This window comes from Aquabacter albus (genome assembly GCF_040049275.1).
Classification (GTDB): domain Bacteria; phylum Pseudomonadota; class Alphaproteobacteria; order Rhizobiales; family Xanthobacteraceae; genus Aquabacter.
The window spans coordinates 110,583-211,025 of the sequence record NZ_JBDZDT010000010.1 but is presented as its reverse complement, the minus strand read 5'-3'; the positions used below and the strand labels follow the sequence as shown (position 1 = coordinate 211,025).

Here is a 100,443-nt window from a genome sequence, read left to right as displayed (position 1 = left end):
GCCCCGGTCCTTCACCAATCTTACAGCCTCAAGCTTGAACTCGCGGCTGAACCTCCGTCGTTGCATTCCAGCTCTCCAGTCCCGTTGAACACCTTATCTCGGTGTCCACGAAACCGGCAGCAGGCCAAGGCCCCGAACGCTAATGACGACGATTCTAGTGTTCTAGAATCCCCGAACACAGATGTTCGCGAAACTCCGAACGCTACAGACCATAGTGTTCAGGATTCCCCGAACGAAGACCCGGTTACCGGACCCGGTCGACAGACCGGGGTACGAGTAAGAGGGACTGACTCGGATGCGCCGCGTTCGGACGAGCTTGCGCCCGCCGACCCGCGGGCTTCCGAGGGGGATGCTTTTGACGAACTCTTCGTCGCATATGGCGTTCGCCGCAAGAAAGGCGATGCTCGCATGGCCTATGAGAAGCTGTCTCCCGATGCCGGCCTTCACGCGCACATGGTGGACGCAGCCCAGCGTTGGAGGCAGGCGGCTGGCGATGTGGTGACCCGCATGAACCTCCGCCGATGGATTGAAGAGGAGCAGTACGACTGCGACCCTCCCACAGCATTCGAGCCGAAGGTGCGGAAGACGAAGCCGAAAGCGGACACCACGCCGGCACTGACGGCGGAGGAGCGCCTGCAGGCATGGGCCGGAGAAGTCAGCTTCTTCACCCCGCGAGGAACATTCGACGCGGAAATTGATGCGGCTGTCGTGGAGAATCCGAACCCCGCCGAGACCGTCGTTGTCGTCAACTTCAAGATTCAACGCGAAGGTGAGAGAGGGGCATATCGGTCAGATGTGGAGCAAAAGATCTACGTTGAGCATGCCGAAGCCGAAGTGCAGTGGAGAGGCCGGCAGTTGTGGCGCGAGTTGCTCGATGCGATTGGAAAAGACGCAGACGTCGAGGACGCAGAGGAGGTCATGTTCTGGCCATTGAGATTGAAGGTGGCTGAGAATGGCATGGTCTCCTACCTGCCGCCGGCCTCAAGCATAAGGGCGGCAGCATAACCGCGCCGCCCCCTGCAATACTTTGGGCGGCGTCTCAGCGCCCCCAGCCCGGACCGGGAGCAGGGCCGCCAGCGCCACCGTGGTATCCAGAAGGCCCCCCACGGTATCCAGGACCACCGCCAACACGCACGCTGCTGCAGCGCTGCACAATGACGCGATGGCCATTCCGCCAGGTGGTGGTGGGACGGCACACTCGGCGCCAGGCCACCTGCTCGACTTCGGAATCACCCGCGGCGATCGAATGCCGCAAAGCGCCGGCACCGGTGGACAGTGGAGAGGCCGAAGCAGCCGGGGCGATTGCGGCAAGACCGAAAAACATCGCTCCGCAGAATGCGATTCTAGAATAATTCATCGGCCACATCTCCTGGACTAAAATATTTCGACGCCACACAGGAGCCGAACTGAATATTAGAACTCCGGCGTCTCGTAATACGTTCCTGAACATCGGAGATGCGCGGCAAAAATAACATGACAAATATTTAACTTTCGATATGGCCGTGCCAGCCATTTACGCGCCCGCCTTCTCGGCGAGGTTGCCAAGTGCGAAGGACCCGGCGGAGGTTGCTAAGGAGGCCAGTCTGAAGCCCGAACGCGTGCCGCACCTTCTTCGACGCATGGTGACAGCGGGCACTATCGAGAAGATAGGCGTGGGGCATTACAAGTTGCCGGGTAGGTAGTTGGGCAGCTTGACCCCCTCTATAGCCCCCATCATACCCGTCACCATTCACACCATCCCCCTTGAAGTGTGACAGGTGTGAACGGTGTGAATGGGGGGTAGCGAGAACGGAATATTGAACTCCACGACCAAAAAGGCCGACGCCCGCATTCTTAATTATTCCCACGGCGCATTGTGGCCGCTCTCGATGGCTTCCATATCCGGCGTAGTTTCCGCAGCCGCATCCTCAATCATGCCTTCCATCTTCCTGAGTTCATTCGACAACCACTGACGGCGACCTCTTAGGCGCCGGTAATGCTCACTTTCATTCGGGTAGATCGACATCTGGTGATTCACCATTCCGATCAGCGAAGTCGTGAGCTTGAGTCTAGCCGTCGGATCCGTCTCGGAATCAAGAGCCCGGAGCTTTGCCTCCATATTGAGGTGGCTTTTATTTGCGGGCGCGGGTCCATCCGGTCCAATGTGTGTGCCTGTAATTACGATCCCACGGCGCGCAGTCGATCTCTCGGCCTTATGAGCTTTGAGACCCTTTGCAGCGATCATCCGCGTGATATCTCTTACGAGGCCCTTTGAGATGTTTGCCCCTGACACCGTAAGGTCATCCACCCACAGTGTCAGAGTATCTCCAGCGAGCGCACAGCGGTCGGCAACACGAGCAAACAAGTCGTCATGGACTAAAGCGCAAAGCACAGGGCTTAGCGGGGATCCGAAGGGAACCTTGCCATTAATTGTGCACAACTTGGTCAAGCGACCGGCGACGTCATCAACCATCCCTAATCGATGGTGGAAGAACTGGAAGACGTGCTCTGCCGTCGTGCTGGGGTAGAACTGTTTCACGTCAAGCTTGACCACCACCGGCGCACCCAGATGAACCAGAGCATTATCTACGGCGGCTCGCCCTCGTCTTGGACTATAAAGATAATCGGGAAGTACAATCCTCCCTAGGAGGTCCTTAATCCGCTCATGTAAACGACGCATTTCATTAATAGGAACGGCTAAGGAGCGCTGCTTTCCACTGATTATCTCATTCTTATAAAGATAGAGCGCTGAACGGCGCACGATAAGCGATGTAAGCTGCTTCTGGCTGAGGCCGAGAACAGCCGCGAGATCCTTAGCGCGTCCCATTCTGTGGAACGGTGATCGCTCAAGAGGGTATCGCTCAACCTGCTTTCTCGATGTCATCGGGAATAAGCCGCCTTAAAAAGTCGAGGGCTTTGCCTGCAACTAGAAGTTTGCCGCGGGTCAGAGGGGGGGCGCCCTCCACTTTTTCAGCGAACAACATGAGGGATGACATTGGCACCTTCATCTCTCGGCTATACCGCGCGAGTAGATCCATGGTCACTTCGCGCTTCCCCTTTTCTACTTCCGATATGTAGCTCTGGGAAACGCCGAGTGTGTCAGCGAGCTCAGCCTGAGTTTTCCCCCAGTAAAGCCTCACGATCTTCAGGGCTTCGTTCATAAGGGGTTGGGTCATTGCGACCTCCAAAGCTAATGGCAGAGTGCGCATCATCCGAAAAGGTCGATGACCTTTGCGACGATCCGAAGTACCAACACAACAACCCGGAAGGTAATTGGGTTCAAATACCACGGCCGCTTCGTCTGACGCGCCCGACGCTTGTCGACTGGCTCTTTCGACATTTGGTTCTCCTCCAGTGACACCCACGGACGCGTGGGCTCCCGTCTGCACGGAGGAGTAGGAAAAGCGTCGGTTTGAACTCTGCACACCGTACCGGGCCCGCGGCCCGTCCGCGGGTCCGGCACCGGCCGGCCTACGCACGAGAGCGAGGGTGGCGTCGGAGGGGCTTACCCCTCCACAGGACGATGCGTCCCTGCGAAACACGGGAAATCCTTGTCTAGCCAATCGATGCAACAAATTCGCATGATTCGAAATCGCGGACAACGGTTAAATATCGCGCAAAGTGATTTTTTATCACCCCTCCTCCCGGAGAGAGTCAAAATCCGCATCACCCTTCATACCTGCTCGCCAGCCGACCCTGCGACCAAGCGCGCCCGCTCGTTGCTGCCGGCCGAGACCCCCGAAAAGTAGGCGGAGCCGGCGCCCAAGCGCCAATTGCAGCGTGACTTCCGCCGCACCGGCGCGCATCGTTTTCCTGCAAACGCACCTCAAAGAAATCGACACCATCCCCGCGACCGCTGATCAACGGCGGCGCACCTTCGTGCTCTGAGGTGACCTGATGCTTCATTCCCATTTGCCCGATCCGGATATGGTCGGTGCAACCGTCCGATCTCCCGCCGAGCACCGCGCCATCGTCGCCAAGGCGGGCACTTCCGACCGTGCCGTCCTCGCGTGGCCCACGGCAGAAAGGCTATCCCGCCTCGACGTGACGGGCTTAGCGGCATTGGTGAAATGGCGGGACCTGATGGAGCCGCCACGCCCCATGCTCGTGCTAGATCCCGCGGATGACAGCATGGCCCCGCGCGCTTACCGTAAGGAGCGGCCGACCGTCGAGGAGATGCTGAAAGCCGCGGGAAGTTTGTGGAGAGTGACGGTGCGCCGGCACGGCCCCGGCCTGTGGGGCCGCCCGGTTCGCCATCCTGTGCAGCATGGTGTGGCGGGAAGTACCGTTTGGCTCGGTGAGCTCGTGTTTCGGGCCGGCGAACTCGTCGCGTGGGGGCTCGACGACCGTGGCGAGCCTCTCACGCCGCACGAGCCCATTAGCCGCCCTCGGCGAGGTGCGGGCCCTTCGGTGCGGCAGCGGGTGGCCGTCGAGAGCGATGACGCGGAGCCGCCTCGCTCCAATGAAGGCGAGTTGCTTGAGCATGAGCATCCAGCTGAGGCCGACGCTTGGCGCCTCATCGAGGCACGCTCCATCAGGGAAGCAATTGGGCCAACACATGCGAAGGTTCTCGATCTAGCAATATCGAGCATTACAGCGAGAGGCATCGGAGAAGAATTTGGATGCCGGGGCAAGCACGCCGAACGGAAAGGCGGGCAATTAATCCATGACGCCATCAGTGCGCTTCGGGGAATTTGGGAACTGCCTGAGGCCGCGAATGACAACGTCCTAGAAGACGATTTGAAAATTGCTGCGTGAACGTGTGCCCTAAACTGTCACGCGGGCGACTATTAGTGAGGGGCCTTCGCCCGGCCCCTCGGCGTGAAACGCTGCGCGCCTAGGAAGCTCCGCCGCCTTGGTATCTCGTCCCTCTGCGGCGGAGCTTCCTTCTTCAATTCTCGGCGTGCGCCAGCGCGCACCTAACCCAGCCTTCAGGACATCATGATCAAAATTCCCGTCCTTGCGGATGTCTCGGACATTCTGCCAGACCTCAATGCTCGTCGCTCAAAGCTTGGCGCCGAAGCCCAACGCCTGCGTACCGAAATTCTCGCGCTCGCCCGAGCGCCAGATGAAATAGAAGCGCCGTCATCTCTATCTCCCGACGTCGCTCATCTGCTCGGGCGGCCAGCACCGCCGTCGCAACCCAAGCGGCGTGAGCGCCTCGCCGAGATGAGCCGACAAATTAAGGTCCATGAAGCCGCCGCAGAGATGCTCGCGCGCGAGATCGAGGCCGAGATCAATAAGGCCTCCGCCATCATTCGCGAACGAATGCAGCCTGAAGTGGATCGACGCTTGCGCGCCGTTTGCCTGGCACTAGCCAAGGCCCAAGAGGCGAATCTGGAACTCGAGGATCTCTGGGGGAGGCTTGAGGACGACGGCGTTCGGTTTGTCTCTTCCATGCCCGCCGTGTCGACATACTTTCTGGGTCGCCCACGTGACCCCGAGGGGAGTGCGAACTCTTTCCTGCGTGAGGCCCTTAAGGTCGGCCTGCTTACCGACAAAGAAATGCCCTCGGGGATGCCGCGATGAGACCGGGGCCTATTGTCATCCCCGGCCTGGAGAGGGCGCGGGCCAAAGCTCTGCGTTACTTCGAGTCGATGTCCCGACCTGGGCCGCCCAGACGTGAATCTGAGCAAGAACCCGAACCCCGGCTTGAGCCGGTGGCGTTCCGTGACACCTCCAACCGCAGGATAAACCGGCCGGCCTTGCAGGGCTATGCATGTCTCTTTGGCGAGCCGTTCTTCCATGAAGGTGACTTCAAGATTTTCGAGCCTGGCTGCTTCGGTTCAATGCTATTCGACGCCGGCACCGTTGGCTTGTGGGTTGACCACGATCCGTCGCAGGTATTGGCGACCTCGGGTCTGGAGTTCGAGACCACACTCGACGGCCTCGCCTTCCGTTTCCCGATCGATGAGAGCCGTAAGTCGGCCGCGACTATTCGTGATTGTCTCGACGACGATGAACGCGTCTGTGTATCGGTCGGCTGCACCATCAAGGCGAGCGATGTGCGTAAGGTCGGAAAGTATGATGTCACGTACATCACCAACGCCACCTTGAAAGAGGTGTCTCTCGTCAAGCTCGGCGCGGTACCGGAGACCTTCATCTCACTGATTAGCCTCGACGATGTCGACCCGAATTTGGCGATCGAGGCGCGGTCGCCGCGGTTCCGACGCGAGAAGGTTTCTGCGAACATTACCGCGCGCCTGCGTCGAATCCGCGATGCGCTGAAATAGCTTTGACGCAGTACCCCCGGGGGCATCTCGATGCCTCCGACCCCTCGCCCTGCGCATCCGCGTCCCCTCAGCGCGCACGCATCCGCAATTGAGAACATGACCCCCCCTCACGATGTGGGGCAGGTCTGCAACTGGATTCCACGATGCAATTAACAGAACCCGCCGCCTACGCTGCGGCGGCTTCCGCTTGCCCGGTCGAGGCCGCGCCCAAAAATCTAGAAAACATCCGTAGCATCACTGCATTCATCGGCGAATTACTTGGGCGGAGAGCCGATAGGCAGGATGACGAATTCGAAATCATGCGCAACTACTGCGCTCAACGCCGTGACCAAGCGGCTTTGGAGAAGATAATTGCCCATTCCACATTTTAATACTTCGACCGACACCGGCGCTACGCTTGTATCCATCATCAACCAGACGGTGGACAAGGCCAACCTGGTGGATGGGAAGGCGGCGCAAACTGCTCTGGAAGCGGAGGCCAATGCGCGACAAGTTGCTGTGGCCACCGAGGCAGCGGCAAGGCAGGCTGCGGTCTCCGCTGACGCCACGGCGCGCGCCAATGGCGACAACGCGAACGCGGCTGACACGAACGTTGCTGCCGTTTCCGACCTTTCCCGCCCCGGTGAGCGGCCGGCGTTGTGGGCTGCCAATATCGCGGGATCTCCCGCCTCGCTGGCTCCACTCACGGGCAGCGTAACGCGGCAGGATGGTGCAGCGATCGCCGTGACGGGCGCAGGACTGCGGGCGCCGCGCGCGATCACTCGGGTTGAGCCGGGCCATCTGTACCGGGTCCGATATGTCGTGCGGAGAACCACCAACGCACCGGATCCTGCCGGCGACGGCGTGACGCTCGGCGTGCTATGGATGGGTGCCGCTAAGGCGATCATATCGACCACAAACCTTGACGTTATCACCAATCTCACGGTTGGCAGCGGACGCGTTGAGCGCACGTTCAATTTCTCGGCGGCAGCAGGGGCGGAGGTCGACGCCGTGGCGCCCGGGGGTACGGTCTACGCGCGGCCCTACGTGCAGACTTTCGGCACCACCGGCGTCACTGATATCGAGGTGCTCGAGGTTGTCGATGTCACGGAATGGGGCGTGTTCAACGGCGGCGACCTGACGGCCGTTGAGGGAAGACTGACCGCTCTGGAATCCGTTGGAACCGGTGTGCGCCTCGATGCGATCGAGACAGCCCTGGACGGCACTAAGATCCAACGCTTTGCGACGTATTCCGACGCGCTGGGGGCGGAGCTTCTACCGACCACGGAAGCGGTGGAAACGCTGGGCTATGCAGCCGCTGGGAATCGCGGTGGCGGCCTCTACGTGAAGGTGGACAGCGAGCCCTCGCACGACGGCAAGCTTTTGATCGATACCACATGGTTCGAGCTGCGAACCGAGCGGCCCACCTTGGAGATGTTCGGCGGTGGGGTGGGCGAGGCCGACAATGCGGCTGCGGTAATTTCTGCAGCCGGCTACTGCGCTGCGATGGGGTTGCGCACCGTCTATGTCGATGGCGCCATTGCAGTCACGAGCAATGTCCCTCAGGGCGACGTCGCCGACATCACCTTCGTCGGCACCGGCAGCATCTCGGGCATCTACCGCAAGCAGGTCATCCCCCCGAACTCGCCGCCTGCCGTGCTCCAGAGCATCGGCATGGTGCCGGATCGTCATCTTCAGAAGCTCAACCTGCGCCAGAACCCGCGGGTGGTCTTCGTGGGCGATTCCATCTCGACATATTATGCAAACACGATTGGCCGTTCCGATAATATTGCGGAGATTGTTGAGCGCGAGATTGTGCGCCAGATCGGGCCGATTTCCTTTGTAAACCGCTCTGTAAACGGCGGTACATATGCCGCGGTGGGGACCCTGGCGCCAGACATCTTTTCAATCCCGTGGGCAACCGTCCCTGGCCAGATGTGGATCGACTATATCGAGGCTCTCGCGCCAGACCTTATCGTGTTGTCTCTTGGCCAGAATGATCGGGATGAAATCTCATATAATTGGATGAAGTACATCATCGATCAGACGGCGACTTGGGCGAAGGTGCCGGGGTTCGTTTTTTGCACCAATGTGCCGTCCTCCTATGGGTCGAAGGGGAATCCGACCTTTGCCACTCGGACGGCGCAAGAGCAGCGGGACATCGCCGCTGGCTTTACCAGGACCTTTGCCCAGTTCTATGGTTACGGTCTCCTCGATATGCATCGCCTGTGCTGCATGGTGCGCGATGGGTTCGATCCATGCTCGTCGGTTCTTTCCGAGGGCGATACCGTCGATGCGACGATCGTAGAAGGAAACTTGACGGCGGTTGGCACTCGCGAAGTATACGACTTCAGGGTTGGGATTAACTTCGACGCATCAGAGTGGACTGACGAGGGGGGGACCCTGACGATTAAGACTGGGACGGGTCCCTGCGCAGACTTTGTTACCATTACGAGATCTAGTAGTTCCGCATTCCGCGTATTCGGATATGGTGGAACGCTTGAAGATAACGTTCAATATATGAACGAGATCATAACATTCGCTCCGCCATCAAGCGCTATGTCTCGACTGGTTTTAGAAAAGCACGGCAACAGGTTTACGATCTACGATGACAGCACCGACAACGGCACGTATGCGAGGCCGGTTTTTGCTGGCCAGTTGATATCCCGCGGCGGGATGTTCTTTCCCACCGTGGTGAGCACCGGGAATTGCCCGCTGATCTCGGCGGACTTTTCTTATGGCGAGCCGCGGACCAATATGCCGAGCGCAACGGATTCCCAACTGTGGGGCGATGGTACAACGCCTCCCGGCTATCACGGTGGCACGGGCTACAATCACCCCTCTGACTACATGGCGGCGCTGGTCTATAGACCCGTCGTGGAGGGTGCCTGTTGGTCAACGCCCGCGCGGCCGACATTCCGCGCGCATCGGAACGACGTGGACCAGTCGGTTGCCACCAGTTCCGCTGTGACGGTGCAGTTCACCGCGGCCGCTCTGGACAACGCCTCTGCGTTTTCGGGCGGTAGCAACGGCTTCGCCGTGCCGGCGGATGGGACCTATTATGTCCGCGCGTCGATAACTCTCACGGCTTGCCCGGCTGACGCTCGGGTCTTTGCGGTCATTGCAAAGACCGGCGTCAACCAATTCGCCGAGGCGGGCTATGCCAAGGGCAGTACCGGCGCGACGGATCTCCAGACATTCACGGTGTCGGGCGAACTCGCATTGGCGAAGGGCGACGTGATCACCGCGCTTGTTCAGATCTCCGGTTCGGGCACCAAAACCATATTTGGGAGCCCGTTCTGGACTCATCTCGACGTGCATCGCTTATCGTAATGACACCGCTCGGTTGACTTAAGCGACTGGAGCGTATTGAGTCATATCCCCCTATGGGGAGGGACGTAATGACGGCTGTGTCGTTGATCGACTATGCGCAAGGCGCAGGCGAGACGCAAAGTAAGCCTGAGTCGTATCTAAATATATACGAGAGATATTTCTCGCATATGCGCGACGATGCGGTCACTATTCTTGAGCTTGGCGTCGCGACCGGCAAGTCGATGCTAATGTGGTCTGATTATTTTAGTAAGGGAACGATTGTTGGTATCGACTTATTCCCTCCAGGTAGCGAAATGCCAACGATGCCGAGGAACGAAAATCGCATACACATGTACAGGGGCGCACAGAATGACACTGAGTTTTTATCCAGGGTGTCGAACGAAATCGCTCCGAATGGCTTCGACATCATCATCGATGATGCCGCGCACATCGGCGAATTGGCAAAGGTCAGCTTCTCCCACCTGTTCCTCAAGCACTTGAAGCCGGGCGGCATCTATGGCCTTGAGGACTGGGGGACCGGTTATTGGCAGGGCCATGCCTATTATCCGGACGGTCGGCGGTTTAAGGAGCCGGGTGATGGCAGGACGTTTCTGCACCAGATTGCCAATAAGGCGCTGAAGAATGCTCCGGTCGAGTGGCCCTCTCTGACTTGGATGCAGAAGCTCTTGAAACCCTATCAGTATGTTAGCCGGTTCAGATCCCATGAATATGGGATGCCCGGTGTGATCAAGCAGTTGATCGATGAAGTCGCACGATCCGACTGGTCCTCGCTTCCATACGGTACGGAACCAAAAGAAAAGCGGCCATCATATATTGAAAGTATACTTATATCTCCTGGCGTAACTCTGGTCACAAAGAGTAGATCAGCCCCGATGGGGTAGGTTCTCACGTCAAACTTAATTTCCGAACATGCCAAAGACCGCCTCTCCGGGCGGCCTTTTTGTATGTCTTAATGAGGCCATAAATGACCAGTCTCGCCATCAATATCGGCACGGATGATCCGTCCGCAATATTGTCATTCCCACGGCTCGACCTGACTGGATATAGCCTGTCTCTAAAGTTGAGCGGCGGGCAAAACCTATTGTCGCATTACAGGCGTCACGGTGAACGTGCTGGCATCCGATTGGTTTCCAATAATCGGGTCCGCGCCGGCGAAGACGGCGATGCAAGGTCGGCTGGGGGAAACCAGGGCTCTACAGCCTCACGACGGGGGAGCTTGGCCTCGTTTCACGATCACGGCGATCGACCACTCCTGAGGGGCGGTGGGATGGTTTGCCATCACATTCCTCTTTTGTCGGCGAGATAGCGCCACAGAAAGGAACAAGACTCCCCTAGTGGGCATTAGTACCAAGCTTGGCCTTAATGGTGGGAGATGCCGCTATGAGCCTTCTATTAATCCTGATCATCCTTATCCTGATTTTCGGTGGTGGTGGACTGTTTTACGGAGGCGGCCGCTACCGGAATCATGGGTTCGGTGTCGGTGGAATTCTGCTCATCGTCCTGATTGTGCTGCTGCTCACGGGCAGGCTCGGGCCGATCTTGTAAGATAGGCCACCCGCTTGATGTCATCGCCGAGCTCGCGAGCGCGGGCGATTTTGCGGTTCACATCCTGCTTTGAGGCCCCCATTACGGATGCCACCTCGGAAGAGAATTGAGCAGCGTGTTGAGGCCCCGCGCGTCGGCCATCTGCAAGACTGGTGGAACAAATTGTTCCACCAGTCGCTTTGTGCCTCCGCCCCCAGATCACTTGGCGCCGCCGGATATGATCCGCCTCTTGCGCTGGTGATAGATCGGCGCGTGGAGCAATAAAAAACCGCCGAGCTGGGCCCGGCGGTTGGTCGTCCCGGCTATCTCTCTACCGGATATCAGCTCTTGTGTTTCGCGTCGTACTTGTATTCGGGCGCTGCCTTAACCTGATCCTTGGAAACGTCCATCTTCGCGTTCCACTTTTTATTGCTTTCATCATAAGTGATCATCACGGAGGCGGGATCAATCACCACATACTTGGTGCCCATTCCCAGGAAGCCGCCGACCGAAACGACATAGCCAGCGACTTCTTTGCCGTTGATCACGACATCTTCAATCTCACCGACTTTCTCGCCGGCGTTGTTATAGATGTCGAGGTCGGTGATTTGCTCGCTCATCGCGGCCCTGTTCGGGACGTTCACGAATTTCGCGGCCCCGGTGGTCGCCGTGGTGGTTGCTGCGGGGGCCGTGGCGCTGGGGGTCGTCGTGGTCTGGGCGTACGCGGGAGCTACAAGCGCAGAAGCGGCGACCGCGGCAAGGATCAGGTTACGCATGGGGTATCTCCCGTTGAATGCGCGGGAGAAACGCCGGAGCGGCATAGGCGTTCCGTTTAGGCTCGCCCCAACAGTGGATGTGGGGGGCATGTCGCGCCGGGGGGTCGGCGAGGATAGGGGTCTCACCCGGACGGGGGTCAATGGAGTGCCGAGGACCTACCGTGTCATACGGGAGGCTGTGTCGAGCCCCACATGAAGGCGAGGATCTCATCCCGAACCTTTATGAAGTCTTCCCGCTGATCCGCCGTGAACACCACAGCATTTTCGTCTGCCATGGCGTCGAAGACTCCGCCGCGGGGCGGGTTTTTTCCCGGAAAATCAAAAGCGATAAAGCCGCCGCCCCCTTTGGCCGAATCCCTGAATTCAACAGCCGTAATAGCTAGGGCGAGAATGTATCTGTCACCCTGTATGCCCTGATTGAGAAACGTTCCCAGTCCGCCGCCGCCCTTCGTGATGGTGATCAGCTTGCCATCGAATGATATTGCCCCGTTCTTGCCCTGCGCGCTTCCCACGACCGTTCCCCCAATGCTTACGCTCGCGATAGTTGCGCGGCGGCTTGGGCTTGTCCATGCTCCAAAGGGGAGGAGCGGAGAGAGCCCGCTGGCACGTTCTCGCCTTATAGGGCGACGGGTTTGATCATTGCGTAGTTCGGGGAACCCCTGCCTAACTTCTACAATGCAATACTGAATTGATATAAGGATATCCCGGTGCTCAACAAGTGGCAGATAGTCGAAACGTTCAGAGCCGTGGACGATGATGGGCAATTATATCTCATAACCTACCTTCAGCTCAGAATAAAATCCAATGAGAACAGAAGGGATGGAATGTCGAGCCAAGATCAAGTACGTAAACGCTTTGAACTTCAGGATGGGTCTGTTCTCGAGAAGACGGGCTTAAATTCATTCAAGCTCAAAGGAGGAGATAAAGTTTTTCAAAGGGCCTAGGCGCTTTGCCCCGCCGCACCGCCGCTCTAGAGGGCGGCAGCGCATCACCTCGACTCTATCCAGCGCCAAAGATCTCCGGCCCTAATGCCGACTCGCCGGGGTGACATGCGGAGCACTTTCGGCCCGTCCCCCTCGTCGATCCTGCGACGGAGCGTCGACAGGCTAATTCCCGAGATTCGCGCACACTCGCGCAGATCGATCACAGTGGCCTCCGCTAGGCTATAAGCCGTCCCGGAACCACCGTTACTGGTCACGGCTTCCCTCTTTCACCCGAGCCCGCTTCAATCTAGCTGCCTCTGCAATGGCCTTGGCTCGATTCAGGGGGCTATTGGCATCGCGCCGGCGACTAGGTGAGGCTTGCTTTAAGCGCAGCACTCCAAAACATAAAAGCATCGTCGTAACTGACGGCGATCTGTTCTTCTGGCCAGTCATTTAGTCCGCTTGTCATGAAAGTGAACTCCCCTGCCAGCGCACATGATATGCGAACTAGATGCTCTAATTCGCCATACGTTACGAACTTGTCCACTTCTCGCCAAGTTATATGAGAGATCGCGACATTTCTAAAGCTCTGAAGTCGACCGAATACAGTCCAGTCGATTTCGCCGTACTTTAGGAGAAATCGCTGGACTGCCAACGAACTGTCACGCTTCGCGCCTTCCAAACTCGACGGGGGCTCACTTAGGGCAAACGATTCTGCGACGAGCCTGATAGCCTCCTCTCGTTTCAAGAAACGATGCACCGACTGCATAGAAAGGCCGGCATCTCGATCCAGCAACGCGAAAGTCCGGATTACAGACATCAGCGCCAACTGTTGACGAATTTCATGAGCGTGATGAATCGAAGGGAGGGACTTGTCGGACGCGGCAGCGATTGAAGCGTTTATCCCGGAATAAGCTCCATATGCTCTCGCGGCCATGTCTGCCCACAAGTTGAGCTTCTTCGCAGCACCCGATACATCGGCTCCTAGGTCGGTCGACATCGGCGACTGAGTCCTTTTCCAGATCGCGCCCATTCAGTCGGTGAAGGTCATTACCATCTACCAGTCGCGCGGCCGGCAGATGAAGCACGGTAGATCATCACCTCAGAATAGTGGGCGCCGTCATTGCCTTGCCCCCGTCGCCAAAAGCCTGATCAAATCTTAAATTACCAAACACAAACTGCCCACGCGTGCCGTCGTTCAGGGTGACGATTGCGGTGCCGGAAATTAGATCCATTTGGCGGGTGATCACGGTCTGTCCAAACCGCCCGTCAGTGCATCTTACCTGCACCACCAGCGTCGGATTTGTATCGGTCGAATTGTAATTCCCATCGCACCTTGGGCCTGCAGGGATCTGTACCCAAAATGAGCCGTCCCCATCCGATCGGGCTGTAGCTTGTCCTGCAGCAGGGGTGCCGGCGGGCATTTGGCCTGTGATAGGTACGCTGGCCGAAGACACGCAACCGCACAGCGCAATGGCAAGGGGTGGCATCATGCCACTCAGCCTCAGCCAAACTTATCCCATCTTCCCGCCTCCCAGGTATTATGGGAGCATTAGTTGCAAGCGGCACCTGGGCTGTCCAGACGGTAGTGTCATAAGCCTTATACGCACGCGACGGTGGCTTCTCAGCCGTCATTGCCGGCATTCAACTGCTCCGGCCGTAGCCCCTCATCCGCGCCAACCTTCAGCGCCACGCCGGGCCCGCCTGCAACATCGCCGTTATCCAGGAATTGGACGCCGGCGGATTCGAGAGCTGTGCGGATGGCGGTGAGGGTCCGTGGTAACAGATCCTCTCCGCGCTCCAGCCTCGATATCGTATCCACAGATACGGATGCGGCTTTGGCGAGATCACGCACGCCCCACCCCAGGGCGGTGCGCGCCATCCTGCACTGAACGACGTTCATCGTAATTGTGTCCTGAATTCGTGTTGACGTAATGTTGGCGCCGCGCTATCGGTATGATGTACCGAAATCAGGACGCCTGAGCAAGGACGCCAACCCAATGCCCACCGACATCCTTAACCAATCCTTTCCAACCCACCTCACCCCGCCCACCAACGACAACAGCCTGTTGCCCGCCGGCAAGCCTCGCGCCCCGACGCCAGGTTCCAAGAACTGGTTCATGGCCCTGGCCTACGCCGAATGGCTTTTTAACGAGCGGCGGATCCTCTGCGCCATCATGGGGTGGGATGTGAAGGAGACCACGCACACGCCCGCTGGTGTCTTCCACTTCCCTCCCGGGGGCGACTGGCGATGGGGGATGCCTCCCATGTGGCGCGGCGCGGCAGTCATGGACACCGCCGGCGTGGACCTCAACACGCTTGCCACATGGGCTCGGGAGGCCGCTGCGAGGGCTAAGGAGAGTGGCTTGGCGCCCGAGCAGTGCGTGGAGCCGGACGCGGTGTCTGAGGCCCGCCTAAGCCCATGCTATAGTCAGGATCTGGGGGGCCACCGAACGGTCTAACTCCATTGCCCGCGTGCCCGCTGGACGCCCCGTCATCCGCAAGGTGACGGGGCACATTTCTGAGGCTCTCTGCGTCAACCCGTCACAGGGCTTGCCGCGGGCTCTCTTCCCGAAACCGCGATTTTAAGAGCCCCCACCCTCACGAAGGGTTCGAATCCCGAGGTTCGAATCTCTAATGGGTATGGCCGGCCCAGGTTATGGGGACGGTTATGACACGCCCCAAAAAACGCCAAAAAACTCAATGATTTCAAGGGCTAGTGGCGGAGACGGAGGGATTCGAACCCTCGAGACCCTTTTGGGGGTCTGCTCATTTAGCAAACGAGTGCCTTCAGCCTCTCGGCCACGTCTCCACTGTGTCTCCTATGCCGAACCGGAGACGGCTTTGCAAGGTCAGGACGGACATTGTCCCCGTCGGTTCAACTGCCCGCGTAGGACTTCTCTTCGACGATGGAGGAGCCCACCATGAGGTTGATCTCCTTCTTGATGGCTGCGCGCCGGTCGTTGGTCGCGTAGACGGCACGGGCAAGCTCGATGAATCGCGCATCGAACCGGCCTTCGGCCTCCAGCTCGCGAATCTCGTCCTCCACCTGCCACAGCGTCTCGTTCACCACCTTCAGATCCTCGGTGAGGGTCTCGATGCCCTCCAGGCCATGAGAATCACGCAGGGCAACAAGCGCCGCGAGTTCGCGCGCGACATTCACCAGCTTCGCCGGGTCGGTCATGCGCTCGGTCTTGATCTGGAGGATGGTGATCTTGTCGATCAGCTCGCCCGCGGAAATGGGAGCGAGGATATCGACGGTCTCGCCGGCGCGCGCGGGCTCGGTCATGCGGATGCTCCGCTCTCTACCTCGGGCCGAGCGGCCATGCGCCCGCGCACCATCTCCGTGATGGTCTCAAACACGCCGGCCCAGTCGCCGGCCTTCGTCTGCCGCACGAGGGTGAGCGAAGGATAGAACACACTCGCCTCCCCTGCCCTTCCCCAGCGCCAGTCCGGCACCGCCTTCAGCGCCACGATGGCGGGGCGGCCGAGCGCCCCGGCAAGGTGGGCCATGGAGGTGTCCGTAGTGACCACGAGGTCGAGGTGCTGGAGTAGCGCCGCGCTGTCGAGGAAGGCGCCGTCGGCGTCAAAGTCTGCATCGAGTCGCAGGAGCCGGCCCTTGAACGGCACCTCGTCCACCTGCTCCTCGCCGGCATTGCGCTGGATCGCGACAAGCTTGACGCCCGGCACGGCCGCGAGCGGCGCAAATGCGCTGAGCGGCGCCGAGCGGCCGACATCGATGTCGCGCCGCGTGCTGCCCTGCCAGGTGATGCCGATCACGAAGTCGCCGGTCTCGCGCACATGGCGCCATTGCCGCGCGCGTTCCGGCTCGGCAGCAAGATAAGGCACGGACGGCCACGCCGCCGGGTCCTGCGCGATGAGGAGCGGTAGGCTTCCCAGCGGCACCCAACGCAGCCCCGGAGCTGACAGGTCGAGGTCCGACTCGTCCGATATCAGCGCAACGCCGGGATGAAGCGTGGTCATCAGCGGCGCAAGAGGCGCGCGAACCAAGAATTTCACCGGAATGCCGCGTTCCGCCAGCAAAGGCACAAGACGGGCGAACTGGATGGCGTCGCCGAGCCCCTGCTCACCCAGCACCACCAGCTCGGAGGGTATCTCCTTGCCATCCCAGCGCGCGAAGGGAAGCGGCTTATAGGTGGGCGGCACGATGCGCGCGCGCTCCTCATAGCCCGCCCAGCCTTTCGCCCAGCGCCCCAGCGCGAGATCGTCCATGGCGAGATGGAAGACGGCATCGGAGTGCTTCGGCCCGTTCCGCAGCGCCCGCTCAATGGCGGGGCGCACCTCGCCCATCCGGCCGAGATCGGCGAGCACGTAGGAGCGCGCGACGGCCGCCTCCACGTGACGGGGAGCAATCGCGAGCGCGGAATCGAGGTCCGCAAGCGCACCGGCCGCGTCGCCCGCGGCACGCTTTGCCTCCCCGCGCTCATAGAACGCGCCGGCGTGGCGCGGGTCCCGCTCCAGGGCGGCATCGCACTGATGAATGGCTTCGGTGGGAGCCTCCTGCCGGCGCAGGACCTGGGCAAGAAGCACGCGGATATCGACGCGCCCTGGCGCGACGTCCACCGCCTGCTGGAATGCGGAGCGGGCTCCCTCAAGGTCGACGCTCGCAAACCGAGCCTGCCCCAGCAAGAAAAGGACGTCCGCATCGCGCGGCGCCGTCTCCAGCGCCTTTTCCGCTACGGCGGCAGCGCCGGCTATGTCACCGGTCTCCAGCAGAAGATTGCCCTTGTTGGCCAGATGCATGGGCATCCAGGGCTGGAGCGCGATGAGGTGATCGAAATCCGCCAGAGCTTCGGTGTGGAGCTTCAGCCGCCCCAAGGCGACCGCCCGGTTGGCGAGAGCCTCCACGGCACGGGGATCCAGCTCCAGCGCCCGGGAATAGCGCGCCACCGCCTCCTTGAAGCGGCCGAGCGCGGCCAGCGCGTTGCCCGCCTGGAACTGCGCCTCGCCGAAGCCGGGCGCAAGCTTCACCGCCTTGTCGAACTGGGCCAGCGCCTTCTCCGCCTGCCCCGCCGCCTGGAGGCCGACACCCAGCAGCAGCAGAGCATGGGGATCATTGGGCGCAAGGTTTGAGGCGGCGCGCGCGCTCTGCACGGCTTCCTTGGGCCGGCCGGTCTGGAGCAGGGCCATGGCCAGCATGCGGTGCGCGTCCGTGAAGGACGGCTGCAGGGCCGCGGCGCGGCGGAAACCGTCGATGGCCGCCTCCATCTGCCCCGCGCGATGCAGGGCGGCGGCCTCGGCGAGGACGGCGCGCGGATCGGGGGACATGGTCAACTCTCTTGGCTAAGGGCGGGGCCGCTTCTCTAGCTCCTGGCGCGCTGGCCGAAAAGCATCTTCTGCGCCTCTTTGTCCTTGGAGAGGTCGAGCTTCTGGCGTTCCTCCGCATTCACATGCAGGCCGCGCTGCACGGCGGGGCGCATCATCACCGTTTCGAGCCAGCGCTTGAAATGCGGGAATTCCTCGACTTTCTGCCCCTGCCGCTCCCAGAGCTTCGCCCAGCCCAGGCAGGCCATGTCGGCGATGGAATAGTCACCGGCGAGGAATTCGCTGTCCTTCAGGCGCTTGTTCATGACGCCATAGAGCCGGTGCACCTCGTTGGTGTAGCGCTCGATGGCGTAGGGGATCTTCTCGGGCGCATAGATGCGGAAATGGTGCGCCTGGCCGGCCATGGGGCCGAGGCCGCCCATCTGCCAGAACAGCCACTCGTCCACCTCCACCCGCTTGCGCTCGTCGGCCGGGTAGAATTTGCCCGTCTTGCGACCGAGATATTGCAGGATGGCGCCGGACTCGAACACCGAGATGGGCGTGCCGCCCGGCCCGTCGGGATCGACGATGGCGGGGATCTTGTTGTTCGGGGATACGGCAAGGAATTCGGGCTTGAACTGTTCGCCCTTGCCGATATTCACCAGCTTGACCTCGTAGGGAAGGCCGCACTCCTCCAGCATGATGCTGATCTTCCAGCCGTTTGGCGTCGGCCAGTAATGAAGCTCGATCGGCTGCTGGATATCGGCCATGTGCTCACTCCGTCCCGGCCGGTCTGAGCCGGCGAAGGGCGATAGACGTATTCCCGCCGCTCGCGGACGGCAAGCATTGTTGAAAGTGGACTTGGGGAGGACCGCCCGAGCGGGACTATTGTTCCACCAACTCCACGCGCCGGTTCTTGGCTTGGCCGTCTTCCGTCCGGTTGCTGGCCACGGGCGCGAGCGGACCGAGGCCGCGGGCGACCATGCGCTTTGGATCGATGCCGAGCTTGGCGAGCGCCTTGGCGAGGGAATCGGCGCGCTTGTTGGAGAGGGTGACGTTGTAGTCCAGCGTGCCCTTATTGTCCGTGTGGCCGACCACATAGACCTTCAGGCCCGGATTTTCCTTCAGGAACTTCACCATCTGCGCAAGCTGCGGCTCGGACTCCGGCTTGATGTCGGCTTTGTCGAAATCGAACTGGATGCCGTAGAACACCGCCTTGCCGTCGGACGCCATCTTGCCGGTGATCTGCTCGGCGCTGACCACCTCCATGCGGCGGTCCATGGCCTTGGGCTCGACAGTCTCCACCAGCACGCCCACCCGGTCCGAAAGCACGCGGGAGATATCGCCGAAGCCGCCGCCCCGGTTCACGGCCACATAGATGCCGGCATAGGTGTCGCCCTCGGGCGCGGTCTTCTTCATCAAGGCGTAGCGCACATCGACCACCTGATCGAAGATCGCATCGATCATCTGCCGGCGGGCCTGCTCGTAGTTCGGGCCGACCACCTTCGTCTCCGCCTTATCCCAGCGGTACTTGAGATAATAGAAGCTCTCGCCGCATTCCTCACCGGCGCAGCGGAACACCGGCTCGAACCCCTTGGCGGCCAGCGTCTCGGTGAAATTCGTCATCACCTCCAAAGAGGAGCGTCCCGCAGGCGCGACGTAGAGCGAGCGCGTCACCTTCCCCTGGGCGCGCACCACGGAGGTGAACTTCTTGGCGTCGGAATAAGTGGCGCCCGTGGCCGGTCCCGATGGGAGCGTCAGCTCGTCGAACGCCTTGGTGGTCTGCGCAAGCAGAATGGAATCCTTGTAGCGGCCAGTCAGCGGGTTGTCGGCGGCGCCTTGGACATCCTTAGCGAGAAATACTTCGAAAGCGCCCTGAGCAAAGACGTGGGTGGAGATAAGCAAAAGGAAGGTGAGCGCAAAAGACCGAGCGAGAGCCATTGGATGCACTCCGGTAGGGGAAGGCGTACTGAGTTCCATACTGCTTTTTGCGCATAGTCCAACCCCAATCTTCAAGCCGGCAAGATAAGCGGCGGCGCGTGTTTGCGGGGATGGCACCGGCCAAGACGCAGACATGAAAATTTTTCCCATTTTTACGACTAAAGTCTATTGCCCTTGGGGCATAACGTAGCGTCTTCTTCTTAGGTCAAGCGGGCGGTGCGCCAACACCGTCGTGCCTCCTCACCCTGGAGGCCGGGCCCGCGAGGGAGGAAGAATATGTCCAACGAGCACGAGGGTGCGCGCCCGAATCGGCGCGCCTTCATGACGACGGCGGTTGCCGCCGCCGGCGCCACGGCCATCGCCGCGCCCGCGGTGCATGCGCAGGCGCCCATCAAGCTGAAATTCCAGTCCACCTGGCCGAACAAGGATATCTTCCACGAGTTCGCCGGGGACTTCGTCCGCTATGTGAACACCATGGCCGGCGGCCGCATCGAGCTGGAGCTGCTCGCGGCCGGCGCCGTGGTGCCGGCCTTCCAGGTGCTCGATGCGGTCTCCTCGGGCATCATCGACGGCGGCCACGGCGTGTCCGCCTACTGGTACGGCAAGAACAAGGCCTTCTCCCTGTTCGGCACCGCCCCGGCCTTCGGCTGGGATGCGGACGAACTGCTCGGCTGGGTCCGCTACGGCGGTGGCCAGCAGCTCTATGACGAGCTGACCCAGCAGATCCTCAAGCTCAACGTCGTGGGCCTGCTCACCGGGCCCATGCCCACGCAGCCCCTCGGCTGGTTCAAGTCCGAGATCACCAGCGTCGACCAGCTGAAGGGCATGAAGTACCGCACAGTCGGCCTCGGCGCGGACCTCTTCAAGGAACTGGGCGTCGCGGTCACCATCGTGCCGGGCGGCGAAATCGTCCCCGCCATGGATCGCGGCCTTCTGGAGGGCGCGGAGTTCAACAACCCCTCCTCCGACCTCGTGCTCGGCTTCGCCGACGTCTCGAAGGTCTACATGGTGCAGTCCTATCACCAGGCGCTCGAATGCTTCGAGGTCCTGTTCAACAAGACCAAGTTCGAGAGCCTGCCCAAGGACGTCCAGGCCATCATCAAGGGCGCGGCGGATGCCGCCTCCTCCGACATGATGTGGAAGGCGCAGGATCGCTATTCGAAGGATCTCGAAGTCCTGAGAGCACGTGGCGTGAAGATCATCCCGACACCGAAGTCGGTGCTGGAAGCCCAGCTCAACGCCTGGGACAAGGTGATCGCCAACCTGTCCGCCGACCCGTTCTTCAAGAAGGTGGTGGACAGCCAGATGGCGTGGGCCAAGCGCGTGGTCGGCTTCCGCCTCCAGTACGAGGCCGACAGCGCCACCGCCTACAAGCACTTCTTCCAGAAGGCTTGAGCGGGCGCGCCTCCAAAGCGTCCTTCGCCGCTTTTGCATGGCCGGGCCTTGTCCCGGCCATGCGCTTAATAGGCTATATTACGTAGAGGAAACGAGGCGGCGGCGCGCTGTGCGCGACCACCGCCCGGGGAACGAGGATGCAGCCGGCGCCGCGCGTGGCGGCTGCGAGGTTGTTCCGTTCCCTCTCGCGCCCAAGACCATCCGAGGGAACCAGAATGCAAAGTTTCCTGCTCGCCATCGACCGATTCAACACCTTCATCGGCAAGCTGTTCGCCTGGGTGATCGTCATCCTGACGGTGGCCATCTGCTACGAGGTCTTCTGCCGCTACGCGCTGCGCGCGCCCACCTCCTGGGCCTATGACGTGTCCTACATGCTGTACGGCACGCTGTTCATGATGGCCGGCGCCTACACCCTGTCGCGCAACGGCCATGTGCGGGGCGACTTCCTCTATCGCAACTGGTCGCCGAAGCGGCAGGCGGGCGTGGACCTCGTTCTCTACTTCCTGTTCTTCTTTCCCGGCATCCTGGCCCTCATCTATGCCGGCTGGGGCTATTTCCGCCTCTCCATGATGCTCAACGAGCACTCATCCTTCTCCCCCGACGGGCCGATGATCTGGCCGTTCAAGGGGCTGATCCCGCTCACCGGCGTACTCATGTTCCTCCAGGGGGTGGTGGAGGTGATCCGCTGCATCATCTGCCTGCGCACCGGCACATGGCCGGACCGCCTGCACGACGTGGAGGAGATGGAAAAACTCATTCTCGAACAGGCCGCCAACAAGGCGGATGCTGAGGCCATCGGCAAGGGGGCCCTGTAATGTTCATGTTGTCGGACCCCGCTCTCGGCATCCTCATGCTGGTGCTGTTCCTCGTCTTCTTGATGCTGGGCTTCCCCATCGCCTTCACGCTCATGGCCCTCGGCGTGGGCTTTGGCTATTTCACCCGCGGCGACACGGTGTTCCAGCTCTTCGTCCAGCGCACCTACAGCGTGATGGCGAACGACGTGCTCATCTCCATCCCGCTGTTCCTGTTCATGGGATATGTGGTGGAGCGCGCGAACATCCTCGACCGGCTGTTCCGTGCCATCCAGCTCGCCGCCGGCTGGGTGCCGGGCTCGCTCGCGGTCGCAACCCTCGTCACCTGCGCCATGTTCGCCACCGCCACCGGCATCGTCGGCGCGGTGGTGACGCTGATGGGGCTCCTCGCCTTCCCCGCCATGCTGCGCGCCGGCTACGACACCAAGCTCGCGGCGGGCGTGGTCTGCGCGGGCGGGTGCCTCGGCATCCTCATCCCGCCCAGCGTCATGCTGATCCTCTACGGCGCCACCGCCGGCGTCTCGGTGGTGAAGCTCTACGCCGCCGCCTTCATGCCGGGCCTGATGCTCACCGGGCTCTACATGCTCTATGTGATCATCCGGGCCATGCTGAACCCCGCGCTCGCGCCCAAGCTTCCGCCGGAAGCCAAAGCGTCCTCCGTGTGGGAGATCCTCGGCGCCCTCGCCTCCTCCTTCTTCCCGCTGGCGGTGCTGATCACCGGCGTGCTGGGCGCCATCGTGTTCGGGCTTGCCACCCCCTCGGAGGCGGCGGCGGTGGGCGCGGGCGGCGCCATCCTGCTGGCGGTGGCTTACCGCTCCTTCTCCATCAACAAGCTGAAGGAGAGCGTGTTCCTCACGGCCCGCGCCTCCGCCATGGTGTGCTGGCTGTTCGTGGGCTCGGCGGTGTTCTCCGCCATGTTCGCGCTTCTGGGCGGGCAGCAGCTGGTGGAGAACTTCGTCCTCTCGCTGAACCTCGGTTCGGTGGGCTTCCTGCTACTGACCCAGGCCATCATCTTTGTCCTGGGCTGGCCTCTGGAATGGACGGAGATCATCGTGATCTTCCTGCCCATCTTCCTGCCACTGCTGGATAATTTCGGCGTGGACCCGATCTTTTTCGGCATCCTTGTCGCGCTGAACCTGCAGACCTCCTTCCTGTCGCCGCCGGTGGCGATGGCACCCTTCTATCTGAAGGGCGTGGCGCCGAAGCATGTCTCCATCGACGAGATCTTCTCAGGCGTCATGCCCTTCCTCGCCATCGTCATCGTCGCCATGATCCTGCTGTATGTGTTCCCCGGCATCGCTTTGTGGCTGCCGAGCGCACTTTATGGGTAAGGATCCATGGCAAAGGGCAAAGCAACGGAGCTGTTCACCGTAGGCTATGAGCACACCACCCCCGGCGCGTTCCAGGACACCCTGACCCGCGCCGGGGTCGACCTTCTGGTGGACGTGAGGGCGGTCGCCTCCTCGCGCCGGCCGGGCTTCTCCAAGGGCGCGCTCTCCGCCGGCGTTTCCGAACTCGGCATCGCCTACGTGCATCTGCGCCCGCTGGGCACGCCCAAGGAGGGGCGCCTTGCTGCCCGCTCCGGCGACCATGCGGGCCTCATGCGCATCTACAACGCCCATCTTGAGACGCCGGCCGCGCGCGAGGCGCTGGACGAACTGGCCAGCCTCACCAAGGGCCGGCGCATCTGCCTCATGTGCTACGAGCAGCACGTGGAAGGCTGCCACCGACTGCGGCTCGCGGAAATCTTGTGCGAGCGATTGGATGTGCCGGTGGAGCATTTGATGCCGGCGGCGTTTTAAAGGGCCCTTGTCCTGGACAAGCGACGGCGGAGCCGGAGCGCAGATCCGGGACCCAGCGCAAGACTCCGGCGAAGCCGGCAATGGCGCGACCAGCGCCGTTACGCTCTCGCCGCGCGGCGGCAAGAGCTCATTGAAGCGCCTTCGGCGGTCTCTTGCGCTGGGTCCCGGGTCGCATTCCGCTGCGCTGCATGCGCCCAGGACAAGAACCGGCGCCCGGTAGATATCCCAGCTCAGCCCGCCGCCAGAACCACCTCCCGCGCCTCCGCCAGGGCCTCCGGCGTGTCCACGTCCAGCAGCGGGCCCGGCCCGCTCACTTCCACCTCGAACACCGCCTCGGAATGGGCGGCGATGAGATGGCGGGCACCCATGTCGCCTTCCAGAGCGGCGAGAGCCGGGAAGAAACGGCGCGACCACAGCACGGGATTGCCCCGCCGACCGCCCACCACCGGCACCACCACCAGCCGCCCCTCCTCCGGCGCGAAGCCCGCAACGAGACGCTCGATGGTTGAAGTCTCCACCAGCGGCATGTCGCCGAGCAGCACCAGCGCGCCCGGCGCTGTCTCCGGCACCGCCGCGATGCCCGCCGCGAGCGAGCCGGCAAGGCCGTCCGCATAGTTGGGATTCGGCGCGACAATCACATCCAGGCCAGCCAATGCGTGCTGAACACGCTCGCGCTCATGACCGGTGACGACGATGACGGGCCGCGCGCGCGAGGCGAGCGCGGCCTCCACCACGCGGCGCACCACCGGGCGCCCGCCCACCTCTTCCAGAAGCTTGTTCGGCCCGCCCATGCGCGTGCCGCGCCCCGCCGCCAGCACCAATGCGGCGACCGGCGCGGGCGCGGGAGACACCGGCTCTTCGCGCGGCTGCGGGCGGGTGACGATCTCACCGATAAGGCCGCCCGCGCCCATGCGGGCGACGTCAGCCGAGGTGACGGGCAAGTCCGCCAGGAGCCGCGCCAGGATGAAATCGAAGCCGTTTTCCTTGGGGCTGCGGGCACAGCCCGGCGCGCCGAGCACGGGAATGTCGCCGAGCCGGCCCAGCAGCAGGAGATTGCCGGGGTCCACCGGCATGCCGAGCCGCTCCACCGCGCCGCCGGCCGCCTCCAAAGCAGCGGGGATGACATCCCGCCGGTCGGCGATGGCGGAAGCGCCGAACACCAGGATCAGCTCCGCACCGGCCTGCTTTGCCGCGTCTATGGCCCCGCGCAGGGCCATGGTCTCGTGCGGCACGCGCGCCTCGTGGGCGATGCGGGCGCCGAAGCGCGACAGCCGCTCGGCGGTGACGCGCAGGGTCTTCTCCACCACCTTGTCCGCGAGCCCCGGCAGCAGGGTCGAGATGACCGCCACCGCCACGCGGCGGAACGGTGCGATGCCGATGCGCGGGATCGCGCGCTTGAGCGCCACGTCCACCAGCGCGCCCGACACCGCATAAGGAATGATCTTCACGGTGGCGATAAGGTCCCCCTCCCCCACCGGCCGGAAGGGGGCGAGGGTGGCGAAGGTGAGCGCCTCGTCCACGAGGTTGAAGGCATCCACCGACGCCGCGTCCACCTCCAGCACGCCGGGCACGGTGGCGAAGAGATTGGCGCGGCCGGTGAAGGGCGGGGCCGCGCGCGTGCCGGCGCCGGCGAAGCAGGCGGCGAGGCGTGCGGCGGCGGCGTCCTCGTCGAGATCCCCCTCTTCCAGGCGCGCCACCATGACCTCGGAAATGCCGGCCGCCACCAGCGCGGCGATCTCCGCCGGGCCGAGCCGGGTGCCCTTCTTCAGGATCAGGCCGTTGGATTTCACCGCATGGGCAGCGACGGCGCCCAGCGCCTCCGCCACCGGGACGAGGCCGAATTTCACTCCGCCGCCTCCGGCCGTGCCGCCGCGACTTTTTCCTTGCGCAGCGCGGCGATGACCTCGCCGAGGACCGCCACGGCGATCTCGCCGGGGCTCACCGCGCCGATATCGAGACCGATGGGCGCGTGGATGCGGGCGGTGTCGTCCGCGCTCAGCCCGCGCGCGGCGAGCCGCTCCAGGCGCTTGGCGTGGGTGCGCCGCGAGCCCAGCGCCCCCACATAGAAGCAGCCGGCCCTCAGACCCGCTTCCAGGGCCGGCTCGTCGATCTTGGGATCGTGGGTGAGCGCGATGAGGGCGGTGAAGGGGTCCACCCCCACTTCGGGCAGCGCCTGGTCCGGCCACTGGGCGATCAGCGGCACGTCGGGAAAGCGCTCGGGGGTGGCGAAGGCGGTGCGCGGGTCGATGATGACCATGTCGTAGCCGGCCACGCGCGCCAAAGGCGCCAGGGCCTGAGAGATATGGACGGCGCCGATCACCACGAGGCGCGGCGGCGGCACTTCCACGGTGAGGAAGGCGCGGGATGGCCCCTCCCCCACGGCGCCGCTCTTGCCCGTCCGGAACGCCTTGCGCAGGTCGGCGGCAAGCGGATCGGCGGTGGCGTCCTCGGGCGTCACGAGGCGCTGGGCGCCGGTTTCAAGCTCGGTGACGAGGATGGCGGCGCGGCGCGCGGCGCGCTCCGCCATCAGCTTTGAGAGGAGATCGAGGCGCATGGGGCTTCAGTCCACCCGCTCCACATAGACCCGGATGGCCCCGCCGCAGGAGAGGCCGACGCGCCAGGCGGTCTCGTCCGCCACGCCGAATTCCAGGATGCGGGGCTTTCCGTTCTCGATGACGTCGGCGGCCTCGCTCACCACCTCGCCTTCCACGCAGCCGCCGGAGACGGAGCCGAGGAAATTGCCGTCCGCATCGATCACCAGATGGCTGCCCACGGGGCGCGGGGCCGAGCCCCAGGTCTCAAGCACTGTGGCGAGCGCCACGGAACGTCCCTCGCGGCGCCAGCGCAGTGCCGCCTCCAATACGTCGTCTTCGGTCGAGAGCATGGGCCTTCTCCCTGAGGGCGGCTGTCCGCGGCTTGGCGCGCGCGTCTCATCCCCTATATAGGGGCGCGCGCCCGGCCTGAAAGCCGCCGGGCCTGCACCATTGTTCTCCCTGGAACGCCATATGTCCACGCTGCGCACCGCCGACGACCTGATCGCCGCCGGCCTCGTCCCCGAGGTGGGGCGGGACGAGGTCGCGCGTGTCGCGGCCCGCTATGCGGTGGCGGTGACGCCGGTTCTGGCGGCGCGCATGGCGCCGGGAGACGCTCTGGCGCGCCAGTTCGTGCCCGATGCGGCCGAGCTTGAGGTGCGCCCGGAGGAGTTGGCCGACCCCATTGGAGACGAGGCCCATTCGCCCGTTCCCGGCATCGTCCACCGCTATCCCGACCGAGCGCTGCTGAAGCTGGTGAATGTGTGCGCGGTCTATTGCCGCTTCTGCTTCCGCCGCGAGATGGTCGGCCCCGGCGCGGAGAACGCCCTCTCGCCCGAGGCGCTGGATGCGGCCTTCGACTATGTTTGCGCCCATCCGGAAATCTGGGAGGTGATCCTCACCGGCGGCGATCCCTTCATGGTCTCTCCCCGCCGCATGCGCGAAGTGGTGGGCCGGCTCGCCGGGATCGATCATGTGAAGATCGCCCGCTTCCACACCCGCATCCCCATCGCCGCGCCCGAGCGGGTGAGCGCCGACATGGTGTCCGCGCTGAAGGCGGATAACATCACTTCCTATGTGGTGATCCACGCCAACCATGCCCGCGAGCTGGGGCCGGAGGCGCGCGCCGCCATCGCCCGGCTGGTGGATGCGGGCATTCCCGTGCTGTCCCAGTCGGTGCTGCTGCGCGGCGTGAACGACGATGCAACGACGCTGGCGGAACTGTTCCGGGCGTTAGTGGAATGCCGGGTGAAGCCCTATTACCTCCACCATCCCGACCTTGCCCCCGGCACCGCCCATTTCCGCCTCACCATCGCGGAGGGGCAGGCGCTGATGCGCGCGCTCCGGGGCCGGGTCTCGGGTCTCTGCCTGCCCACTTACGTACTCGACATCCCCGGCGGGCACGGCAAGGTGCCGCTGACGCCCTCCTATGTCGCGGGCGAGCACGTCACCGATTATTGCGGCGGGGTGCACGCCTATCCGCTGGAGCGGTCCTCATAGGCCGCCGCGCCGCGGCAACCAGCAGATTCCTCAGAATTTGAGGGTGAAGCTGCCCTTGACCATGTTGTTGGTCTCTGTGCTGGCGAGCTGGCCGGCATAGAAAAGGGACAGGCTCGTATTGGCGGTGAACGCCATGTCGAGGCCGGCCTCGATGAGCGCCGCGTCGGCGGCGATGGGGGCGCCGGAGATGGCGAAGGGCTGGGCGCCGGGGCCGAAGGCGAACAGCGCCTCCGGCGCCGTGTCGCCGAAGGCGTGCTGCCACGCCAGCGTGCCCTTGAAGCTGGTGGCGATGGTGCCGAGTGCCAGAGGGACGCTCACCCGGGCGCCGAGGGTGGAATAGGTCACGCCCTCGCTCGCGCCAGAGGAGGTCAGCGCGGAGGGACCGCCCGTCTCGGAGAAATCGTCGAGATCCACATTGACATAAGCCAAGCCCGCGAACGGCTCCAGTCCCACGGAGGCGAAAGAGAGGCCATAGCTCACCTCGCCGAACACCTGGCCGGTGCGGGCGGTGGTGTCGGCGCTGAGCTGGTTGAAGAGGCCGGGGAAGACGACGCTGCGGCTGACGCTCATGTCCGCCCAGCTATAGGCCCCGCCGAAGCGCAGCCCGAGCGCCCCGACCGTGCCCCCGCCATAGAGCGCCACATGGGCGTTGTCGCTGGAGAAGGAGGAACTGCGCGCATCCACCTGGTAGCTGGAAGAGGAGTATCCCGCCGCAAAGCCCAGCCGCCAGTCGCCCATGCCGGGGGAGAAGGTGCGGTCATAGCCCACGAACACGCCGGAGGTGTTGCCGGAGATGGTGGCGGCATTGCCGTTGCCGTCGATCTGACCCCAGGCGCCGAAGCCCTGAGCCCAGAAGGCGTTGGGGCTGCCGGGATCGGCCGCCACATCGAGGCCCGGGGCATAAGCGAGCGGCGCGGCGCCCGGTCCCGCCACCGGTACGCGGGCTCGGTCCAGTACCGCCCGGCGCAGGATCAGACTCTCATTTTGGAACACCGACAGAGCCGAGGGATAGACCTCGCCGGACACCGCGTTGAAGGCCTGCTGGGCGCTGGCCACCGTCGACTGCGAGACCACGGCATCACCGAGCGCATTGCCCAAGGCGAGCGCGTCGAGCGCGGCCGCGGCGGAGGCCTGATTGCGCGTCACCGCCGCGCTCTGCAGCGGCACCCCGTTGCGCACGATTTCCAGGGAAACGCTGGTGGGGTCATAGATCAACAGAAGGTCCAGGAAGGGCATGCTCTCGACCGCCTGCCCGAACAGGCCGGACACACCACCCGCGGCGGTGAGGATGAGGTAGCGCGTGCCCGGCGAAAAGGCGCCTGGCTCCAGGGTGCCAGAAACCGTGGCCCCGCCAAGCGTGGCGATGCCCGTGACAGCGATGACGTCCGCGCCGCCACCGGAATTTATGTCCGCTTGATAGGTGGAGCCGGGGGCGAAGGTCAGCGCCCCGTTGACCGTGAGCGTGCCGATCTGTGTTCCCGGCGCCACGGAGCCGCCCGCCGCAATGGTGGTCGATCCCACCGTGCCCGTGCCTTCCAGCGTGCCACCCTGCTGCACGTTCACAGTGCCGCCCAGCGTCCCGTTCACCGAGACTGTGCCGTCCACCGTCGATGCGCCCGTGAAGGCGGAGCTGTCGCCGGTGAGGCTGACGACGCCGTCGCCGGTGAAGGCGATGGCGCCCGCGCCGCTGAGCGCGCCGGACGCGATCGCCATGCCCGAGGCAAGGTCGAAACTGACATTGCCCGACACGGCGAGGGCATTGGCGACGTTGATGCCGTTGACGAAGCCCAAAGTGGTGCCGTCACCGAGCGCGATTGCGCCGGTGCCGGCCGCCGTGGAGCTGCCCAGCACCAGCTTGCCTTCTGCGACAGCGGTGCCGCCGCTATAGGTGTTGGCGCCGGTGAGGATGAGGGTCCCCGCGCCCGCCTTGATGAACCCGCCGGGCCCGGAAATGTCATTGGAGAACGTGGAAACGTAGCCCTGGGTATCGAGCATCACCATGCCGGTGAACATGCCGTAGCCGCGGACCGCCTTCCCCGCATTGACGAGGCCCCAGCCATACACCTCGTCCACGCCGGGCGCACCGAGATCGGTGGCGGTGGTGAGCAGCGCCTGCTGGAGGTCGTACGCCGTGAACCAGGGAAAGGCCTGCTTCACCAGCGCCGCGACGCCGCTGACGGCGGGCGCGGCCATGGATGTCCCACCTTCAACTTTGTAGCCGGTGGGATGGGCGGCATCGACCCGCCAGGTCGAATAGATATCGTCGCCAGGCGCAACGAGACACCAGTCCTTCGCGATACCGCAGCGATTGCTGAACGATGCGATGGTGTTGTTGGAATCCACCGCTGCGACGGCGAGCCAGTTGTCTTTCACCTCGGGCACGATGGCAGGCAGGGCCGCGAGGATATCGGGGTGCGCCTTGCTATCATTGCCAGTGGCAACGACCATCAGGACATCCGCCGAAGCCAGATCTATGCTGCGCTGGACGGTGAGGGGATAATAATGCTCAAGACTCTCGCGGGTGATCGTTTCGGCATTGCAGCGCACCCCCGGACCCGAGCCGACGCAGCCGATCCTGTAGCTGGCGTTGATGATGGAGACGCCCTGCGCGATGAGGAAGGGCCAAGCTTCGCTCACCCCCGAATCGGTCTCAAGGAGATTGACATGGGCGGGCACGATCGAGGCATCGAACGCTACGCCGTGCATCTCCTGTCCATCGCGCGCAGCGCCGATTATGCCTGCGACGTGTGTTCCGTGGCCACTTCCATCCCTGTTCATGCCAGGCAGCAGAGGGCCGCCTTCCGGCGGCGGCCCCACGGGAATTTCACCCAGGTCGAAATTATCGTCGTCATCAGTCGGAATAAAGACAGGCAGAGGACTGGCCCGATAGGAAAAATCAAATCCCGGCAGGACGCGTCCGGCGAATTCCGAATGCGTGGTCCACAGCCCGCTATCGGCCACCCCCACCTTCACGCCGGCACCCGTATAGCCCTGCGCATAGGCCGCGGCCGCATTGATCTGCGCCAGCGAACCGGAGCGGAAATATTCCGGGGTTTCCCATTGCGGAAGCGACTGGGCGGAGACGTTTGATGCGCATCCAAGAACCAAAGCCGCTGCGGATACGGCCGACACAGCCTCTCGCAACTGAAATGCCAATCCCCGCATGCTTTCCCACCGAGCAATGTTTCAAAGAAACGCGTCAGAGCATTGAATTCAATGAAATACTTGAAGAATAAGGTCGCGACAACCGCGCCGTCTCCGGCGTCCTCGGAATAGTCGTGAGATTTTTATTTCGCATTCTTTCACGACACAGCAAATCGGCTCCGCCTCGGCCCAGCATTGCCCGACAGCGCCTCCACCAGCGCCTCCAGGCTCGCAAGATTGTGCACCGGGCGGAACTCGTCCACATGGGGCAACAGCGCTCTCACGCCGCGCGCCTTGGGCTCGAAGCCTTCATAGCGCAGCAGCGGGTTAAGCCAGACGAGGCGGCGGCAGGAGCGGTGGAGGCGGTCGATCTCCGCCTCCAGGCGCGCGTCCGGATCCCGCTCCAGCCCGTCGGTGATGAGCAGCACCACCGGGTTCTGCGCCAGAACCCGGCGCGACCACTCCTTGTTGAAGGCGTGGAGGGAGGCGGCAATGCGGGTGCCCCCGGCCCAGTCTTTGGCCGCGCCAGCCACCGCATCCAAGGCCGCGTCCGGGTCGCGCCGGCGCAGAGCGCGGGTGACGTTGGTGAGCCGCGTGCCGAACAGGAAGGAATGCACCCGCCGCGTCTCGGAAAGCGCATGGAGGAAATGGAGGATGGCCCGCGAATAGTCCCCCATGGAGCCCGATATATCCACCAGTGCCACCACTGGCGGGGGGCGGTGCTTCGGGGCTTTGAGGCGCGGGGCGAGGAAGAGGCCGCCGGTCGCCAGCGAGGACCGCAGCGTCGCGCGCATATCGAAGCGGGCGCCACGCGGGTCGGGGCGGAAGCGGCGGGTGGGCGCCTCGTCGTCGGGCATGCGCAGCGCCGCGATGCGGCGGCGGGCCTCCGCCATCTCCTGCGCGCTCATCTGCGCGAAATCGCGGGTGCGCAGCACGTCGTCGGCCGAGGCGGTGAGGCGGGCATCCAGCTCGAGCTTGGGCTTTTCCGCCGGCCGCTCCTCGCCGATGCCGGCGAACAGCGCCTCCTGAACCCGGCGCAGCGTGGTCTTGGCCTTCTCTCCCTCCCGTGCGGGCGCGGCGGGCGAGAGCATGGCGATCAGCTTCTCCATGGGCGCGCGGCGCCGCCAGAACAGGCGGAAGGCCTGGTCGAACACCTCATGGTCCTCATGCCGGCGCACGAACACCGCATGCAGGGTCCAATAAACGTCCTCGCGCCCGCCGACCCCCGCGACTTCCAGCGCCGAGACCGCATCCAGCATGTCGCCGGGGCCCACGGGGAGGCCCGCAGCCCGCAGGGCGCGGCCGAAATAGGCGACATTGTCGGCAAGGCGGCCGTCGGGCATGGGATCCTTCGCGACGCGGGTGGCGGGCCCGGTAAGGCCGGGACTGCGCGGAAAGATGGCCATCAAGACGGCCTTAATCAATCACGCCCGAAGATGCGGGACCATTAAACCGCCGGCGGAGACCGGGGCGGCTCCTATGCAGGCATGATGCGCATGTGCTCCTGTGGTGCCCTCCGGCGGATAAGGTTCCAAAATCGGAGCCTCAGGGGGAGAGAGCGCGCGTGAAGCAAGCCAAGGATACGTCCGTTGAGGACGCGGCCCCGCAGCAACTCTATGCGGACGGCCATCCCTTCGACGATGTGCATTATCTCCAGGCCAAGCTCATTCTCCATGGCCTTCGGTTCACCTCGGTGAAGAGCTTCTTCGATTTCGCCAAGATCGTAGGGCGGGTCGCCAAGCGCACGGGCGTGGACTTCGAGCCCCATTCTGCGCAGACCGTGCGGCCGCAGATCCGCGAGGTGCTGTTCATCGACACCCAGGATTTCAGGCTCTACAACAATTTCTTCATCCTGCGGCGGCGGATCGCCTATGAGGACGGCTTCCCGGTGGGGGAGCCGGAAATTGTCTTCAAGTTCCGCCATCCCGATCGCGACACGGCCGCGGCGCTGGATGTGCGCCCGCAGATCCCCGGCGGCTATAAAATCAAGTTCAAGGAAGAGATCCTTCCCCTGAAGGATCGGCTCGGCGGCGTGCGCTCGCTGTTCTCCCACAATGTGGAGTTTCCCTATCGCCCCCGCGGGGTCGCCGATCCCACCGCCGCATCGACCCTCATCCGCGTCTTTCCCGCGCTCTCCCCCATCCTCGGGGGCACGCGCCAGCATGTGAAGCTGGTCAACCGCACGGCTGTCGAGGAAGTGCTCCAGCAATTGGGGACCCTCGACTTCGGCAAGGGGCTCATCGCGCCGTGCAACGTCTCGGTCTGGCGCACCCGCGGCGACCAGAACCAGCTTGTGGGTGAGTTCGCCTATCAGGCCCGCTTCCTGCGCCAGGGCGAGTTGAGCGCCAAAGCCCTCGAGCGCAGCGAAGCCTTCTTCCGGGATCTGCAGGAGGAAGCGCAGGACTGGATCGCACTCGGCACCACCAAGACGGGAGCGGTCTATCGCCTGAAGGGCGTCCCGCCCCAAAGCCATGAATGACGCTTCCCCGCCCCTCCCCCGTCCCGCGCAGCAGCCGGCCACCCTCCCTGAGGTGAGCCTTCTGGATATCCTCATCGGCTTCTTCGTCATCGGCGCCACCAGTTTCGGCGGCGGCGTCGTGGCCTATCTGCGGTCCGGCCTTGTGGGGCGGCGCAAATGGATCGACGACGAGACCTTCGTCGAGCTTCTGTCCATCTGCCAGACCCTGCCCGGCCTCAATGCCTCCAACATGGCGATCCTCGTGGGCGACCGCCTGCGGGGCTCAGCCGGGGCGGCGGTCGCGCTGTTCGGCATCTGCCTGCCGGGTGGCCTCCTGATGATGGCGGCGGCCAGCGCCTATGCGGCCACGCAGGCACAAGGCAACAGCAGCGACGCCGTGACCGCGATCCTCCATGGCGTCTCGGCGGCGGCCGTGGGCATGGTGCTGGCGGTCACCTTCCAGCTTGGGCGCAAGACGCTCACCCATTTTGCCGATTTCGGCTTCGTCATCCTCACCGTCATCGGCGTGAACGTGCTGCACCAGTCGGTGCTGCTGGTGCTGGCCGTGGTGGGGGCCCTCGCCATCTTCTGGTATCGCCCGCGCCGGAAGCCCGAGGGAAGCCCGCAGCCATGAACCAGCTTCCGGCCCTGATCGCCGTGTTCGCCTATCTCTCCCTCCTGACGGTCGGGGGAGGCATGGCAGCCTTTCCGGAGATGAAGGCGCTGGTGGTGGACACGCACCACTGGATGAGCTTCCCCCAGCTCATCCACCTCTACAGCGTCGGCCAGATGGCGCCCGGCCCCAACATGATGATGATCGCCGGCATCGGCCAATGGGTGGCGGGCCCGTTGGGCGCGCTCGTGGTGGTCATCGCCTTCTTCGTCCCCACTGGCCTGCTGACCCTCTATGTGGGCCGCCTGTGGAAGCGCCTCGATCACTGGCCCTGGCGCGCATCTATCCAGCGGGGGCTTGCGCCGGTCTCCATCGGCCTGCTTCTGGCGGGCGCCATCAGCATCTCGCAGGGCGCCCTTCTCGGATGGACCAGCGCCGGCATCGCGGCAGCGGTCCTTCTCGCGCTGCTGGCGACGCGCATGAACCCCATTCCCCTCATCGGGATCGCAGCCGTGGTGGGGTATTTCGCGTTCTGACTATTCCGCCGCCACTGAGCGGCGCGCTTCCTCGATGAGCTTCTCGATGCGCGGGGCGTCGGTGCGGGCGATGTCGTCCTGGTATTTGAGCAGCACGCCCAGCGTGTCCGCCACGAGGCCGGGGTCCAAAGCGGCAGCATCCAGCTCCACCAGGGCCGACGCCCAGTCCAGGGTCTCGGCGACGCCGGGCACCTTGAACAGATCCTCCTTGCGGATCGCCTGCACGAAGGCCACCACCTGCGCCGACAGGCGCTCCGGCACGCCAGGAAGCCGCTTGCGCAGGATGGAAAGCTCCCGCTCGGCGCTGGGATAGTCCACCCAGTGATAGAGGCAGCGCCGCTTCAGCGCGTCGTGGATCTCGCGGGTGCGGTTCGAGGTCAGGACGATGATGGGCGGGGCCGCCGCCTTCACCGTGCCGAGCTCGGGAATGGTGATCTGGAAGTCGGAGAGCACTTCCAGCAGGAACGCCTCGAACGCCTCGTCCGTGCGGTCCAGTTCGTCCACCAGCAGCACCGGCGGGCCTGAAGGGTCCGGCTCCAGCGCCTCCAGCAGCGGCCGGCGCAGGAGATAGCGCTCGGAGAAGACGTCGGAGGCGATGGACCCCTTGTCGCTCTCCCCCGCCGCTTCGGCGAGGCGGATGGCGATCATCTGGGCAGCATAGTTCCACTCATAGGCGGCCGCCGAAAGGTCGAGCCCCTCATAGCATTGCAGGCGGATGAGCCGCCGGCCGAGGGCATTCGCCAGCGTGCGCGCCACCTCGGTCTTGCCGACGCCGGCCTCCCCTTCCAGCAGCAGCGGCCGGCCCATGCGCAAGGCGAGATGGACCACGGTGGCGAGCGCCCGGTCGGGGACGTAGCCGGCGCCTTCCAGCAGAGCTGATGTGGCGGCGATGGAAGCGGGGAAGGAAGAGGGCATGGGCTCAGTCTAGCCGATTTTCCTGCCCCACCAATGGCGAGCGCTCCTCGCGGGGCTTCGGCCATCCCGGCAGGTGAGGTAGGAAATTCAGGAGGTAGGCAAACATGGCGTAGCGGGGCTCGAACACGCTGACGACCATGGACGCCAGAGCGGCAATGATGAAGAGCGGCAGGTGGGAGCCGGCGGCCCGGGCCAGCGAGCGCTTGCCCTCCGGCACTTCCAGGTGGCGCAGCGCGATGACGAGCACGCCGAGGGCGATCATGTTCGCGGAATAGACGTAAACCGCCGGGGGAAAGGCGCCGTACTTGCCCACCACGCTGGAAGAGAACGGCACCGTGGTGACGAAGAACAGATACATCAGCCACAAGGAGACGACGCCGCCGGTGAGGCGCTCCCCCGCCGGCCGCAGCTCGATGCTGGCCCGCCACTGCGCGCCCAGCACGAAGAAGCTGATGAGATAGGTAAAGATCTGCGGCCCCAGCGAGAGCAGATGGGCCGTAAGCTCGCCCGCGCTGGCGATGGGCAGGTCCGCCGGCAGGCGCACGTCCAGCACCAGCAGCGTCATGGCGAACGCGAAGATGCCGTCGGTCAGCGCATCGACGCGGGCTTTGGGAAAACGGCTCATGGGCGGAAAGTAGGCCGCGTTTCAGACCCCGGTGCAACGAGAGCGACGGCGCCGCGCGAACGGCGCCATCGAAACTACACCCACCGCACCTGCACGATTTCGAACGAGCGGGCGCCCCTGGGGGTCACGACCTCCACCGAGGCGCCCTTCTGCTTGCCGATGAGCGCGCGCGCCATGGGCGAGGAGATGGAGATGCGCCCGGCCTTCGCGTCGGCTTCGTTGTCGCCGACGATCTGCCAGATGCGCTCCTCTTCCGTGTCCTCGTCCACGAGGGTCACGGTGGCGCCGAATTTCACCACGTCGCCGGACAGTTTCGCCACGTCGATCACCTCGGCGCGGGAAATCTTGTCCTCCAGATCGGCGATGCGCCCCTCGTTCAGCGACTGCTGTTCCTTCGCGGCGTGATACTCCGCGTTTTCGGAAAGGTCGCCATGAGCGCGCGCTTCGGCGATGGCTGCAATGATCCGGGGGCGCTCCACCTGCTGGCGTTGGCGCAACTCGATTTCGAGGGCGGTATACCCGCTCCCCGTCATGGGAATCTTGTCCATGGGTCCGTCTTAAGACCTCCTGAGACCCCGACTCGCCTGCCGTTCATCGGCGGCGATGGCAAGCCGAAGCGAAAAAACCGAAACCGTAAACGCGGGACGAGAACCGTCTCGGATTACGGCGCGTACCAGTGGAAAAGGCATATGAGCTGCACGGCCCGCGCGCATCAGCGCACGCACCATCCCGCCTCACGTGCCTCAGGCGACGAACGCTTTGCCCGTCGCCGAAGATCCGCCAGCGCCGAAATAGCTCTGCAGCGCGCGCACCTGGAGATCGCCGCCCACATAGGCCTTGATCCCCTGCGCCGCTGCGACGGCTCCAGATAGCGTGGTGTAATACGGCACTTTGTGCAAGAGGGCCGCACGGCGGAGCGAACGGCTATCCGAAAGAGCCTGCGCGCCTTCGGTTGTATTGAACACCAGCTGCACCTCGCCATTCTTGATGGCATCGACGATGTGCGGGCGGCCTTCGAGCACCTTGTTGATCTTGCCCGCCGCTATCCCGTTCTCTTCCAGGAAGCGCTGGGTGCCGGAGGTGGCGATCACCTTGAAGCCCAGCTCCTGCAGGAGCTTGACGGTGGGCAGGATGCGCGCCTTGTCCTTGTCCCGCACCGAGACGAAAACCGTGCCGGTCTTCGGCACCTTGGTGCCGCCGCCCAGCTGGCTTTTCGCGAACGCGACGCCGTAGTCGGTGTCGAGCCCCATCACCTCGCCGGTGGAGCGCATTTCCGGGCCGAGCACCGTGTCGACACCGGGGAAGCGGGCGAAGGGGAACACCGCCTCCTTCACCGCGATATGGTCGATCTTCACGCTCTTGAGGCCGAACGTCGCCAGCTTCTCCCCGGCCATGACGCGCGCGGCGATCTTGGCGATGGGCAGGCCCACCACCTTCGCCACGAACGGCACGGTGCGCGAGGCGCGCGGGTTCACCTCGAGGATGTAGATGTGGTCGTCCTTCAGGGCGAACTGGACGTTCATGAGGCCGACCACGCCCAGCGCTTTTGCGAGCGCGGCCGTCTCCACTTCGAGGCGGCGGATCATCTCGTCGGAGAGCGAGTGGGGCGGCAGCGAGCAGGCGCTGTCACCCGAATGGATGCCCGCCTCCTCGATATGCTCCATGATGCCGGCCACGTGCACGTCCGTGCCGTCGCACAGCGCGTCCACGTCCACCTCGATGGCGTCGGACAAATAGCGGTCGAACAGCAGCGGGTTCCGGCCGAGGACGGTGTTGATCTGGCCCGTCTTGTCGTTGGGATAGCGCGCCTTGACCTCCTGCGGCACGAGGCCCGGCAGGGTCTCCAGGAGATAGTCGCCGAGCTGGCGCTCCTCATGGATGATCTGCATGGCCCGCCCGCCCAGCACGTAAGAGGGGCGCACCACCAGCGGGAAGCCGAGCTGCCCCGCCACGATGCGCGCCTGCTCCACCGAATAGGCGATGCCGTTGTCCGGCTGGCGCAGCTTGAGTTGGTTCAGGAGGCGCTTGAAGCGGTCGCGGTCTTCCGCAAGGTCGATGGCGTCGGGCGAGGTGCCGAGGATGGGCACGTCCGCTGCCTCAAGGGCATGGGCGAGCTTGAGCGGCGTCTGGCCGCCGAACTGCACGATCACGCCGAGCAGCGTGCCCGCCGTGCGCTCGCGGTCGATCAGCTCCAGAACGTCCTCAGTGGTGAGCGGCTCGAAATAGAGCCGGTCGGAGGTGTCGTAATCGGTCGAGACGGTCTCGGGGTTGCAGTTGACCATGATGGCCTCGGTGCCCGCCTCTTTCAGGGCGAAGGCCGCGTGGCAGCAGCAATAGTCGAACTCGATCCCCTGCCCGATGCGGTTCGGGCCGCCGCCGAGGATGATGGCCTTCTTCCGGCTGGAAGGCTGCGCCTCATCGGCGAGGACGCCGGCAAACGGCGTCTCGTAGGTGGAATACATATAGGCAGTGGGCGAGGCGAACTCGGCCGCGCAGGTGTCGATGCGCTTATAGGCCGGGCGTACATCGAGCGCTTGGCGCTGCTTGCGCACGTCCGCCTCTTCCTGCCCCGCGAGGGTGGCGAGGCGGGCGTCGGAGAAGCCCATGGCTTTGAGGCCCCGGAGCGCGCCGGCCGTCTTGGGCAGGCCGAGGCGCTTCACCTTGGCCTCGGTCTCCACGATGCCGCGGATCTGGCCGAGGAACCACGGGTCGATCTTGCACGCGGCGTGGATCTGCTCGTCCGTCATGCCGAAGCGCATGGCCTGCGCCACGTAAAGCAGGCGCTCGGGCGTCGGGGTGCCGAGCGCGGCGCGGATGGCGTTCTTGTCGTCGCCCGAGCCGAGGCCGCCGATCTCGATCTCGTCGAGGCCGGTGAGGCCGGTCTCCAGCGAGCGCAGAGCCTTCTGGAGGCTCTCCTGGAAGGTGCGGCCGATGGCCATGGCCTCGCCCACCGACTTCATGGAGGTGGTCAGCGTCGGGTCCGCGCCGGGGAATTTCTCGAAGGCGAAGCGCGGGATCTTCGTGACCACATAATCGATGGTGGGCTCGAAGGAGGCGGGCGTCGCCCCGCCGGTAATGTCGTTCTCGATCTCGTCCAGCGTGTAGCCCACCGCAAGGCGTGCCGCGACCTTGGCGATAGGGAAGCCGGTGGCCTTGGAGGCCAGAGCTGACGAGCGCGATACGCGCGGGTTCATCTCGATCACGATCATGCGCCCGTCTTCCGGGTTGATCGCGAACTGAACGTTGGAGCCGCCGGTCTCAACCCCGATCTCGCGCAGCACCGCAAGCGATGCATCGCGCATGATCTGGTATTCCTTGTCGGTGAGCGTCAAAGCCGGCGCCACCGTGATGGAATCGCCGGTGTGGACGCCCATGGGGTCCAGATTCTCGATGGAGCAGATGATGATGCAGTTGTCCGCCTTGTCGCGGACCACCTCCATCTCATACTCCTTCCAGCCGAGCACGCTCTCCTCGATCAGCACTTCGCTCGTGGGCGAGGCATCGATGCCGCGCTCGACGATCTCGATGAACTCCGCCTTGTTGAAGGCGATGCCGCCGCCGGTGCCGCCCATGGTGAAGGACGGGCGGATGATGGCCGGCAGGCCGACGATCTCAAGCGCGTCCAGCGCCTGCGCCAGATTCTTGATCTGCCGCGAGGTGGGCGTGGAGAGGCCGATCTTGGTCATGGCCTCGCGGAACAGCTCGCGGTCCTCGGCCTTGTCGATGGCCTCGGCGGTGGCGCCGATCATCTCCACGTCGAAGGCGTCCAGCGTCCCCTGGTGCTTCAGCGACAGCGCGCAGTTCAGCGCGGTCTGGCCGCCCATGGTGGGCAGCAGCGCGAAGCCCTTGGAGCGGTCGCCGCGCTCCTTCTCGATGATCTTGGCGACGATCTCCGGCGTGATCGGCTCGATATAGGTCGCGTCCGCCATGTCCGGATCGGTCATGATGGTCGCGGGATTCGAGTTCACCAGGACGACCCGATATCCTTCCTCCTTCAGCGCCTTGCACGCCTGGGTTCCGGAATAGTCGAATTCGCAGGCCTGACCGATAACGATGGGGCCGGCGCCGATGATCAGGATGGTTTCGAGGTCAGTGCGTTTCGGCATGTCTCGCAGGCGCTCAGCAGGCGCAAAAAAAGGGCCGCGGGTCACGCGCCCCTGGGGGTGAGGATTCCGTCACGCGGACGGCAGGTGCGGCGCCGCGACGTTGAATGATCTCCGTTCGGCAAGCTATTTGGCTTCCTTAGACCATATTTGCACGCGACGGAAGACCGCCGCACCGCCCTGTTGAGCCGGATTGTCCTTTACCCATGTCTTCCCTCTCCGCCCTGCTGACCCGCCACCGCCCGCTGATCGTGCAATTGGCGACCTTCGTCGCCGTCGGCACGACCGCCGCCGTCGCGCATTTCATCGTGCTGGGCGTCCTGGTGGAGCTCGATATCCTCGGCCCGGTGGCTGCCTCCATGGTGGGCTTCGTGGTGGGCACGCTCGTCACCTACACGCTGAACAGCCGCTTCACCTTCGAATCGACCCGCTCCCATGCAGGGGCCATGCCGCGCTATTTCATCGTCGCGGGGGTGGCCTTCGTGCTGAACGGCATCCTCATGGACGTCTTCACCCACCGGCTCGGGATCTTCTATCTGCTGGCACAGGCGCTCACGAGCGGGCTGGTGCTGTGCTGGACCTTCAACAGCTACCGCCTCTGGGCATTCGCGGAGAAGAGGTCGCATGGGTGAGTACAACCACAAACGCCTGTAAGTCGCCATGCCCGGGCTCACCTCGATCCTAGCAAGCAACTTTGTTCGAGGCGGTGGGCTCCGTTCACACCTCTCCCCGAGGGGGAGAGGTCGGCTGCGCAGCAGCCGGGTGAGGGGGCTCCGGCATTTCAGGACTTGAGAGAACGGTTCCCCCTCACCCCAGCCCTCTCCCCCTTGGGGAGAGGGGGCGCGGCGCACTTACGGAGTACCCTGGAACAAGCCCGGCCGTGATGGCTGAGGAAGATGCTTATAATGCGCCGCTCGGCGCGGAAGCACATTAGCCTCTCGGCATCGCCAGGAACGCCATGCGGCTCTGATTGTGGCCCACATTGGGGCGGGTGCGCTCGGCCTGGAAGCCGGCGGACCGGAGGAGCCCGGCGAACTCATCCTCCCGATACATGGAAAGCCCCAGCTCGCCCCGCAGCTTGCGATACGGAGATACCGCCGTTCGGACGAGGCCCACCACTGCCGCCCCGAGGAAACCGTCGCGGGCGGCGAAGGACAGCAAAGCGGCGGCATCCTTTACGGCGCTCACATCAGGGGGGATGACATCCGCAAGCAGAAGCCGGCCCCCGGGCGCAAGGAGGCGGCGCCACATGGCGAGCAGCCCGTCCAGCTGCGGGCGCTTCAGGTATTGCAATAAGGAATTTGCGACGATCAGGTCGAAGCTGCCGTCGGGCAGCGCCTCCACCTCCTCGGGCGAGGCCACGCTGATCCTGCCGTTCCCCTCGAAGCGCTGGCGAATCTTCTCGCGCACACCGGGGGCCGCATCGCACAAGGTGAGAGAGCCGCAGGCGCGGGCGAGCGCGTCGGCAGCCAAAGCTTCACCGCAACCATAGTCCAGCACACGCGCCCCGGGCCCCGGCACGAAGCGGCCAAGGTCCGCGGCGATGCGCGCATAGTGGAGCTGCTTGTGGCGGTCGCTCACATAGATGGCGTGAGCGCCGTCCCAGAAGGAAATCCAATCCATGCGCGCTGTCCTGCGCCGGGAATCGGGCGGAGGAAAGTCAGGTTCGCCTGCGATCAGCCGCCGGCGTAGGCGATGCCGGCCCGCACCTGCTCGATGGCCTGGTCGATGAGGCCGAGCGCCTGCTCGCGGTGGCCGCCCTTGTTGGGCGTGGCCGCCTGGATGCTGGCGCGGGCGGCGCGAAGCTGCTCGAGGCCGGCGACCATGTTGGGCTGGTTAGCCTGCGCGTTCGACACCAGCATCTGGCCGCCGAGGGCGACGCCGAGGCCGAGGACGAAGGCAGCCGTAATCTTCGTGAAAGAGGACAGACGGGCCATTGAAAACTCCATCGGTTGGAGACGAAACGACATACCTCAAGCGGGGCCGCGTGTCAGGCTCTCACCACTTATAATTAACCCAGAACAACCCCACCGTAGGGGAAAGCGCGCGGATGGCCGGATCGGACGAGGAGAACACTTTCGGCCCCGAGGCCCGGGCCTGCGCCGCGTTCGAGGCGAGCGCGGAGATGGAGAACTGGACGCCCAGGCGGCATGGGCCGGCAAGGTTCGCGAGCTGGCCGCCGCGCCAGTCCATCACCACGCCGCCATTGTTGCCGCCGAAGCCCACCATGCGGAAGGGCCGGCCGTTGGCCTTCTCCACGTCGGCGATGGAGGTGCCGATGGTGACGCCGGCGACGCTCCAGCGGGTCTCCTCGGTGAAGGCGACGCGGGTCGGCACGGAATAGCCGATGGCGTCGGCCCACGCGATGTCCACGCGCAGCTTCGGCTCGTTGGCGAGCAGGACCGAGCCCGGCGCCATGGAGCCGTCCGGCTGCATGACCTCCGTGTGGCTGATGGCCTGCTGGCCGAAATCGGCCATGATGTTGATATCGGTGGTGTTCGGCGCCCAGGGGCCCTTGCATTCGAACACGCGCGGCGGCGCGTCGGGTGCCGGGATGGACACCACCGCCTGATAGCCGCCCCAGGGGTCGGTCTCGGTCACGGTGCCCGTGCCCCAGGTCGGTCCGGGCGCCTGGCAGCCCGCGAGCGAAGCACCGAGGATCAGCGTCCCCGCCACGAAAAGGGGCCGTCCCCGGCCCTGAAAAGCTGAGCGCATCACCGCCTCCATGCGTCCGTTTCCAACGTCATAGCGTGGTTCAGGCCGGGAAGAAATCGCCGCCGCCTCCCAGAACCTGCGCAAAATCAACAAATTGGACACATGATGAACGTCACGCACAGGTCTTGCGCTGTGTCACACGTGGTTCATGCGGAAGGGGCATTGCACATAATAGGGGATCTTCGGGGGAAATCCATGAACGATATGCAGATGCCCGCCCACCAGGACGAGGGGCGGTCGGTCCAGGACTATATCGACGAAACGCCCATATGGAGCGACGGCACGCCGGTCTCCACTGTGCCCATGACGGCGATGCAGTGGCGGATCTGGAGCCTCGCGGCCGCCGGCAAGTTCTTCGAAGGCCTGGTCGTGTTCATGACCGGCGTCGCCCTCCCCCTCATGGCCGAAGAGTTCGGCATGGGCTCCTTCGAGCACGGCCTCGTCGGCGCGGCGAGCCTGTTCGGCATCCTGGTGGGCGCGCTGACCCTGGGCGGGCTTTCCGACCATTTCGGCCGCAAGCTGATGTTCATCGTGGAGATGGTGATCTTCATCCTGTTCTTGGCATTGCTGGCCGTGGCGCCGAGCTTCTACTGGATGCTGCTCTTCCTGTTCGGCGTCGGCCTGGCCCTGGGCTGTGACTATCCCACCGCGCATCTCGTCATCTCGGAGAGCATCCCCAGCACGGCGCGCGGGCGCCTCGTGCTCGGCGCCTTCGCCTTCCAGGCGGTGGGCGCCCTGGTGGGCACCGCAATCGGCTACCTCATCCTCACCTTCGCGCCTGATATCAGCTCCTGGCGGCTCATGTACGCCACCGCCATCATCCCCGGCGTGATCGTTCTCGTGGGGCGCTTCTTCGTGACGGAAAGCAGCCACTGGCTCGCCGCCGTAGGCCGCGTGCCGGAAGCCGAGGAGCAGATGCGCAAGCTCCTGAAGCGCAAGCCGGACTATCCCAAAGCGGTGAAGCTGAAGGTCAAGCACGGCCACCATCACCATAAGGACCGGCACATCGGCACGCTCTTCAAGGAGAAGAACCGCCGCGCCACCGTCCTCGCCTCGGTGCCCTGGTTCCTGCAGGACCTTTCCACCTATGGCATCGGCATCTTCACCCCCACCATCCTCGCCGCCTCCATCGGCGAGCACCGCGCGGGGGTGCCCCACAACATCACCGACATCATCGCCAACGACATGCTGGCGGCCAAGGGCGCGGCCTTCATCGACGTGCTGCTGCTGGTGGGGATGATCGCGGCGGTGCTGCTGGCGGACCGGGTGGGGCGCATCCCGCTCCAGGTGCTGGGCTTCTTCGGCTGCGCGGCCGGCCTGCTCATCGCCTCCTTCTCGGCGGACTATAGCGGCGGCAGCCAGATCTTCCTGATCTATACGGGCTTCATGCTGTTCAACTTCATGACCAATCTCGGCCCGAACGCGCAGACCTACCTCCTGGCGGGCGAGGTGTTCCCCACCCATGTGCGCGGCATCGGCGCTGGCTTCGCGGCGGCCTTCGCGAAGGTGGGCGCGGTGATGACCGCCTTCCTGTTCCCGATCCTCCTCGCCGACATCGGCACCCAGGCGCTCCTCTACATCCTGGTGGGCGCCTCCCTGCTCGGCGCATGGGTCACCTGGCACTTCCAGATCGAGACCAAGGGCATGAAGCTGGAAGACGTGGGGATGTGAAAAAGAACCCCCTCTCCCGCTTGCGGGAGAGGGGGTTTGGTGCGGTGACCCAGTGACAGAGGGCTCACCCGAACCGGTCGCTGACCACCTGCCAGTTGACCAAATTCTTCAGCACCGCATCGAGATGCGCGGTGCGGCGGTTCTCGTAGTCGAGATAGTAAGCGTGCTCCCAGACATCGACGCCGAGCAGCGTCGTCTTGCCGTCCGCAAGCGGGTTCATGGCGTCCTTCATGCCCACGACGGCGAGGCCGTCCCCGTCCTTCACCAGCCAGACCCAGCCGGTGCCGAACACCTTGCCGCCGACTTCCACCATCTTGCGGTTGAGGCCGTCCAGGCTCTCGAACTGCGTCTCCACGGCCTTGGCGAAGGCCGTGTCCGGCTTCTGGGAACCGCCCTTGAAGCTCGCCCAATAGAGGTCGTGGTTCCAGGCCTGGGCGGCCTGGTTGAACATCTCCGTATCGCCGCCCTTCTTGGACGCGACGACGATCTCGGAGATGGTCATATCCGCATAGGGCTTGCCGGTGGCGAGCTGGTTGACCGTGTCGTAATAGCCCTTGGAATGCTTGCCGTAATGCAGGCCCACCGTGCGCGCCGAGATGGTGGGCACCAGCGCATCTTCCGAATACGGCAGCGGGGAAATGGTAAACGGCGCGGCCGCGCGGGCGACGTGCGGCGTGAACAAGGCGGCGCTCGCCACCGCGGCACCCGCAAGGGCGAGGGCGTCGCGGCGGGTCATCGCTGAGGCGGCATCCGGGACAAGGCTTGGGGTCTGGGCCATCACGGCCTCCGGGTTGGTTTCGGCCTTCGGTGCTTCTGCTCCTGGCTCGGCGGAGCAACCCCGCCTTTCCACCCCCGGTTCCCCCCGGCCCCGTTCACGTTTCCGAACACCTCCTATTCCGGCGCATTGACAAATCCCTCCCGCACGGGAGATTGCCGCATCCCCACCTCCCGCCGCGGCCCATGGCCCGGCCCGACACGCCAGAGGCCCACCCATGAAGTCTCGCGCCGCCATCGCCTGGGAAGCCAACAAGCCGCTGACCATCGAGACCATCGAGGTGGGCGGCCCGAAGCCTGGCGAGGTGCTGGTGGAAGTGATGGCGACCGGCGTCTGCCACACCGACGCCTATACGCTCTCCGGCCTCGATTCCGAGGGTAAGTTCCCCGCCATCCTGGGTCATGAGGGCGCGGGCATCGTGCGCGAGGTGGGCGCGGGCGTCACCACCCTGAAGGTGGGCGACCATGTGATCCCGCTCTACACGCCCGAATGCCGCCAGTGCAAAACCTGCCTGTCGCAGCGCTCGAACCTGTGCACCGCCATCCGCGCGACGCAGGGCCAGGGCCTGATGCCCGACAAGACCACCCGCTTCCAGTGCGACGGTGGCGAGGTGTTCCACTACATGGGCTGCTCGACCTTCTCGAACTTCACGGTCCTGCCCGAGATTGCCCTCGCCAAGGTCCGTTCGGACGCGCCCTTCGACAAGATCTGCTATATCGGCTGCGGGGTCACCACCGGCATCGGCGCGGTGGTCTATACGGGCAAGGTCTGGCCCGGCGCGAATGTCGCGGTGTTCGGCTTAGGGGGCATCGGGCTCAACGTGATCCAGGGCGCGCGGATGGTGGGCGCCGACAAGATCATCGGCATCGACATCAATCCCGCCAAGGTTGAGATCGCCCGCAAGTTCGGCATGACCGACTTCATCAATCCCACCGAAGTGGGCGCGGACAAGGTGGTCTCCGCCATCCAGGACCTGACCGACGGCGGCGCCGACTTCACCTTCGACTGCACCGGCAATGTCACCGTGATGCGTCAGGCGCTGGAAGCCTGCCATCGCGGCTGGGGCACCTCCATCGTCATCGGCGTCGCGCCTTCCGGCGCGGAGATTTCCACCCGGCCGTTCCAGCTCGTCACCGGGCGCAACTGGCGCGGCACGGCATTTGGCGGCGCCCGCGGGCGCACGGACGTGCCGAAGATCGTGGACTGGTACATGGAGGGGAAGATCAATATCGATGATCTCATCACCCACACCATGCCGCTCAACGAGATCAACACCGCCTTCGACCTGATGCACGAGGGCAAGTCCATCCGCTCGGTGGTGGTCTATTGAGGTGATGGCGCTGCGGCGCGCATTGAGGTAAAAGGGCCGCGACCCATTCATCGCGCGCCGCATGTGGGCCGCCCCAGGGCGGCCCCTTTGCGTTTGCAGCGCCGTCCATAGGCGGACCCTCGTGGCCTTCTCTCCCCCCTCCCCGTCCATCGCCCGGGCACTCGCCGCGCGCGACTATAACGAGCCGACACCCGTCCAGGCCATGGTGCTCGCACCCGAGACCGCCGGACGCGACCTCCTTGTCTCGGCCCAGACCGGCTCTGGCAAGACCGTGGCCTACGGCCTCGCCATCGCCGAAACCCTTCTGGGCGAAGCGGAATTCCTCGGCACGCCCGGCGCGCCCCAGGCGCTCATCGTCGCCCCCACCCGCGAACTGGCGCTCCAGGTGCAGCGGGAGCTGACCTGGCTGTTCGAGAATACCCGCGCACGCATCGTCGCCTGCGTCGGCGGCATGGACCCGCGCCGCGAGCGGCGGGCGCTCTCCGAGGGCGTGCATATCGTGGTGGGCACCCCGGGCCGGCTGCGCGACCATATCGAGCGCGGCGGGCTCGACCTCTCCTCCCTCGCCGTCGCCGTGCTGGACGAGGCGGACGAGATGCTGGACCTCGGCTTCCGCGAGGACCTGGAATTCATCCTCTCCGCCGCGCCGGGGGAAAAGCGCAGCCTGCTGTTCTCCGCCACCTTGCCCAAGCCAATTATAGGCCTTGCCAAGCGCTACCAGCACAATGCCATGCGCATCGAGGTGGAGGGCACGCAAGGCGGCCATGCGGACATCGAATACCGCGCCGTGCGCATCGTGCCGAAAGAGGCCGAGCACGCGGTGGTGAACCTGCTGCGGTATTTCGAGAGCCCCACCGCCATCGTCTTCTGCAACACGCGCGAGAGCGTGCGGCACCTCCTCTCCACCCTCCAGGAGCGCGGCTTCGCCGCCGTGGGCCTCTCCGGCGAGATGGGCCAGAACGAGCGCAACCAGGCGCTCCAGGCCCTGCGGGACGGCCGGGCGCGGGTGTGCGTCGCCACCGACGTGGCCGCGCGCGGCATCGATTTGCCCAATCTCGGCCTCGTCATCCATGCGGACCTGCCGCACGATGCGGAAAGCCTCCAGCACCGTTCCGGCCGCACGGGCCGCGCGGGGCGCAAGGGCGTGAGTATCCTCCTCGTGCCGCCCTTCCGCCGCCGCAAGGCGGAACTGCTCCTATCCGTCGCCAATGTGGACGTGATCTGGAGCGGCCCGCCGAGCCCGGACGAGATCCGCAAGCTCGACCAGGAGCGCATGCTGGCCGATCCCCTCATCAGCGAAGCGCCGGGGCCCGAAGACCTGGACCTCGCCCAGGCGCTCCTGGCGCAGCGCTCGGCCGAAGAGTTGGCCGCAGCTCTGGCCCGCCTCTACCGCGACCGCCTGCCGGCGCCGGAAGACGTGTTCGACCCCGGCGAGGGCCGCGCCGCCCGCACCCGCGAGCGGGAGCGCGGCGAGGAGCGGCGCCCCGAGCGTAGCCGCGATGCCCGGGGCGGGGCGACGGGCGGGCCGAGTGGAAACACAGTGTGGTTCCGCATGCCCGTGGGCCGGCGCAAGAATGCCGATCCCAAATGGCTCCTGCCGCTGATCTGCCGGCGCGGCGACGTGACCAAGCAGGATGTGGGCTCCATCCGCATCTTCGACAACGAGACCGTGTTCGAGATCGCCAATGATCTGGCGGAAGGCTTCATCGCCAATGCCCGCGCCTCGGAAGGCGGCGACATTCTCATCGAGCCCGTGACCGGCGATGGCGGCGGCGCCCGCCGCCCCGCACGGCCGCGCAAGCCCGCCTATGACCCGGTCAAGGCCGACCGCCCTGTCGATCCGGACCGCCCAAAGGTGAAGGGCGCGTTCGGGAAGGAGCGGCGGCCGGACGGCACACCCTATCCCAAGGGTCCGAAAGGCGCGGAGAAGCCGAAGAAGCGCAAGGACAATGCCGCCGTCCCCGGCAAGAGCAAGCGCCCCCCCAAGAACTGGGACTGATAGGCTTTCCGCTCCGTTATACCCGTCATGCCCGGGCTCGACCCGGGCATCCACGCCTATCCCCTCAAGCGGCACCTGGCGGAGTTCCGTGGATGGTCGGGTCAAGCCCGGCCATGACAGCTATTTTTGGGCGACATTGACCTCAATGCCCGTGCCCATGCCCGCGGCCACGCTCGGCCTTTTCGAGCGCGGCATCGTTGTTTCCTGAGAGGTCCGCCGCGAGGAAGGCCGCCGTCTCCGGCATGGAGAGGCGGAAATCGTCGATGGTTTCCAGCGCGAGCGTGATCTCGCTTCCCGCGCAGTCGAGAACATGCCCGCCGCGCTGGCGGTCATCGCTGATGAAATGCAGGTGCCAGCCGGGAATACCGATGCCCCTGACATAAGCGGGCGTCCAGAAGCCCACCATGGTGCCGGACACATCCTCTGCATGGAACTCGGCCTGATGGGCGGTGGCCTCCACCAGCGTCTCGCGCTCCGCCGCCATGCTGGCCACCCGGTCGTGCACGCGGGCGAAACGGCCATCGAGGCGCACGGCGAAGAACAGATTGTCCGTGCCGCGCCGCCCGTCGAGCTGGGCGAGGAGATCGTCCATGGAGGAGAACGGGGCCAGCGCCACGGTCTCGCGCGGCGCGAAATGGGTGACCTCCGCGAACGGCACCTGCTGGTCGTCCCGCGCCAGCCGGACGGAGCCGTCGCTCCTTATCTGGTAGAAGGCGCCGTCGAGCGCGATCATCTCCCCATCCAGCCCGGCGAAGGCGCCGAGGCCGAAATCGCCGTGCTCCCGCAGCGTCTCCACCGAGACCACGCCGGAGAACAGCCCCTCCACCAAAGCGCCGGACGTGGAGACCTGGAACAGCGTCCCGTGGTCCACCTGGAGTGCATCCGCCAGCGCGTGGGAGACGACGTGCTCGACCCCGTGGCCGCTGTCATCGGCGGCTTTGCGGAGCGCGTCCCAGAGGGACTGGGAAATCTCGCACGTCAGCGTCGGCATGAAACAGCGCTCCGATCAGGGCATGGCGCCAGGGTCCATCGCCTCATCGGCTGGACCTGCGCCTTGCCGGCCATAGCAGCATTTTGCGGGGATGGCGCCAAGCGATGCCGCTTAGCCGAGGGATGACGAGGTCGGCATCACGAAGAGGTCGCGGATGCAGATGCGCTGCGGCAGGCGGTAGGCGTAGAGGATGATGTCCGCCAGCTCCGCCGCCTCGATGAATTCCGGACGGCCGAGCATCTCGTAATATTCCTCGAACGGCATGCCCATATTGGCGTGGATGTTGGTCTTCACCAGCCCGGGCGCGATGTTCATGACGCGGATGTTGTTCGCCGCCTCGCCCTTCTGGAGCGAGCCCGCCAGCGAGCGGACCGCGGCCTTCGCGGCATGATAGACTTCCCCCTGCGGTCCCGGGATCCGGTCGCCGGCGGAGGAGATGTTGATGATGGTGCCGCGTTTGCGGGCCTGCATGCCGCCCAGCACCGCGTGCACGCCGTTCAGGACGCCCTTGAACAGCACATCCGCCTCATAGGCCATGTCGGCCGGATCGCGGGCGGCGAGCGGCCCGATATGGATGAAGCCGGCATTGTTGACGAGGCAGTCCACCGGGCCGAAGCGCGCCTCCGCCGCCCGGATCGCCGCTTCCAGCGCGGCATAGTCGATCACATCAAGCGCCGCGCGCATGACGGTCCCCTCCGTGCCCGCCTCCATGTGGCGCGATGTCAGCAGCAGCGGATGCCCTTCGCGCCCGAAGGCTTCCGCCAGGGCAGCGCCGATGCCGTGGCTTGCGCCGGTGATGACGACGAGGGGCTTGGTCGGCTCGGCCATGGGATTCTCCTGTGGAGGCGGTCGCAGTTTGCCTTCCGGATGCCGTCAGGCAAGCCCCGATCCGGCCATAGCCTCGCCACATGCATGGGCTTAAGAGACTCACGACCGGGCGGCGAATCGCTTCCGCATTCCTTGCTGGGCCGTGGCCTCAGGCCCAATGGCGCAGATGCCGCGCGCCGCTCGAAGGAGCGAACGACAGACGTGAAGACCGCCATTTTCCTGCTTTTCGCCGCCGCTTTCCTCCCCACCTGCGCCGCCGCAGCGCCGCCCGACGGGAAGGAAATCCTCCTCCTCGCCCCCAATGTGCGCATCGAGCAGCGATGCAATGCCAAGGCCATGGGCGTCATCGGCCGCGAGCATCACGAACTGCACCCGGACGAACTGGTGGCCTATGCCTTCGCCGACACTGTGATCAAGGGCGACACCATCCGCGCGCCCGGCGCGGCGGTGCGCTCGGGCGGCAAGTGGTTCCGCCTGTCCTATACCTGCGAGACGAAGGACGAGGGCGTGGACGTGGTCACCTTCCAATACTCGCTCGGCGCCGTGGTGCCGCGCGAGGACTGGGATGCGCATTATCTGGTGCCCTGAGCGTCATTTCCCGAAGAACGACACCAGCTTCGGCACCACCTTGTCCCGCGCCTCGTCCATGAGCCAGTGGCCGGAGCCCTCCACCACCACCCCTTCGACGGTCTCCGCGACAAGGCGGCCCTGATCGATCAGGAAGGTGCCCGAGGCCTTCTCGCCCGCGAGCACCAGCATGGGCATCTTCAGCTTGGTCTTGGCGAAGCCGGCGAAATCCTCAGCGTCTTGAGCAAAGGCGCGGAACACCTCGAAGCCCGCGCGCATGCCGCCCGGCCGCGCATATTCGGCCGCATAGAATTGCCGATCAGCCTCGGAGACGGATTTTTCCGGGTCGGCGGCGAAGTCGTTCCAGAAGTGCTCGAAATAGATGCGCTCCCGGCCCTCCACGAGGGCGAGGGGCGTCTTGCCGTAGAAGTGGAAGTGCCAGAGGTCGCGCATGAGCCACACCGTGGTCCAATCGCCGACGCCGGGCAGGAAGGCGTCCATCAGCGCGATGCGGCTCACCTCTTCGGGATATTGCGCGGCATAGGCATAAGCCACCATCAGCCCGATATCGTGGCCCGCAAGGCCGAAGCGCGCATGGCCGAGAGAGGCCATGAGGGCGTGAACGTCCTGCGCCAGGGTCTTCTTGTCGTATCCGCCTTCGGGCTTGGCGCTCTCGCCGAAGCCGCGCAGATCAGGCGCGATCACCGTGTGGGTCTTCGCCAGCTCGGCTATCAGCGGGCGCCACATGTGGCTGGTCTGCGCATAGCCGTGCAGCAACAGCACCGGATCGCCCTGCCCGGCAACGAGGTAATGCAGCCGCACGCCGTTCACTTCGGCAAAACGGCTCTCGATGCCGCCGCCGGAACCTTCGGAGGCGGGGGAGAAGACTGGACCTTGATGATGCACGCTGATCTCCCGTCGCCGGCTAGAGCTGGCCTGTGCGCGTGAGGATAGGCGCGCGTGCGCCAGCCTACCAGTCGCCAGATGTCGGGAGAACGAAAGCCCCCCAATGAGCGTGCCTGTCGCTCAGGGCTCGGCGGGGGCGGGAGCCGCGGCGACGACGCCTGCGCCGCTCCCCTTGTCCGTCCATTCGGGCGGCAGCCCCATGGCGCCGCTCACCAGCCCGGTGACGCCCTGCTCCCGCCCGAACGCCTCGCAAGCGGCATATTTGGGCGCCCCGCCGGCCCAGGACTGAAGGCGCTCCATGGATGGCGGGCCGGACAGGCTCTTGAACGGGCTCTCTCCCTTCACCAGAAGCTTGCTGAAGTCGTCGCCAAAGGCGCTCGCCAGTTCATACGCATCGCCGGAGGTCGAGACCCGCGCCGAACCCGAGAGGAAAGTGGCGCCCCGGCCCCAGACCATGGCGGCCTCCTGCCGACCGTCCCGGCCCTTCGCTTCCCCCTCCATGGAGAGGCTGCCCAGGCCGATGGGGATGCGCGGCGTGGGAACCGGGATCCCCGGCAGAAGGACCGACTTGGCGACGGACGCGAGCTTTGTCGCCGCCACGGCTTTTTCGTCTGTCGGGGTCATGTTGGTGACCACCGCGTGCACGGTGAGATCGGCGCTCTCCGATGGGGCCACCACCTGGAACCGCTCGCTGAGGCCGGCGCACAGCGAACGGTCCACCGCATTGGTGACGAGCCTGCGCTGATCCTCGGTGATCGTGTCCCGGCGTGCCGTATCGGAAAAGACGGTCGGCACGAGACGCACCGTCCGCGCGGCAAGGACGGCCTCCTTGTCGATGCGCAGCTTCGACTTGGCCAGGAGGCCGTCAGCCTGTGCAAGGTCCGTATAGGAGGCGAGAGACCCGGCCTCATCCAGGGGCGCCGTCGCACACCCGGCCATCAGAAAGGGTGTGAAGGCGGCACAAAAAATGCCGCAGAAACGTATCCGCGTCGCCGTCACGCCGGCCCCCCGCAATTCAGGCTCGCCAGCGCCGCGAAAAGCGGCTCCCGAAGCGATGCCGTGCGGGATAGAGGAGCCTGATTCAGGCTTATCTATGTACCGAAACGGAAGGTGCGCGAATTCGCCGGCTGGATGATCGCGCCTGTGACCTCACCCCTTCCGCCGCCCGCCTTTCCTGTACCCCTTCGTCCCGGGGTCGGGCCGCGGGCGCGGCTGATAGTCCAGCACGGACATGGGCTCCGCCCGGTCCGTGCCCGGCCCCATGTCGTCCAGCGAGGGCTTGGCGACCTTGGCAGACGGGCGCGGGGCGGCAAGCGGGGTCTCGTCCGGCCCGCGCTGGCGGGAGGGAATGAAGCCGTCATCTTCCTTGGCCTCGCCCTCGGATGAAGGCGCGCGGCGGCCCTTCCCCTTGGCGGATGGGGGCAGGTTGGCGGCGCGGCCGTATTTCTTCGGGCCGCGGAAGCCGCCGGTCTTGTCGTCCACCGCTTCCTGGCGGGCCATGGGATCGTCGATCAGCGCCAGCTCGGTGGCCTGGAGGCGCTTGATCTCGTCGCGCAGGCGCGCGGCCTGCTCGAAATCGAGGTCGGCGGCGGCGGCGCGCATGCGCTTCTCCAGGTCCGCCATCACCGCCTTGAGGTTGTGGCCGAAGGCGGCGCCTTCCTCGGCGAGGCCCGCATCCACCTGCACATGATCGCGCTCATAGACCGAGCCGAGAATGTCGCCGATGGCCTTCTTCACGCTCTCCGGCGTGATGCCGTGCTCGGCATTGTAGGCGAGCTGCTTCTCGCGCCGGCGGGTGGTCTCCGCCATGGCGCGCTGCATGGAGCCGGTCTCGTTATCGGCATAGAGGATCACCCGTCCGTCCACGTTTCGAGCCGCGCGGCCGATGGTCTGGATCAGCGAGGTCTCCGAGCGCAGGAAGCCTTCCTTGTCGGCGTCCAGAATGGCGACGAGCCCGCACTCCGGGATGTCGAGGCCCTCGCGCAGCAGGTTGATGCCCACCAGCACGTCGAACGCCCCGAGGCGCAGGTCCCGCAGGATCTCGATGCGCTCGATGGTGTCGATGTCCGAATGCATGTAGCGCACGCGCACGCCGTTCTCGTGCAGGTATTCGGTCAGGTCCTCGGCCATGCGCTTGGTGAGCACGGTGACGAGCGTGCGATAGCCCTGCGCCGTCACGGCCCGCACCTCGCCCAAGAGGTCGTCCACCTGGGTGCGGGCGGGGCGCACCTCCACGGGCGGGTCAATGAGGCCAGTCGGGCGGATCACCTGCTCCACGAAGACGCCGCCTGTGCGGTCCATCTCCCACGTGCCGGGGGTGGCGGAGACATGGACGGTCTGGGGCCGCATGGCGTCCCATTCCTCGAAGCGCAGGGGCCGGTTGTCCATGCAGGAGGGCAGGCGGAAGCCGTATTCCGCCAGCGTCGCCTTGCGGCGAAAGTCGCCGCGATACATGGCGCCGATCTGCGGAATGGTGACGTGGCTCTCATCGGTGAAGACGAGGGCGTTGTCCGGCACATATTCGAACAAAGTCGGCGGCGGCTCGCCGGGCTTCCGGCCCGTGAGCCAGCGGGAATAGTTCTCGATGCCGGCGCAGCTGCCCGTCGCCTCCATCATCTCCAGATCGTAGCGGGTGCGCTGCTCCAGGCGCTGGGCCTCCAGCAGGCGGCCCATCTTGTTCAGTTCGTCGAGCCTGAGGCGCAGCTCGTTCTTGATGCCTGAAATGGCCTGGATCAGGGTCGGCCGGGGCGTCACATAATGCGAGGAGGCGTAGACCTTCACGCTCTTCATGTCGCCGGTCTTGTGGCCGGTGAGCGGGTCGAACTCGGCGATGCTCTCCACCTCGTCGCCGAACAAAGAGACGCGCCACGCCCGGTCCTCATAATGGGCCGGGAAGATCTCCACGCTGTCGCCCCGTACCCGGAAGGTGCCGCGGCCGAAATCGGACTGGATGCGCTTGTACTGGAGCGCCACGAGGTCGGCGATGAGCTGGCGCTGGTCGATGCGCTCGCCCACCTCCAGCTTGAAGGTCATGGAGGAATAGGTCTCCACCGAGCCGATGCCGTAAATGCACGAGACCGAGGCGACGATGATCACGTCGTCCCGCTCCAGCAAAGACCGCGTCGCCGAATGGCGCATGCGGTCGATCTGCTCGTTGATGGAGGATTCCTTCTCGATATAGGTGTCGGTGCGCGGGACGTAGGCTTCCGGCTGGTAGTAATCGTAATAGGAAACGAAATACTCCACCGCATTGTCGGGGAAGAAGCTCTTGAACTCCCCATAGAGCTGCGCCGCAAGCGTCTTGTTGGGCGCGAGCACGATGGCGGGGCGCTGCAATTCCTCGATCACCTTGGCCATGGTGAAGGTCTTGCCCGAGCCGGTAACGCCGAGGAGCACCTGGTCCTTTTCTTGCGCCCGCGCCTGGGCGGACAGCTCGGCAATGGCCTGGGGCTGGTCGCCGGAGGGCTTGAAATCGCTCTTCATCTCGAAGCGGATGCCGCCCTCGCTCTTTTCCGGGCGCGGCGGGCGGTGGGGCATCCAGGTCTGGCCGTTGACCTCCGGGCGGCCCGTCTCGATCAGCCGCGACAGCGCCGCCACGGTGGCGGAGGCGCCGGCGGATTCGAATTCGCCGAGGTCGCCCGGCGTCAGGCCGAGCGAGGCGGCAAGGGCGGGATCGAGGGTCTGGAGCGGCGCAGGCTCGAAGTGGCGCTGCGAGCGCTCACCGAGCTTGCCGGGACGGGATGCTTTGGCCATGGCGCCAATATGGGGGCGGAGGCGGCGGGAGGGAAGACTGCGGGCGCGGCATCCCCGCCTTGATGCGCTTCGCCCAGCGTCAGGGGGCCGGGGCGCGCGCGTAATGCAGGAAGCCGGTGCGCTCGGCCACTTGGTCGTAGAGCTTCCGCGCCGTCGCATTGGTCTCGTGGGTCAGCCAATAGACCTCCGCATAGCCCTTGCGGTCGGCCGCCTCATAGACGTGGGCGATCAGCCCGCGACCGATGCCGCCGCCGCGCGCATCGGGCGACACGAACAGGTCCTGGAGATAGCAGACATTGGCCGCGCTCCAGGTGGAGCGGTGCTCCAGATAATGGACGAGGCCCACGGCGGCGGGGCCTTGCCATGCCAGCGCGCCGGAGATGGGCTCGGCGGCGTCCAGCATGCGGGACCATGTCAGCTCGGAGACGTCGGGCGGCATGGCGATATCGTAGAACGCCTGATAGGCGCGCCACAAAGGCAGCCATGCCGCATGATCGCTCCGCTCCACGGCACGGACTTCGATCCTGGCGTCGGCGCTCATGCGAATCCCCCTCCCCGCATCCGAGGCGCGCTTTATGCCCGAGGACGGGCGGCCGCGACACCGGGGGGATTGGGCTGTCTCGACATTCAATCCGGACAGAGCGAACGAACCAGTGTCATGCCCGGGCTTGTCCCGGCCATCCACGTGGCTCCGCAGGGAAGCAGCAAACGAGTAGACGTGGATGCCCGGGACAAGCCCGGGCATGACGGACGTACTGAGGGCGCCTGATAGCGGTCAGCCTAGGGCCTTGCCTCGGTCTCCAGCTCGATGGTCCGCTGGGCCGTCAGCACCCTTTTGCATTCGGCATATTTAATGTTCGCGATGGTGCCCTGGACGTTCAGGTAGAAGTCGCAATTGGCGTTGCGGAACTGCAGCCAGTCCCGCTCGGCGATGCGCAACCGCTCCTTCTGATCCGGCGTCTGGCTCGTCATCAGGGCCTGATAGGCGGTGTTGAGCCGCTGGTCCCATTTTGCGGCAAGGTCATTGATGCAGCCGGCGATCTCCGGCGTGGAGGTCTTTGCGCCGCACGCTTGGTATTCGCCGCCGTACCAGCCCATCGCCTGGGCCGGGCGGTCGGCTGGCTCTTCCGCACGGGAGGGCGCGGCGGCGAAGAGGAGGAAGATGGCGGCACAGACAGCGCGTTTCATTTCGGTGTCCCGATGTGGCCGCGCCCCCACGGCCGTGCAATCAGCCAACCTCCCCCCGCAAGCGGGCAAGAACGCGGCGGCGGCCCATGAGCGGCAGCAAGGCGGCCAGTTCCGGCCCCTTCTCCTGGCCCGTGAGCGCGAGGCGCAATGGCCGGAACAGGGCCTTTCCGCTGCGGCCGCTGGCGGATTTCAGGGCGGCGATCCAGGCGCCGTAGGTGTCCGCGCCCCAGGGCTCGGGCGGCAGCGCATCGCCGGCGGCGGCGAGGAATTCGGCATCTTCCGACGCGACAAGCCCGAGCCGCGGCGTCTCCACGATCTCCCACCAGTCCAGCGCCTCGGCGAAACGCGAGAGATTGCCGCGCACCGCCAGCCAGAATGCCGCGCCGCCGCCGATACCGGCATTCTCCAGCCGGTGCGCCACTGCCTCATAGGGCAGATAGTGCAGGGTGCGGGCGGTGAGGGCGGAAAGCTCCTCCGGATCGAACCGCGCGGGGGCGCGGGAGATGTGGGAGAGGTCCACCTTGGCGGCCAGCGCCTGAAGGCTCTCCACCGGCGCCAGCGCCTCGGAGGTGCCCACCAGAACGGCGGCGGCGGCCACCGCCAGCGCCTCCTGCCCCGCCTCGCGCAGGGCGCGGACGGAGAGATGGCCGAGGCGCTTGGAGAGCCCCTCCCCGCTCGGCAGCGTCAATAGGTTGTGGTGCGCGAAGCGGGGCGCGTGTCCGCCCAGGGCCTCGAAAATCTCCACCTGCACCGCGGTGTTGGAGACATGGTCCTCGCCGCGCACCACGTCGGTGATGCCGAAATCGAGATCGTCCACCACCGAGCACAGCGTATAGAGGAACGTGCCGTCCTCCCGCACCAGAACGGGGTCCGACAGGCTCGCCGTATCCAGATTCTGCGGCCCGCGTACGCCGTCGTCCCAGGAGATGACGCGGTGGTCGAGCTTGAAGCGCCAATGGGGCTTGCGGCCCTCCGCTTCCAGACGCGCGCGGTCGGCGTCGGTGAGCGCCAGAGCGGCGCGGTCATAGACCGGCGGCAGGCCCCGCGCGCGCTGGAGGCCGCGCTTCAGGTCCAGCTCCGCCTCGGTCTCATAGGCGGGATAGAGCCGGCCCGCCGCCTTCAGCCGCTCCGCCGCCGCCCCATAGATGGGCAGGCGCGCGGACTGGCGCTCCACCCTGTCGGGGGGAATGCCGAGCCAGTCGAGGTCTTCGGCGATGGCGTGGGCGAACTCTTCCCGCGAGCGGGCGACGTCGGTGTCGTCATAGCGCAGGATGAAGGTGCCGCCCGCGCGCCGCGCCAGGAGCGCGTTGAGAAGCGCGGTGCGGACATTGCCCACATGGATGAGGCCGGTGGGCGAGGGCGCGAAGCGGAAGATGGGGGCTGCGGATGAGGCGAACATGGCGCAAGCCATTAGAGCGCCGCGCCCCTCGTGGGAAGGGCGCGGCACGTTATCATCGCGGCGGACACGGATTCTGCGGCGTCGGTCTGCACGCATGAGACCTCGCATTGGGTGCGGGCTGGCCCGCCCGTGGCGCCGCCTGCTGAAAGCCAGCAGGCATGCGATGTGGCTGCGGCGGCCTACCGGCATTGGGCGGAGATCCGCCAGGAGCGGCCGGGGAACGCCCCCCTTGCCAGCCTGGACGCGGACTAGGGGGCTGATTGGGATGGGCCTGGGTCGGAGGACGGCCCTGCCAGCCGGGGCGCGGACCGCCGGGATTGGCCCGCGGAGGCGGGTTGCCCTGCCACCCGGGACGTTGACCGCCCTGCCAGCCGGGCCGGCCGGGATTCGCGTTCGGCGGCGGACCGCCATTCCAGCCCGGACGCGGGCCACCCTGCCAACCCGGGCGCGGACCCACGAAGCCGGGCGCGCCGGGCGGCGGGCCGCCGTGCCAGCCGGGCGGACGGTAGCCGGGACCCGGGCCCGGCGGGGGCCGATAGCCCGGCCGCCACCAGCCCGGCGGGCGCGGGCCGGGGCCGGAAGGCGGCCGGCCCCAGCCGGGGCGCGGGCGCGGATTGAAATATTGCCAGCGGGCCCGCTGCCCCCACCAGGGCGCGCCGCGATAATAGCTGCCCCAGTAATTGCCGAAGTTGAAGCCGATGATGGGGATGCCGATCAGCGGCGCATATTCCGGCACCAGCACCCGCCGGCCCTGATAGGAGAAGGCGAGATACTCGCCATAGACCCAGCCCCGGTTCGGCCCGTAGATCACGTCGCACCAGGACTGGTTGTCGAGGCACCCCGCAATCTCCACCGGCACGCCGGCCGGCAGCACGGTGACGCGGGGAAATTCCGTATCCGGCCCCGCCCGCATGTTCACATTGCCGGTGGTGTAGCCCGGCACGGCGAGGGCGGCGGTGGCCGCGCAGGTGAATCCCAGGCTGAAAACCAAACCCAAAATACGCGAAGCGAACATTTTATCTCTCAACCGCCAGCCGATGCGTCCTACCACCATTGACGTAGGGATCCGCGGCTTTTCCACACCGCAGGCGTGGCGGGATTTGGTCGCCGCAACGGCATCTTCATGTAATTCAAGGTGAGCCGCCCCAAAGCGGGGGCACACACGGTTCTATCCCGCATTTGCGAAAAGAATTCTTCGCTCCCGCCATATTTTGCCCCTGCCACGACCAAGCTGGGCCTTTCCCTCCGGCGTAAGGCACCATTAGACTGATTCGAGTTGGACGCGGCGCAGGCTGCACCAGGGGATGGCGCATGAAGGAAATTCTCGAAGAGCTTGAGAGCCGGCGCAGCATCGCGGCGCTCGGCGGCGGCCAGAAGCGCATCGACGCGCAGCACGCCCGCGGCAAGCTCACCGCCCGCGAGCGCATCGAACTGCTGCTGGACCGGGGCTCGTTCGAGGAGTTCGACACCTTCGTGCAGCACCGCTGCATCGATTTCGGCATGGAGACCCAGAAGATCCCCGGCGACGGCGTGGTCACCGGCTGGGGCACGGTGAACGGCCGGCAGGTCTTCGTGTTCGCCAAGGACTTCACGGTGTTCGGCGGCTCCCTCTCCGAGGAGCACGCCCGCAAGATCACCAAGATCCAGGACATGGCGCTGAAGACCCGCGCGCCCATCATCGGCCTGTTCGATGCCGGCGGCGCGCGCATCCAGGAGGGCGTCGCCGCGCTCGGCGGCTATGGCGAGGTGTTCAAGCGCAACGTCACCGCCTCCGGCGTGATCCCGCAGATCTCCCTCATCATGGGGCCGTGCGCGGGCGGCGACGTCTATTCCCCCGCCATGACCGACTTCATCTTCATGGTGCGGGACACGAGCTACATGTTCGTCACCGGCCCTGATGTGGTGAAGACGGTGACGAATGAGACCGTCACGTCCGAGGAGCTGGGCGGCGCCAAGGTCCACACCACCAAGTCCTCGGTGGCGGACGGGGCTTACGAGAACGACGTGGAGATGCTGCTCCAGACCCGGCGGCTCATCGACTTCCTGCCGCTGAACAACCAGGACGGCGTGCCGGAATGGCCGTCCTTCGACGATCCGCTGCGCATCGACGACAGCCTCGACACCCTGGTGCCGGAAAACCCCAACAAGCCCTACGACATCAAGGAGCTGATCCTGAAGGTGGCGGACGAGGGGGATTTCTTCGAGATCCAGGCGGCGTTCGCCAAGAACATGGTCACCGGCTTTGGCCGCATTGAGGGGCGCACGGTGGGCTTCGTCGCCAACCAGCCCATGGTGCTGGCGGGCGTGCTGGATTCCGACGCCTCCCGCAAGGCCGCGCGCTTCGTGCGCTTCTGCGACGCGTTCGAGATCCCCATCGTCACCTTCGTGGACGTGCCCGGCTTCCTCCCCGGCACGGCGCAGGAATATGGCGGCCTCATCAAGCATGGCGCCAAGCTGCTGTTCGCCTATTCGCAGGCGACCGTGCCGCTCGTCACCGTCATCACCCGCAAGGCGTTCGGCGGGGCCTATGACGTGATGGCCTCCAAGCACGTGGGCGCCGACGTGAACTATGCCTGGCCCACGGCGCAGATCGCGGTGATGGGCGCGAAAGGCGCGGTGGAGATCATCTTCCGCGCCGACATGGGCGACCCGGACAAGATCGCCGCCCAGACCAAGAATTACGAGCAGCGCTTCCTCTCGCCCTTCGTGGCGGCGGAGCGGGGCTATATCGACGAGGTGATCATGCCCAGGACCACCCGCAAGCGCCTCGCCCGCGCCCTCGCCATGCTGCGCTCCAAGAAGGTGGAGCAGCCGCCGCGCAAGCACGACAACCTGCCGCTTTAGCGAAAATGCGTGGGCTCCCTCTCCCCGAGGGGGAGAGGGCTGGGGTGAGGGGGTTCGACCCTCACCCCAGAGGCCGGAGCCCCCTCACCCGTCGCCTGCGGCGCCGACCTCTCCCCCTCGGGGAGAGGTGAACCGAACCAGAATAGGCGCCAGGCGCCGGGGGACCGACACGCATGTTCTCGAAGATTCTGATCGCGAACCGGGGTGAGATCGCCTGCCGCGTCATCAAGACGGCGCGCAAAATGGGCATCAAGACGGTGGCAGTCTATTCGGACGCGGACAAGGACGCGCTCCATGTGGAGATGGCGGACGAGGCGGTGCATATCGGCCCGCCCCAGGCCGCCCAGTCCTATCTGCTCATCGACAAGATCATCGCGGCCTGCAAGCAGACCGGCGCGGAGGCGGTGCATCCCGGCTACGGCTTCCTCTCCGAGCGCGCGGCCTTCCCGACCGCCTTGAAGGAAGCGGGCATCGTCTTCATCGGCCCGAACCCCCATGCCATCGAGGCCATGGGCGACAAGATCGAATCCAAGAAGGCAGCGGCGGCGGCGAACGTCTCCACCGTGCCCGGCTATCTCGGCGTGATCGAGGATGGGGTCCAGGCGGCGAAGATCGCCGACGAGATCGGCTATCCCGTCATGATCAAGGCGTCTGCCGGCGGCGGCGGCAAGGGCATGCGCATCGCCCATTCCCGCGAAGAGGTGCAGGACGGCTTCGACCGCGCGAAGTCGGAGGCGAAATCCTCCTTCGGCGACGACCGGGTGTTCGTGGAGAAATTCATCGTCGACCCGCGCCACATCGAGATCCAGGTGCTGGGCGACAAGCACGGCAACGTAGCCTACCTCGGCGAGCGCGAATGCTCCATCCAGCGCCGCAACCAGAAGGTGGTGGAGGAGGCCCCCTCCCCGCTGCTCGACGAAGCCACGCGGAAGAAGATGGGCGAGCAGGCCGTCGCCCTCGCGAAAGCCGTGGGATACGACAGCGCCGGCACGGTGGAGTTCGTCGCCGGCCAGGACAAGAGCTTCTACTTCCTGGAGATGAACACCCGCCTCCAGGTGGAGCACCCCGTCACCGAGCTGGTCACCGGCATCGACCTCGTGGAGCAGATGATCCGGGTGGCCTATGGCGAGAAACTCGCCTTCACCCAGGACGATATCAAGCTGAAGGGCTGGGCGGTGGAAAGCCGCATCTATGCGGAAGACCCCTACCGCAGCTTCCTGCCCTCCATCGGCCGCCTCGTGCGCTACCGCCCGCCGGTGGAAGGCACGTTCGGTGACATCACCGTGCGCAACGATACGGGCGTATACGAGGGCGGGGAAATCTCGCTCTATTACGATCCCATGATCGCCAAGCTGGTGACCCACGCACCCACCCGCGCGGCGGCCATCGAGGCGCAGGCGGACGCGCTCGACGCCTTCGGCATCGACGGCATCGGCCACAACATCCCCTTCCTCTCCGCGCTGATGGCCCATCCGCGCTGGAAGGCGGGCAAGCTCTCCACTGGCTTCATCGCCGAGGAATATCCCGACGGCTTCCACGCCCGCGCGCCCGAGGGCGAGCTGACCCATGCGCTCGCGGCGGTCGCTGCCGTGATCGACCACGTGCAGAACGCCCGCAAGCGGCGCATCTCCGGCCAGATGATGGGCACGCCCGTCACCTTCGACAAGCGCCGGGTGGTGCATCTCGGCGGCCCCCACGAATTGATGGTGGTGCATTGCGAGATCAAGGAGGCGGACGGCGCCTTCAAGGTGCAGGTGTTCGACGCGGCCGGCGCGAAGGGCCATGTTCACGCGCTGACCTCCACCTGGACGCCGGGCGCGCCGGTGTGGCTCGGCGCCATCGACGGCACCCCGGCCGCGCTCCAGGTGCGCCCGCTGCCCAACGGCGTCGCGCTCGCCTATCGCGGCATCGCCACCGAGGCGCGGGTGTTCACCCTGCGCGAGGCGGAGCTTGCCGCCTGGATGCCGGAGAAGAAGCTCTCCGGCGGCGGCAAGGAGCTTCTGTGCCCCATGCCGGGGCTGGTGGTCTCCATCGCCGCCGTGCCCGGCCAGGAGGTCAAGGCGGGCGAGGCTTTGGCCGTGGTGGAAGCCATGAAGATGGAGAACGTGCTGCGCGCCGAGCGCGACGGAGTGGTCAAGGCCGTCCATGCGAAGCCCGGCGACAGCCTGGCGGTGGACGCGGTGATTTTGGAATTCGCGTGATGGGAGCGGGCGACATTCCCTCTCCCGCTTGCGGGGGAGGGTTAGGGAGGGGGCCAGCCGGCCACTCCAAGTCGCCTGCCTCGGCTTTTTTGGGCACCGCCCCCTCCCCAGCCCTCCCCCGCAAGCGGGAGAGGGAGTCTGCCGCGCCAAGCCTCCAGGAACCCGCCTGATGCGCCTCCTTTCTCATCTCCTCTCCCGCTTCGTGGAGAAAGGCGCCCTCACCGTCATCACCGCCAAGGGCGAGCGCACCGTCTTCGGCTCGGGCGTGGACGGACCGAAGGTCACCGTCCGCCTGATGGATGAGAAGCTGGAGCGGGACCTGTTCTTCAATCCCGAACTCATCGCCGCCGAAGCCTATATGGACGGGCGCCTCACCTTCGAGGACGGCTCGGGCGTGTTCGATCTGCTGCTGCTGTTCTCGATGAACCGCAAAGGGCTCGGCAGCCATCCCGTCCAGCAGGCGCTGCGCAAGGCGTGGCGCTCGCTGAAGCGCTTCCAGCAGGCGAACCCCATTGGCAAGGCCAAGGAGAACGTCTCTAGCCATTACGACCACCCGGCCGATTTCTACCGGCTGTGGCTGGACGAGACCATGGCCTATTCCTGTGCCTATTTCGATTATCCCGACCAGCCCCTGGCGGATGCCCAGCGCGCCAAGTTCCGCCATGTGGCGGCGAAGCTGAAGATCACGCCGGGCATGAGCGTGGCCGAGATCGGCTCCGGCTGGGGCGGGCTCTCCATCTATCTCGCCAAGGAATGCGGCGCCCACGTCACCGCCATTAATGTCTCGCCCGAGCAGCTGGCCGAATCCCGGCGCCTCGCGGAGGCGGCCGGTGTCGCCGACCTGATCGACTTCCGCGAGGTGGATTACCGCAACCTCGATGGGAAATATGACCGCCTCGTCTCCATCGGCATGATGGAGCATGTGGGCGTCAATCATTTCGACGAATATTTCACGACGATCCGCGAGTTGCTGGCGCCCGGCGGCTTCGCGCTGATCCACGCCATCGGCCGCATGTCGCCGCCCGGCACCACCGCGCCCTTCATCCGCAAATACATCTTCCCCGGCGGCTATGTGCCGGCGCTGTCAGAGGTGTTCGCCTCCACCGAGCGCACCCATCTGTGGGTGGCGGACATGGAGGTGCTGCGGCTCCATTATTACTGGACCATCCGCGCCTGGCGGCACCGCTTCATGGCCCGCTATGCCGAGGTGGAGGCCATGATGGGCGCCCGCTTCGCCCGCATGTGGGACTTTTACCTCTCCGCCGTGGAGCTGGGCTTCCTGCACGGCTCCAATATGGTGTTCCAGCTCCTCTTGGCCGAACGTCGGGACGACGTGCCGGTGCGGCGGGACTATATGTTCGAGGACGAGCAGAAGCTCATCGCTCGTGACGCACAGGAGACACCGGCGTGACCGACCTCCCCTTCGCCGCAGACATCAAGCCCGCTACCCGCGAGGACTGGCTAAAGCTGGTGGACGGCGTGCTCAAGGGCGCGCCCTATGACAAGAAGCTGGTCGCCCGCACCTATGAGGGCCTGACTCTCGATCCCTTGCCCCCTCGCAAGCCGGGCGCCGCGCCCATTGCCGGGCGTGCCGCAGGAGCGCCCTGGATCGTCTCCGCGCGGGTCGATCAGGCGGATAAGGACGATGCCAACGCCCAGGCGCTGGAGGACCTCAACGGCGGTGCCTCCGGCCTCACCCTCGTCTTCGCCTCCTCGCCCCACGCCCACGGCTTCGGCATTCCCGACGGCGATGTCCTCACCCGCATCCTCGACAGCGTGATGCTGGACCTCATCGAGACGCGGCTGGAGAGCGGGCATTTCAAGGGCCGCGAGGATGCCCTCGCCTTCGCCAAGCTCCTGGACGAGCGCGGCCATGATCCCAAGGGCCTCGCCGTCTCCTTCGGCCTCGATCCCATCGGCGACATGGCGCAAGTGGGCTCGGCGCCCATGCCTTGGGCGAACCTCTCCCAGCGCTTCACCGAGACCTGCGGCATCCTCGCCGCGCGCGGTTTCACCGCCGCGCAGTTCGCCCGGGCGGACGGCGCCGTGCATCACGCCGCCGGCGCCTCGGATGCACAGGAGCTGGCGGCCGTGCTCGCCACGGCGGTGGCCTATCTGCGCGCGCTCGAAGCCGCAGGCGTTTCGCTGGAGGACGCGGCGACGCGCATCGAGCTGGCGCTGACCGCCGACGTGAACCAGATCGCCACCATCGCCAAGTTCCGCGCCATGCGCCTGCTCTGGGGCGCCGTGGCGCGCGAGGTAGGGCTGAAGGCGGCGCCGGTCAAGGTGCACGCCACCACGGCGTGGCGCTCCATGACCCGGCGCGATCCCTATGTGAACCTGCTGCGCACCACCATCGCCGCCTTCTCGGCCGGCGTGGGCGGGGCGGACAGCGTCACCGTGCTGCCGTTCACGCAGGCGCTGGGCCTGCCCGACAGCTTCGCAAGGCGGCTCGCCCGTAACACCCAGCTCGTGCTGCTGGAGGAGGCGAACCTCCACCGCGTCGCCGATCCCTCAGCCGGTGCCGGCGCCATGGAGACGCAGACGGACGGGCTCGCCGCGGCCGCCTGGGACATCTTCCGTGCTATCGAGGCGAAGGGCGGCATGGCGGATGCCCTATCGCAGGCCTGGTGGCAAGGCGAGGTGTCCGAAGTTCGCAAGCACCGCGCCAAGGACGTGGCGACCCGCAAGGAGCCGGTAACTGGCACCTCGGAATTTCCCCTTCTCGGCCAGCCAGTGCCCGACGTGCTCGCCCCTGCCCCCACCTTGCCGCCGCCCGCCACGGACACGGCCCTCACCCCGCACCGCCTCGCCGAGCCGTTCGAGGCCTTGCGCGATGCAGCGGAGGCGGCGCCCACCTCGCCCTCCGTTTTCCTGGCGGTGCTCGGCCCCGTCTCGGCCTTCACGGCCCGGGCCACCTACGCGAAGAATTTCTTCGAGGCCGGCGGCATCGCAGCGCCGGTGCCGGAGCCGTTCGCGCGGCTGGATGACCTGATCGGCGCGTTCGCCGCCTCCGGCACGACCTTTGCCTGCATCTGCTCGTCGGACGAGGTCTATGCCGCCGAGGGCGTGTCGGCGGCGGACGCGCTGAAGAAGGCGGGGGCGCACACGGTCTGGCTGGCCGGGCGCCCGGGAGAGCTGGAAGAGAAACTGAAGGCGGCGGGGGTGGACGGGTTCATTTATGCCGGCTGCGACGCGCTGGAGGCGTTGGGGAAGGCGCATCGGGCGCTGGGGATTGGGTAGCGAAGGCCCCCTCCCAACCCTCCCCCGCAAGCGGGAGAGGGCTTTTGCGTTGCGCGAACCGTGAACTCCCTCTCCCGCTTGCGGGGGAGGGTTGGGGAGGGGGAAGCCGCTGTCGGAGCTGTTCAGAACTTGCGCGCCCGTGAGCGCCTTTTGAGCTAGGATGGGGACCATGAGCCGCTTGCCCGCATTCGCCGAGATCGACTGGCGCGCGCCGGACGTGAGCCCGCCCGCCGCCTCCACCGCGCCCTGGATCACGCCGGAAGGCATTCCGGTGAAGCCGCTCTACGGCGCGGGCGATGTGGCGGGCCTGCCGTTCCTCGATACCTATCCCGGCATCGCGCCCTATCTGCGCGGCCCCTACCCCACCATGTATGTGAACCAGCCCTGGACCATCCGGCAATATGCCGGCTTCTCCACGGCGGAGGATTCCAACGCCTTCTACCGGCGCAACCTCGCCGCCGGCCAGAAGGGGCTTTCGGTCGCCTTCGATCTCGCCACCCATCGCGGCTATGACAGTGACCATCCCCGCGTCTCAGGCGACGTGGGCATGGCGGGCGTCGCCATCGACAGCATCTACGACATGCGCACCCTCTTCTCCGGCATCCCGCTGGACCAGATGAGCGTGTCCATGACCATGAACGGGGCGGTGCTGCCCATCCTGGCGCTGTTCATCGTGGCGGGCGAGGAGCAAGGCGTGCCCCATGCCAAGCTCTCGGGCACCATCCAGAACGACATCCTCAAAGAATTCATGGTGCGGAACACCTATATCTATCCGCCCGCACCCAGCATGCGCATCATCTCGGACATCTTCGCCTATACCTCCAAGGAGATGCCGCGCTTCAACTCCATCTCCATCTCCGGCTATCACATGCAGGAGGCGGGAGCGACGCAGGACCTGGAGCTGGCCTATACGCTGGCGGACGGCGTCGAATATGTGCGGGCCGGCGCCAAGGCGGGGCTCGACATCGACGTGTTCGCGCCGCGCCTCTCCTTCTTCTGGGCCATTGGCATGAACTTCTACATGGAGGTGGCGAAGCTGCGCGCCGCCCGCCTCCTGTGGACCAAGCTGATGACCGACTTAGGGGCCAAGAGCCCGAAGTCCCTGCCCTTGCGCACCCATTGCCAGACCTCCGGCTGGAGCCTGACCGCGCAGGACGTGTTCAACAATGTGATGCGCACGGCGGTGGAGGCCATGGCGGCCACCCAGGGCCACACCCAGTCGCTTCACACCAATGCGCTGGACGAGGCGCTGGCGCTGCCCACGGACTTCTCCGCCCGCATCGCCCGCAACACCCAGATCCTGCTCCAGCAGGAGAGCGGCACCACGCGCCAGATCGACCCGTGGAGCGGCTCCTTCTTCATCGAGCGCCTCACCGCCGACCTTGCGGCAAAAGCCTGGGCGCATATCGAGGAGGTGGAGGCGCTGGGCGGCATGGCGAAGGCCATCGAGGCCGGCATCCCGAAGCTGCGCATCGAGGAGGCGGCCGCCACCACCCAGGCCCGCATCGATGGCGGGGCGCAGACCGTGGTGGGCGTCAACAAATACAAGCCCGAGCGCGAACAGCAGATCGACGTGCTGAAGGTGGACAATTCCGCCGTGCGCGCCGCGCAGATCGAGAAGCTCAAGCGCCTCAAGGCCGAGCGCAGCGCGGGAGAGGTGGAGGCGGCGCTCACCGCCCTCACCACTGGCGCGACGGAGGGCGGCAACCTCTTGGAGCTGGCGGTGAACGCCGCGCGCGCCAAGGCGACCGTTGGCGAGATTTCCGATGCGCTGGAGACCGTCTTCGGCCGCCACCGCGCCGAGATCCGCGCCATTTCCGGCGTCTATAAGCGGGAGGCCGGCGCCATGACCGACAAGGTGGCCAAGGTTCAACAGCAGGTGGAGGAATTCGAGCATGCCGAAGGGCGCCGCCCGCGCATCCTCGTCGCCAAGGTGGGCCAGGACGGGCACGACCGCGGCCAGAAGGTGATCGCCTCCGCCTTCGCCGATCTCGGCTTCGACGTGGATATCGGCCCCCTCTTTGCCACCCCGGACGAAGCCGCCCGGCAGGCGGTGGAGAATGACGTGCACGTGGTGGGCATCTCGTCGCTGGCCGCCGGCCATCTCACTTTGGTGCCCGCCCTGAAGGCGGCGCTGGAGGCCGAAGGGCGCGGCGACATCATGGTGGTGGTGGGCGGCGTGGTACCCCCGCAAGATTATGAGGCCCTGAAGGCCGCCGGTGCCGAGGCCATCTTCCCGCCCGGCACGGTGATCGCGGACGCCGCGCGCGACCTCGTCGCCACCCTCGCCGAACGCCTTGGCCATTCCCGCGCGGCGGCGGAATAAAGCTTCGCGCCATGATGGGGACCATGGGCGCCACCATACGGGTGCTGGCGCCCGCGCCCAACGTGCTCGCCTTCTATGACGGGCGCATTCCCGGCGTGCGGCTCCATTCCGCAGAGCCCAACTGGCTGGATGACGGCGCCTATGAGGCAGGCATCGCCTCCTATGCGGTAATCGATGGGGACGCGGCCCTCGTCTACGACACCCACATCTCGCTGGCCCACGCCGCCATCATCCGCCGCACGCTGGAAGAGCGGGGCGTGCGGACATTCACGGTCGTGCTGAGCCACTGGCATGACGACCACGTGGCGGGGAACGAGATCTTCGCGGACTGCGAGATCATCGCCAATTCCCTCACCGCGCAGATGCTGGCCGAGAAACGGGAGGTGCTGGAGACGGGCGATCCGCCCATCAAGCCGCTCGTCCTGCCGAACCGCATCTTCGAGGGCGAGTTGGCGCTGAAGGTGGGCACCCTGCCGGTGCTGCTCCGGCAGGTGGACATCCATTCCCGTGACGGCACCGTGGTGCTGCTTCCAGGCGGGCTGATGCTGGCCGGGGACACGCTGGAAGACCCCATCACCTATGTGGACGAGCCCGGTCGGCTGTCGGCTCATCTTAACGATCTGAGCCGCATGGCAGGGTGGGAGATCAGCCGGATCCTGCCGAACCATGGGGCCGAAGAGGTCATCGCCAATGGCGGTTATGGTAAAGAATTGATTTACGCAACAATGGCTTATGTCGAGAAGCTCATCCAGCTAACAAATGATCTTAAAGTGATTTCTGAGGATTTGCAGACCTTCGCGCACGAGGCTTTCGCCACCGGCGTGCTGACCTACTACGCGCCGTATGAAGAAGTTCACCGGCTAAATGTTGCGGCCGTGCTGCGGGTGAAGGATGCGCGGGCGGGGGAGCTATAGCGGGTATTTGGTTAACGGCGTGCGACTCTCGCGCCACTCCATACAGCCGTCATGCCCGAGCTTGACCCGGGCATCCACGGGGGCTCCGCGGGGCACAATCGAACAAGGTCTGTAAAGCGGCGAGGCGTGGATCCCCGGGTCAAGCCCGGGGATGACGAGCCCTGAGAACGGCCCTACTCCGCCGCATCCCCGAACAGTAGCAATTGCTGCTCCCTCACCGGCGCGAAGGACTGACGGTGGTGCTTGCAGGGGCCGTGCGCCCGCAAGGCCAGCCCATGCTCGGGCGTCGAATAGCCCATATGCCGCTCAAAGCCATAGGCGGGATAGACGCTGCCGAGCCCCACCATCAGCCGGTCCCGGGTCACCTTGGCGATGATGGAGGCGGCGGCGATGGAGGCAATGAGGGCATCCCCGCCGATCACCATCTCCAGCGCGCAAGGCATGGGCGGGGGATCATTGCCGTCCACGAACACCAGAGCCGGCACACGCGGCAGGCCGCGCACCGCGTTGGAGAGCGCCCAGAGGGACGCCTGGCGGATATTGTCCCGGTCGATGCGCGCGGGCGGGGCGAGGCTCACCGACACCTCGGCGGTGGCGCAGATCTCCTCGAACAGCGCCTCGCGCATCTGGCGGGTGAGCTTCTTGGAATCGTCCAGGCCCTTGGGCACGCGCTTGGGGTCGAGGATCACGGCGGCGGCCACCACGGGGCCCGCCAGAGGCCCCCTGCCCGCTTCGTCGGCGCCGGCCACGGGGGTCGCGCCGCTCTTATAGGCGGCGCGCTCGCGCATAAAGCCGAGGCCCGAAGCACTCTTCGCCGCCGGCTTCATGTTCGCTTTCACGCGCTGTCCCGCCACAATCCCCTCCGCGACTCATGCCCTCCCGCAAACGGGAGGGTGTCGAGCCTAGCTCAGAATTTCAGCGAGAAGCCACCCTTCACCATGTTCTCCTGGGCATTCTCGGCCAGTTGCCCGGAATAGAACACCGAGAGGCTCATGGTGGGGGTGAAGGCGACGTCGATGCCCGCCTCCACCAGTGCCGCATCCTCGGCGAGGGGCGCGCCCGTCACCGTGAAAGCCTGGGAGCCGGTGAAGAAGAAGGTGCCCTCCGGCGTCACGTCCCCGAAAGCGTGCTGCCAGGCGAGGCTCCCCTTCAGCGTGGCCACGGTGGTGCCGAGCTGGAAGGGCAGCGCGCCCCGCGCGCCAAGGCTGGTATAGGTAACGGCGTCGGTCCCGCCATTGGTGCCGAGAGCGGCAATGCCGCCGGTCTCGGTGAAATTGTCGGTGTTGACGTTCACGTAAGCGAGGCCGGCGAACGGCTCCACCGTCGCCGCGCTGAGCGCGACGGGATAGGCCATCTCGCCGAAGAGCTGGCCGGTCCGCGCGCCATAGTCCGCTGAAAGCTGGTTCACGAGGCCGGGGAACGCCACCGTGCGGGAGGAGGACATATCGCTCCAGGCATAGGCTGCGCCGAAGCGCAGGGCGAGCGCGCCCGCCATGCCGCCGCCATAGACCGCCACATGGACGGTGTCGGCTGACGTGGAGGAGGACAGGTCCGTCACCGAGATGGTGGAAGAGCTGTAACCGGCGGCAAATCCCACGCGCCAGGCATTGGCGACAACCCCGTCGACGCCCACCAAGAAGCCGCCGACGCTGGTGGAGGCGGAGGACGCGTTGCCGTTGTCGTCCACATGGCCCCATGCGCCGAATGCCTCGGTCCAGAACGCGTTGCTCGGGACCACTGGGGCGTCCTCGGGGGCCGCCTTCACCGCGAACGGGCCGGACGCAACCGGCGCGGCATAGCTGAGCGGGACCGCCGGCGGAGGTGCCGCGATCACGGGCTGGCGCGCCCGGTCCATCACCGCGTTGCGCACCAGAATGCTCTGGGAGGCCAGGACACCGCTGGTCGTGGCATAGGCTTCGCCGGACAGGGCATCGAAGGCGGCAGCCGCGCCCAGGCCGGAGAGCTGGACGATCGCCTGGGACACCGCATGTCCGGTATCCAGCGTGTCGGCCCCGCTGGCCACGGCGCTCTGATTTCCGGTGGAGGCGTGCGACGCAAAGGGGACGCTGCTGCGCTGAAGGCTGAGCACGACGCCGTTCGCGCCATAGGTCACGGCGGCGGTCAGCAGCGGATTGCCGGTCGACACGGCCTCAAAAGCGCCGGTCACGCTTCCCGCTGAGATGAGGGTGTAGCTGCTGCCGACGCCCGCGCCAGCACCGAGAGTGAGGAGCAGCACGCCGCCACCAAGGGTCGCGGCGGTGCCGACCGCGACCTTGTCGCTGGTTCCGCCGCGCCCGAGATCCATGGACAGCATGGAGCCATGCTGGGTCGAGAAGCTGTCGAGCACGGTGAAGGTGCCGATCACCCCTGCCCCGCCGGGCGCGAGGGAGCCGCCGGGGGCATTGACAAGATTGGCCGCGCCGCCCGAGCCCGTGAGCGTTCCGCGATTGGTGAGGCTGCCGATGACGATGCCGTCATTCCGGAACACGCCCGTATTGATCACGTCGCCGACGATCCCGCCGCCATTCTCAAGCGTGCCGGAATTGGCCACGGGGCCGACAATGCTGCCGCTGTTCCGGAATGTGCCGACATTGGCCACCTCGCCGACAATCTGGCCGCTGTTGCGAAGCGTGCCCATATTGCCGAGCGGGGAAGTGATGACGCCGGAATTGACGAGGGTGCCGGCATTCATCATGGGGATGTCCACCGTCGTGGTGGTGAAAGTGCCCGCATTGGTCAAGGTCGCGCCCTGCGCCACGGCATAGCCGCCGGCGCTGGTGAAGGCAGCGCCGGCGCTGATGTCGAGCGAGCCCGTGAGCGTGCCTGTGAGGGAAAGTGTGCCCTGCTGCACGAAGGTGCCGCCGGTGAATGTGCCATTTCCCGCCAGCGTCACCGTGCCCGGGCCGGTGATGGCAAGGCTGCCCGGCCCCGTCATGTCGCCGGAGAACGTGGCATTGGCATTGACTGTCGAAACCGTGGCTGCACCCGTCAGCAATACGGGCAAGTCGACCGAGAGGTCACTCACCGGCTGCAGCAGCCCGTTGGCAACCAGCACCGGCGTCACATATGCATCCGTTCCCGGCAAATAACCGGTTCCAGGGGACGCCCCGTTGAGCTGGACACCGACGAAGCCGCCGTCGGCGTCGTACAGGATGTTGATGCCGGTATAAGTGAAGAGCGAAGTATTGAAGAAGGTCCCAGAGCCTTTTGAGCTCCAGTGAACACCAGCGGGAATTTGCGGATTGCCGGTACCAACCTTGAAATTGTAGCCGACAAGCCCCTGGGCGCCGAGCAGATCGAGGGTCACCGTCACGCCGTCGGCCAGGATGCCCGTGTCGGTCGTGAAGCCATCGGAATTCAGGTTCGGCAGGGTCAGGAGGCCGTCCTGCACGCCAGTGTCCATCAAGGCAACGCCGCCCTGGGGACCCGTGGTGGCGCCAGCGGGGTTGGTCACTGTCACCACCAGGGGCTGGGCCTGCCAGTTGTGAGGCTGGCCAGGGCCCAGGGGAGCGAGCTGCCCATAGGCGAAAGGGTTGCCGCCGGACGACGCCGTGTTGGCCGTGGTGAGACCGAGCTTCACCCCGGTGGGCGTGACGATGTAGCCGCGGCGCATGATATCGCCCATGCCCACCACGTTCAGGAACGGGTTGAGCGAAGCCGGTGTCGGCGCGGCTTTTTCCAGCCAGCCCGGCAGGCTCGTCCCGTGGGGTGCATTGGGAGCCCCTACCCCCATGGTGTTGCGGTCGAAGCCGACCCCCATCATCGCAGTGGTGGGACTGTCTGTGTTCACGCAGCTTTGGGCATTCGGCGCCTTCGGGTCGATGCAGGTGCCCTTGGTCGCGATCAGGACCTGCACCTGGGAGACCGCAGGCGTTGAGCCATCCGTGTTCAGAAAGGTGACATTCGACTGATTGGTGAAGTAGCCCGTTAACAGCAACCCCGAGCTATTATAATAAACCCAGCCGGGCTTATCTGTATTATATGCAATATTTCTGGCGTGACCGTTTCCAACTCCCAAGACGATACCAGTGGAGCCGGTGTCCATTCCAAGGGAGAAAGTACCGGCACCATCTATGGACGTCTTGAACATCAGCATCGAACTGGGGGCGGCGCCCGCAAGCACCTGCAGGAGAGAGTATTCATAACTCACGGAATAGGAATTGTTTCCGTAACTCTCATACATGTTCCAGCCATTGCCGGCCGCCATGGCCTGCTGCGGGAGCACGCCTGAAAGACCTGATCCGACAACCAACGCCGCCGCGGAACACATGAGCGCACGGGCCACCTCGCGCCGACGCGCGCAATACGTACGATCCCCTGCCATAGCTTCCCCCAAAGCCGACAAAAAAAGTCAAATTCGCAAAGCTGAAAGACCCTATCCGACAATCTTCCCCAAAGGCACGCAATAGGCCGAGGACTGTCTTCTCCCGTTCAGGTGGGACGGTCGAGGATGATGGTGGCACCCATGGCCGCCTTGGGCGAGATCACCACGAGCCCTTCGATCTTCTCTTCCAGCATGCCGCGCGCGGCAAGGCCGCGCCGCATCTCAGCAGCGCCCGGAGAGGAGAAGCGGACGCCCGCGATCCGCAAGCCCTCGCCCGCCGGCGCGGGCACGCCGAAGCGCTCGGTGAAGGTGGCGCGGGTCATGATGTCGATCTCCCCACGCGGGGTCGCGGCGATGTACCAGGCATCGGTCACCCGGCGCGGCGTGACCCCGGCAAGCGTGTCGATGAAGCTGCTATGGTCCACGGGGTGGTCCGCCACCAGCACCACGCCGGCGATGCCCGTGGTGCCGTTGGCGTGCCGCTGCATGTCGGGCGCCCAGAAATTCTCAGGCTTGCGCTGGGTGCAGGTGAAGAAGCCCGCATCCGGGGCGGCGGGATCCTGCGCGAAGGCGAGCGAGAAGCCCACCTCCACATCCTGCCCGTCCGGCCGCCGCGCCATGCGGGAGAAGTCGAGCAGGTCGAAGCCACCGAAACCGGCCGCATCGAAAGCGGCCTTCTCGGCAGCCGGGTCCCCGCCTTCCAGGGCCAGCATGGAAAAACCTTCGCCGTTCCGGGCGAGGAAATCGCGATTGAAGGCGCCGAATGAAAAGTGGCTGCCGGACGCCTCTGGAATTTTATCCGGCTCGGCGACTTCCAGAAGCTCCAGGAAGAAGCCCGGTGTCTGAACGATGCGGTTGTGCGTGCCCCAGGGATGGTGGTTCCGCGGCCCGACCGTGAACCCGATCAGGTCATAGACCTCTCCCGCCGCATCCAAATCCCGCACCACGTGGACAAGGTGATCGAGGCCGCGCGGCATGGGACACTCCTTCGTGGTTCGGGTCGTAGCCTTGTGGCACGTGCCCGCCGACGAGGGCAACCGCCCCCCGCATCACACCAGCCGGCTCTGCTCCATGGCCGCCCCGATGAAGGAGGCGAACAAAGGATGGGGCTCGAAGGGCCGCGACTTCAGCTCGGGATGGAACTGCACGCCGATGAACCAGGGATGGTCCGCATATTCGACGATCTCCGGCAGCAGGCCGTCCGGCGACATGCCGGAGAAGCGCAGGCCGTGCTGTTCGAGCCGCTCCTTATAGGCGGTGTTCACCTCGTAGCGGTGGCGATGGCGCTCGCGGATGTCGAGCGCGCCATAGACGCCCGCGACCCGGCTGCCATTCTCAAGATGAGCGGGATAGGCGCCGAGCCGCATGGTGCCGCCGAGATCGCCGTTCGCCCGGCGCTTCTCCAGCTCGTTGCCCTTCAGCCATTCGGTGAGGAGGCCCACCACGGGCTCGGGCGTGTCGCCGAACTCGGTAGAATTGGCATCCTCGATGCCGGCCAGATTCCGCGCCGCCTCGATCACCGCCATCTGCATGCCGAAGCAGATGCCGAAATAGGGCACCGCCCGCTCGCGGGCGAACTGGGCCGCGCGGATCTTGCCCTCGGCGCCGCGCTGGCCGAAGCCGCCGGGCACGAGGATGCCGTGCACGTGGTCGAGGAAGGGCGCCGGGTCCTCGCGCTCGAAGGTCTCGCTCTCGATCCAGTCGAGATTGACCCGCACCTTGTGGGCGATGCCGCCATGGGCGAGCGCCTCGATGAGCGACTTATAGGCGTCCTTCAGGCCGGTATATTTGCCCACGATGGCGATGGTGACCTCGCCCTCGGGATTGCGCACCCGGTCCTCGATATTGGTCCAGCGGGCGAGCTTGGGCAGCGGCGCCGGCTCGATGCCGAAGGCGGCCAGCACCTCGGTGTCCAGGCCTTCCGCATGGTAAGCGGAGGGCACGGCGTAGATATTGTCCACGTCCCGCGCCTCGATCACCGCGCTCTCCCGCACATTGCAGAAGAGGGCCAGCTTGCGGCGCTCCTCGCGGGGGATCTCCCGGTCGGTGCGGCAGAGCAGAATGTCCGGCTGGATGCCGATGGAGCGCAGCTCCTTCACCGAATGCTGGGTCGGCTTGGTCTTCAGCTCGCCGGCAGAGGGGATGTAGGGCAAGAGGGTCAGGTGGATGAAGATGGCGTGGCCGCGCGGCAGGTCGTTCTTGAGCTGTCGGGTCGCCTCGAAGAAGGGCAAGCCCTCGATGTCGCCCACCGTGCCGCCCACTTCCACCAGCACGAAGTCGAAGCCTTCATTGCCCTCGAGCACGAAGTCCTTGATGCCATTGGTGACATGCGGGATCACCTGGACCGTGGCACCGAGATAGTCGCCGCGCCGCTCCTTGTTGAGGATGTCCTGGTAGATCTGGCCGGTGGTCACATTGTCCCGCCGGGTGGCCGGGCGGCCGGTGAACCGCTCGTAATGGCCAAGGTCGAGATCGGTCTCCGCCCCGTCATCGGTGACGAAGACTTCGCCGTGCTGATACGGGCTCATGGTGCCCGGATCGACGTTGAGATACGGGTCCAGCTTGCGAAGCCGAACGGTGTAGCCGCGCGCCTGGAGAAGCGCACCCAAAGCGGCTGAAGCGAGGCCCTTGCCCAAGGAGGACACGACGCCGCCGGTGATGAAGATATAGCGCGCCATGGGCCTTCACTCTAATTCGCACAAACGCGATTCGGCGAGAACGAAGCGACATATCGCTTCGCCTCACCTGTTGAGAACCTCACGCGGCGGGAAGACCGCCGCGAACGATCACTGAGAAGACGGAACCTGCGGGCCGCTGGGCGACGGCGCGGCGGGAGCCGGCGCCGCGGGGGCACCCTGCCCTGCCGGGGCTTGCGGACGAATCTGATCGAGAATGGTGCCACCGCTCTGCGGCACGGACGGGCCGGTGGGCGCGCTCGGCTGATTGAGCAATGCGGGGGGCGTGCGGCCCCAGCCGGCGAGGATGGTCAGCGTCAGGCTCGTGACAAAGAAGATCGCCGCAAGGACCGCGGTCGCGCGGGTCAGCACGTTGGCGGTGCCGCGCGCGGTGAAGAAGCCGCCGCTGCCACCACCGCCGCCCCCGCCAATGCCCAGGCCGCCGCCTTCGGAGCGCTGGATGAGCACAACACCGATAAGCGCGAGCACCACCATGAGGTGAATGACGATCAGGACTGTCTGCATGGATTCCATCGTCCGCGCCACACGAGGGGCGCGCATCTATCAATTCGGGCGCGTTCGTACACGATCATGTCACGTAATGAAAGGGCGGCGACCTGCAAGAGGCGCCGCCCTGGTTTGCGTTACGGGGACGGTTGGCCACCCGACGCCCTTGTGCAGCAAGCTCAAGCGCGGTTTGGGAGGCTCGCATGAAAGCCTAAGAGGTCGCAGGCGCGTATTGCATCACCCCGCCGCCAAAGGACCAGTCCTCCCGGCTCGAATCGACAAGGCTGATGAAGACGTCCTCCGCCCTGATGCGGCCGTGCCGGGAAATGTCCTCGGCCACCTTCTTATAGAAAGCCTTCTTCACCTCCGTGGTCCGGCCGGCCACCCATGTCACCTGGATGAAGACGATCTCCCGCGTATAGCTAAGACCCAGATAGCCCTCGGCGGGATAGATCAGCTCGTCGGCCGCATGGCGCGTGACGATCTGGAACCTGTCATGGGCGGGCACATTGGCGATCTCGACCATCGCATCATAGATCGCGTCGCTCACAGCCCGAATGAGTTCGGGAGAGGCATCCTTGCTGATATCGATCCTGACGAGGGGCATCGGCTCTGTCCTTGTTCGAGCCGGAAGCTAAGAGCGGAACCTCATATTTATCAAACGCATAATTCTCATTAAAAACATGAGCTAAGCATATAAATTCGACCTACATCCAAAACAAAATGCCCGGGGCAAGCCCCCGGGCATTTCGAACCATTGCGATGCTTGAGGCTCAATGCCCCAGCACTGCCAGCAGCAGCAGCGCCACGATGTTGGTGATCTTGATCATGGGGTTCACGGCGGGCCCCGCCGTGTCCTTATAGGGATCGCCCACCGTATCGCCGGTGACGGACGCCTTGTGGGCCTCCGAGCCCTTGTAGTGGCGCACGCCGTCCTTATCCACGAAGCCGTCCTCGAACGACTTCTTGGCATTGTCCCAGGCGCCACCGCCCGAGGTCATGGAAATGGCGACGAACAGGCCGGTGACGATCACGCCCAGCAGCATTGCGCCCACCGCCGAGAAGGCGGCCGACTTGCCCGCGACCCCGCCGCCCGCCACCAGATAGATGACGAAATAGCAGAAGATGGGCGAGAGCACCGGCAGCAGCGAGGGGATGATCATCTCCTTGATGGCCGCCTTGGTGAGCAGGTCCACCGCGCGGGAATAATCCGGCTTCTCGGTGCCGGCCATGATGCCCGGCTTCTCGCGGAACTGTCGGCGCACCTCCTCCACGATGGCGCCGGCGGCGCGTCCCACCGCCGTCATGCCCATGGCGGCGAACAGGAAGGGCAGCAGGCCACCGAACAGCAGGCCCACCACCACATAGGGGTTCTCCAGCGAAAAATTGGGCGTCACGCCGGCGAAGTAGCTGCCAGGAGCCGCCTGGGCGATGAAGTATTTCAGATCCTGGTTGTAGGCCGCGAACAACACCAGGGCACCGAGGCCAGCAGAGCCGATAGCATAGCCCTTGGTCACTGCCTTGGTGGTGTTGCCCACCGCATCCAGCGCATCGGTGGACTGGCGCACCTCCTTCGGAAGGCCCGCCATCTCCGCGATACCGCCGGCATTGTCCGTCACCGGACCGAAGGCATCGAGGGCGACCACCATGCCCGCCAGCGCCAGCATGGTGGTGGCCGCGATGGCGATGCCGAACAGGCCGGCAAGGCCGTAGGAGCAGAGGATGCCGGCGATGATGACGAGGGTCGGCAGCGCGGTGGATTCCAGCGACACCGCAAGACCCTGGATGATATTGGTGCCATGCCCCGTGACCGAGGCCTGGGCGATGGACACCACGGGGCGATAGCCCGTCCCCGTATAGTATTCGGTGATCACGACGATGGCGCCGGTCACCGCGAGGCCCACCACGCCCGACAGGAAAAGCTGCGTGCCGGTGATGGTGCTTCCCTGCAGCGGGCCGAAGCCCGGCAGAAGCCAGGTGACGAGCGCGAGCGCGAACACCGAGAGCCCGGCCGATGCGCCGAAGCCTTTATAGAGAGCACCCATGATGGAGGAGGTCGGCCCCAGCTTCACGAAGAAGGTGCCGGCGATGGAGGTGAGGATGCACGCCCCGCCGATGGCGAGCGGATAGAGCAGCATGGTGGAGAGTGTCGCCGGAGCGGCGGCGAAGAAGATCACCGCGAGCACCATGGTGGCAACCAGCGTCACCGCATAGGTCTCGAACAGGTCGGCCGCCATGCCGGCGCAATCACCGACATTGTCGCCCACATTGTCCGCGATGGTGGCGGGGTTGCGCGGGTCGTCCTCGGGAATGCCCGCTTCCACCTTGCCGACGAGGTCGCCGCCCACGTCCGCACCCTTGGTGAAGATGCCGCCGCCCAGACGGGCAAAGATGGAGATGAGCGAGGCGCCGAAGCCCAGGGCCACCAGCGCGTCCACCACGGTGCGGCTGCCCGGCGGGAGGCCGAGGCCGCGAGTCAAGATGGCAAAATAAACAGTGACCCCCAAAAGTGCGAGGCCGGCCACCAAAAGGCCCGTCACCGCGCCAGCCTTGAAGGCGAGGTCGAGGCCGCCCGCGAGCGACTTGGTGGCCGCCTGCGCGGTGCGCACATTGGCCCGGACCGACACGTTCATGCCGATGAAGCCCGCAAGGCCGGAGAGCACAGCGCCCACCAGGAAGCCGACCGCCACCAGCCAGCCCAGGAACAGGCCGACAAGGACGAAGATCACGACGCCGACGATGGAAATGGTTGTGTATTGCCGGCGCAGATAGGCTTGCGCCCCCTCGGCGATGGCTGCCGCGATCTCCTGCATGCGCGGCGTGCCGGGGTCCGCTGCCATAACGGCGCGGCCGGCCCAAACTCCGTACGCTACGGCAAAAAGGCCGCAGATGATGATCAGCACAAGAGCCAACATGAAACCCATCCCTTTTCGTTTCCCAACCCGTTTCAGGTTCTTCTTATGGGGAGGGAGTGTGAGGGGTGCGCTGCAGAGTCGCAATGGGCCGTTGAGTGCATTTTCAACACTTCGCGCAGCGCTGGACGGTGGCTGCGGCTTGTGCCAGTGCTATTCTCCTTGATTAAGGATCTGGGAGGCTTGGGCGCATGCAGGCAGCGGGAAAGATCGTTCCGGTTGTCCTGGCCGGGGGCACGGGAACCCGCCTCTGGCCGCTGTCGCGCAACAGCCTGCCCAAGCAGTTCCTGACGCTGGCCTCCGACAAGACGCTCTATCAGGAAACCCTTCTGCGCGTGCCGCCCGGCGCGGATTTCCACCCGCCCGTCATCATCACCAATGAGGATTTCCGCTTCTTCGCGCGCCGGCAGGCCAGCGAGATCGGCATCGAAGCAACGGTGATCCTGGAGCCGGCGCGGCGCGACAGCGCTCCCGCGCTGCTGGCCGCCACCGCGTTGGTCCAGAAGCTGTACGGCGTTGACAGTCTCATTTTGGCGCTCGCCGCCGACCATGTGGTGCTCGATCCCGAAGCGTTCCGCGCGGCGGTGAAGGTTGCGGCGGAGGTGGCCGCGGCGGGGCGCATCGTCACCTTCGGCATCACCCCCAATGCGCCGCGCACCAGCTACGGCTATATCCGCCGCGGCGCCGCCCTCCCGGAAGGAGGCAATGTGGTCGATGCCTTCGTCGAGAAGCCGGACCACGCCACGGCGGCGCAATATGTGGCGGACGGCTATCTCTGGAATTCCGGCAATTTCCTCTTCCCCGCCGCCCTCATGATTGCCGAGGCCGAGCATTTCGAGCCGGACCTGGCGCGGGCCGCGCTTCATGCGGCAGCCGGCGCCAGCGACGATCTCGGCTTCCTGCGCCTGGAGCCGGAGGCGTTCAACGCCGCCCCCGCCAAATCCATCGACTTCGCCGTCCTGGAGCGCACCAGCGCGGCGGCGGTCGTCGCGGGTGATTTCGGCTGGTCCGATATCGGCTCGTGGGACGCGATGCGCGAGATCAAGCAGGCCGATGCCGACGGCAATGTCATCCAGGGCTCGGTCGCTCTCCTCGACAGCCGCGATTCCTATGTGCGCTCCGAGGGTCCGCTCGTCACGGGCATCGGCCTCGACGGCATCTCCGTGGTGGCCACCGAGGACGCGGTCCTCGTCATGCCCTCCGACCGCAGCCAGGATGTGAAGCTGCTCGTCGCCTCGCTGAAGGCCGCCAAGCACAATGCGGCCGACGAGCATATGAAGATGCACCGGCCCTGGGGCACCTACCAGACCATCTGCCGGGGCGACCGCTTCCATGTGAAGAAGATCGTGGTGGAGCCCGGCGCGAAGCTCTCGCTCCAGAAGCATCACCACCGCTCGGAGCATTGGGTGGTGGTGAGGGGCACGGCGGAGGTGACCGTCGACGGCAAGGTCTTCGCCGTGCACGAGAATGAGTCCACCTACATTCCGCTGGGCGGGGTGCACCGGCTCGCCAATCCCGGCCGCATCCCGCTGGAATTGATCGAGGTGCAGACCGGCTCCTATCTCGGCGAGGACGACATCGTCCGCCTGGAAGATATCTACAACCGGTCGTAACCACAGCGGGGGCCTGCGATTGACCTGCCGCAGGGCCGAGGCTAACGTCCGCGCCGCTTTTCCCGCTCAAATAGATCGTGCATCAGACCATGACCGCTTTCGTGCGCCTGGACATCCCCGAGGTCATCCTTGTGACCCCGGCCCGCTTCAACGATCCGCGCGGCTATTTCAGCGAGTCCTATGTCAAGGCGCGCTACGAGCAGAACGGTGTCGTCGCCGACTTCATGCAGGACAACGAATCCTTGTCCGAGCCCGTGGGCACCATACGCGGCCTGCATTTCCAGACGCCTCCCTTCGCCCAGGCGAAGCTGGTGCGCGTGGTCCAGGGCGCGGTCTATGACGTGGCCGTGGATGTCCGGAAGGGGTCTCCCACTTTCGGCCGGTGGGTGGGGGCGAACCTCACCGCGGAGGGCCGGGAGCAGCTGTTCGTGCCGCGCGGCTTTGCCCACGCCTTTTGCACCCTCGTGCCGAACACGAAGGTGCTCTACAAGGTGGACAATTCCTACTCAAAGGAAAGCGAGGGCGGCATCGTCTGGGACGATCCCGATCTCGCCATTGACTGGCCGGTGGCCGAGGCGATCCTCTCCGACAAGGATCGCGTGCTCCCGCGCCTCAGGGATTATGACAGCCCATTCCACTATGCGTGACGGGCGGACGGGGTAGAGATGGCACAGCGTATCCTAGTCACGGGCGGGGCAGGCTTCATCGGCTCGGCGGTCGTGCGTCACCTCATCGCCGAGGGGCTTGAGGTGCTGACCTTCGACAAGCTCACTTATGCCGGCAACCTCGCCTCCCTCGCCCCGGTGACGGACAATCCCCGCCACCGCTTCGTGAAGGGTGACATCTGCGACGCGGAAGCGGTGCGCGCGGCGCTCGACGGCTTCCGGCCGGACCTCGTCATGCATCTGGCGGCCGAATCCCATGTGGACCGGTCCATCGACGGCCCCTCGGCCTTCATCGAGACCAACGTGGTCGGCACCTACACCATGCTCCAGGAGGCGCTGCGCTATTGGCGGAGCCTGACGGGCACGGAGGCCGAGGCGTTCCGCTTCCACCACATCTCCACCGACGAAGTCTATGGCAGCCTCGGCGCCGAGGGCCTGTTCCGCGAGGATACGCCCTACCAGCCGAACTCCCCCTATTCGGCCTCCAAGGCGGCTTCCGACCATCTGGTGCGAGCCTGGTTCCACACCTATGGCCTGCCCGCGGTGATGTCGAACTGTTCCAACAATTACGGGCCGTATCATTTCCCCGAGAAGCTGATCCCGCTGGTGATCCTCAATGCGCTGGAAGGCGCGCCGCTGCCGGTCTACGGCACCGGCGAGAATGTGCGCGACTGGCTGTTCGTGCAGGATCACGCCGAGGCCCTCCACCTTATCGCCACCAAGGGGCGGCCGGGCGAGAGCTACAATGTGGGCGGCGCCAATGAGCGGCAGAATATCGAGGTGGTGCGCACCATCTGCACCATTCTCGACGACATTCGCCCGGACGCGAACATCGGCCGGCGCGAGGACCTGATCCGCTTCGTCACCGACCGCCCCGGCCACGATGCGCGCTACGCCATCGACTTCTCCAAGCTCAACCGCGAGCTCGGCTGGAACCCGCGCGAGACCTTCGAGAGCGGGCTGCGGAAGACCATAGAATGGTATCTCGCCAACCCGTCCTGGTGGGAGCCGCTGCGCACCCGCTATGCCGGCCAGCGCCTGGGGCTTGCCTCGTGACGCGGGTGCTGCTGTTCGGCGCGAACGGACAGGTGGGGCGCGAGACCACGGCGCTTGCGGCGGAACGCGGCATCGAGCTTCGCGCGCTCGACCGTGCGGCGGTGGACATCACCGATCCCGTCGCCCTCGCCCGCGCCTTCGAGGGAGCCCGCCCGGACATCGCCATCAACGCCGCCGCCTACACCGCCGTGGACAAGGCGGAGAGCGAGCCGGAGGCGGCCGCGCGCGTCAACGCCATGGCGCCAGGACTGATCGCCGAGCGCTGCGAACGCGAAGGCGTGCCGCTTATCCACATCTCCACCGACTATGTGTTCGATGGCACCAAGGTCGGCGCCTATGTGGAGGCGGACCCCATCGCCCCGCTCGGCGTCTATGGGCGCACCAAGGCGGCGGGCGAGGCCGCCGTGCGGGCCGCCACCGAGCGGCACGTCATCCTGCGCACCTCCTGGGTCTATGGCATGCACGGGGCGAACTTCCTCAAGACCATGCTGCGCCTCGCGAAAGAGCGCGATCGGCTGACCATCGTCGGGGATCAGCGCGGCTGTCCCACCGCCACCCGCGACATCGCCGAGGCGCTCCTTGCCGTGACCGCGGCCGCTCGGGCTGGCACGGCGCGCTTCGGCACCTATCATTTCGCCGGCACCGGCACGACCACCTGGCACGGCTTCGCCACCGAGATCGTCCGCGAGGCCGCGCGCCACACCGGGCGCACGCCCGAGGTGGCCGCCATCACCACCGCCGACTATCCGACGCCGGCCAAGCGGCCCGCCAATTCCCAGCTTGATTCCAGCCTGTTCGAGCGGACCTTCCGCTTCCGCGCCGCGCCCTGGCAGGCGCGCGTCGCAGAGGTGGTGGACGGTCTGCTCGCTCCTGCTCCAACGGAGGCCACGTGAAGGGCATCATCCTCGCCGGAGGCTCCGGCACGCGCCTTTATCCCATGACGCAGGTCGTCTCGAAGCAGCTGCTGCCGGTCTACGACAAGCCGATGATCTATTATCCCTTGTCCACGCTGATGATGGCGGGGATCAAGGACATACTGATCATCACCACGCCCCATGACAGCGAGCAGTTCCGGAAGCTCCTGGGGGATGGCAGCCAGTTCGGCGTCTCCCTCACCTACGCGGTGCAGGAGAGCCCACGCGGGCTGGCGGACGCCTTCATCGTTGGCCGGGAGTTCGTCGGCACTGATCGCGTGGCGCTCATCCTCGGGGACAATCTGTTCTTCGGCCACGGCCTGCCGGAACTGCTGGACGAAGCGGTGAAGCGGGAAGCCGGCGCCACCGTGTTTGCCTATGCGGTGCAGGATCCCGAGCGCTACGGCGTCGCCGAGGTGGATGCGAAGGGCCGCGTGGTCTCCATCGAGGAGAAGCCCGCCAAGCCCCGCTCCAATCTCGCGGTGACCGGCCTCTATTTCTACGACAACCGCGTGCTCGACATCGCCGCCAACGTGAAGCCGTCGGCGCGGGGCGAGATCGAGATCACCGACGTGAACCGCGCCTATCTCGAAATGGGCGAGCTGCATGTGGGCCGCATGGGCCGGGGCTTCGCCTGGCTCGACACGGGCACGCCGGATTCGCTCATCGAGGCCGCGCTGTTCGTGCAGATCCTGGAACAGCGGCAGGGCCTGAAGATTTCCTCCCCCGAGGAAATCGCCTTCCGCGAAGGCTTCATCGACAAGCCGAAGCTGCGCGCGGCGGCGGAAGCGCTGGGCAAGTCGGTCTATGGCCGCTACCTCATGCGGGTCGCCGACGAAGAGTTCTAAAGTTCGGACATGGCGCCGCATGGGTGTTTCCGGCTGTGGCGCGCGCCGCGGCCTTCGCCTATATGGTGAAATAGAAAATCTCACAGAACGGTCCGGGTGATTGCGTCAGGCGACGCCGCCCCCCAGCCGTTTCGCTGTCGATGGCTGCGCCATGAGCAATTTGAACGAAGAAACCGTGACGAGCGTCCGCCATTGGACGGACCGCCTCTTCACCTTCACCACCACCCGCGATCCCGGCTTCCGCTTCATCAATGGCCAGTTCGTGATGATCGGCCTGCTGGTGGACGGCAAGCCGCTGCTGCGCGCCTATTCCATGGCGAGCGCCAATTACGAGGAAGACCTCCGCTTCTTCTCCATCAAGGTGCAGAACGGCCCCCTCACCTCGCGGCTCCAGCATCTGCAGGTGGGCGACAAGGTGCTCGTCGGCCGCAAGGCCACCGGCACGCTCATCCAGGACAGCCTGCTTCCGGGCAAGAACCTCTATCTCCTCTCCACGGGCACCGGCCTTGCGCCGTTCCTCTCCGTGGTGAAGGACCACGAGGCCTATGAGCGCTTCGAGAAGGTGGTGCTGGTGCATGGCTGCCGCACGGTGGCCGAGCTTGCCTATGACGAATACCTCACCAACGGCCTGCCGAACGATGAGTTCATCGGCGAGATGGTGCGGGAGAAGCTGATCTACTATCCGACCGTCACCCGCGAGCCGTTCCGTCACCAGGGGCGCATCACCGCGCTGATCGAGAGCGGCAAGCTGTTCGAGGATATCGGACTGCCGCCGCTCGACCTCGCCAATGACCGTCTCATGCTGTGCGGCAGCCCGCAAATGCTGAAGGACGTGGTGGAACTGCTGGAGGCCCGCGGCTTCGAGGAAGGCAGCGCATCCACGCCCGGGCATTATGTGATCGAGAAGGCGTTCGTGGAGCGCTGAGCCGGCAGGCGAAGCTTCGAGAAGTGTGTCCGGCCTGGACATTGCAATCTAGGGCGACAGCGGCTTCGCCAGATACAGCATCTCACTCTTGACCCTCTCTCTCGCCTCTACCATGGTGAGTAGATCATGCGGGGGTGTGATCATGAGTGTTTTGGTTAAGTTCGCGGCGGCGGAGAAGAAGACCCATCCTTCCTCACAGTCGCGCCGGCCGTTTCTGCGGGCCGTGCTTCTTTCCACAACTGGTATTCTCAGCCTTGCATCTCTGGGCGTGACGCCTGTCTCCGCGCAGGAGACGTGCACCACGACGATCTGCAGCAACCAGTTCAAGCTGCTGTCGCCGTTTCAGAGCCTTCTGGGAAGCGCCGAGGGACAGGCCCTGCTCCAGGCCACCTACCAGAAAGAGAGCCAGATTTATCAAAGCTCGACGGCCGCCCAGCAGAATACGGCGAACATTAACGCACAGGCCCCTTCCGATCCCGGCTACATCACGGGAAATTTGTGGCAGATGACCCCTTCTGCAATCAGCACGACGATGCAGAACATCGGCTACAACAATATGATGAGCTCCAATATAGATTATGCAAAATATAGCTCTCTATATTATCTCATCGCGTTCACAGCCGAGACAAACGGCGTCACTCCTCTGAAGGATATGTTTGGCGCCATCAATATTTATGGTCAGGCGTACAACAATAACAGCAATCCAATGGGTGACCCGCGGCCCTTCCAGGCCATACCAGCGGTTGGGAACAACCCTTGGGCGGTTCAGCTGCCGCCCGGCCCCTATCCAAATATCCCGCTCTCAATCCTGCAGACCCAGCAGCAGGGGTGGGGCAGCCTGGTAGATTCACCCTCATTTCCCAGCGGCCACAGCATCGCCGGCTATAATGCTGGCCTGATCTACGCGATCCTCTTGCCCCAATATTACCAGAGCATGGTGCAGGCGGCCCAAGAATTCGGCCTGAGCCGGAACATCATCGGCGCGCATTACCCACTGGACGTGATCGGCTCCAGGATTGTTGCAACCTACAATCTGGTGCAATGGCTTTCCAACAGCTCGGATCTGCAGGGCGCTGCTCCCGCCGACATCATCAGCGCCTTTCCGTCTCTCCTGGCAGGCGCCTCCAAGGAACTGACCACGGCACTCGGCACCGTCCCCGTGCCGTACGCGAATTGCGCCACGAATGTCGCAGGCTGCATGGCCGCCGGCATATTTCCCACTGCGGCGCAGTTCACGGCCGAAAACAAAGCCTATATTTCCAGCATCACCTATGACCTGCCGTCCATGGGCTCCACCACTGACGCGCCCATCGTGCCGGCAAATGCGGAGCTGCTGATCGCCTCCCGCTTCCCCTATCTGACCAACGGCCAGCTCCGCGAGGTCCTGTCCACCACCGAGCTGCCGTCGGGCGTGCCGCTGGACGATCATCTCACCGGCTGGGCGCGGCTCAACCTCTATGCCGCCGCCGGCGGCTATGGCCGTTTCGACTCCGCCGTCACCGTGACTATGGATGCCGCGCTCGGCAGCTTCAGCGCCATCGACATGTGGAGCAACAATATTTCAGGCCATGGCAGCCTCACCAAGCTCGGCACCGGCACCCTCATCCTGGGCGGCGACAACACGTATACGGGCGGCACCACGGTGGGCGGCGGCACCCTTGCTCTCACCGGCAGGATGGTGGGCAACCTGACCATCAATTCGGGCGCCACCTTCCTGACCAATGGCGGCTATGAAGTGGCCGCGGACGCCCAGCTGATCAATTCCGGCACCTTCCAGTCGGTGAATGCGACGCTGGTCAATAAGGGGCAGGCCACCAACACCTATCTGCTCGCCAGCTCGGTGGACAATCGCGGCGCCATGAGCAACACGGCGGCCGGCACCGTCATCGGCTCCGTCCACAATACCGGCTCGCTCACCAATAACGGCCTCATCACCGGCGATGTGGTGAACAGGGGTACCCTAAACGGCAGCGGGCAGATCGGTGGCGCCCTGACGACCAGCGGCGTGGTCGCGCCCGGCAACAGCATCGGCACCATGACGGTGACCGGCCCTGTCACCTTCAATGCGGGCTCCACCTATCAGGTGGAGCTGGGCGCCAACGGCGCCAGCGACCGCATCGTCGCCAGCGGCCCCGTCACCCTGTCCGGCGGCACCCTGCAATTCATCCCCACCGCCGGGACGCCGAGCCTCTTCTCCTCCTACACCATCCTCACCTCGACGGCCGGCATCACCGGCGCGTTCGCTTCGGTGGTGGACCCATTCGGCGCCCAATATCCGTTCCTCGACATGGCGCTCACCAATAGCGGGGGTGCGCTGAGCGCCAGCGTGGTGCCTGATACCGCGGCCTTCGCCGCGGCAGGGAATACGCCGAACCAGGCGGCGGTGGGCGACGCGCTCGCCACCCTCCCCGCGTCCAGCGCCGTGCTGCAATCGGCGGCGATGCTGAGCGCCGCCGCGGCCCCACTCGCCTTCGACCAGCTCTCCGGCCAGATCTATGCCTCCGCTGCCACCGTGCTCCAGGAACAGTCGATCTATCTGCGCGAGACCATCGGCAGCCGCCTGCGGCAGGCCGGAGCCGCTGCGCCCGGAGTGCAGTCCGCGGGCCCCGCGGCCGCCGCGCTCGCTCCCGGCCTTGCCGCTACCGTCTGGATGCAGGGCTATGGGAGCTGGGGCAGCACCAACGCCACCGGCAACACGGCGGACCTCTCGCGCAGCATCGGCGGCGTGTTCGGCGGCATCGACACCATGCTGGGCGAGACGTGGCGGGTCGGCGTGGCGGGCGGCTACAGCCAGTCGAGCTATGATGTGGACATGCTGTCCTCTTCCGGCTCCAGCGACAATTACGATATCGCCGTCTATGCCGGCACGCGGATCTCCAGCTTCGACCTGCGCTTCGGCGCCGCCTATGGCTGGCACGATTTGTCCACCAACCGGACGGTGGCGCTTCCCGGACTGGTCAATGCCCTGTCCTCCAGCAGCGACGGCACCACCACTCAGCTCTTCGGCGAGATCGCCCGCGGCTTTGCGGTCGGAGGCACGACTTTCGAGCCCTTCGCCGGCCTCGCTTACGTGCACCTCGACCTCGGCGGGTTCACGGAGACCGGCGGCGCGGCCGCTCTCACCAGCGGCGGGCTCACGCAGGACAACACCTTCACAACGCTGGGCGTGCGCGTTTCCCAGACCGTGCCGTTCGGTCCCGGCAGCCTGACGGGGCGGGGAAGCCTCGCCTGGCAATATGCCTTCGGCGACGTGGACCCGCAGCTCACCTTGGCCTTTGCGTCGTCGGGCTCGCCCTTCAGCATCACCGGCGCGCCCATCGGCCGCAATGCGGCGCTGCTGAATGTGGGGCTCGACTATCAGGCCACCGCAAACGTGGTGGTGGGCATCAGCTATGGCGGCCAGTTCTCCGACCAGGGGCAGGACAATGCGGTGAACGGGCGCCTCTCCGTCAGCTTCTGACGGTACGGCGCCCCGCCTGGGGAAAACAAGGCCGCCCCGGACTTTAGGGAAGGTCTGGGGCAACAAAGATTAGAGCGATTAAAATCTAAGGATTTACAATCGTTCCATTCAAAGCCGGGCTGTGTTGTGGCGGCCCGGCGCCCTTGTTATGTGGCATGACGTTTCATTGCTGGTGGTGGCGAAGAAGATCGCCACCGACGGCCGAGCGAGGGACACATGCCACATCTCCTTTCCCGTGCGGCGACCGCCGCCGTGCTTCTTGCGTCCGCCCTCGCCCCGGCCGCCGCCCATGACCTCGTGGTGAAGCCCCAGGCGGCCTCCGGCGCCAGCGTGCCGGTGCAGGTTCTTCTGACGGAGGTGTTCTTCGTCGGCGACGTGGTGCTGAAACCGGAGAACGTGAAGCTGCGCACGGTCGGCGACGGCAAGAGCACCGACATCGCGCTCACCGCCAACCCCGACGCCAAGGCGCTCGAGGGAACGGCCGTAGCTCCCGGCCCTGCGCCTTTCCTGGTGGTGGCGAAGGTCTCGCGCACCCGTCCGGCCCGCGAGGAGGCTGGCAAGCCGCCCGAGCCCGCCGCCATGTCCGAGAGCGCGTCCAAGGCGCTCCTCAACCTGAAGCCCGGCGCCGCCGGCTTCGATGCCGCCTCCGGCGACCGGCTGGAGATCATCCCCCTCGCCAACCCCGCCGAGGCGAAGGTGGGTGACGAATTCCCCGTGAAGGTGCTGTTCGACGGCCAGCCGCTGCCGGTGCGCGTGTTCGCCACCTATGACGGTTTCTCCACCCGGGACGACACGTTCGCCTACGCCACCGGCAGCGAGAAGGACGGCACCGCGCACGTGAAGATCACCGCGCCGGGCCTGTGGGTGGTGAAGGTCTCCCACAGCCTTGCCGAGACCGCGCCGACCCATGGCCGCTACAGCGCCAATGCCAATCTCGTCTTCCCGGTGAAGTGAGGGGTTGGACGGACACGCAATGCTCAAGGCGCTCTGGTTCCAGCTTCATTGGCTGCTCGGCATCACGGCGGGCATCGTGCTCGCCGTGGTCGGCTTCACCGGGGGCATGCTCTCGTTCGAGGACGAGATCCTCACCGTGCTGAACCCCGGGGTGCGCACCGTCATCGCTCAGCCGGGCGGCCTGCTGGCGCCGGACGCGCTCCTGGAGAAGATCCGCGCCAACGCGCCGGGCCGGACCATCACCGCGCTCACCATCTCCGCAGACCCCGAGACCTCCGCCCGCGTCACCCTCGCGCCCTTGCCCGGCGGCACGGGCGGCCCGCGCGGCGAGGTCCGCTATGTGAACCCCTATGACGGCGCGCTTCTGGGCGACGTGAAGGGCCAGGCCTTCTTCCGCACCACCATGCAGGTCCATCGCTGGCTGGCGGTGGACGATGTGGGCAAGCAGATCGTCGGCGCCTCCACCGTGGCGCTCATCGTGCTCTCGCTCACCGGCCTCTATCTGCGCTGGCCGCGCAAATGGCTGAGCTGGCGCAGCTGGTTCAAGCTCGATCTCGCCCATCGCGGCCGGAGCCTGCTGTGGGAGCTGCATTCGGTCATCGGCGCCTGGGTGCTGCCCTTCTATCTCCTGGCCTCGTTCACCGGCCTCTATTGGTCCTATGAATGGTACCGTAACGCGCTGTTCGACATGACCGGCACGCCCCGCCCGCAGCAGATGCGCCCGGCCGGGGCGCCGCCCCAGCAGGCACAGGCGCCGGGCGGCCAGGGACAGCCGGGTGGTCCGGCTTCCGGACAGGGACAGCCCGGTCAGCGCGGCGGTGGTGGCCAGCAGCGGGCGCCACTGGACATCGCCAAGCTCTGGCCGGTCTTCCTGAAGGAGAGCGGGGGTTATACGACAGCCACGCTGCGCCTGCCCCAGGGCAATGCCCAGACCCTCAGCATCACCTACCAGACGCCCACGGCGGCGCATGAGCGCGCCAACAACACATTGACGCTGGATGCCGCCGGCACGGTGCGCGAGCATCGCCGCTATGACGACCTGCCCGCCGGGCAGAAGCTCATGAGCAGCATCTTCGTGCTGCATTCCGGCAGCTTCTTCGGCCTGCCGGGCCTCATCCTGATGATGATCGCCAGCCTCCTGATGCCGCTGTTCGCGGTCACCGGCTGGCTGCTCTATCTCGACCGTCGCAAGAAGAAGAAGGTGGCGCGCGTGGCCGCCCGCGCGGTGCCCGCGCTTGCCGGGGGCGAGGCGCCCGTTCTGGTGGCCTTCGCCAGCCAGACCGGCACCGCAGAACGCCTCGCCTGGCAGAGCGCGGGCGCGCTCCAGGCCGCCGGACTGCCGGTGAAGGTCGCTCCGCTCGCGACCCTGAGCCCGGACGCCTTCGCCGCATCCAAGCGCGCCCTGTTCGTGGTCTCCACCTTTGGCGCGGGCGAGGCCCCCGACCAGGCTCGTGCCTTTGCGCGGCGCATGGCCGGCAGCGGCCGCCCGCTGGACCATCTGGATTATGGCCTCCTCGCCCTGGGCGACCGGACCTATCCGCACTTCTGCGGCTTCGGCCAGAGCCTCGATGCATGGCTGCGCACCCATGGCGCGACGCCCCTGTTCGACCGCATCGAGGTGGACGCCGAGGATGCGGGCGCGCTGCGCCACTGGCAGGCCCATCTCGGCACCCTGTCCGGCGCCACCACTTTGCCCGACTGGACCGTGCCCGCTTATGAGAGCTGGCGGCTGGTTCACCGGCACTGCCTCAATCCCGGCAGCGCGGGCCTGCCCACCTTCCATGTGGCCCTGGCGCCCACGGACGGCGTCGCGCGGACCTGGGAAGCGGGCGACATCGTCGAGATCGGCCCACGCAATGCCCCGGCAGCGGTCGCCGCCTGCCTCGCCCGTCTCGGCCTCGCCGCCGGTGCGCCCGTCACCCTGGACGGCCGCACCGAGCCCCTCGGCGACGTGCTCGCCCGCTCCATCCTGCCCGCGGCGGGGGCGGAGGACGCGCAGGCGCTGGCGGATGGCCTGAAGCCGCTGCCCCACCGCGAATATTCCATCGCCTCCATCCCCGCGGACGGGCGCGTGGAACTTCTGCTGCGCCAGACCAAGGCGGCGGACGGCTCCCTCGGCCTCGGCTCCGGCTGGCTCACGGCGCATGCGGCGGAGGGCGACGAGATCGCCCTCCGCATCCGGCCGAACCCGGCCTTCCACGCTCCGCCCGGTGACAGGCCCATGATCCTCATCGGCAATGGCACGGGGCTAGCGGGCCTGCGCGCGCATCTGAAAGCGCGCATCCGCGCCGGCAACGACCGCAACTGGCTGATCTTCGGCGAGCGCAATGCGGCGCACGATTTCTATTTCCGCGACGAGATCACCGCATGGCAGAGCGCGGGCGCCCTGCCCCGCCTCGACCGCGCTTTCTCCCGCGACCAGAACGAGCGCATCTATGTGCAGGACAAGCTGAAGGCGGCGGGCGCTGACGTGCTCTCCTGGCTGAAGGACGGCGCGGCCATCTATGTGTGCGGCAGCCTTCAGGGCATGGCGCCCGCGGTGGAGCACGTGCTCTCCGACCTCATGGGCGCGGAGGCGCTGGAAGCCCTCGCGGAAGAGCGGCGCTATTGCCGGGACGTGTATTGAGCCGATTGCCGGACACACAACTACGCACAACCCGCTCCCTCCCCCCTTGCGGGGGAGGGTTGGGGAGGGGGGTGATGCAAGTCCCGCCCGGAAAACAGGCGCCGAAACCAGCGGAGAGATACCCCCCTCCCTAACCCTCCCCCCTCAAGGCCCTCCCTAACCCTCCCCCCTCAAGGGGGGAGGGGAAGACCAAAATCTCAATCCAGCACGGCCGCCTTCATCATGCACACCATGAAGGCGTGCGCGGGCTCTTCGCCCACATTGCGGATGGTGTGCCGCCGATCGCAGCGATAGCGCAGGGTCTCCCCGGCCTTCACGGTCTCGACCGCCCCCGCCACATCCACCTGGAGCGCGCCGGAGAGCACGCTGAGGCATTCGATAGCGCCGCGCTGGTGGGCGTCGGAATCGAGCTCCCCGCCGGGCTCCGCGTGGAAGTCGTAATATTGCAGCCACTCCACCGTCTTGATCCAGCCGATGATGGTGAGCCGGCAGAGCCCGTCCTCGGAGACCAGGATGGGCGTGTCCGCCCGCGTCAGCTTCTCGACGAACGGCGCGTCCTCGGAGGAGGCGAGCACCCGCTCCACCGTCATGTCGAGCGCCTGCGAGAGGCGCCAGACAGTGGCAAGCGTGGGGTTGGTCTCGTTGCGCTCGATCTGGCTGATGATGGATTTTGCGACGCCCGACTGCTCGGACAGGTCCGACAAGGATAGATTATAGGCCTTGCGCAGGCGCTGGATGGTCTTGCCCAGCTGCCCCGTAATCACCTGGGCGCCTGAGTCCAGGTTCCGCTCCCCTGTCCGCTCGCGCACCATTCTGCTTCCTTTTTCCGAACGCTTGTTCGCTGGACCGGACGATAGCGGGAATTGACGACGGTACCAATGGCGACGATGTCGCTGCGCGCCGTCTCGCCCCTCGGGAAGGGGGCAGCCTGAGAAGCGCTATCGGGGACCCCACAGATCGAAGAAATGGTGCACCGGCCCGTGGCCACGGCCCACGTCCAGGCGGTCGGCGGCGGCGATGGCGCCGCCGATATAGCGCTTGGCGCTCGCCACCGCTTCCTCCAGCCCCTGCCCCTTGGCGAGGCCGGCGGCGATGGCGGAGGAGAGGGTGCAGCCGGTGCCGTGGGTGTTGCGCGTCGCGTGCCGGGGCGCGGGGAAGCGGGTGATCCCCTCCCGTGTCACCAGAAGGTCGACGCTTTCCGGCCCTTCGCCGTGGCCGCCCTTCACCAGCACGGCGCGGGCGCCCAGCGCGAGGAGTTGCTCCCCTTGAACACGCATGGCCGCCTCGTCCACAGCGACGGCTTTGCCGAGCAGCGCGGCCGCCTCCGGCAAATTGGGGGTGATGAGGTCCGCCCGCGGCAGGAGCAGGTCCTTCAAGGTCGCGACCGCGGCATCCTCCAGAAGGCGCGCGCCGGAAGCTGCGACCATCACCGGGTCGAGCACCACGGGGCGCGCCGACCAGCGCTCCAGCCCCTCCGCCACCGCGCGGATGGCGGCCGGGCGCGAGAGCATGCCGATCTTCACGGCCTTCACCTTCAGGTCCTCGAACACCGCATCCATCTGCGCCGCGATGAAATCCGGCGGCACGTCGTGGATGGCGGTGACGCCCATGGTGTTCTGGGCGGTGAGCGCGGTGATGATGCTCGCCCCATACACGCCGAGGGCCGAGAAAGTCTTCAGGTCCGCCTGGATGCCCGCGCCGCCGCTGGAATCCGAGCCGGCAATGGTCACGGCGATGGGGATGGCGGCAGAGGTCAAGGCGGGCTCCGGCGATGTCTGGGAAGGGACGCGGCATGATGCCCGGCGTCGCGCGTTATGTAGCTATGTCGTGTTTGTAGCGCACGCAAGACACGATACTCTCGACAGGCGCTTGCCAGCGGAGGCGCTTTTGTCCACCTTGCCCCCGCCCGCAACGGCAAGCCCCGGAGACTTCGGTGATCCCCTTCTTCGTCCAGATCAAATGCCATCTCGGCCGGTCCTACGAGGTGGCGAACGCTTTGGCGGATTCCGAGATCGCCTCCGAGATCTATTCCACGGCCGGGGACTTCGACCTGCTGGTGAAGTTCTACGTGCCCGAGGGCACCGATATCGGCCACTTCATCAATGAGAAGGTGCAGGTGCTGCCCGGCATACTGGACACCCGCACCATCATCACATTCAAGGCCTTCTGAGCCCGGCTCAGACGTAGCCCGCCGCTCCGGCGAGTGCGCCGAGGGCGATGAAATAGATGGGATTGGCGCGGATCAGCAGCATGCCCGCCGTGGCGAGGCCCGTGACCACATAGGCCGCCCACCCCGTCTCGGTCGCCTGCATGAGGATGTAGGAGCTGGCGAGCACGATGCCCACCGCCAGCGCCGCGAGGCCGCGCTGGATGGCGATGCGCGGGCGCGCATGCTGGAAGCGGGTGGAGAGGCCGGCCATAAAGCAGGCCGCCGCGCCCGTGGGTACGCACATGAGCAGCGTGCCGGCCACCGCGCCGGGAATGCCGGCCACATACCAGCCGATCACGGTCACCAGCACCACATTGGGCCCTGGCGTCACCTGGGCGATGGCGAACAGGTCGGCGAAGGTGCCGTCGCTCATCCACATATTGTCCACGGACATGCGGTGCAGCTCGGGGATCACCGCATTCGCCCCGCCTATGGCGAGGAAGGACAGGTAGAAGATGTGCAGCGTGAAATCGAGGAGGGGATCGCGCGCGTTCATTTCGACCACCGCCATGCGGCCGCCACGGAGAAGGGCGCGAGAACAAGGATGACCGCAACGAGGGGAAAGCCCAGCGGGCCGGCGCCGAGGAAGGCCAGAGCCGCGAAAAACAGGATGTGCGGGCTGCGCCGCTCCGCATAGAGCATCTTCAGGCCCAGCGCGAGGAAGAGCCCGATGGCGACCGCCGAGATGCCCCTCAGCGTGCCGGACACCACCGGGACCTGCCCGTACTTCAGATAGATGGCGGTCAGCGCGAGGCTGATGATGCACGGCGCCAGCACCAACCCGGTGAAGGACGCCGCCGAGCCGGCAAGGCCGCGGAACCGCCAGCCCAGGCAGAACGACATGTTGACGATGTTCGGCCCCGGCATGAGCTGGCAGATGGAGAGGAGGTCGTTGAACTCCGTCGGGCTCAGCCAGCGATGCTTCTCCACCAGCTCGCGCCGTGCGAACGGCAGCGCCCCGCCGAAGCCGGACAAAGCAATGCGCAGGAAGGTGAGGAACAGTTCGGGGACGGTGGGTGGGGAGAGCCCTTCGGATACGGTTGCGGACATGGGCTCTCCAACAGTCATGGCAGTGTCCGGGAACGGGAACGGCGCTCCACGTGCCGCTCGCGCCACGCGATGCCGACACCGGACGCCACCACCAAAGCGGCGCCGCAGAACACCAGTGGATGGGGCCATTCCTGGAAGAAGATGGCGCCGAAGAACACTGCCCAGAGCAGCGTCGCATAGTTGAACGGCGCCACCACCGAGGCCGGCGCGCTGCGGTTGGCCGTGGTCAGGAAGATCTGCCCGACCCCGCCGAGCAACCCCATGGCGACCAGCGCGACGCCATCCCACAGATTCGGAAGCACCCACCACGGCGCGGTCACGAGGCTCGCCGCGGCGGCCACCGTGGAGAAATAGAAGACGATGGCGCCGGTGGATTCGGTGAGCGTCAGCCGCCGCACCTGGATCATGGCGAAGCCGGAGAGCAGTGCCCCTGCCAAGGCGAAAGAAACGCCGAAATAGGCCCCCTCGGCCGCCAGCCCATGCTCCGAGAACAAGGGCGCGAGCATGACCATGATGCCGACCAAGCCGATGCCCACGGCGATCCAGCGATAGCCCGGCACCTTCTCGCTGAGCAGGAGCGCGGCGAGCACCACCGTGACGAGCGGGGTGACATAGGTGAAGGCGATGGATTCGGCGAGCGGGATATAAGCGAGCGCCGCGAAGCCGAACCACATGGAGGCGACGCCGATGAGCCCGCGCACGATGTGCCCCGGCACGTTGCGGGTGGAGACCGAACGCAGTTCGCCCCGCCAGGCCAGCCAGATAAGCAGGGGGATCAGCCCGAAGAAACTGCGGGCGAACACCACCTCCCCGCTCGGCATCGCGTCGGCGACACCGCGCACAAGCGCCTGCATGGCCGCGAAGGACAGGGTGGCGCACAGCTGAAAAAGGATACCTGCGGGGATGTTCATCTTACACTTTCCGGCGTCGGGGACGCGCCGGTCAGAGCCATATAGCGCGGCTTCGCGCGTCAGAGGCATGCAACGTCAACATGCCCCAGCGGCGAGCCGCCCCCCCAGCGTGGGGCAATGAAGAATTCTCACTGTCCAAACGCTTTTCTTCATCATTTTGTAATGTGTTATGCCTCGCCGTGGCCGGCGCGGGGCTCGCCCGCAATGCCGAGATCCGAATATCGGGAGACAATCCGCCGCCGGGCCGGCGCTTGGCCGGCAAAGAACACGGATCAAACGCAAGGCACAAGCGCAGCCTTCAGCCCGCGCCGCGCTTTCCTAGCCTGCCGGGTCGAGCGGGGAGGTGCCCGCCGGGCGGCCGTCGGCATCGCGGGTGATCATGTCGACGCGCGCCTCGGCCTCCTTCAGCAGCGCCTCGCAGCGGCCCTTCAGCGCCTCGCCGCGCTCATAGATGGCGATGGATTCCTCCAGCGGCACATCGCCCCGCTCCAGCCGCTGCACGATGGCCTCCAGCTCGGCCAGGGCCGCCTCGAAGCTCAAGGCGGCGACATCGGACGCGGCAGGCTTGGCGCCGTCCTTGGGAATCTTTGCGGGCTCGGCCATGGCGGCCTCCTTTCATGCGTGCGGGTGTTGCCGATTCACCGGAAGGATAGCGCACTCGGCCGGAATGCCGAACCCGGCGGGGTGGCCGTGGGACGCCAGCTTTGCTAGAAGCCGCGCCAACCGGCCATAATTACCCCTTGGACCCCATATGCCCCCCGTGGCGCAGAGCCCCCTCCCCCGGCGCGACACCCGCGCACTGGACGACGCCCTCCTCGCCCGCTTCGAGGATGCGGGCTTCGCGCGCCTGGACCCGCCCGTGCTCCAGCCGGCGGACGTCTTCCTCGACCTTTCCGGCGAATCGATCCGCCGGCGGCTCTACCTCACCACCGATGCCGAAGGCGCCGAGCTGTGCCTGCGGCCGGACCTCACCATCCCCGTCGCCCGCGAGCTTCTGGCCGCGCGCATGCCGCTGCCGGCCTCGGTGAGCTATCTGGGCGCGGTGTTCCGCTATCGCGGCGAGGGGCCGGGCGAGTTCCGGCAGGCGGGCGTCGAATCCTTCGGCCGCGCCGACACGGAAGCTGCCGATGCGGACATCCTCGCCCTCGGCCTTGAGACCTGCGCCATCTACAACCTGCCGAACCCGGAAATCCGCCTCGGCGATGTGGGCCTGTTCAGCGCCCTGCTGGAAGCCCTGCCCCTGGCACCGGCCTGGCGCCGCCGCCTGCTGAAGGATTTCGGCCAGAGCCGGCTCGATGCCGACCTCAACCGCCTCATCGCCAACCGTCCCGTCAATGGCGCGAGCCATGCCGGCGTGCTGAACGCCCTGGCGGGCTCGGACCCCGAGGGCGCGCGCGAGCTCATCACGGACCTGCTCTCCATCGCCGGCATCACCACCGTGGGCGGACGCAGCGTCTCGGAGATCGCGGCGCGCTTTTTGGAGCAGACCGCGCTCAATGCCGGCAACAGTCTGCCGGCCGAGACCAGCTTGCTCCTCTCGCGCTACCTCGCCATTGCCGGCGATCCGGACGAAGCCTCCTCTCGCCTGCGCGCGCTGGCCCGCGATGCCGGCATCGACATTTCCGCCGCGCTCGACGTGTTCGACAGGCGCTCGGGCTTCCTCACCACCCAGGGGATCGCCCTGCCGGACGTGTTCTTCTCCACCGCCTTCGGCCGGCCGCTGGACTATTACAGCGGCATGGTCTTCGAGCTGCACGACCCCTTGGGCCGCGTGAGCGGCCCGCTGGTGGCCGGCGGGCGCTATGACCCGCTCATGAGCCGCCTCGGGGCGCCCCAGCCTATCCCCGCCGTGGGCCTTGCCGCGTGGCTGGAACGGCTTGCCGTGGTGGAGGGCGCGTGATGAGCGACACCCTGATCCTCGCCGTTCCCTCCAAGGGCCGGCTCCAGGAAAATGTGAACGCCTTCTTCGGCCGCGCCGGCATGCCGCTGATGCAGGCGCGCGGCGCCCGCGACTATCGCGGCGCGCTGGGCGGCGTCGAGGGGGTGGAGGTGGCCTACCTCTCCGCCTCCGAGATCGCGGCGGCGCTGGCCTCCGGCGCGGTGCACGTGGGCGTGACGGGCGAGGACCTCGTGCGAGAGAACATCCCGCACGCCGACAGCCGCGTGGCGCTGCTGGAGAAGCTGGGCTTCGGCCACGCCAATGTGGTGGTGGCCGTGCCCCAGGCCTGGATCGACGTGCGCACCATGGACGATCTGGACGACGTGGCCGGCCACTTCCACGGCCGCACCGGCCGGCGCATCCGGGTGGCGACCAAATATGTGAACCTCACCCGCGCCTTCTTCGCGAGCCACGGCATCGTGGACTATCGCATCGTGGAGAGCGCCGGGGCCACCGAGGGCACGCCCGCCGCCGGCAGCGCAGAGCTGATCGTCGACATCACCACCACCGGCGCGACGCTGGCGGCCAATGCGCTGAAGGTGGTGGATGACGGCGTCATCCTGCGCTCGGAGGCCAATCTCGTCGCCTCCCTGACCGCGCCCTGGACCATCGGCGCGCGCACCGCCGCCCGCGCCATGCTCGACCGCATGGCGTCCGAGCGGCGCGCCCGCACCATGCGCGAGGTCCGCACCCGCTTCACCCGCGCCGACAACAATCTCGTTGAGCGGGCGGTGCGCGATTTCCGGTGCGTCGCGCCCTTCGGCGGGCCGACCTCCTCGGGCATGCTCACCTTGCACTGCCCGCCGGACACGCTCCAC

87 protein-coding genes and 1 tRNA gene (1 of these 88 cut by a window edge) are annotated in these 100,443 nt (G+C 65.7%); 40 read left to right on the top strand and 48 right to left on the bottom strand.

Annotation, left to right across the window (positions count from 1 at the left end; all coding sequences use genetic code 11):
- Window positions 1–408 precede the first annotated feature (408 nt).
- Window positions 409–1,005, top strand: coding sequence for a hypothetical protein (locus ABLE91_RS24340; protein WP_348935059.1), 597 nt, complete (start codon window positions 409–411; stop codon window positions 1,003–1,005).
- A gap of 832 nt (window positions 1,006–1,837) precedes the next feature.
- Here ABLE91_RS24340 and ABLE91_RS24335 read toward each other — a convergent pair.
- Window positions 1,838–2,806 (bottom strand): reverse transcriptase family protein, encoded by a 969-nt coding sequence (locus ABLE91_RS24335; RefSeq protein WP_348935057.1) that lies wholly within the window; start codon window positions 2,804–2,806, stop codon window positions 1,838–1,840.
- A gap of 34 nt (window positions 2,807–2,840) precedes the next feature.
- Window positions 2,841–3,155 (bottom strand): helix-turn-helix transcriptional regulator, encoded by a 315-nt coding sequence (locus ABLE91_RS24330; RefSeq protein WP_348935056.1) that lies wholly within the window; start codon window positions 3,153–3,155, stop codon window positions 2,841–2,843.
- A 721-nt stretch (window positions 3,156–3,876) separates the two neighbouring features.
- Here ABLE91_RS24330 and ABLE91_RS24325 point away from each other — a divergent pair.
- The 7 genes from ABLE91_RS24325 (at window position 3,877) to ABLE91_RS24295 (ending at window position 11,069) form a co-directional block, all read left to right on the top strand.
- Window positions 3,877–4,737 carry a hypothetical protein gene (locus tag ABLE91_RS24325; RefSeq protein WP_348935055.1) on the top strand — a complete coding sequence of 287 codons (861 nt, stop codon included), beginning with the start codon at window positions 3,877–3,879 and terminating at the stop codon, window positions 4,735–4,737.
- A 183-nt stretch (window positions 4,738–4,920) separates the two neighbouring features.
- Window positions 4,921–5,508: a hypothetical protein gene (locus tag ABLE91_RS24320; RefSeq protein WP_348935054.1), complete on the top strand. Its 588-nt coding sequence runs from the start codon at window positions 4,921–4,923 to the stop codon at window positions 5,506–5,508.
- A 131-nt stretch (window positions 5,509–5,639) separates the two neighbouring features.
- Window positions 5,640–6,212 (top strand): HK97 family phage prohead protease, encoded by a 573-nt coding sequence (locus ABLE91_RS24315; RefSeq protein ID WP_348935052.1) that lies wholly within the window; start codon window positions 5,640–5,642, stop codon window positions 6,210–6,212.
- Window positions 6,213–6,355: 143 nt separating this feature from the next.
- Window positions 6,356–6,583 (top strand): hypothetical protein, encoded by a 228-nt coding sequence (locus ABLE91_RS24310; protein ID WP_348935050.1) that lies wholly within the window; start codon window positions 6,356–6,358, stop codon window positions 6,581–6,583.
- Entirely contained in the window at window positions 6,564–9,524 is a 2,961-nt protein-coding gene (locus ABLE91_RS24305; RefSeq protein WP_348935048.1) for an SGNH/GDSL hydrolase family protein, read from the top strand. The genes ABLE91_RS24310 and ABLE91_RS24305 overlap by 20 nt, the downstream gene beginning before the upstream one ends.
- A 68-nt stretch (window positions 9,525–9,592) precedes the next feature.
- Entirely contained in the window at window positions 9,593–10,405 is an 813-nt protein-coding gene (locus tag ABLE91_RS24300) for a class I SAM-dependent methyltransferase (protein ID WP_348935046.1), read from the top strand.
- A gap of 499 nt (window positions 10,406–10,904) precedes the next feature.
- A complete protein-coding gene (locus ABLE91_RS24295; RefSeq protein ID WP_348935045.1) occupies window positions 10,905–11,069 on the top strand; it encodes a DUF3309 domain-containing protein in 165 nt (54 codons plus the stop codon).
- 320 nt (window positions 11,070–11,389) lie between these two features.
- Here ABLE91_RS24295 and ABLE91_RS24290 read toward each other — a convergent pair whose 3' ends face one another.
- From ABLE91_RS24290 to ABLE91_RS24270, 6 genes are all read right to left on the bottom strand, one after another.
- Window positions 11,390–11,824 (bottom strand): PRC-barrel domain-containing protein, encoded by a 435-nt coding sequence (locus ABLE91_RS24290; protein WP_348935044.1) that lies wholly within the window; start codon window positions 11,822–11,824, stop codon window positions 11,390–11,392.
- Window positions 11,825–11,988: 164 nt separating this feature from the next.
- On the bottom strand, window positions 11,989–12,588 hold the full coding sequence (locus tag ABLE91_RS24285) for a DUF4429 domain-containing protein (protein ID WP_348935043.1): 600 nt from the start codon (window positions 12,586–12,588) through the stop codon (window positions 11,989–11,991).
- A gap of 224 nt (window positions 12,589–12,812) precedes the next feature.
- Window positions 12,813–12,971 (bottom strand): helix-turn-helix transcriptional regulator, encoded by a 159-nt coding sequence (locus ABLE91_RS28985; RefSeq protein WP_510181990.1) that lies wholly within the window; start codon window positions 12,969–12,971, stop codon window positions 12,813–12,815.
- A gap of 143 nt (window positions 12,972–13,114) precedes the next feature.
- Complete coding sequence (locus tag ABLE91_RS24280; RefSeq protein ID WP_348935042.1) at window positions 13,115–13,780, bottom strand: hypothetical protein; 666 nt, start codon at window positions 13,778–13,780, stop codon at window positions 13,115–13,117.
- Between the two features lie 64 nt (window positions 13,781–13,844).
- Window positions 13,845–13,997: a hypothetical protein gene (locus tag ABLE91_RS24275; RefSeq protein WP_348935041.1), complete on the bottom strand. Its 153-nt coding sequence runs from the start codon at window positions 13,995–13,997 to the stop codon at window positions 13,845–13,847.
- 374 nt (window positions 13,998–14,371) lie between these two features.
- Window positions 14,372–14,650 carry a helix-turn-helix domain-containing protein gene (locus tag ABLE91_RS24270; protein WP_348935040.1) on the bottom strand — a complete coding sequence of 93 codons (279 nt, stop codon included), beginning with the start codon at window positions 14,648–14,650 and terminating at the stop codon, window positions 14,372–14,374.
- 97 nt (window positions 14,651–14,747) lie between these two features.
- On the opposite strand from ABLE91_RS24270, the gene ABLE91_RS24265 reads away from it, so the two are divergent.
- Window positions 14,748–15,209 carry a hypothetical protein gene (locus ABLE91_RS24265; protein WP_348935039.1) on the top strand — a complete coding sequence of 154 codons (462 nt, stop codon included), beginning with the start codon at window positions 14,748–14,750 and terminating at the stop codon, window positions 15,207–15,209.
- Between the two features lie 258 nt (window positions 15,210–15,467).
- On the opposite strand, the gene ABLE91_RS24260 is transcribed toward ABLE91_RS24265, so the two are convergent.
- The 5 genes from ABLE91_RS24260 to ABLE91_RS24240 all read right to left on the bottom strand — a co-directional run bounded on the left by ABLE91_RS24260 (window position 15,468) and on the right by ABLE91_RS24240 (window position 19,953).
- Window positions 15,468–15,559 (bottom strand) — tRNA-Ser (locus ABLE91_RS24260).
- Window positions 15,560–15,625: 66 nt separating this feature from the next.
- Entirely contained in the window at window positions 15,626–16,036 is a 411-nt protein-coding gene (locus ABLE91_RS24255; RefSeq protein WP_348935037.1) for a DUF6165 family protein, read from the bottom strand.
- Window positions 16,033–18,036, bottom strand: a complete 2,004-nt coding sequence (locus ABLE91_RS24250) for a tetratricopeptide repeat protein (protein WP_348935036.1) — start codon at window positions 18,034–18,036, stop codon at window positions 16,033–16,035. Before ABLE91_RS24250 ends, ABLE91_RS24255 begins: the two co-directional genes overlap by 4 nt.
- Before the next feature lie 35 nt (window positions 18,037–18,071).
- Window positions 18,072–18,782, bottom strand: a complete 711-nt coding sequence (locus ABLE91_RS24245) for a glutathione S-transferase N-terminal domain-containing protein (RefSeq protein ID WP_348935034.1) — start codon at window positions 18,780–18,782, stop codon at window positions 18,072–18,074.
- A gap of 115 nt (window positions 18,783–18,897) precedes the next feature.
- On the bottom strand, window positions 18,898–19,953 hold the full coding sequence (locus tag ABLE91_RS24240; protein ID WP_348935033.1) for an OmpA family protein: 1,056 nt from the start codon (window positions 19,951–19,953) through the stop codon (window positions 18,898–18,900).
- 276 nt (window positions 19,954–20,229) lie between these two features.
- Here ABLE91_RS24240 and ABLE91_RS24235 point away from each other — a divergent pair, with 276 nt between their 5' ends.
- From ABLE91_RS24235 to ABLE91_RS24220, 4 genes are all read left to right on the top strand, one after another.
- Complete coding sequence (locus tag ABLE91_RS24235) at window positions 20,230–21,348, top strand: TRAP transporter substrate-binding protein (RefSeq protein ID WP_348935032.1); 1,119 nt, start codon at window positions 20,230–20,232, stop codon at window positions 21,346–21,348.
- A gap of 215 nt (window positions 21,349–21,563) precedes the next feature.
- Window positions 21,564–22,163 carry a TRAP transporter small permease subunit gene (locus tag ABLE91_RS24230; RefSeq protein WP_348935030.1) on the top strand — a complete coding sequence of 200 codons (600 nt, stop codon included), beginning with the start codon at window positions 21,564–21,566 and terminating at the stop codon, window positions 22,161–22,163.
- 5 nt (window positions 22,164–22,168) lie between these two features.
- Window positions 22,169–23,491 (top strand): TRAP transporter large permease, encoded by a 1,323-nt coding sequence (locus ABLE91_RS24225; protein ID WP_348935066.1) that lies wholly within the window; start codon window positions 22,169–22,171, stop codon window positions 23,489–23,491.
- A gap of 6 nt (window positions 23,492–23,497) precedes the next feature.
- Window positions 23,498–23,962, top strand: a complete 465-nt coding sequence (locus ABLE91_RS24220) for a DUF488 domain-containing protein (RefSeq protein ID WP_348935029.1) — start codon at window positions 23,498–23,500, stop codon at window positions 23,960–23,962.
- Between the two features lie 230 nt (window positions 23,963–24,192).
- Here ABLE91_RS24220 and ABLE91_RS24215 read toward each other — a convergent pair whose 3' ends face one another.
- From ABLE91_RS24215 to ABLE91_RS24205, 3 genes are read right to left on the bottom strand one after another with little or no spacing between them, the layout of a single operon-like run.
- Window positions 24,193–25,809, bottom strand: coding sequence for an NTP transferase domain-containing protein (locus ABLE91_RS24215; RefSeq protein ID WP_348935027.1), 1,617 nt, complete (start codon window positions 25,807–25,809; stop codon window positions 24,193–24,195).
- The gene (locus tag ABLE91_RS24210) at window positions 25,806–26,516 is read right to left on the bottom strand and encodes an XdhC family protein (RefSeq protein ID WP_348935025.1); all 711 of its coding nucleotides are present in this window, start codon (window positions 26,514–26,516) and stop codon (window positions 25,806–25,808) included. The genes ABLE91_RS24215 and ABLE91_RS24210 overlap by 4 nt, the downstream gene beginning before the upstream one ends.
- Before the next feature lie 6 nt (window positions 26,517–26,522).
- On the bottom strand, window positions 26,523–26,846 hold the full coding sequence (locus ABLE91_RS24205) for an XdhC family protein (protein WP_348935023.1): 324 nt from the start codon (window positions 26,844–26,846) through the stop codon (window positions 26,523–26,525).
- Between the two features lie 121 nt (window positions 26,847–26,967).
- On the opposite strand from ABLE91_RS24205, the gene ABLE91_RS24200 reads away from it, so the two are divergent.
- Window positions 26,968–27,993 (top strand): lysine-2,3-aminomutase-like protein, encoded by a 1,026-nt coding sequence (locus ABLE91_RS24200; RefSeq protein ID WP_348935022.1) that lies wholly within the window; start codon window positions 26,968–26,970, stop codon window positions 27,991–27,993.
- Window positions 27,994–28,023: 30 nt separating this feature from the next.
- On the opposite strand, the gene ABLE91_RS24195 is transcribed toward ABLE91_RS24200, so the two are convergent.
- Both ABLE91_RS24195 and ABLE91_RS24190 read right to left on the bottom strand, forming a co-directional pair.
- Complete coding sequence (locus ABLE91_RS24195) at window positions 28,024–31,125, bottom strand: autotransporter domain-containing protein (RefSeq protein ID WP_348935020.1); 3,102 nt, start codon at window positions 31,123–31,125, stop codon at window positions 28,024–28,026.
- A 170-nt stretch (window positions 31,126–31,295) separates the two neighbouring features.
- Window positions 31,296–32,543 (bottom strand): vWA domain-containing protein, encoded by a 1,248-nt coding sequence (locus ABLE91_RS24190; protein ID WP_348935018.1) that lies wholly within the window; start codon window positions 32,541–32,543, stop codon window positions 31,296–31,298.
- Between the two features lie 158 nt (window positions 32,544–32,701).
- On the opposite strand from ABLE91_RS24190, the gene ABLE91_RS24185 reads away from it, so the two are divergent.
- Genes ABLE91_RS24185 through ABLE91_RS24175 form a run of 3 tightly spaced genes read left to right on the top strand, consistent with a single transcriptional unit; the run spans window position 32,702 to window position 34,744 of the window.
- Window positions 32,702–33,616, top strand: coding sequence for a hypothetical protein (locus tag ABLE91_RS24185; RefSeq protein ID WP_348935017.1), 915 nt, complete (start codon window positions 32,702–32,704; stop codon window positions 33,614–33,616).
- Entirely contained in the window at window positions 33,609–34,229 is a 621-nt protein-coding gene (locus tag ABLE91_RS24180) for a chromate transporter (RefSeq protein ID WP_348935015.1), read from the top strand. The genes ABLE91_RS24185 and ABLE91_RS24180 overlap by 8 nt, the downstream gene beginning before the upstream one ends.
- Entirely contained in the window at window positions 34,226–34,744 is a 519-nt protein-coding gene (locus ABLE91_RS24175) for a chromate transporter (protein ID WP_348935013.1), read from the top strand. Before ABLE91_RS24180 ends, ABLE91_RS24175 begins: the two co-directional genes overlap by 4 nt.
- Here ABLE91_RS24175 and ABLE91_RS24170 read toward each other — a convergent pair whose 3' ends face one another.
- The 4 genes from ABLE91_RS24170 to carB all read right to left on the bottom strand — a co-directional run bounded on the left by ABLE91_RS24170 (window position 34,745) and on the right by carB (window position 40,390).
- A complete protein-coding gene (locus ABLE91_RS24170; protein WP_348935012.1) occupies window positions 34,745–35,659 on the bottom strand; it encodes an AAA family ATPase in 915 nt (304 codons plus the stop codon).
- A 4-nt stretch (window positions 35,660–35,663) separates the two neighbouring features.
- Window positions 35,664–36,284, bottom strand: coding sequence for a TMEM175 family protein (locus ABLE91_RS24165; protein WP_348935010.1), 621 nt, complete (start codon window positions 36,282–36,284; stop codon window positions 35,664–35,666).
- A 74-nt stretch (window positions 36,285–36,358) separates the two neighbouring features.
- Complete coding sequence (greA, locus tag ABLE91_RS24160) at window positions 36,359–36,832, bottom strand: transcription elongation factor GreA (protein ID WP_348935009.1); 474 nt, start codon at window positions 36,830–36,832, stop codon at window positions 36,359–36,361.
- 195 nt (window positions 36,833–37,027) lie between these two features.
- Window positions 37,028–40,390 (bottom strand): carbamoyl-phosphate synthase large subunit, encoded by a 3,363-nt coding sequence (carB, locus tag ABLE91_RS24155; protein ID WP_348935008.1) that lies wholly within the window; start codon window positions 40,388–40,390, stop codon window positions 37,028–37,030.
- Window positions 40,391–40,593: 203 nt separating this feature from the next.
- On the opposite strand from carB, the gene ABLE91_RS24150 reads away from it, so the two are divergent.
- Window positions 40,594–41,019: a GtrA family protein gene (locus ABLE91_RS24150; RefSeq protein ID WP_348935006.1), complete on the top strand. Its 426-nt coding sequence runs from the start codon at window positions 40,594–40,596 to the stop codon at window positions 41,017–41,019.
- Between the two features lie 298 nt (window positions 41,020–41,317).
- On the opposite strand, the gene ABLE91_RS24145 is transcribed toward ABLE91_RS24150, so the two are convergent.
- The 3 genes from ABLE91_RS24145 to ABLE91_RS24135 all read right to left on the bottom strand — a co-directional run bounded on the left by ABLE91_RS24145 (window position 41,318) and on the right by ABLE91_RS24135 (window position 43,102).
- Window positions 41,318–42,010 carry a class I SAM-dependent methyltransferase gene (locus tag ABLE91_RS24145; protein WP_348935005.1) on the bottom strand — a complete coding sequence of 231 codons (693 nt, stop codon included), beginning with the start codon at window positions 42,008–42,010 and terminating at the stop codon, window positions 41,318–41,320.
- 53 nt (window positions 42,011–42,063) lie between these two features.
- Complete coding sequence (locus ABLE91_RS24140) at window positions 42,064–42,324, bottom strand: hypothetical protein (protein WP_348935003.1); 261 nt, start codon at window positions 42,322–42,324, stop codon at window positions 42,064–42,066.
- A 61-nt stretch (window positions 42,325–42,385) separates the two neighbouring features.
- Window positions 42,386–43,102, bottom strand: a complete 717-nt coding sequence (locus ABLE91_RS24135; RefSeq protein WP_348935001.1) for a hypothetical protein — start codon at window positions 43,100–43,102, stop codon at window positions 42,386–42,388.
- A 195-nt stretch (window positions 43,103–43,297) separates the two neighbouring features.
- On the opposite strand from ABLE91_RS24135, the gene ABLE91_RS24130 reads away from it, so the two are divergent.
- Window positions 43,298–44,773 carry an MFS transporter gene (locus ABLE91_RS24130; RefSeq protein WP_348934999.1) on the top strand — a complete coding sequence of 492 codons (1,476 nt, stop codon included), beginning with the start codon at window positions 43,298–43,300 and terminating at the stop codon, window positions 44,771–44,773.
- Between the two features lie 64 nt (window positions 44,774–44,837).
- Here the strand turns inward: ABLE91_RS24130 and ABLE91_RS24125 are convergent, their stop codons facing one another.
- Window positions 44,838–45,551 carry a superoxide dismutase gene (locus tag ABLE91_RS24125; protein WP_348934997.1) on the bottom strand — a complete coding sequence of 238 codons (714 nt, stop codon included), beginning with the start codon at window positions 45,549–45,551 and terminating at the stop codon, window positions 44,838–44,840.
- Between the two features lie 214 nt (window positions 45,552–45,765).
- Here ABLE91_RS24125 and ABLE91_RS24120 point away from each other — a divergent pair, with 214 nt between their 5' ends.
- Window positions 45,766–46,878, top strand: coding sequence for an S-(hydroxymethyl)glutathione dehydrogenase/class III alcohol dehydrogenase (locus tag ABLE91_RS24120; protein ID WP_348934995.1), 1,113 nt, complete (start codon window positions 45,766–45,768; stop codon window positions 46,876–46,878).
- Between the two features lie 121 nt (window positions 46,879–46,999).
- Entirely contained in the window at window positions 47,000–48,877 is a 1,878-nt protein-coding gene (locus ABLE91_RS24115) for a DEAD/DEAH box helicase (protein ID WP_348934994.1), read from the top strand.
- Between the two features lie 142 nt (window positions 48,878–49,019).
- Here ABLE91_RS24115 and budA read toward each other — a convergent pair whose 3' ends face one another.
- Both budA and ABLE91_RS24105 read right to left on the bottom strand, forming a co-directional pair.
- Window positions 49,020–49,868 carry an acetolactate decarboxylase gene (budA, locus tag ABLE91_RS24110; RefSeq protein WP_348934993.1) on the bottom strand — a complete coding sequence of 283 codons (849 nt, stop codon included), beginning with the start codon at window positions 49,866–49,868 and terminating at the stop codon, window positions 49,020–49,022.
- A 111-nt stretch (window positions 49,869–49,979) separates the two neighbouring features.
- Complete coding sequence (locus ABLE91_RS24105) at window positions 49,980–50,696, bottom strand: SDR family oxidoreductase (RefSeq protein ID WP_348934992.1); 717 nt, start codon at window positions 50,694–50,696, stop codon at window positions 49,980–49,982.
- A gap of 201 nt (window positions 50,697–50,897) precedes the next feature.
- On the opposite strand from ABLE91_RS24105, the gene ABLE91_RS24100 reads away from it, so the two are divergent.
- Window positions 50,898–51,284, top strand: a complete 387-nt coding sequence (locus tag ABLE91_RS24100; RefSeq protein WP_348934991.1) for a DUF930 domain-containing protein — start codon at window positions 50,898–50,900, stop codon at window positions 51,282–51,284.
- A gap of 3 nt (window positions 51,285–51,287) precedes the next feature.
- On the opposite strand, the gene ABLE91_RS24095 is transcribed toward ABLE91_RS24100, so the two are convergent.
- The 7 genes from ABLE91_RS24095 to ABLE91_RS24065 form a co-directional block, all read right to left on the bottom strand.
- Window positions 51,288–52,169 (bottom strand): alpha/beta fold hydrolase, encoded by an 882-nt coding sequence (locus ABLE91_RS24095; RefSeq protein ID WP_348934990.1) that lies wholly within the window; start codon window positions 52,167–52,169, stop codon window positions 51,288–51,290.
- 120 nt (window positions 52,170–52,289) lie between these two features.
- Window positions 52,290–53,108, bottom strand: a complete 819-nt coding sequence (locus ABLE91_RS24090; protein WP_348934988.1) for a DUF3313 domain-containing protein — start codon at window positions 53,106–53,108, stop codon at window positions 52,290–52,292.
- 210 nt (window positions 53,109–53,318) lie between these two features.
- Window positions 53,319–55,922 carry an excinuclease ABC subunit UvrB gene (gene uvrB / locus ABLE91_RS24085; RefSeq protein WP_348934986.1) on the bottom strand — a complete coding sequence of 868 codons (2,604 nt, stop codon included), beginning with the start codon at window positions 55,920–55,922 and terminating at the stop codon, window positions 53,319–53,321.
- Window positions 55,923–56,001: 79 nt separating this feature from the next.
- Window positions 56,002–56,463 carry a GNAT family N-acetyltransferase gene (locus ABLE91_RS24080; protein ID WP_348934985.1) on the bottom strand — a complete coding sequence of 154 codons (462 nt, stop codon included), beginning with the start codon at window positions 56,461–56,463 and terminating at the stop codon, window positions 56,002–56,004.
- Window positions 56,464–56,702: 239 nt separating this feature from the next.
- A complete protein-coding gene (locus tag ABLE91_RS24075) occupies window positions 56,703–57,110 on the bottom strand; it encodes a lysozyme inhibitor LprI family protein (protein WP_348934983.1) in 408 nt (135 codons plus the stop codon).
- 40 nt (window positions 57,111–57,150) lie between these two features.
- Entirely contained in the window at window positions 57,151–58,509 is a 1,359-nt protein-coding gene (locus ABLE91_RS24070) for a glutamate--tRNA ligase (RefSeq protein ID WP_348934982.1), read from the bottom strand.
- 52 nt (window positions 58,510–58,561) lie between these two features.
- Window positions 58,562–59,524, bottom strand: a complete 963-nt coding sequence (locus tag ABLE91_RS24065) for an SH3 domain-containing protein (protein ID WP_348934981.1) — start codon at window positions 59,522–59,524, stop codon at window positions 58,562–58,564.
- A 296-nt stretch (window positions 59,525–59,820) separates the two neighbouring features.
- Between ABLE91_RS24065 and ABLE91_RS24060 the strand changes: the two genes are divergently transcribed.
- The 6 genes from ABLE91_RS24060 to ABLE91_RS24035 all read left to right on the top strand — a co-directional run bounded on the left by ABLE91_RS24060 (window position 59,821) and on the right by ABLE91_RS24035 (window position 70,037).
- Window positions 59,821–61,353: an acyl-CoA carboxylase subunit beta gene (locus tag ABLE91_RS24060; protein WP_348934979.1), complete on the top strand. Its 1,533-nt coding sequence runs from the start codon at window positions 59,821–59,823 to the stop codon at window positions 61,351–61,353.
- Between the two features lie 173 nt (window positions 61,354–61,526).
- A complete protein-coding gene (locus ABLE91_RS24055; RefSeq protein WP_348934977.1) occupies window positions 61,527–63,554 on the top strand; it encodes an acetyl-CoA carboxylase biotin carboxylase subunit in 2,028 nt (675 codons plus the stop codon).
- A gap of 169 nt (window positions 63,555–63,723) precedes the next feature.
- On the top strand, window positions 63,724–64,965 hold the full coding sequence (locus ABLE91_RS24050; protein ID WP_348934976.1) for a class I SAM-dependent methyltransferase: 1,242 nt from the start codon (window positions 63,724–63,726) through the stop codon (window positions 64,963–64,965).
- Window positions 64,962–66,797 carry a methylmalonyl-CoA mutase family protein gene (locus ABLE91_RS24045; protein ID WP_348934975.1) on the top strand — a complete coding sequence of 612 codons (1,836 nt, stop codon included), beginning with the start codon at window positions 64,962–64,964 and terminating at the stop codon, window positions 66,795–66,797. The genes ABLE91_RS24050 and ABLE91_RS24045 overlap by 4 nt, the downstream gene beginning before the upstream one ends.
- A 169-nt stretch (window positions 66,798–66,966) precedes the next feature.
- Window positions 66,967–69,123 carry a methylmalonyl-CoA mutase gene (gene scpA / locus ABLE91_RS24040; protein ID WP_348934973.1) on the top strand — a complete coding sequence of 719 codons (2,157 nt, stop codon included), beginning with the start codon at window positions 66,967–66,969 and terminating at the stop codon, window positions 69,121–69,123.
- Between the two features lie 23 nt (window positions 69,124–69,146).
- Entirely contained in the window at window positions 69,147–70,037 is an 891-nt protein-coding gene (locus ABLE91_RS24035) for an MBL fold metallo-hydrolase (protein ID WP_348934972.1), read from the top strand.
- Between the two features lie 173 nt (window positions 70,038–70,210).
- Here ABLE91_RS24035 and rnhB read toward each other — a convergent pair whose 3' ends face one another.
- The 7 genes from rnhB to ABLE91_RS24000 form a co-directional block, all read right to left on the bottom strand.
- Window positions 70,211–70,864, bottom strand: a complete 654-nt coding sequence (gene rnhB, locus ABLE91_RS24030; protein ID WP_510181992.1) for a ribonuclease HII — start codon at window positions 70,862–70,864, stop codon at window positions 70,211–70,213.
- Window positions 70,865–70,944: 80 nt separating this feature from the next.
- Window positions 70,945–73,893: an autotransporter outer membrane beta-barrel domain-containing protein gene (locus ABLE91_RS24025; RefSeq protein ID WP_348934970.1), complete on the bottom strand. Its 2,949-nt coding sequence runs from the start codon at window positions 73,891–73,893 to the stop codon at window positions 70,945–70,947.
- Between the two features lie 575 nt (window positions 73,894–74,468).
- Window positions 74,469–75,338, bottom strand: a complete 870-nt coding sequence (locus tag ABLE91_RS24020) for a VOC family protein (RefSeq protein WP_348934968.1) — start codon at window positions 75,336–75,338, stop codon at window positions 74,469–74,471.
- Window positions 75,339–75,410: 72 nt separating this feature from the next.
- Window positions 75,411–77,039: a CTP synthase gene (gene pyrG, locus ABLE91_RS24015; protein WP_348934967.1), complete on the bottom strand. Its 1,629-nt coding sequence runs from the start codon at window positions 77,037–77,039 to the stop codon at window positions 75,411–75,413.
- Window positions 77,040–77,147: 108 nt separating this feature from the next.
- Window positions 77,148–77,561, bottom strand: coding sequence for a preprotein translocase subunit SecG (gene secG, locus ABLE91_RS24010; RefSeq protein WP_348934965.1), 414 nt, complete (start codon window positions 77,559–77,561; stop codon window positions 77,148–77,150).
- 193 nt (window positions 77,562–77,754) lie between these two features.
- Window positions 77,755–78,150 carry a tautomerase family protein gene (locus tag ABLE91_RS24005; protein ID WP_348934964.1) on the bottom strand — a complete coding sequence of 132 codons (396 nt, stop codon included), beginning with the start codon at window positions 78,148–78,150 and terminating at the stop codon, window positions 77,755–77,757.
- A 166-nt stretch (window positions 78,151–78,316) separates the two neighbouring features.
- Window positions 78,317–80,458 (bottom strand): sodium-translocating pyrophosphatase, encoded by a 2,142-nt coding sequence (locus ABLE91_RS24000; RefSeq protein ID WP_348934963.1) that lies wholly within the window; start codon window positions 80,456–80,458, stop codon window positions 78,317–78,319.
- 188 nt (window positions 80,459–80,646) lie between these two features.
- On the opposite strand from ABLE91_RS24000, the gene ABLE91_RS23995 reads away from it, so the two are divergent.
- From ABLE91_RS23995 to ABLE91_RS23955, 9 genes are all read left to right on the top strand, one after another.
- Complete coding sequence (locus ABLE91_RS23995; protein WP_348934961.1) at window positions 80,647–82,068, top strand: mannose-1-phosphate guanylyltransferase/mannose-6-phosphate isomerase; 1,422 nt, start codon at window positions 80,647–80,649, stop codon at window positions 82,066–82,068.
- Window positions 82,069–82,157: 89 nt separating this feature from the next.
- Window positions 82,158–82,715 carry a dTDP-4-dehydrorhamnose 3,5-epimerase gene (gene rfbC, locus ABLE91_RS23990; protein ID WP_348934960.1) on the top strand — a complete coding sequence of 186 codons (558 nt, stop codon included), beginning with the start codon at window positions 82,158–82,160 and terminating at the stop codon, window positions 82,713–82,715.
- Between the two features lie 18 nt (window positions 82,716–82,733).
- Entirely contained in the window at window positions 82,734–83,789 is a 1,056-nt protein-coding gene (gene rfbB, locus ABLE91_RS23985) for a dTDP-glucose 4,6-dehydratase (RefSeq protein ID WP_348934958.1), read from the top strand.
- Window positions 83,786–84,682: a dTDP-4-dehydrorhamnose reductase gene (rfbD, locus tag ABLE91_RS23980; protein ID WP_348934956.1), complete on the top strand. Its 897-nt coding sequence runs from the start codon at window positions 83,786–83,788 to the stop codon at window positions 84,680–84,682. The genes rfbB and rfbD overlap by 4 nt, the downstream gene beginning before the upstream one ends.
- Window positions 84,679–85,551 (top strand): glucose-1-phosphate thymidylyltransferase RfbA, encoded by an 873-nt coding sequence (gene rfbA, locus ABLE91_RS23975; RefSeq protein ID WP_348934955.1) that lies wholly within the window; start codon window positions 84,679–84,681, stop codon window positions 85,549–85,551. The genes rfbD and rfbA overlap by 4 nt, the downstream gene beginning before the upstream one ends.
- Before the next feature lie 151 nt (window positions 85,552–85,702).
- Entirely contained in the window at window positions 85,703–86,476 is a 774-nt protein-coding gene (locus ABLE91_RS23970) for a ferredoxin--NADP reductase (RefSeq protein ID WP_348934954.1), read from the top strand.
- Between the two features lie 142 nt (window positions 86,477–86,618).
- Window positions 86,619–89,936 (top strand): autotransporter domain-containing protein, encoded by a 3,318-nt coding sequence (locus ABLE91_RS23965; RefSeq protein ID WP_348934952.1) that lies wholly within the window; start codon window positions 86,619–86,621, stop codon window positions 89,934–89,936.
- A 216-nt stretch (window positions 89,937–90,152) separates the two neighbouring features.
- The gene (locus ABLE91_RS23960) at window positions 90,153–90,890 is read left to right on the top strand and encodes a DUF4198 domain-containing protein (protein ID WP_348934951.1); all 738 of its coding nucleotides are present in this window, start codon (window positions 90,153–90,155) and stop codon (window positions 90,888–90,890) included.
- A 19-nt stretch (window positions 90,891–90,909) separates the two neighbouring features.
- Entirely contained in the window at window positions 90,910–93,516 is a 2,607-nt protein-coding gene (locus ABLE91_RS23955) for a PepSY domain-containing protein (RefSeq protein ID WP_348934950.1), read from the top strand.
- 197 nt (window positions 93,517–93,713) lie between these two features.
- Here the strand turns inward: ABLE91_RS23955 and ABLE91_RS23950 are convergent, their stop codons facing one another.
- Together ABLE91_RS23950 and thiD are read right to left on the bottom strand one after the other, a co-directional pair.
- The gene (locus ABLE91_RS23950; protein WP_510181989.1) at window positions 93,714–94,328 is read right to left on the bottom strand and encodes a helix-turn-helix domain-containing protein; all 615 of its coding nucleotides are present in this window, start codon (window positions 94,326–94,328) and stop codon (window positions 93,714–93,716) included.
- Window positions 94,329–94,454: 126 nt separating this feature from the next.
- Window positions 94,455–95,273, bottom strand: a complete 819-nt coding sequence (gene thiD, locus ABLE91_RS23945; protein ID WP_348934948.1) for a bifunctional hydroxymethylpyrimidine kinase/phosphomethylpyrimidine kinase — start codon at window positions 95,271–95,273, stop codon at window positions 94,455–94,457.
- Window positions 95,274–95,449: 176 nt separating this feature from the next.
- Between thiD and ABLE91_RS23940 the strand changes: the two genes are divergently transcribed.
- Entirely contained in the window at window positions 95,450–95,686 is a 237-nt protein-coding gene (locus ABLE91_RS23940; protein ID WP_348934946.1) for an Lrp/AsnC ligand binding domain-containing protein, read from the top strand.
- Between the two features lie 7 nt (window positions 95,687–95,693).
- On the opposite strand, the gene ABLE91_RS23935 is transcribed toward ABLE91_RS23940, so the two are convergent.
- The 4 genes from ABLE91_RS23935 to ABLE91_RS23920 all read right to left on the bottom strand — a co-directional run bounded on the left by ABLE91_RS23935 (window position 95,694) and on the right by ABLE91_RS23920 (window position 98,289).
- A complete protein-coding gene (locus ABLE91_RS23935; RefSeq protein WP_348934945.1) occupies window positions 95,694–96,236 on the bottom strand; it encodes a chromate transporter in 543 nt (180 codons plus the stop codon).
- Complete coding sequence (locus ABLE91_RS23930) at window positions 96,218–96,775, bottom strand: chromate transporter (RefSeq protein WP_348934943.1); 558 nt, start codon at window positions 96,773–96,775, stop codon at window positions 96,218–96,220. Before ABLE91_RS23930 ends, ABLE91_RS23935 begins: the two co-directional genes overlap by 19 nt.
- A 14-nt stretch (window positions 96,776–96,789) precedes the next feature.
- Window positions 96,790–97,686 carry a DMT family transporter gene (locus tag ABLE91_RS23925; RefSeq protein ID WP_348934942.1) on the bottom strand — a complete coding sequence of 299 codons (897 nt, stop codon included), beginning with the start codon at window positions 97,684–97,686 and terminating at the stop codon, window positions 96,790–96,792.
- Between the two features lie 318 nt (window positions 97,687–98,004).
- Window positions 98,005–98,289: an exodeoxyribonuclease VII small subunit gene (locus ABLE91_RS23920; RefSeq protein ID WP_348934941.1), complete on the bottom strand. Its 285-nt coding sequence runs from the start codon at window positions 98,287–98,289 to the stop codon at window positions 98,005–98,007.
- Window positions 98,290–98,437: 148 nt separating this feature from the next.
- Here ABLE91_RS23920 and ABLE91_RS23915 point away from each other — a divergent pair, with 148 nt between their 5' ends.
- Both ABLE91_RS23915 and hisG read left to right on the top strand, forming a co-directional pair.
- A complete protein-coding gene (locus ABLE91_RS23915; protein ID WP_348934940.1) occupies window positions 98,438–99,586 on the top strand; it encodes an ATP phosphoribosyltransferase regulatory subunit in 1,149 nt (382 codons plus the stop codon).
- A protein-coding gene (gene hisG / locus ABLE91_RS23910) for an ATP phosphoribosyltransferase (RefSeq protein ID WP_348934939.1) crosses the window boundary here: on the top strand, window positions 99,586–100,443 show its 5' portion. 123 nt of this gene lie beyond the right edge of the window; the window shows 858 of its 981 coding nt (coding positions 1–858); it begins with the start codon at window positions 99,586–99,588; the stop codon falls past the right edge of the window. The genes ABLE91_RS23915 and hisG overlap by 1 nt, the downstream gene beginning before the upstream one ends.

What these genes read in the sequence shown, in the direction of transcription:
- ABLE91_RS24340 (WP_348935059.1), top strand. Translation starts at nt 409, where the DNA reads ATGGCCTATGAGAAGCTGTCTCCCGATGCCGGCCTTCACGCGCACATG.
- ABLE91_RS24335 (WP_348935057.1), bottom strand. Translation starts at nt 2,806, where the DNA reads ATGGGACGCGCTAAGGATCTCGCGGCTGTTCTCGGCCTCAGCCAGAAG.
- ABLE91_RS24330 (WP_348935056.1), bottom strand. Translation starts at nt 3,155, where the DNA reads ATGACCCAACCCCTTATGAACGAAGCCCTGAAGATCGTGAGGCTTTAC.
- ABLE91_RS24325 (WP_348935055.1), top strand. Translation starts at nt 3,877, where the DNA reads ATGCTTCATTCCCATTTGCCCGATCCGGATATGGTCGGTGCAACCGTC.
- ABLE91_RS24320 (WP_348935054.1), top strand. Translation starts at nt 4,921, where the DNA reads ATGATCAAAATTCCCGTCCTTGCGGATGTCTCGGACATTCTGCCAGAC.
- ABLE91_RS24310 (WP_348935050.1), top strand. Translation starts at nt 6,356, where the DNA reads ATGCAATTAACAGAACCCGCCGCCTACGCTGCGGCGGCTTCCGCTTGC.
- ABLE91_RS24300 (WP_348935046.1), top strand. Translation starts at nt 9,593, where the DNA reads ATGACGGCTGTGTCGTTGATCGACTATGCGCAAGGCGCAGGCGAGACG.
- ABLE91_RS24295 (WP_348935045.1), top strand. Translation starts at nt 10,905, where the DNA reads ATGAGCCTTCTATTAATCCTGATCATCCTTATCCTGATTTTCGGTGGT.
- ABLE91_RS24290 (WP_348935044.1), bottom strand. Translation starts at nt 11,824, where the DNA reads ATGCGTAACCTGATCCTTGCCGCGGTCGCCGCTTCTGCGCTTGTAGCT.
- ABLE91_RS24280 (WP_348935042.1), bottom strand. Translation starts at nt 13,780, where the DNA reads ATGGGCGCGATCTGGAAAAGGACTCAGTCGCCGATGTCGACCGACCTA.
- ABLE91_RS24270 (WP_348935040.1), bottom strand. Translation starts at nt 14,650, where the DNA reads ATGAACGTCGTTCAGTGCAGGATGGCGCGCACCGCCCTGGGGTGGGGC.
- ABLE91_RS24265 (WP_348935039.1), top strand. Translation starts at nt 14,748, where the DNA reads ATGCCCACCGACATCCTTAACCAATCCTTTCCAACCCACCTCACCCCG.
- ABLE91_RS24255 (WP_348935037.1), bottom strand. Translation starts at nt 16,036, where the DNA reads ATGACCGAGCCCGCGCGCGCCGGCGAGACCGTCGATATCCTCGCTCCC.
- ABLE91_RS24250 (WP_348935036.1), bottom strand. Translation starts at nt 18,036, where the DNA reads ATGTCCCCCGATCCGCGCGCCGTCCTCGCCGAGGCCGCCGCCCTGCAT.
- ABLE91_RS24245 (WP_348935034.1), bottom strand. Translation starts at nt 18,782, where the DNA reads ATGGCCGATATCCAGCAGCCGATCGAGCTTCATTACTGGCCGACGCCA.
- ABLE91_RS24240 (WP_348935033.1), bottom strand. Translation starts at nt 19,953, where the DNA reads ATGGCTCTCGCTCGGTCTTTTGCGCTCACCTTCCTTTTGCTTATCTCC.
- ABLE91_RS24235 (WP_348935032.1), top strand. Translation starts at nt 20,230, where the DNA reads ATGTCCAACGAGCACGAGGGTGCGCGCCCGAATCGGCGCGCCTTCATG.
- ABLE91_RS24230 (WP_348935030.1), top strand. Translation starts at nt 21,564, where the DNA reads ATGCAAAGTTTCCTGCTCGCCATCGACCGATTCAACACCTTCATCGGC.
- ABLE91_RS24225 (WP_348935066.1), top strand. Translation starts at nt 22,169, where the DNA reads ATGTTGTCGGACCCCGCTCTCGGCATCCTCATGCTGGTGCTGTTCCTC.
- ABLE91_RS24220 (WP_348935029.1), top strand. Translation starts at nt 23,498, where the DNA reads ATGGCAAAGGGCAAAGCAACGGAGCTGTTCACCGTAGGCTATGAGCAC.
- ABLE91_RS24210 (WP_348935025.1), bottom strand. Translation starts at nt 26,516, where the DNA reads ATGCGCCTCGATCTCCTCTCAAAGCTGATGGCGGAGCGCGCCGCGCGC.
- ABLE91_RS24205 (WP_348935023.1), bottom strand. Translation starts at nt 26,846, where the DNA reads ATGCTCTCGACCGAAGACGACGTATTGGAGGCGGCACTGCGCTGGCGC.
- ABLE91_RS24200 (WP_348935022.1), top strand. Translation starts at nt 26,968, where the DNA reads ATGTCCACGCTGCGCACCGCCGACGACCTGATCGCCGCCGGCCTCGTC.
- ABLE91_RS24190 (WP_348935018.1), bottom strand. Translation starts at nt 32,543, where the DNA reads ATGGCCATCTTTCCGCGCAGTCCCGGCCTTACCGGGCCCGCCACCCGC.
- ABLE91_RS24180 (WP_348935015.1), top strand. Translation starts at nt 33,609, where the DNA reads ATGAATGACGCTTCCCCGCCCCTCCCCCGTCCCGCGCAGCAGCCGGCC.
- ABLE91_RS24175 (WP_348935013.1), top strand. Translation starts at nt 34,226, where the DNA reads ATGAACCAGCTTCCGGCCCTGATCGCCGTGTTCGCCTATCTCTCCCTC.
- ABLE91_RS24170 (WP_348935012.1), bottom strand. Translation starts at nt 35,659, where the DNA reads ATGCCCTCTTCCTTCCCCGCTTCCATCGCCGCCACATCAGCTCTGCTG.
- ABLE91_RS24165 (WP_348935010.1), bottom strand. Translation starts at nt 36,284, where the DNA reads ATGAGCCGTTTTCCCAAAGCCCGCGTCGATGCGCTGACCGACGGCATC.
- greA (WP_348935009.1), bottom strand. Translation starts at nt 36,832, where the DNA reads ATGGACAAGATTCCCATGACGGGGAGCGGGTATACCGCCCTCGAAATC.
- carB (WP_348935008.1), bottom strand. Translation starts at nt 40,390, where the DNA reads ATGCCGAAACGCACTGACCTCGAAACCATCCTGATCATCGGCGCCGGC.
- ABLE91_RS24150 (WP_348935006.1), top strand. Translation starts at nt 40,594, where the DNA reads ATGTCTTCCCTCTCCGCCCTGCTGACCCGCCACCGCCCGCTGATCGTG.
- ABLE91_RS24145 (WP_348935005.1), bottom strand. Translation starts at nt 42,010, where the DNA reads ATGGATTGGATTTCCTTCTGGGACGGCGCTCACGCCATCTATGTGAGC.
- ABLE91_RS24140 (WP_348935003.1), bottom strand. Translation starts at nt 42,324, where the DNA reads ATGGCCCGTCTGTCCTCTTTCACGAAGATTACGGCTGCCTTCGTCCTC.
- ABLE91_RS24135 (WP_348935001.1), bottom strand. Translation starts at nt 43,102, where the DNA reads ATGCGCTCAGCTTTTCAGGGCCGGGGACGGCCCCTTTTCGTGGCGGGG.
- ABLE91_RS24130 (WP_348934999.1), top strand. Translation starts at nt 43,298, where the DNA reads ATGAACGATATGCAGATGCCCGCCCACCAGGACGAGGGGCGGTCGGTC.
- ABLE91_RS24125 (WP_348934997.1), bottom strand. Translation starts at nt 45,551, where the DNA reads ATGGCCCAGACCCCAAGCCTTGTCCCGGATGCCGCCTCAGCGATGACC.
- ABLE91_RS24120 (WP_348934995.1), top strand. Translation starts at nt 45,766, where the DNA reads ATGAAGTCTCGCGCCGCCATCGCCTGGGAAGCCAACAAGCCGCTGACC.
- budA (WP_348934993.1), bottom strand. Translation starts at nt 49,868, where the DNA reads ATGCCGACGCTGACGTGCGAGATTTCCCAGTCCCTCTGGGACGCGCTC.
- ABLE91_RS24105 (WP_348934992.1), bottom strand. Translation starts at nt 50,696, where the DNA reads ATGGCCGAGCCGACCAAGCCCCTCGTCGTCATCACCGGCGCAAGCCAC.
- ABLE91_RS24090 (WP_348934988.1), bottom strand. Translation starts at nt 53,108, where the DNA reads ATGGCCGGGTGTGCGACGGCGCCCCTGGATGAGGCCGGGTCTCTCGCC.
- uvrB (WP_348934986.1), bottom strand. Translation starts at nt 55,922, where the DNA reads ATGGCCAAAGCATCCCGTCCCGGCAAGCTCGGTGAGCGCTCGCAGCGC.
- ABLE91_RS24080 (WP_348934985.1), bottom strand. Translation starts at nt 56,463, where the DNA reads ATGAGCGCCGACGCCAGGATCGAAGTCCGTGCCGTGGAGCGGAGCGAT.
- ABLE91_RS24075 (WP_348934983.1), bottom strand. Translation starts at nt 57,110, where the DNA reads ATGAAACGCGCTGTCTGTGCCGCCATCTTCCTCCTCTTCGCCGCCGCG.
- ABLE91_RS24070 (WP_348934982.1), bottom strand. Translation starts at nt 58,509, where the DNA reads ATGTTCGCCTCATCCGCAGCCCCCATCTTCCGCTTCGCGCCCTCGCCC.
- ABLE91_RS24065 (WP_348934981.1), bottom strand. Translation starts at nt 59,524, where the DNA reads ATGTTCGCTTCGCGTATTTTGGGTTTGGTTTTCAGCCTGGGATTCACC.
- ABLE91_RS24060 (WP_348934979.1), top strand. Translation starts at nt 59,821, where the DNA reads ATGAAGGAAATTCTCGAAGAGCTTGAGAGCCGGCGCAGCATCGCGGCG.
- ABLE91_RS24055 (WP_348934977.1), top strand. Translation starts at nt 61,527, where the DNA reads ATGTTCTCGAAGATTCTGATCGCGAACCGGGGTGAGATCGCCTGCCGC.
- ABLE91_RS24050 (WP_348934976.1), top strand. Translation starts at nt 63,724, where the DNA reads ATGCGCCTCCTTTCTCATCTCCTCTCCCGCTTCGTGGAGAAAGGCGCC.
- scpA (WP_348934973.1), top strand. Translation starts at nt 66,967, where the DNA reads ATGAGCCGCTTGCCCGCATTCGCCGAGATCGACTGGCGCGCGCCGGAC.
- ABLE91_RS24035 (WP_348934972.1), top strand. Translation starts at nt 69,147, where the DNA reads ATGGGCGCCACCATACGGGTGCTGGCGCCCGCGCCCAACGTGCTCGCC.
- rnhB (WP_510181992.1), bottom strand. Translation starts at nt 70,864, where the DNA reads ATGAAGCCGGCGGCGAAGAGTGCTTCGGGCCTCGGCTTTATGCGCGAG.
- ABLE91_RS24020 (WP_348934968.1), bottom strand. Translation starts at nt 75,338, where the DNA reads ATGCCGCGCGGCCTCGATCACCTTGTCCACGTGGTGCGGGATTTGGAT.
- pyrG (WP_348934967.1), bottom strand. Translation starts at nt 77,039, where the DNA reads ATGGCGCGCTATATCTTCATCACCGGCGGCGTCGTGTCCTCCTTGGGC.
- secG (WP_348934965.1), bottom strand. Translation starts at nt 77,561, where the DNA reads ATGCAGACAGTCCTGATCGTCATTCACCTCATGGTGGTGCTCGCGCTT.
- ABLE91_RS24005 (WP_348934964.1), bottom strand. Translation starts at nt 78,150, where the DNA reads ATGCCCCTCGTCAGGATCGATATCAGCAAGGATGCCTCTCCCGAACTC.
- ABLE91_RS24000 (WP_348934963.1), bottom strand. Translation starts at nt 80,458, where the DNA reads ATGTTGGCTCTTGTGCTGATCATCATCTGCGGCCTTTTTGCCGTAGCG.
- ABLE91_RS23995 (WP_348934961.1), top strand. Translation starts at nt 80,647, where the DNA reads ATGCAGGCAGCGGGAAAGATCGTTCCGGTTGTCCTGGCCGGGGGCACG.
- rfbC (WP_348934960.1), top strand. Translation starts at nt 82,158, where the DNA reads ATGACCGCTTTCGTGCGCCTGGACATCCCCGAGGTCATCCTTGTGACC.
- rfbB (WP_348934958.1), top strand. Translation starts at nt 82,734, where the DNA reads ATGGCACAGCGTATCCTAGTCACGGGCGGGGCAGGCTTCATCGGCTCG.
- ABLE91_RS23970 (WP_348934954.1), top strand. Translation starts at nt 85,703, where the DNA reads ATGAGCAATTTGAACGAAGAAACCGTGACGAGCGTCCGCCATTGGACG.
- ABLE91_RS23965 (WP_348934952.1), top strand. Translation starts at nt 86,619, where the DNA reads ATGAGTGTTTTGGTTAAGTTCGCGGCGGCGGAGAAGAAGACCCATCCT.
- ABLE91_RS23960 (WP_348934951.1), top strand. Translation starts at nt 90,153, where the DNA reads ATGCCACATCTCCTTTCCCGTGCGGCGACCGCCGCCGTGCTTCTTGCG.
- ABLE91_RS23955 (WP_348934950.1), top strand. Translation starts at nt 90,910, where the DNA reads ATGCTCAAGGCGCTCTGGTTCCAGCTTCATTGGCTGCTCGGCATCACG.
- ABLE91_RS23950 (WP_510181989.1), bottom strand. Translation starts at nt 94,328, where the DNA reads ATGGTGCGCGAGCGGACAGGGGAGCGGAACCTGGACTCAGGCGCCCAG.
- ABLE91_RS23935 (WP_348934945.1), bottom strand. Translation starts at nt 96,236, where the DNA reads ATGGCGGTGGTCGAAATGAACGCGCGCGATCCCCTCCTCGATTTCACG.
- ABLE91_RS23930 (WP_348934943.1), bottom strand. Translation starts at nt 96,775, where the DNA reads ATGTCCGCAACCGTATCCGAAGGGCTCTCCCCACCCACCGTCCCCGAA.
- ABLE91_RS23925 (WP_348934942.1), bottom strand. Translation starts at nt 97,686, where the DNA reads ATGAACATCCCCGCAGGTATCCTTTTTCAGCTGTGCGCCACCCTGTCC.
- ABLE91_RS23920 (WP_348934941.1), bottom strand. Translation starts at nt 98,289, where the DNA reads ATGGCCGAGCCCGCAAAGATTCCCAAGGACGGCGCCAAGCCTGCCGCG.
- ABLE91_RS23915 (WP_348934940.1), top strand. Translation starts at nt 98,438, where the DNA reads ATGCCCCCCGTGGCGCAGAGCCCCCTCCCCCGGCGCGACACCCGCGCA.